This is a genomic window from Sphingobacterium faecale (genome assembly GCF_016746095.1).
Lineage (GTDB): Bacteria > Bacteroidota > Bacteroidia > Sphingobacteriales > Sphingobacteriaceae > Sphingobacterium > Sphingobacterium faecale.
Map to the genome: position 1 here is coordinate 1 of NZ_JAERTY010000007.1, position 115,343 is coordinate 115,343.

The 115,343-nt window shown below is 39.1% G+C and carries 100 protein-coding genes and 2 tRNA genes; 61 read left to right on the forward strand and 41 right to left on the reverse strand.

Annotation, left to right across the window (positions count from 1 at the left end):
* From JKG61_RS12275 to JKG61_RS12345, 15 genes are all read left to right on the forward strand, one after another.
* On the forward strand, positions 1-1,259 hold a 1,259-nt coding region (locus tag JKG61_RS12275), incomplete at its 5' end, for a hypothetical protein (protein ID WP_202103285.1).
* A gap of 1 nt (position 1,260) precedes the next feature.
* The gene (locus JKG61_RS12280; protein ID WP_202103286.1) at positions 1,261-3,756 is read left to right on the forward strand and encodes a hypothetical protein; all 2,496 of its coding nucleotides are present in this window, start codon (positions 1,261-1,263) and stop codon (positions 3,754-3,756) included.
* 8 nt (positions 3,757-3,764) lie between these two features.
* Positions 3,765-5,342 carry a T9SS type B sorting domain-containing protein gene (locus JKG61_RS12285; protein ID WP_202103287.1) on the forward strand — a complete coding sequence of 526 codons (1,578 nt, stop codon included), beginning with the start codon at positions 3,765-3,767 and terminating at the stop codon, positions 5,340-5,342.
* Positions 5,342-6,349, forward strand: a complete 1,008-nt coding sequence (locus JKG61_RS12290) for a PorP/SprF family type IX secretion system membrane protein (protein ID WP_202103288.1) — start codon at positions 5,342-5,344, stop codon at positions 6,347-6,349. The genes JKG61_RS12285 and JKG61_RS12290 overlap by 1 nt, the downstream gene beginning before the upstream one ends.
* Positions 6,350-6,369: 20 nt before the next feature.
* Entirely contained in the window at positions 6,370-8,328 is a 1,959-nt protein-coding gene (locus JKG61_RS12295; protein WP_202103289.1) for an OmpA family protein, read from the forward strand.
* 45 nt (positions 8,329-8,373) lie between these two features.
* Positions 8,374-8,532: a transposase gene (locus JKG61_RS12300; protein ID WP_202103290.1), complete on the forward strand. Its 159-nt coding sequence runs from the start codon at positions 8,374-8,376 to the stop codon at positions 8,530-8,532.
* Positions 8,533-8,692: 160 nt separating this feature from the next.
* Positions 8,693-9,403 carry an SAM-dependent methyltransferase gene (locus JKG61_RS12305; RefSeq protein WP_202103291.1) on the forward strand — a complete coding sequence of 237 codons (711 nt, stop codon included), beginning with the start codon at positions 8,693-8,695 and terminating at the stop codon, positions 9,401-9,403.
* A 99-nt stretch (positions 9,404-9,502) separates the two neighbouring features.
* Positions 9,503-9,997 (forward strand): hypothetical protein, encoded by a 495-nt coding sequence (locus tag JKG61_RS12310; protein ID WP_202103292.1) that lies wholly within the window; start codon positions 9,503-9,505, stop codon positions 9,995-9,997.
* Between the two features lie 11 nt (positions 9,998-10,008).
* Positions 10,009-11,106, forward strand: a complete 1,098-nt coding sequence (locus tag JKG61_RS12315) for a Nif3-like dinuclear metal center hexameric protein (RefSeq protein WP_202103293.1) — start codon at positions 10,009-10,011, stop codon at positions 11,104-11,106.
* Positions 11,106-11,840 carry a zinc ribbon domain-containing protein gene (locus tag JKG61_RS12320; protein ID WP_021071003.1) on the forward strand — a complete coding sequence of 245 codons (735 nt, stop codon included), beginning with the start codon at positions 11,106-11,108 and terminating at the stop codon, positions 11,838-11,840. Before JKG61_RS12315 ends, JKG61_RS12320 begins: the two co-directional genes overlap by 1 nt.
* A 149-nt stretch (positions 11,841-11,989) precedes the next feature.
* A complete protein-coding gene (locus tag JKG61_RS12325; RefSeq protein WP_202103294.1) occupies positions 11,990-15,289 on the forward strand; it encodes a S41 family peptidase in 3,300 nt (1,099 codons plus the stop codon).
* A 60-nt stretch (positions 15,290-15,349) separates the two neighbouring features.
* Positions 15,350-16,297, forward strand: coding sequence for a CPBP family intramembrane glutamic endopeptidase (locus tag JKG61_RS12330; RefSeq protein WP_202103295.1), 948 nt, complete (start codon positions 15,350-15,352; stop codon positions 16,295-16,297).
* Positions 16,263-16,493: a putative signal transducing protein gene (locus JKG61_RS12335; protein ID WP_202103296.1), complete on the forward strand. Its 231-nt coding sequence runs from the start codon at positions 16,263-16,265 to the stop codon at positions 16,491-16,493. The genes JKG61_RS12330 and JKG61_RS12335 overlap by 35 nt, the downstream gene beginning before the upstream one ends.
* On the forward strand, positions 16,483-17,283 hold the full coding sequence (locus JKG61_RS12340; RefSeq protein ID WP_202103297.1) for a phosphatidate cytidylyltransferase: 801 nt from the start codon (positions 16,483-16,485) through the stop codon (positions 17,281-17,283). Before JKG61_RS12335 ends, JKG61_RS12340 begins: the two co-directional genes overlap by 11 nt.
* Before the next feature lie 2 nt (positions 17,284-17,285).
* Entirely contained in the window at positions 17,286-17,954 is a 669-nt protein-coding gene (locus tag JKG61_RS12345) for a DUF2461 domain-containing protein (RefSeq protein WP_202103298.1), read from the forward strand.
* Here JKG61_RS12345 and JKG61_RS12350 read toward each other — a convergent pair.
* A complete protein-coding gene (locus JKG61_RS12350) occupies positions 17,951-19,147 on the reverse strand; it encodes an anhydro-N-acetylmuramic acid kinase (RefSeq protein WP_202103299.1) in 1,197 nt (398 codons plus the stop codon). The genes JKG61_RS12345 and JKG61_RS12350 overlap by 4 nt on opposite strands.
* 73 nt (positions 19,148-19,220) lie before the next feature.
* On the opposite strand from JKG61_RS12350, the gene gcvH reads away from it, so the two are divergent.
* Positions 19,221-19,601 carry a glycine cleavage system protein GcvH gene (gcvH, locus tag JKG61_RS12355; protein ID WP_202103532.1) on the forward strand — a complete coding sequence of 127 codons (381 nt, stop codon included), beginning with the start codon at positions 19,221-19,223 and terminating at the stop codon, positions 19,599-19,601.
* A gap of 70 nt (positions 19,602-19,671) precedes the next feature.
* Here gcvH and JKG61_RS12360 read toward each other — a convergent pair whose 3' ends face one another.
* The 3 genes from JKG61_RS12360 to mqnB form a co-directional block, all read right to left on the reverse strand.
* On the reverse strand, positions 19,672-20,430 hold the full coding sequence (locus JKG61_RS12360) for a DUF6263 family protein (protein WP_202103300.1): 759 nt from the start codon (positions 20,428-20,430) through the stop codon (positions 19,672-19,674).
* Between the two features lie 179 nt (positions 20,431-20,609).
* Positions 20,610-21,593: a pyruvate dehydrogenase complex E1 component subunit beta gene (locus tag JKG61_RS12365; protein ID WP_202103301.1), complete on the reverse strand. Its 984-nt coding sequence runs from the start codon at positions 21,591-21,593 to the stop codon at positions 20,610-20,612.
* 147 nt (positions 21,594-21,740) lie between these two features.
* Entirely contained in the window at positions 21,741-22,343 is a 603-nt protein-coding gene (gene mqnB, locus JKG61_RS12370) for a futalosine hydrolase (RefSeq protein ID WP_202103302.1), read from the reverse strand.
* Positions 22,344-22,517: 174 nt separating this feature from the next.
* Here mqnB and JKG61_RS12375 point away from each other — a divergent pair, with 174 nt between their 5' ends.
* The 8 genes from JKG61_RS12375 to JKG61_RS12410 all read left to right on the forward strand — a co-directional run bounded on the left by JKG61_RS12375 (position 22,518) and on the right by JKG61_RS12410 (position 28,566).
* On the forward strand, positions 22,518-22,931 hold the full coding sequence (locus tag JKG61_RS12375; protein WP_202103303.1) for a 6-pyruvoyl trahydropterin synthase family protein: 414 nt from the start codon (positions 22,518-22,520) through the stop codon (positions 22,929-22,931).
* A gap of 23 nt (positions 22,932-22,954) precedes the next feature.
* Positions 22,955-23,584, forward strand: coding sequence for a GTP cyclohydrolase I FolE (folE, locus tag JKG61_RS12380; protein ID WP_202103304.1), 630 nt, complete (start codon positions 22,955-22,957; stop codon positions 23,582-23,584).
* Between the two features lie 154 nt (positions 23,585-23,738).
* On the forward strand, positions 23,739-24,374 hold the full coding sequence (locus JKG61_RS12385) for an O-methyltransferase (protein WP_202103305.1): 636 nt from the start codon (positions 23,739-23,741) through the stop codon (positions 24,372-24,374).
* 22 nt (positions 24,375-24,396) lie between these two features.
* Entirely contained in the window at positions 24,397-24,897 is a 501-nt protein-coding gene (locus JKG61_RS12390; protein WP_202103306.1) for a glucosaminidase domain-containing protein, read from the forward strand.
* Positions 24,898-24,923: 26 nt separating this feature from the next.
* A complete protein-coding gene (locus tag JKG61_RS12395) occupies positions 24,924-25,751 on the forward strand; it encodes a glucosaminidase domain-containing protein (RefSeq protein WP_202103307.1) in 828 nt (275 codons plus the stop codon).
* A gap of 58 nt (positions 25,752-25,809) precedes the next feature.
* The gene (locus JKG61_RS12400) at positions 25,810-26,568 is read left to right on the forward strand and encodes a hypothetical protein (RefSeq protein WP_202103308.1); all 759 of its coding nucleotides are present in this window, start codon (positions 25,810-25,812) and stop codon (positions 26,566-26,568) included.
* A 9-nt stretch (positions 26,569-26,577) separates the two neighbouring features.
* A complete protein-coding gene (locus tag JKG61_RS12405) occupies positions 26,578-27,648 on the forward strand; it encodes a DUF3078 domain-containing protein (protein ID WP_202103309.1) in 1,071 nt (356 codons plus the stop codon).
* A 12-nt stretch (positions 27,649-27,660) separates the two neighbouring features.
* Positions 27,661-28,566, forward strand: a complete 906-nt coding sequence (locus JKG61_RS12410; RefSeq protein WP_237249467.1) for an N-acetylmuramoyl-L-alanine amidase — start codon at positions 27,661-27,663, stop codon at positions 28,564-28,566.
* On the opposite strand, the gene JKG61_RS12415 is transcribed toward JKG61_RS12410, so the two are convergent.
* The 6 genes from JKG61_RS12415 to JKG61_RS12440 all read right to left on the reverse strand — a co-directional run bounded on the left by JKG61_RS12415 (position 28,563) and on the right by JKG61_RS12440 (position 34,661).
* The gene (locus tag JKG61_RS12415; protein ID WP_202103534.1) at positions 28,563-30,263 is read right to left on the reverse strand and encodes a sodium:solute symporter; all 1,701 of its coding nucleotides are present in this window, start codon (positions 30,261-30,263) and stop codon (positions 28,563-28,565) included. The genes JKG61_RS12410 and JKG61_RS12415 overlap by 4 nt on opposite strands.
* Before the next feature lie 105 nt (positions 30,264-30,368).
* Positions 30,369-30,566 (reverse strand): hypothetical protein, encoded by a 198-nt coding sequence (locus JKG61_RS12420; RefSeq protein ID WP_202103310.1) that lies wholly within the window; start codon positions 30,564-30,566, stop codon positions 30,369-30,371.
* Between the two features lie 14 nt (positions 30,567-30,580).
* A complete protein-coding gene (locus JKG61_RS12425; RefSeq protein ID WP_237249468.1) occupies positions 30,581-33,013 on the reverse strand; it encodes a PIG-L family deacetylase in 2,433 nt (810 codons plus the stop codon).
* Between the two features lie 401 nt (positions 33,014-33,414).
* Positions 33,415-33,672 (reverse strand): DUF6952 family protein, encoded by a 258-nt coding sequence (locus tag JKG61_RS12430; protein WP_202103311.1) that lies wholly within the window; start codon positions 33,670-33,672, stop codon positions 33,415-33,417.
* The gene (locus tag JKG61_RS12435; protein WP_202103312.1) at positions 33,653-33,967 is read right to left on the reverse strand and encodes a thioredoxin family protein; all 315 of its coding nucleotides are present in this window, start codon (positions 33,965-33,967) and stop codon (positions 33,653-33,655) included. The genes JKG61_RS12430 and JKG61_RS12435 overlap by 20 nt, the downstream gene beginning before the upstream one ends.
* A gap of 61 nt (positions 33,968-34,028) precedes the next feature.
* Positions 34,029-34,661 carry a peroxiredoxin gene (locus JKG61_RS12440; protein WP_202103313.1) on the reverse strand — a complete coding sequence of 211 codons (633 nt, stop codon included), beginning with the start codon at positions 34,659-34,661 and terminating at the stop codon, positions 34,029-34,031.
* A gap of 197 nt (positions 34,662-34,858) precedes the next feature.
* Between JKG61_RS12440 and JKG61_RS12445 the strand changes: the two genes are divergently transcribed.
* From JKG61_RS12445 to JKG61_RS12465, 5 genes are all read left to right on the forward strand, one after another.
* Positions 34,859-34,930 (forward strand) — tRNA-Arg (locus JKG61_RS12445).
* 215 nt (positions 34,931-35,145) lie between these two features.
* The gene (uxaC, locus tag JKG61_RS12450) at positions 35,146-36,552 is read left to right on the forward strand and encodes a glucuronate isomerase (protein WP_202103314.1); all 1,407 of its coding nucleotides are present in this window, start codon (positions 35,146-35,148) and stop codon (positions 36,550-36,552) included.
* Positions 36,549-37,577 carry a sugar kinase gene (locus JKG61_RS12455; protein WP_202103315.1) on the forward strand — a complete coding sequence of 343 codons (1,029 nt, stop codon included), beginning with the start codon at positions 36,549-36,551 and terminating at the stop codon, positions 37,575-37,577. Before uxaC ends, JKG61_RS12455 begins: the two co-directional genes overlap by 4 nt.
* Positions 37,574-38,224 (forward strand): beta/alpha barrel domain-containing protein, encoded by a 651-nt coding sequence (locus JKG61_RS12460; protein WP_202103316.1) that lies wholly within the window; start codon positions 37,574-37,576, stop codon positions 38,222-38,224. The genes JKG61_RS12455 and JKG61_RS12460 overlap by 4 nt, the downstream gene beginning before the upstream one ends.
* Before the next feature lie 50 nt (positions 38,225-38,274).
* Positions 38,275-38,970, forward strand: coding sequence for a DUF5041 domain-containing protein (locus tag JKG61_RS12465; protein ID WP_202103317.1), 696 nt, complete (start codon positions 38,275-38,277; stop codon positions 38,968-38,970).
* 1,201 nt (positions 38,971-40,171) lie between these two features.
* Here JKG61_RS12465 and JKG61_RS12470 read toward each other — a convergent pair.
* The 7 genes from JKG61_RS12470 to JKG61_RS12500 all read right to left on the reverse strand — a co-directional run bounded on the left by JKG61_RS12470 (position 40,172) and on the right by JKG61_RS12500 (position 47,982).
* Positions 40,172-40,639 (reverse strand): JAB domain-containing protein, encoded by a 468-nt coding sequence (locus tag JKG61_RS12470; protein ID WP_202103318.1) that lies wholly within the window; start codon positions 40,637-40,639, stop codon positions 40,172-40,174.
* An 87-nt stretch (positions 40,640-40,726) separates the two neighbouring features.
* Positions 40,727-41,551: a DUF4595 domain-containing protein gene (locus tag JKG61_RS12475; RefSeq protein ID WP_202103319.1), complete on the reverse strand. Its 825-nt coding sequence runs from the start codon at positions 41,549-41,551 to the stop codon at positions 40,727-40,729.
* Positions 41,552-41,915: 364 nt separating this feature from the next.
* Positions 41,916-42,338, reverse strand: coding sequence for a hypothetical protein (locus JKG61_RS12480; RefSeq protein ID WP_202103320.1), 423 nt, complete (start codon positions 42,336-42,338; stop codon positions 41,916-41,918).
* Positions 42,339-43,175: 837 nt separating this feature from the next.
* Positions 43,176-44,999: a hypothetical protein gene (locus JKG61_RS12485; protein ID WP_202103321.1), complete on the reverse strand. Its 1,824-nt coding sequence runs from the start codon at positions 44,997-44,999 to the stop codon at positions 43,176-43,178.
* 117 nt (positions 45,000-45,116) lie between these two features.
* Complete coding sequence (locus tag JKG61_RS12490; protein WP_202103322.1) at positions 45,117-45,545, reverse strand: hypothetical protein; 429 nt, start codon at positions 45,543-45,545, stop codon at positions 45,117-45,119.
* 178 nt (positions 45,546-45,723) lie between these two features.
* Positions 45,724-46,722: a cytochrome P450 family protein gene (locus JKG61_RS12495; protein ID WP_202103323.1), complete on the reverse strand. Its 999-nt coding sequence runs from the start codon at positions 46,720-46,722 to the stop codon at positions 45,724-45,726.
* A gap of 126 nt (positions 46,723-46,848) precedes the next feature.
* Positions 46,849-47,982 (reverse strand): tyrosine-type recombinase/integrase, encoded by a 1,134-nt coding sequence (locus tag JKG61_RS12500; protein ID WP_202103324.1) that lies wholly within the window; start codon positions 47,980-47,982, stop codon positions 46,849-46,851.
* Positions 47,983-48,238: 256 nt separating this feature from the next.
* On the opposite strand from JKG61_RS12500, the gene JKG61_RS12505 reads away from it, so the two are divergent.
* Positions 48,239-48,311: transfer RNA gene (locus JKG61_RS12505), tRNA-Lys, on the forward strand.
* 52 nt (positions 48,312-48,363) lie between these two features.
* Here the strand turns inward: JKG61_RS12505 and JKG61_RS12510 are convergent.
* Positions 48,364-49,695, reverse strand: coding sequence for a metal-dependent hydrolase family protein (locus JKG61_RS12510; RefSeq protein WP_202103325.1), 1,332 nt, complete (start codon positions 49,693-49,695; stop codon positions 48,364-48,366).
* 218 nt (positions 49,696-49,913) lie between these two features.
* Between JKG61_RS12510 and JKG61_RS12515 the strand changes: the two genes are divergently transcribed.
* From JKG61_RS12515 to JKG61_RS12545, 7 genes are all read left to right on the forward strand, one after another.
* A complete protein-coding gene (locus JKG61_RS12515) occupies positions 49,914-50,660 on the forward strand; it encodes an SMUG2 DNA glycosylase family protein (protein WP_202103326.1) in 747 nt (248 codons plus the stop codon).
* Entirely contained in the window at positions 50,657-51,016 is a 360-nt protein-coding gene (locus JKG61_RS12520) for a DUF488 domain-containing protein (RefSeq protein WP_202103327.1), read from the forward strand. The genes JKG61_RS12515 and JKG61_RS12520 overlap by 4 nt, the downstream gene beginning before the upstream one ends.
* A complete protein-coding gene (locus JKG61_RS12525) occupies positions 51,013-51,480 on the forward strand; it encodes a hypothetical protein (RefSeq protein ID WP_202103328.1) in 468 nt (155 codons plus the stop codon). The genes JKG61_RS12520 and JKG61_RS12525 overlap by 4 nt, the downstream gene beginning before the upstream one ends.
* A gap of 17 nt (positions 51,481-51,497) precedes the next feature.
* Positions 51,498-52,571, forward strand: coding sequence for an aminotransferase class I/II-fold pyridoxal phosphate-dependent enzyme (locus tag JKG61_RS12530; RefSeq protein WP_202103329.1), 1,074 nt, complete (start codon positions 51,498-51,500; stop codon positions 52,569-52,571).
* Positions 52,572-52,766: 195 nt separating this feature from the next.
* Complete coding sequence (locus JKG61_RS12535) at positions 52,767-53,060, forward strand: HU family DNA-binding protein (RefSeq protein ID WP_202103330.1); 294 nt, start codon at positions 52,767-52,769, stop codon at positions 53,058-53,060.
* Positions 53,061-53,074: 14 nt separating this feature from the next.
* Complete coding sequence (locus tag JKG61_RS12540) at positions 53,075-53,914, forward strand: tetratricopeptide repeat protein (RefSeq protein WP_202103331.1); 840 nt, start codon at positions 53,075-53,077, stop codon at positions 53,912-53,914.
* Between the two features lie 355 nt (positions 53,915-54,269).
* On the forward strand, positions 54,270-55,823 hold the full coding sequence (locus JKG61_RS12545) for an Rne/Rng family ribonuclease (protein WP_021071042.1): 1,554 nt from the start codon (positions 54,270-54,272) through the stop codon (positions 55,821-55,823).
* An 80-nt stretch (positions 55,824-55,903) separates the two neighbouring features.
* Here JKG61_RS12545 and JKG61_RS12550 read toward each other — a convergent pair whose 3' ends face one another.
* From JKG61_RS12550 to uvrA, 3 genes are all read right to left on the reverse strand, one after another.
* A complete protein-coding gene (locus tag JKG61_RS12550) occupies positions 55,904-56,338 on the reverse strand; it encodes an RrF2 family transcriptional regulator (protein ID WP_021071043.1) in 435 nt (144 codons plus the stop codon).
* Positions 56,339-56,385: 47 nt separating this feature from the next.
* Complete coding sequence (pafA, locus tag JKG61_RS12555; protein ID WP_202103332.1) at positions 56,386-58,026, reverse strand: alkaline phosphatase PafA; 1,641 nt, start codon at positions 58,024-58,026, stop codon at positions 56,386-56,388.
* 83 nt (positions 58,027-58,109) lie between these two features.
* Complete coding sequence (uvrA, locus tag JKG61_RS12560; protein WP_202103333.1) at positions 58,110-60,920, reverse strand: excinuclease ABC subunit UvrA; 2,811 nt, start codon at positions 60,918-60,920, stop codon at positions 58,110-58,112.
* 210 nt (positions 60,921-61,130) lie between these two features.
* On the opposite strand from uvrA, the gene JKG61_RS12565 reads away from it, so the two are divergent.
* Genes JKG61_RS12565 through JKG61_RS12580 form a run of 4 tightly spaced genes read left to right on the forward strand, consistent with a single transcriptional unit; the run spans position 61,131 to position 68,910 of the window.
* On the forward strand, positions 61,131-63,872 hold the full coding sequence (locus JKG61_RS12565; protein ID WP_202103334.1) for a TonB-dependent receptor: 2,742 nt from the start codon (positions 61,131-61,133) through the stop codon (positions 63,870-63,872).
* Positions 63,873-63,884: 12 nt separating this feature from the next.
* Entirely contained in the window at positions 63,885-65,096 is a 1,212-nt protein-coding gene (locus JKG61_RS12570) for a DUF4876 domain-containing protein (protein ID WP_202103335.1), read from the forward strand.
* A 2-nt stretch (positions 65,097-65,098) separates the two neighbouring features.
* Entirely contained in the window at positions 65,099-66,655 is a 1,557-nt protein-coding gene (locus JKG61_RS12575) for a DUF6850 family outer membrane beta-barrel protein (protein WP_202103336.1), read from the forward strand.
* Positions 66,656-66,690: 35 nt separating this feature from the next.
* Positions 66,691-68,910 (forward strand): HEAT repeat domain-containing protein, encoded by a 2,220-nt coding sequence (locus JKG61_RS12580; protein WP_202103337.1) that lies wholly within the window; start codon positions 66,691-66,693, stop codon positions 68,908-68,910.
* A 571-nt stretch (positions 68,911-69,481) separates the two neighbouring features.
* On the opposite strand, the gene JKG61_RS12585 is transcribed toward JKG61_RS12580, so the two are convergent.
* Positions 69,482-69,766 carry a hypothetical protein gene (locus tag JKG61_RS12585; RefSeq protein WP_202103338.1) on the reverse strand — a complete coding sequence of 95 codons (285 nt, stop codon included), beginning with the start codon at positions 69,764-69,766 and terminating at the stop codon, positions 69,482-69,484.
* Between the two features lie 8 nt (positions 69,767-69,774).
* Between JKG61_RS12585 and JKG61_RS12590 the strand changes: the two genes are divergently transcribed.
* Positions 69,775-69,951, forward strand: a complete 177-nt coding sequence (locus tag JKG61_RS12590) for a hypothetical protein (RefSeq protein ID WP_202103339.1) — start codon at positions 69,775-69,777, stop codon at positions 69,949-69,951.
* A 290-nt stretch (positions 69,952-70,241) separates the two neighbouring features.
* On the opposite strand, the gene JKG61_RS12595 is transcribed toward JKG61_RS12590, so the two are convergent.
* Together JKG61_RS12595 and JKG61_RS12600 are read right to left on the reverse strand one after the other, a co-directional pair.
* Complete coding sequence (locus tag JKG61_RS12595) at positions 70,242-71,774, reverse strand: TlpA family protein disulfide reductase (RefSeq protein ID WP_202103340.1); 1,533 nt, start codon at positions 71,772-71,774, stop codon at positions 70,242-70,244.
* 36 nt (positions 71,775-71,810) lie between these two features.
* Positions 71,811-72,161: a hypothetical protein gene (locus JKG61_RS12600; protein ID WP_202103341.1), complete on the reverse strand. Its 351-nt coding sequence runs from the start codon at positions 72,159-72,161 to the stop codon at positions 71,811-71,813.
* Positions 72,162-72,919: 758 nt separating this feature from the next.
* Between JKG61_RS12600 and JKG61_RS12605 the strand changes: the two genes are divergently transcribed.
* On the forward strand, positions 72,920-73,339 hold the full coding sequence (locus JKG61_RS12605; protein WP_202103342.1) for an SRPBCC domain-containing protein: 420 nt from the start codon (positions 72,920-72,922) through the stop codon (positions 73,337-73,339).
* Positions 73,340-73,409: 70 nt separating this feature from the next.
* Here JKG61_RS12605 and JKG61_RS12610 read toward each other — a convergent pair whose 3' ends face one another.
* The 5 genes from JKG61_RS12610 to xseA all read right to left on the reverse strand — a co-directional run bounded on the left by JKG61_RS12610 (position 73,410) and on the right by xseA (position 79,470).
* Entirely contained in the window at positions 73,410-74,015 is a 606-nt protein-coding gene (locus tag JKG61_RS12610) for a hypothetical protein (RefSeq protein ID WP_202103343.1), read from the reverse strand.
* A gap of 23 nt (positions 74,016-74,038) precedes the next feature.
* Positions 74,039-75,937: a hypothetical protein gene (locus tag JKG61_RS12615; RefSeq protein WP_202103344.1), complete on the reverse strand. Its 1,899-nt coding sequence runs from the start codon at positions 75,935-75,937 to the stop codon at positions 74,039-74,041.
* Positions 75,937-77,793, reverse strand: a complete 1,857-nt coding sequence (locus JKG61_RS12620; RefSeq protein ID WP_202103345.1) for a HEAT repeat domain-containing protein — start codon at positions 77,791-77,793, stop codon at positions 75,937-75,939. Before JKG61_RS12620 ends, JKG61_RS12615 begins: the two co-directional genes overlap by 1 nt.
* A gap of 189 nt (positions 77,794-77,982) precedes the next feature.
* On the reverse strand, positions 77,983-78,207 hold the full coding sequence (gene xseB / locus JKG61_RS12625) for an exodeoxyribonuclease VII small subunit (protein ID WP_202103346.1): 225 nt from the start codon (positions 78,205-78,207) through the stop codon (positions 77,983-77,985).
* 6 nt (positions 78,208-78,213) lie between these two features.
* Positions 78,214-79,470 (reverse strand): exodeoxyribonuclease VII large subunit, encoded by a 1,257-nt coding sequence (xseA, locus tag JKG61_RS12630; protein ID WP_202103347.1) that lies wholly within the window; start codon positions 79,468-79,470, stop codon positions 78,214-78,216.
* Between the two features lie 111 nt (positions 79,471-79,581).
* Here xseA and JKG61_RS12635 point away from each other — a divergent pair, with 111 nt between their 5' ends.
* Together JKG61_RS12635 and JKG61_RS12640 are read left to right on the forward strand one after the other, a co-directional pair.
* Complete coding sequence (locus JKG61_RS12635; RefSeq protein WP_202103348.1) at positions 79,582-81,321, forward strand: serine hydrolase domain-containing protein; 1,740 nt, start codon at positions 79,582-79,584, stop codon at positions 81,319-81,321.
* A complete protein-coding gene (locus JKG61_RS12640; protein WP_202103349.1) occupies positions 81,318-82,472 on the forward strand; it encodes a dipeptidase in 1,155 nt (384 codons plus the stop codon). The genes JKG61_RS12635 and JKG61_RS12640 overlap by 4 nt, the downstream gene beginning before the upstream one ends.
* 5 nt (positions 82,473-82,477) lie before the next feature.
* Here JKG61_RS12640 and JKG61_RS12645 read toward each other — a convergent pair whose 3' ends face one another.
* Positions 82,478-83,095 carry a hypothetical protein gene (locus JKG61_RS12645; protein ID WP_202103350.1) on the reverse strand — a complete coding sequence of 206 codons (618 nt, stop codon included), beginning with the start codon at positions 83,093-83,095 and terminating at the stop codon, positions 82,478-82,480.
* Positions 83,095-83,601 carry an RNA polymerase sigma factor gene (locus JKG61_RS12650; protein ID WP_202103351.1) on the reverse strand — a complete coding sequence of 169 codons (507 nt, stop codon included), beginning with the start codon at positions 83,599-83,601 and terminating at the stop codon, positions 83,095-83,097. The genes JKG61_RS12645 and JKG61_RS12650 overlap by 1 nt, the downstream gene beginning before the upstream one ends.
* Positions 83,602-83,673: 72 nt before the next feature.
* Between JKG61_RS12650 and radA the strand changes: the two genes are divergently transcribed.
* A complete protein-coding gene (gene radA, locus JKG61_RS12655) occupies positions 83,674-85,062 on the forward strand; it encodes a DNA repair protein RadA (RefSeq protein WP_202103352.1) in 1,389 nt (462 codons plus the stop codon).
* Positions 85,063-85,087: 25 nt separating this feature from the next.
* Here the strand turns inward: radA and JKG61_RS12660 are convergent, their stop codons facing one another.
* Positions 85,088-85,753, reverse strand: a complete 666-nt coding sequence (locus JKG61_RS12660) for a TlpA family protein disulfide reductase (protein ID WP_202103353.1) — start codon at positions 85,751-85,753, stop codon at positions 85,088-85,090.
* Positions 85,754-85,916: 163 nt separating this feature from the next.
* Here JKG61_RS12660 and nagB point away from each other — a divergent pair, with 163 nt between their 5' ends.
* Complete coding sequence (gene nagB, locus JKG61_RS12665) at positions 85,917-87,839, forward strand: glucosamine-6-phosphate deaminase (protein WP_202103354.1); 1,923 nt, start codon at positions 85,917-85,919, stop codon at positions 87,837-87,839.
* A 194-nt stretch (positions 87,840-88,033) separates the two neighbouring features.
* Positions 88,034-90,514 (forward strand): TonB-dependent siderophore receptor, encoded by a 2,481-nt coding sequence (locus JKG61_RS12670; protein WP_202103355.1) that lies wholly within the window; start codon positions 88,034-88,036, stop codon positions 90,512-90,514.
* A gap of 58 nt (positions 90,515-90,572) precedes the next feature.
* Here JKG61_RS12670 and JKG61_RS12675 read toward each other — a convergent pair whose 3' ends face one another.
* Positions 90,573-91,526, reverse strand: a complete 954-nt coding sequence (locus JKG61_RS12675; RefSeq protein WP_202103356.1) for a helix-turn-helix transcriptional regulator — start codon at positions 91,524-91,526, stop codon at positions 90,573-90,575.
* A gap of 88 nt (positions 91,527-91,614) precedes the next feature.
* Between JKG61_RS12675 and JKG61_RS12680 the strand changes: the two genes are divergently transcribed.
* From JKG61_RS12680 to JKG61_RS12690, 3 genes are all read left to right on the forward strand, one after another.
* Positions 91,615-94,071, forward strand: coding sequence for a TonB-dependent receptor (locus JKG61_RS12680; RefSeq protein ID WP_202103357.1), 2,457 nt, complete (start codon positions 91,615-91,617; stop codon positions 94,069-94,071).
* Positions 94,072-94,074: 3 nt separating this feature from the next.
* Complete coding sequence (locus JKG61_RS12685; RefSeq protein ID WP_202103358.1) at positions 94,075-95,487, forward strand: hypothetical protein; 1,413 nt, start codon at positions 94,075-94,077, stop codon at positions 95,485-95,487.
* A 113-nt stretch (positions 95,488-95,600) separates the two neighbouring features.
* Positions 95,601-96,971 (forward strand): PepSY-associated TM helix domain-containing protein, encoded by a 1,371-nt coding sequence (locus JKG61_RS12690; RefSeq protein WP_202103359.1) that lies wholly within the window; start codon positions 95,601-95,603, stop codon positions 96,969-96,971.
* 52 nt (positions 96,972-97,023) lie between these two features.
* Here JKG61_RS12690 and JKG61_RS12695 read toward each other — a convergent pair whose 3' ends face one another.
* Entirely contained in the window at positions 97,024-97,371 is a 348-nt protein-coding gene (locus tag JKG61_RS12695; protein WP_202103360.1) for a phage holin family protein, read from the reverse strand.
* Between the two features lie 172 nt (positions 97,372-97,543).
* Here JKG61_RS12695 and JKG61_RS12700 point away from each other — a divergent pair, with 172 nt between their 5' ends.
* The 3 genes from JKG61_RS12700 to typA all read left to right on the forward strand — a co-directional run bounded on the left by JKG61_RS12700 (position 97,544) and on the right by typA (position 101,290).
* Complete coding sequence (locus JKG61_RS12700) at positions 97,544-97,957, forward strand: DUF2147 domain-containing protein (RefSeq protein ID WP_202103361.1); 414 nt, start codon at positions 97,544-97,546, stop codon at positions 97,955-97,957.
* 136 nt (positions 97,958-98,093) lie between these two features.
* Positions 98,094-99,284, forward strand: coding sequence for a glycine C-acetyltransferase (kbl, locus tag JKG61_RS12705; RefSeq protein WP_202103362.1), 1,191 nt, complete (start codon positions 98,094-98,096; stop codon positions 99,282-99,284).
* Positions 99,285-99,490: 206 nt separating this feature from the next.
* On the forward strand, positions 99,491-101,290 hold the full coding sequence (gene typA, locus JKG61_RS12710; RefSeq protein WP_202103363.1) for a translational GTPase TypA: 1,800 nt from the start codon (positions 99,491-99,493) through the stop codon (positions 101,288-101,290).
* Between the two features lie 59 nt (positions 101,291-101,349).
* Here typA and JKG61_RS12715 read toward each other — a convergent pair whose 3' ends face one another.
* Positions 101,350-101,853, reverse strand: coding sequence for an ecotin (locus JKG61_RS12715; protein WP_202103364.1), 504 nt, complete (start codon positions 101,851-101,853; stop codon positions 101,350-101,352).
* A gap of 92 nt (positions 101,854-101,945) precedes the next feature.
* Complete coding sequence (locus JKG61_RS12720) at positions 101,946-103,055, reverse strand: DUF4407 domain-containing protein (protein ID WP_202103365.1); 1,110 nt, start codon at positions 103,053-103,055, stop codon at positions 101,946-101,948.
* Between the two features lie 244 nt (positions 103,056-103,299).
* Here JKG61_RS12720 and JKG61_RS12725 point away from each other — a divergent pair, with 244 nt between their 5' ends.
* Both JKG61_RS12725 and JKG61_RS12730 read left to right on the forward strand, forming a co-directional pair.
* Complete coding sequence (locus tag JKG61_RS12725) at positions 103,300-105,414, forward strand: M3 family metallopeptidase (protein ID WP_202103366.1); 2,115 nt, start codon at positions 103,300-103,302, stop codon at positions 105,412-105,414.
* Positions 105,415-105,791: 377 nt separating this feature from the next.
* The gene (locus JKG61_RS12730) at positions 105,792-106,109 is read left to right on the forward strand and encodes a hypothetical protein (RefSeq protein ID WP_021071074.1); all 318 of its coding nucleotides are present in this window, start codon (positions 105,792-105,794) and stop codon (positions 106,107-106,109) included.
* A gap of 134 nt (positions 106,110-106,243) precedes the next feature.
* Here JKG61_RS12730 and JKG61_RS12735 read toward each other — a convergent pair whose 3' ends face one another.
* Together JKG61_RS12735 and truA are read right to left on the reverse strand one after the other, a co-directional pair.
* Positions 106,244-108,007, reverse strand: coding sequence for an ABC transporter ATP-binding protein (locus JKG61_RS12735; protein ID WP_202103367.1), 1,764 nt, complete (start codon positions 108,005-108,007; stop codon positions 106,244-106,246).
* A 38-nt stretch (positions 108,008-108,045) separates the two neighbouring features.
* The gene (gene truA / locus JKG61_RS12740; RefSeq protein ID WP_202103368.1) at positions 108,046-108,798 is read right to left on the reverse strand and encodes a tRNA pseudouridine(38-40) synthase TruA; all 753 of its coding nucleotides are present in this window, start codon (positions 108,796-108,798) and stop codon (positions 108,046-108,048) included.
* A gap of 111 nt (positions 108,799-108,909) precedes the next feature.
* On the opposite strand from truA, the gene JKG61_RS12745 reads away from it, so the two are divergent.
* Together JKG61_RS12745 and JKG61_RS12750 are read left to right on the forward strand one after the other, a co-directional pair.
* Positions 108,910-109,383, forward strand: a complete 474-nt coding sequence (locus tag JKG61_RS12745) for a DUF4293 domain-containing protein (RefSeq protein WP_202103369.1) — start codon at positions 108,910-108,912, stop codon at positions 109,381-109,383.
* A complete protein-coding gene (locus JKG61_RS12750; protein ID WP_202103370.1) occupies positions 109,383-109,844 on the forward strand; it encodes a hypothetical protein in 462 nt (153 codons plus the stop codon). Before JKG61_RS12745 ends, JKG61_RS12750 begins: the two co-directional genes overlap by 1 nt.
* A 34-nt stretch (positions 109,845-109,878) precedes the next feature.
* Here the strand turns inward: JKG61_RS12750 and JKG61_RS12755 are convergent, their stop codons facing one another.
* Positions 109,879-110,418 carry a tetratricopeptide repeat protein gene (locus tag JKG61_RS12755; RefSeq protein WP_202103371.1) on the reverse strand — a complete coding sequence of 180 codons (540 nt, stop codon included), beginning with the start codon at positions 110,416-110,418 and terminating at the stop codon, positions 109,879-109,881.
* A 193-nt stretch (positions 110,419-110,611) separates the two neighbouring features.
* On the opposite strand from JKG61_RS12755, the gene JKG61_RS12760 reads away from it, so the two are divergent.
* Together JKG61_RS12760 and ung are read left to right on the forward strand one after the other, a co-directional pair.
* Positions 110,612-111,127, forward strand: a complete 516-nt coding sequence (locus JKG61_RS12760; RefSeq protein ID WP_202103372.1) for a DUF421 domain-containing protein — start codon at positions 110,612-110,614, stop codon at positions 111,125-111,127.
* Positions 111,128-111,177: 50 nt separating this feature from the next.
* Positions 111,178-111,852: a uracil-DNA glycosylase gene (gene ung / locus JKG61_RS12765; protein WP_202103373.1), complete on the forward strand. Its 675-nt coding sequence runs from the start codon at positions 111,178-111,180 to the stop codon at positions 111,850-111,852.
* On the opposite strand, the gene JKG61_RS12770 is transcribed toward ung, so the two are convergent.
* Both JKG61_RS12770 and JKG61_RS12775 read right to left on the reverse strand, forming a co-directional pair.
* Complete coding sequence (locus JKG61_RS12770; RefSeq protein WP_202103374.1) at positions 111,849-112,928, reverse strand: DUF6695 family protein; 1,080 nt, start codon at positions 112,926-112,928, stop codon at positions 111,849-111,851. The genes ung and JKG61_RS12770 overlap by 4 nt on opposite strands.
* A gap of 5 nt (positions 112,929-112,933) precedes the next feature.
* Positions 112,934-113,404: an Lrp/AsnC family transcriptional regulator gene (locus JKG61_RS12775; protein ID WP_021071083.1), complete on the reverse strand. Its 471-nt coding sequence runs from the start codon at positions 113,402-113,404 to the stop codon at positions 112,934-112,936.
* A 444-nt stretch (positions 113,405-113,848) separates the two neighbouring features.
* Between JKG61_RS12775 and sufB the strand changes: the two genes are divergently transcribed.
* On the forward strand, positions 113,849-115,300 hold the full coding sequence (gene sufB, locus JKG61_RS12780) for a Fe-S cluster assembly protein SufB (RefSeq protein ID WP_021071084.1): 1,452 nt from the start codon (positions 113,849-113,851) through the stop codon (positions 115,298-115,300).
* Positions 115,301-115,343: the final 43 nt, after the last annotated feature.

Below are 115,343 nucleotides of genomic sequence, written 5' to 3' on the forward strand. Positions count from 1 at the left end.
AGGACGGTGCAGACTTCATTGCTTCCATTACAGGTAAAAACGGTATAGATGGTGTTAGCCCTGAGATCGGTTCCAACGGTAACTGGTTCATCGGTAGTAAAGATACGGGCATTGCAGCGCAGGGTCCACAGGGTGAAGCTGGTATAGGTGGAAAGACCTCCGCAGGAGACGGTATTTCTTTAGTAGGGACAGGAACAGCAGAAGATTCTTATGTTGTATCAGTTAAATCGGGTAATCTTGAGGCAGAAGACGGAACTATCTCCGTTAAAAATGGGACGAAAGCGACTCTGTTGAATACAACTTTGAAAGTAAGCAATAACTCTATAACTACTGATCATATCCAAAATGGGACGATTCAACCTGTTGACTTGGCCTCTTCTACTGAGATCAATCAGGTATTGGTTACCGATGAAAATAAAAATCCAATGTGGAAAGACCAGTCTAGCTTATCTAGAAATATCTATACACACAATGGCATATTAACAGAAAATCGTACAGTAGATTTTGGTGCAAATTCGTTTTTACAGTTCAAAAAAGGAAGTCAAGCACATGATTTTACCTATGATGCAACACATACAGGAATTAATATGTATGGAGAGAATACCTCATCGATTAATTTGATTACAAACGAAAATAAAATTGATAATCAAGAGTCAAAATTGCAGATGTTGCATAATAGTACGAAGTCTGAGATCAATGCAAATGCGAAATATGGTCTTTGGGTATCGGCAGGAAACCAACAGGTTATCACTTTAGGTAATCGTTATTTCGCTAACGGACAATCTAACGCAACCTATGACGAACATGTCGTAATAAAAGCAGACGGAGGGGTTCAGCTGAAGAAGATTAATACTACTCCATTCAAGGGGAGTCAAACTGACAAAATAGTCGTTGCGGACGCGTCAGGTGTTTTAAAAGCATTAAAAGCAACGATGCCAAAATTCTTCTATATGCCATCGATTATTATACCGACGGATAAATCTCAAGTTCAAGCTCCAGCAGAATTCGGGGAAATAGATTTGTATGCTCTTTATGAAAAGCAGTTTCGTAATCCGATGCGATCAAATGAAAATAAGAACACAATATTGCCTGTTTTGCCTAAAGGGGAATTAGATTATTATATTACTTGGTTTGATGAAACTGTTTTTAAGACCGTGGAGGTAGATGATAAAGGTGTGATGACCTACACGATTCAACCAAACGCAGATGTGAGTGTGGGATCATTTATGAATATTGTGTTTGCGGTTAGAGAAGATTAATATGAAGTTATTTCAATATATAATAGGCTCGTTAGTAAAGAAAGCTCTTTTTTTCTTAGTTATATTGTTTTCGATATTGCTTAATACAGCCCAAGCACAGTTTACTATTACAGAGAATTTCAAAGGTCAGGTGGGGGCAGATATTATCGTGGGGGAGCATGCTTCTCTCACTTCTGGAGTCGATGATCCAATAGGTGCAGGCTGGTTAAGATTAACACCTGGTGGAATAGAAAATAGGCGGGGTTATGCATACGTCAATCGTACTTTTCCTTCTACCCTTGGAGTTATTATTGATTTCGAGTATAAACTGTGGAGAAAACTGAATAATAATGAATTTACCGCCGGTGATGGTTTTTCAATTTTTCTTTTTGACGGTCAGTATGGACCTTCTAATTTTAAACCAGGCGGTTATGGAGGTGCCTTAATCTATGCGCCGCTAGTCGGAGGAACCCCTTGGGATATTCCAGGGCTATCCGGGGGATATATTGGTTTAGGTTTTGACTCTTTTGGTAACTATGGGAATGAAGTGGAAGGACGATTCGGTAGCATAGAGCCTGATGCAACTAATGGTTCCGCCTCTTCCTATAGGCCTAACTCAATAATTTTAAGAGGTCCTACTACAACTAATAGAGAATCCAAGATTGAGAATGGAATTCAACCTACGAATAGGTTCCTCGGTGGAAAGAAGTTAGGAACTAGATATGCTGATGCGAATAATACAAGAAACCAAACAGAGGTTCATTATTTTCCTTTGACTCAGAAACGGCCTACTGATACCGAATTTTATAGAAGGGTGCAGATTGAGATTAGACCGGTAGTAAGTGGTAAAAGCTATCGTATTATTGCACGTTGGGCAAAAAGTCGGACGGGACCTTTTGTTGAGCTGTTTAATAGTGTTACTAATGATGTCCCACCTGAATTACTTAAGATGGGATTTGGGGCAGCAACGGGGGGAGCACGCCAATATCATGAAATAAGAAATTTATTAGTTACTACGCCAGGTAATTTAAGGTTGACAAAGCGTGCCGATAAAGATATTTTAAGACGTGTAGACTTAGGAAGGGAGGATAATTTAGTTTCGTATACTATTGAAGTGGTCAATGACACGGAGTCTCCATTGCGAAACATCTCTTTTGTGGATAGCCTAACTGATATTAATGGAAAGATTGTCGATAAAGAAACCTTTGAAATATTAAGTATAAAAGACCAAGGCTTTATAAGTGCCGAGTTAAAGGAGGACGTTGACAAGGTCAGCAATAAGAAGGTTAATAAGATTATAGGGAGCTTAAATTTAGCTGCGAGTTCTACTGGGATAATAACTGTTACCGGTGAACTGAAAAAGATTCCTGCAGGGAACCTTTTGGTTAATACCGCCAACGTTATGCCGACAGATATTACTGATGAGGATTTAGGAAATAATACATCCGTTGTTCAGATCCCTGTGATTGCAGAGAAAGTAGATGTGACTTTAGAAAATATTTCCCCATTAGTGTGTCTTGACGGTGTTAATGGGAATAACTTCGAACTGCAAGTTGGTAACGTTGGAAGTGAGCCTGTTGAGAAAAAAAATCGTGTAGTGGTGGTGAAAGAGATTCCGCAGGGAACGAAGTTTTTACAAAACCCTTCGGATTATGACGGCTGGGAAAGGGAAAAAATAAGCGAAAATAAATATCAATATACAGCCAAGGTCGATATAGAATCTGGGAGGATTTATGCGAAGACTATTAAGTATAAGTTGACACCAATTAATAATACGACGACTTATACAGATGCTAGCGAAGTTTTTTATTATCGAGGTAGTACGGGGAGTAACGGCGTGAATACGATTATCGAACCTCCAGAGAATAGAGGGAATAATAAGAGTTCGATTACGATGAGACCTTTGCCTAAGAAGCCTGACGTAGTTGGAAAAGTTTATTATTGTGTTGGGGAAGTCGCAGAACAATTGAGTGCTAAAGGCGATGAAGGAAACCGGTTACTGTGGTATTTGAATAAAGGGGGGGCGGCTGCTACAGTCGCATATACACCGAATACAAGTGTTGTTGGAACAACCACATATTATGTTACACAGAGTAACGGCATATGTGAGAGTATATCCGCGCAAATCGATGTAATTGTGTTATCTCCTCCTACTGCTGGAACAATATCCGGTAATCAAGAAGCCTGCGCGGGTACAGCATTAGGTACTATAAGCTCAAAGCAAAATGCAACAATACCTAATTGGCCAGGAACAACTGTGCTAACTTACCGTTGGGAAAAGCTGGCGCCTATAGCTGGGTCGAGCTGGGCTACAATCCAAGGAGCTAATGCGGAAAATTATACTCCAGGAGCTGAAAATATTGTAGGTGTATGGAAATACCGTCGTGTGGCTATACCGGTATTGGCAGGGAAAGAAAGTGCTTGTCGGCCAGAAGCGATATCCAATGAGGTATCAGTCACCGTAAAGAACTGTCTTATAATAAGTAATCCAATGCTTCGTAGTAGAGCGAGGAAATAGAAACTACCATGAAGAAATTATTTTTTCTATATATATGTCTATTGCTTTCGTGGGGAGAGCTATACGCACAACAACAGCAAGGCGAAGGAAGCTTCCTGTCTGATAATGGCAGAAATATCCTGACCGAAAATCAATTTGACGCGATCTACGTAGAGTCGTTATTTATAGGGCCGAATGCCGAGTGGGTGATAGATGGGCAGATCGATCTGTATGTCAAGAATATTTGGATCGCTCCTACCGCCAAAATTTCCGGATCCGGGGTGATTAATATTCATAATCCAAGTAAGAATCCATTTTACGGTAATTGGAAAAGTCAGCCAACTTATATCGACGGGAATAATGGAAATTATATTGATGTGAATATCGTATTGATGAATGAAAATGGTTTACATCTGAAGAATATTTCAGGACGTGATTATGAAGACGGTTCATACCCCACTGACGAAAAAGCTGCTGCTCTACGTTTATCTAAATCCATAGATCTACGGGTAGATGGCGCCAATGTTTTCCTAAATGGGAATGATTTTGAATTGGACGTAAATGGGCAGATTTTGGAATACAGCAGTAAACGTATTGTCGTGACCAACAATCCGGTCTCGGGACACTTGATCAAAAACTTTGGCGATCGCGTCACCGCATTTACATTTCCAGTGGGTAAGGAAGCCAATGACTATACTCCGGCTCGTCTGACACCAAGTAGTAATAAAAGCAAGGTGTACGTGTCGGTTACCGATTACTTGGCCTCAGGTATACAGTTTACAGATGAGCTGATCGGTATGGATCGGGTCTGGAATATCTATGCCGACAAAGGGATGAAAATGGATTATACATTGATACACAACGAATCGACCAACGGCATAGCTTATGTGGATCCAGATGCACAGATCGTTCAACATGCAGATGGTAATAATTGGATCGGTAATGTCACAGTGTTCAATAGCGAATCTGGACCAGGTAACCCGATAGCCCAATCTATACATACACGTAAGGATATTCTGACCTATACTAAGAAAACGCTTTCGGGAGCTATGTTTACCAAGTTGACAAATGCCCCGCCTAAAGCTATGGATGACTACGTTACGCTGATCTATGGTACAGAGAAAGAAATAAATGTTTTGGAAAATGATATTGCCGGATCATCACCAATCATCACCAATAGTGTTCAAGTTACCATACCCCCAGCCAACGGAACAGTACGTGTTATAGATGGAAAGATTATCTATACTCCAAATCCACAATTCCTAGGAGTAGATGAGTTTGAGTATAAAATTACTGATGAAAATGGATTGACATCTATCGCAAAAGTGTATGTGACTGTTGAACCTAGAGATCTGTTTATACCAAATGTATTTACACCAAATGGAGATGGATCTAACGATAGTTTTATTATTAGAGGATCTGAAGGGTATGACCGTATTGATTTACTTATTGTCAATAGATGGGGTAATGAGGTCTACAAAAACATAAACTATAAAAACGAGTGGACCGGACAAGGGCTCAACGAGGGGACATACTTCTATATCATCACGGCGGTGAAGGGTAATGATGTAAGGGTATTTAAAGGAAATGTTTTGATTAAGAAATAATGAAGAAAATACTTTCAATTTTAGGATTTAATCTCGTGTGTGCCTTGCACACATTTGCCCAGCAAAACATACAATTTACACAGTATATATTTAACTCGCTCTCTGTTAATCCGGCCTATGCAGGATATAAAGAAGAGTGGTTCGGGCAGCTAGGTTTGCGTAGCCAATGGTCTGGCTGGACGGGAGCGCCAAAGACAGGTACTATCTCAATAGATGGTGTGATCGATCCTGAGAGCCGCCGACATGGGGTAGGGCTGCAGATAACGGGGGACCAGCTCGGTGCTCAAGGTGCGACAAGTATATACGCCAACTATGCTTTACGTCTTCAATTGGACCGAGCAGATGAGCATCGACTTAGCCTCGGTATTGCTGGTGGCGTGACGCAGTATAGTCTAGACGGAAACAAATTAGAGTATATAGATGATGGAGATGAGTTTATCCCGCCAGGAAAAATTTCGACATGGAAACCCGACATCCGACTCGGTGTGTATTACAATAACAGTAAATGGTATGCCGGAGTAGCTGTTCAGGATTTATTCTCAGGCAGTAATAGTGGGGAAGATTTTCAGTTTAACCAGAACTCCCTAGAAAGTTTGTACCGCAAAGTGCACGGATACTTTATCGCAGGAGCACTTATTGAATTGGATCCTGGATTATTACTGAGACCAAGTCTGTTAATAAAAGAAGATTTTAAAGGACCAACTTCGTTAGATTTAAATGCCATGTTTATTTTTAATGATAAGTTTTGGGTCGGAGGTGGATACCGTACACGTGCACGGATCTTTGACCGCAAGTATAATCAAGGTTCTGTCAATAAATTAAGTTCATTAAACTCACTGAGCGGGGTTGTACAGTTTTATGTAAACCCTAAATTCCGCATAGGCTACTCTTATGATCATATGCTCAATAAATTGAGCGGGCTTCAGAATGGGACACATGAGCTGACTTTGGGAATCACATTCGGTGGACAATTAAGGAGACAGATACTAAGTCCGAGGTACTTTTAAGATAAAACCAATTTTAAGGTATGAAACTTTTTTTTAATAAAAATGGAATGCGTTATGGTCTGTTAGGACTTGTATACCTTCTTTCCATAACCTATTCAAGTGCTCAGGAGCGTCCTGGCAGAAGATCTCTAGCAGAACAGTTGTATAACAGCATGGAATATACGCGTGCAGCTACTGCGCTGGAAAAATTAGTGGATGTCAAAAAACCTAGAGCTGTTGATCTTGAGCGCCTGGCAGACAGCTATTACTATATTAAGCAATATGAACTTGCGGAGAATTGGTATGCCCGGATTGTGAATCAGAAAGATGCTTCGCAGCAGGCAAGGCTCCGTTATGCTGAAGTGCTTAAACAACAGGGAAAATATACCGAAGCGAAAGCACAATATAGCGAGTACATAAAAGCGTATGGGGAAGACGAAAACTTGCTTAAGGCTATTGTAGGAGCGGATTCGGCTGTCCTATGGATGAAAAACCCAACGAGACATCAGCTTAAAAATGAAAGTCATATAAATACCTCGCGTGCTGAGTTTAGCGTCGTTCCTACCAGTGGAGGATTTCTTTATGCAGGGGAACCTAGCAGTCTTTTGGAAAACAAAAGTGGTATGACTGGACAGGCCTATCTGAAAATATATACAGCCGAACAGCAGCAAGACGGAACCCTTAACTATCCTAATATTCTATCGGAGTCTTTTAACAATTCGATGTACCATATTGGACCTATATCGACCAACGCAACAGAGGATGTCTTATTCGTGACCAGAACATATACTGGAAAGGATGCAGAGCAATTTAAAGCATTAGGTTCAAAATGGAAAAAACAAAATCTGGAATTAAGGATTTATAGAAAGAATGGAGATCATTGGATAGAAGAGAATTTTCCCTACAATAATGTGAAGGAGTATTCGCTTGGTCATGCGGTGTTAAGCAAGGATGAGAAGACATTGTACTATGCATCGGATATGCCAGGGGGATTTGGAGGAGTGGATATATGGTTTAGCGAACTACAAGAGAGTGGCGAGTGGGGAGCGCCACAGAATGTGGGAAGTGTAGTGAACACTAATGGTGATGAGATGTTTCCTTCTATATTTGGAAATGCTATGTATTTCGCCAGTGATGGTCTGATAGGGATGGGGGGGCTAGATATTTTTAGGGCAGTAGGTAGTAAACGTGTTTTTTCAGAGCCTATCAACCTAGGGTATCCTATTAATTCACCATCTGACGATTTCGCCTTTGTACAGGTGTCTGAAAGCGAGCAGGGCGCATACGGATATCTTTCGTCCAATAGGACTGGAGGAGCTGGTTCTGACGATATATATGCATATACCTACCGTAAACCAAAGATTACTATTATTCTTGAAGGTGTAACCAGAGATAAGTCAACAGGAGAGGTTTTAATCGGAACATCTGTTAGTCTGCGAGAGCTAGAAGGCCGTATCGTCGCCAAAGATATAACAGACGGAAATGGGATGGTTCGTTTTCAGGTCGAACCGAATACAGATTTTAGAATGTTGGGAGAGAAGCAAGGATATTTATCAGACTCTCTACATATCGCAGGGATAAATGTAATACGGGATACTGTCGTGCGCTATACACTGTTATTACAACCTGTGTTTAAAAAAGGCGATAAGTTCGTTCTTGAAAACATCTATTATGATTTTGATAAACACAATATCAGACCTGATGCCGCAAAAATATTGGACAAACTGGTTGCTACTATGCGTGACAATCCTACATTGAGAATTGAGCTATCAAGTCATACGGATAGCAGGGGGGCTGATTCTTACAATATGAAGTTATCTCAGCGCCGCGCTCAATCCGCGGTGGATTATATAGTAAACAGTGGAATCGCTCGAGATAGGTTGGTTGCCAAAGGATATGGGGAATCGCGTTTGGTTAACAAGTGTAAGAATGGTGTTCAATGTACTCCTGCAGAACATCAAGCAAATAGACGGACGGAAGTGGAGGTGTTGGATTACTAAAATCTATTGTGGACGATGGGAGTTTAGTATATATTTTAGAGTAAATTGAGATACAGTAAACAGATCAAAGAAAGGGTCGTTCGTGATATTCTCGATGGAGAATTGCTAATTGACGAAGCTATGACAAAATATGGGATATTGTCTCCTATAACGATAAAAAAGTGGCTTAGAGAAGCGCTGGATGAGGTAGGGAAGGCTGTCTAATTAGAGGTTCTGCTTAATAATAACATATGGGGAGCCGAAACACAGCTCCTCATATGTTATCCATTCTAATAAAAAAATGCAACTGACAATTGTCTTGTTAGGCTGCTCCGTTAAATTTTGGGCATAAAATGTTTTCAATAAAATTAGCTAGGTTTGCACTATGAAAAAGGGCAAGCTTTATTTAATCCCCGTTCCTTTGGCCGAAGGGGTCGAAAAGTCATCGTATACACCATTACATCGAGATGTAATAGGAAAAGTCACAGCGTATATTGTTGAAAATGAAAAAACAGCCCGAAAGTTTTTAAAGACAGCAGGTCTTACTGTGCCACAAAGCGAACTCATTATTCATGACTTCGGGAAGCATGCACGCGAAAAGATGGACTATAATAAGGTGTTTGCAAGCGTACTTAAGGGAAAGGATATGGGACTGATGTCAGAAGCTGGTTGTCCTGGTGTGGCAGATCCTGGGGCAGATGTTGTAGCCGAAGCCCATCGGCGAAATATCCAGGTCGTTCCTTTAGTGGGACCCAGTTCGATACTGCTTGCGCTAATGGCGTCAGGATTTAATGGACAGAAATTCACATTCCACGGGTATTTACCCATAGATAAAGGAGAGAGAAGCCGAAAAATAAAGGAGCTTGAAGCACAAAGTAGACGAGAGAAAATCACCCAGATATTTATCGAGACCCCCTTTCGAAACAATCAACTGTTGGCGGAGTTGTTGAAAGTGTGTAAGCCAGAGACAAAGCTCTGTGTGGCAGCTAATCTAACGGGAGCAGACGAACTAATCGAAAGTAGAACAATAGCAGACTGGCAAGCTCATAGTTTTGATTTGCACAAGATTCCTACAATCTTTTTATTATTTGCCTAACTCTTTGTATTTTTAAGAATAAATTAAAAACACCTTGTCAGATTGCCTAAGGATATATTGTCGCTGGTAATGAAAGGATAGTATCTATAAAAATAATAAATGGAAGAACTCTTAAAGAATCCGGATTTTCAGAAGCTCGTTCCTTATCTCATAATCGTTTTCATAGTTCAGATATTGATGTGGTTGCTATTTGCCAATACAATACGAACTACGTTGAACTTAATTAAGGAAGATAATAGATGTATTCTCCCTAATCAAGCATGGTTGGTCGCGCTACCGCTTTTCAATATATATTGGAATTTTGTAGTGGTCCGTAGGCTTACAGATTCTTTAAACAATGAATTTTATGACCGGCAAATTGCGATAGAAGAGGAACCGACCCAAAAACAAGGTTATATGTATGCCGGAGGATACATGGTTAGTAATATACCCTTACCTACATTTGTAGGTTTTATGGCCTCTATAATCGCATTTGTTGGGTTTGTGCTGTACTGGTTCAAAATATACGAATATAAAAAATTACTCCGGGAGCCTTTTGAATATCGGGGTGCAAAGGATGTAGATGGACGAGAATCTGAAGAAGGTTATTTATAAAATCGAGGAATATGAAGGTAAAAGAAATAACACAGTATCTTGAAGAGATAGCGCCCCTAGCTTATCAGGAATCTTACGACAACTCGGGGTTGATTGTAGGACGTCCAGAGGATGAGGTTACGAAGGTGTTGATATCCTTAGATTGTACTGAAGCAGTGGTAGATGAGGCAATAACGAAAGGTTGTAATCTGATTATTTCGCATCATCCCATCGTTTTTAAAGGCTTGAAAAAATTTAATGGCAGAAACTATGTGGAGCGGACAGTGATGAAGGCCATCAAAAATAATATTGCATTATACGCTATCCACACAAATCTGGATAATGTAATAGGAGGGGTGAGTTCAAAGATTGCTGAAAAGCTAGGTTTGGTGAATCAAGCAATACTAAGCCCTAAGTCTGGATTGTTAAAAAAACTGGTAGTCTATGTGCCTAGAGCAAACGTAGAAGACGTAAGGCAGGCTCTTTTCGATGCAGGTGCGGGTAGTATAGGGGACTATGATCAATGCAGTTATAATACTGCTGGATACGGTACATTTAGACCATTGGACGGAGCAAATCCTGCGTTAGGCACAGTAGGTACACAAGAACGTGTGGAAGAAACAAAAATCGAAGTTATTTTTCCTGCTCCCATCGAGCGGCAGATTGTTGTGGCTATGCTGTCAGCACACCCATATGAAGAAGTCGCTTATCATATCGTGAACCTTGAAAACACGCTGCAACAAGTGGGGTCAGGCGTCATCGGAAATCTTGTTGAGCCAATGGAAGCAAATAGCGTGCTGCATTACTTAAAAGAACGATTGAAACTGAATGTAATCCGCCATACCGAATTATTGAATAAACCGATAGAGCGAATCGCAGTTTGCGGAGGAGCGGGTGGTTTTTTATTGAGTGAAGCGAAGCGTTCCGGAGCAGATCTTTTTATTACTGCTGATTATAAATATCATGAGTTTTTTGATGCAGAAGGAGATCTTGTAATAGCCGATATTGGTCATTTCGAATCCGAACAATTTACCCAAGAATTATTGTTGGAGATTATTCAGAAAAAATTTGTTAACTTTGCTGTTCTATTGACAGAAATAGACACAAATCCAATAAAATACTACAGTTAATGGAACAAACCGTAGAACAAAAATTAAAAGCATTGTGGGCATTGCAATCGATCCACACAAAGATAGATAAGATTCGTCAAGTACGTGGCGAGCTACCTATAGAGGTTGCCGACTTAGAGGACGAAATGGCTGGGCTAGAAACTCGCCTTGAAAAGATTCGAGTAGAATTGGATGATTTAGAAGATTCAATTGTGAAGCGTAAGAATATGATTAAGGATGCGCAGTCTGCAATCAAAAAATACGAAGGTCAGTTGAATGAGGTGAAGAACAATCGTGAATACGATGCGATATCCAAAGAAATCGAAATTCAAGGCTTAGAGATTCAAGTATGCGAGAAGCGTATCAAAGAAGCGGAGTTTGAAATTAAAAATAAAACAGAAGCTTATGAGAAAACTAAGGAGAACCTAGATTTCTCTAAAGGTGAGCTGGATGTCAAGAAACAAGAGTTGGAAACAATAACTTCAGAAACTCAAATCGAGGAAGAGGAATTCTTGAAGAAAGCAGATATTGCTGCAGAGAAAAACGAAGAACGTCTATTAAAAGTTTATAACAAGCTTAGAGGTTCATACCGTAATGGTCTAGCTGTTGTATCTATAGAGCGAGATAGTTGTTCAGGATGTCACAATAAAATCCCCGCTCAATTGCAATCAGAGATTCGCCAACGTAAGAAAATCATTATCTGTGAGCACTGTGGACGTGTTCTTGTAGATGAAGAAATTGCATCCGAAGATTAATTCAGATAAGAAAATATAAGTAGAGGCTGTTCAGAACGAACAGCCTTTTTTTATCCCAATCGCCATCTAATTGCAACAACTTAGATATAATCCTGTTCTTCATCTAAAATCAAATATATTTGCCATTCAATAACCTTGAAAATATCTTTATGTTTAAAAAAGTCTCTAATTTTCTGAGTATAGCATTGGCTGTTGGAAGTCTCTCTGCTGCTCATGCCCAACAAGAAACATTATTGCTGCGTAATCCTAGTATTAGTAAGACACATGTCACATTTGTCTATGGAGGTGATATTTGGATCGCGGATAAGAACGGGCAGAACCCACGTCGATTGACCACTAATCCTGGTGTCGAGATGAATCCCATGTTTTCTCCTGATGGTAAGCAAATTGCTTTTACTGGGAATTATGATGGTAATACAGATGTATACACCATTCCTGTAGTAGGGGGCGAGCCAAAGCGTATTACTTTTCACCCTGCTGCGGATCTCGTTCGAGGTTGGTTGAATAATGAAGAAGTATACTTCCAGACTACACGTGAGTTCCAATACTCACTAGGGTCTAGACTCTATAAAACAAAGTTAACAGTAGAGAATGCAACTCCTCTGATGATGCCTGAAGCCTATCAGGGTACGCCATCTGAAGATGGACGCTACTGGGCTTATATCAAGAACTCTGATCCTACGGAGCGTGATCGTGTAGCTTTCAAGCGTTACCGTGGTGGCGGTATGCCGTCTATCTGGGTATTTGATACCAAAACCAAAAATGTAGAGGTTATTCCTGGTGAAAACTGTAATGACGTAAAGCCTGTATGGTTAGGTTCAAAAATCTATTTTCTATCGGATAGAGATAAGATTGTGAATATCTACAGTTATGATACCAAATCGAAGAAGGTAGAGAAGCTGACGAACTATAAGGACTATGATGTACGTACATTGCAGGGACTAGGAAATGAACTTGCATTTGAGTATGAGGGACGTATTCATATCCTTGACTTAGGAACGAATAATGTAAATACCCTGAAAATTGCGCTTGCTGCTGATCCTATGTTCAAACGTTCGAAATATGTGGATCTTAGAGATGGCATACGTAATTTTGATATTTCACCAACTGGACAGCGTGCGTTATTTGAAAGTCGTGGAGAAATAGTGTCTGTACCAAAGGAAAAGGGAGATGCGAGAAATATCTCTAATTCAGTAGGCAGCCACGAACGTTTTCCCGCTTGGTCGCCAAATGGGAAATGGGTATCTTATCTATCGGATAAGAATGGAAAGTATCAGTTAGTACTTCGAGATCAAAAAGCTGTTGATGAACCAACATATATTGACTTGGGAACGGGCTTGTTTTTCTTCGAACCCACTTGGTCTCCGGATAGCAAGAAGCTGTTCTATAATGACGCACATTTAAACCTATATTATGTTGATGTCGCTTCCAAAAAGGTAGTATTCGTAGATTCCGATAAATTGGCTTCCATTACAGGACGTACACGCAATCATTTTGAACCATCATGGTCTTTTGATTCAAACTGGATTACTTATGTAAAAAGCCTAAATAATGGAGTGAATGCTGCGTTTATGTATAATCTGACAACAAAACAGTCCCATCAGATTACCGATGGCATGAGCACTGTTGCACAACCTACTTTTAGTAAAGATGGTAAATACTTGTTTTTTATAGCCAGTACGAACACTGGGTTGACAAATTCAGGCCTGCATATGTCCGCTTATGAGCGCAATCCACAATATAATGTGTATGCTTTTATTTTGTCAAAAAAGACTCCTTCGCTTTTCAAAAATGAAAGTGATGAAGAAACAGTGAAGGAAGACAAAGCCGAAGAGCCGAAGAAAGAAGAAAAAGTAGCGGAGAAGAAAGATAGTAAAAAGAAAACCTCTGTTAAGGAAGAGGCAAAACAACCTGCGAAACCTGTAGAAAAGAAACTGGAAGTAGATTTTGATGATATCAATAGCCGCATAGTAGCGCTTCCTTTGCCTGCGGGTTACTACAGGTTGAATGGAGATGTGGAAAATACACTTACTTATCAACGTGTAGGTACAATTGGCGCATTTGATTTGACGAAAATGGAAGACAAGTCCCTTGTTGATAATGCTCGTGGATTCCGTATTAGCGCAGACGGTAAAAAAATGATGTATACCACCGGTAGAGACTACTTCATTGTCAATGCCGGACAGAAGCCCGCTCCTGGAGGAGGAAAGATCAATATCGATAATTTTAAATTTGAAGTAGATCCTGCTGCAGAGTGGAAACAGGTATTTAATGAGGTGTGGGCGATGCAGAAGGAGTTTTTCTATGTAGAGAACATGCATGGTGCGAACTGGGAAGCTGTAAAAGCGAAGTATGAGAAATTCCTTCCTTATGTCAATCATCGGTCAGATTTAGGGTATTTATTGAATGAGATGATGGGAGAATTGGTCGTAGGACATGCTTACATTTATCCTGGGGATCAACCTTCGACTCCATCGGTCAGTACTGGCGCTCTTGGTGCAGACTTGGAACAGGTTGATGGATTTTATAAAATCAATAAAATATTTACGCGCTTAGATTGGAACCCTTCTTTCAAAGCTCCTTTGGCAGAGCCAGGGTTGAATATAAAAGAAGGTAGTTATATTGTCAGTGTAGATGGTGTCAAATTGACTTCAGACATAAGTATCTATAAACTTTTGGAAAATAGAGTGGGTAAGCAGGTTGTATTGAAGATCAATACGAAGCCTTCTCTTCAAGGAGCAAGAGAAGTGGTTGTAAATCCAATCTCTTTTTCTAGTGAAATGGGACTACGCAGTATGGATTGGGTAGAGTCAAACCGTAAGAAAGTGGATCAGTTGAGTAACGGACAGATTGCTTATGTATATATGCCAAATACCGGACAGGAAGGCTATAGCAACTTTAATAGATACTATTTCTCACAGATGGACAAGAAAGCACTTCTGATAGATGAACGTAACAATGGTGGAGGCTCTGTAGCAGATTATGTTATAGATCTGTTGTCAAGAGAGCTTATCGCGGGATGGGGAATTCGTGATGGTAAATCATTTACAACGCCTGGAAATGGTATATATGGACCAAAGGCGATGATTATCAATGAAAATGCAGGTTCTGGAGGTGATATGATGCCATACATGTTCCGATTTAAAGGATTGGGTAAGTTAGTGGGCCGTACTACAATGGGGATATTGGTCGGTATTTCGGGCTATCCACCGTTGTTGGATGGCGGTAGCATTACTTCACCAAACTTTGGGGTATACGACTTGAATGGTAACTATATTATCGAAAATGAAGGTGTAGCACCGGATATTTTTGTAGAGCAAATGCCTAAAGATTTATTGGAAGGAAGAGATCCTCAGTTAGAGCGAACAGTCAAACTTCTTTTGGAGGAGATGAAGACTTATCCTTATCAACAAGTAAGGAAACCGGCAGATCCAATTCGTGTCAATTAAAATTAGTAAAAGGGGGCTTAGCCCCCTTTTGTTATTCTAAATATTAAGTAACTTTAGCGCATGAATCAATATATTGGCAGACCAAATAGCCCATGGAGCTCACTCCTTATTTTATTGGGATTGACGCTGGCTTGTAGTGTGGGAGTCCAGTTCATAATCCTCTTGTTGGGTATTCTTTCCGATGGAGGATTGGCGGAGGTACTACAGAATGAAGGCAGTCTGTCCTCCTTCTCCAATCGGCCCTTCTTTTTGTATGCGCTATTGATTGCCAGTTCTTTTGGTACATTTTTACTGCCTGCCTTTATTCTTCAAAGATTAGAACCCTATTTTAATTATTTTCCAACAGAAAATAGAAAGGATGGAATAGCCTATGTCATTGCTATTGCACTGCTGTTTGCATTCGGTCCAATCATGCAACTGATAGGGGATGCAAATGCACAGATGACATTTCCAAATAGTTTAAAAGGGGTCGAGACTTGGATGCGATTGCAAGAAGATAATATGGCTAGTTTGACTGAACGTATCGTGATGGTAGATCGATGGGAGTTGCTTCTGGTAAATGTTGTCGTAATGGCCGTCATGCCCGCAATTGCTGAGGAATATTATTTCAGGGGTTCGTTAATGCATATTATACAGCGCCTCGTTAAGAATTATCATATTACAGTGTGGCTCTCCGCTATTATTTTTAGTGCAATACATGTGCAGTTTTTTGGCTTCTTTCCAAGGATGGTCCTAGGTGTATTTTTTGGATATATGTTTGTGTGGACGCAGAATATTTGGATACCTATATTGGCTCATTTCGTGAATAATGCGACAGTGGCGGTATTGGCATTTGTATATGCAAGGGAAGGGAAAACATATGCCGACTTACAGTCATACGATAGCTATTCAATATTTGTGTATATTGGAAGCTTTATTTTAACAATACTCTTAGGAATCTGGTTTTATAAAATTTCAAAACAAAAGCAAGCTAATGGAGAAAGATTGGAAGAAAATACAAGTATATAACAGCGCTGTTGAAGCTGAGATCGTAAAACAGATGCTGGAAGAAAATGGCGTACATGCTGTGCTGTTGAACAAACAAGATTCATCTTATCTGTTCGGAAAGATAGAGCTCTATGTTCATGAAGATATGGAACAACGGGCGTTGCGATTAATTAAGGATAATGAAGAAAATAATATAGGGGCGGAGGATGTTAACTAGAGCTATTACAGGATTTTTTTTTATAGCCGTATTGATCGGTGCACATCTGTTAGGGCAACTTGTTTTTGTTTCCTTCTTCTCATTACTGGGACTTTGGTGTTTATATGAGTTTTATGGGATAGTCCGTAAGGAAGAAGTAAAACCCATGATTTTTTTAGGGATAATTGCATTTGCTATTTTGAGCGCTCTTATCGCTTTACATTGTTTGGGTGTGATCCCGTTTGTTAAGGTATGGTTATTTATTCCATTGTTCTCTTTCATATTTATCTTGGCGTTGTTCCAAAAAAGGGCACTTCCCTTTAATGATATTGGTTATACCCTATTAGGGATTACCTATGCCGGAATTCCATTTCTGTTTTTTCTAGCTTTGGGATTTATAAAGGGTGACTTTAATTTCTATATACCACTCGGTTTTCTAATAATTCTTTGGTCGAATGACACGGGGGCCTATCTTGCGGGAAGAAGCTTTGGAAAACGCAAATTGTTCGAACGAATATCACCTAATAAAACATGGGAAGGCTTTATCGGTGGAGTCCTATTTGCAGTAGCTATTGCTTTTAATCTAGAGCAGTATTTTGGTGCTTTGACAAAGTGGGAATGGGCGTGTATGGCGCTTATTATCGGTATATTTGGCACTTTGGGCGACCTGGTGGAATCGATGTTAAAACGCAGTTTGGGGGTTAAAGATTCGGGAAATATCCTGCCAGGACATGGGGGATTGTTAGATCGATTCGACGGTTTATTAATGGCTGCGCCCTTAGTATTTTTGTTTCTGTTAATGATTGCATAGGTATGAATATTTCTACGTCAACATTTAAATTCCTCAAAGATCTTTCTGATAACAACAGCAGAGAGTGGTTTCAAGAGAATAAAGGTCATTACGAAGAAGCTCTTCAAAATGTGAAAGAATTTGTAGAAGAATTGATTGTACAGCTTTCTCTATTCGATCCGCAGATCAATACCGATATAAAGGCATCTAAGTGTATGTTTAGAATTTATCGGGATGTCCGGTTTTCCAAAGACAAGTCTCCCTATAAGTCTTGGCTGGCAGCAGGAATTTCTGTGGATGGACGAAAGTTAGACGGGCCTGAATATTATATTCACATTGAACCTAATAATTCATTTATAGCTGCTGGGTATTGGCGTCCTAAAAAGGAACATTTGGATGCAATTCGTCAAGAGGTAGATTATAATGCGGAGGCGTTGCATGGTGCGTTGGAAGCAGGGCAATGGACGGTGGCAGATCTTTCGCAAGAAGATAAGCTTACTAGACCTCCTTCAGGATATAGTGCGGATGATCCACAGATTGAAATCTTTAAATTAAAAAGCTTTATCATACATCAGCATTTGTCAAATATGGTATTGACAGATGCTGATGCAATGGACAAAGTAGTAGGTATTTGTAAAAGGATTTATCCGTTCAAAAAATTCATTCAAGAGGCCATTGATCTGGAGCCTTAATGCGGAAAACTCAACTTACCCATACAGACAGCGGGCGAATCTTTCAGACCTGAAACATTATTGGGGCTTCCAGCTACGGCTTCATTTGCCAATATGGCAAAAAGACAGGCTTCTTTTGCATCGGGATTCATGTCTATTTCGTCAATGGAAGCAACCTTTATCGTAGGTAGAGCTTTTGCAATATTGTCCATCAATAACGGATTGTGAAGGCCTCCTCCGCTGATATATACTACGACATTATCTAACCCTTGTGCAAGGTATTTAATACCATTCGAAATAGATGATGCTGAAAACATATTCAATGTAGCCATCACATCTGCAGGAGATAGGTTTTGTGTATTTGAGCTACTTTGCTTTTTTTTCAGATATTGAAGATTAAATAATTCCGGTCCTGTCGTTTTTGGAAAATCAAGTTCAAGGAACTCCTCTTGGAGAAGATGTTCTAGCAAAACGTCGTTAACCGAACCAGACATCGCGATTTGGGCATCTAAATCCATCTCTCTTCCAAAATGTTGAAACATATATTGATTCATCATTGTATTTCCCGGACCAAGATCTGTAGCAAAGGCCTTAAGTTCTGTGTGCTTATTAGGAAGAAATGTGAAATTTGAGATACCTCCGATATTCAAGAGTATTCTATTTTCTACGACATCAGTGAATAAAAGAAAGTCTCCGTAAGCTGCCAGCGGGGCACCTTCTCCGCCTGCTGCAATGTGCTTTTGCCGAAAATCTGATAGTGTTATGATTCCTGTGTGTACAGCGATGTGATCACCATCACCAATCTGTAGTGTGCTGTTGGGCAAATTGATGTTCTTTGTTAAAGATTGAGGAGCGTGATAGACTGTCTGTCCATGACTGGCAATTAGGTCTATAGTGTCAGAGCTGACTTGCCACTTTGTTAAAGCTTTTTTAATCAAATCCGCATGTACAAGAGCAATATAGGGATTGATTCCCGAAAAATCCTGTTGATTGATTTCTGTTTTTGCGAATATTTGACGTATATAGTTTCTGAATTCATCTTGATAAGGTAGTGTGTCAAAATGAACAATTTCCAGTTTTGTGTCAAAACCACTCCCTTGTATTTTGCATAGAGCAATATCCAATCCGTCTAGTGACGTTCCCGACATGAGCCCGATGATTAAACGGTTTTCTTTTTTGCTTATTTCATAAAGCTTTTCAATTTGGCTATTCATATTCTAAAAATACGCATATTCGCTTTTGGTAATGTCAATTGTTAATGATATTTTTGGAAAAAAAGAAGAAATAATGAATTTTCCAGCAGAATTGAAATACACAAAGGATCATGAATGGATTCGTGTAGAAGGCGATGAAGCCGTAATCGGTATTACTGACTTTGCTCAGCGTGAGTTAGGTGATATTGTTTTTGTTGATATTAACACTGTAGGAGAAGAGGTAGCAGCAAACGAAGTGTTTGGTACTATCGAAGCGGTTAAAACCGTATCCGACTTGTTTATGCCTACAAACTCCACAGTATTAGCAGTGAATGATGCAATTGACGCTTCTCCAGAATTAGTAAACTCTGATCCTTATGGGGAAGGTTGGATTATTCGTGTGAAACTCGAAAATCCTGCGGATTTAGACACGTTACTAACGGCAGAAGGATACAAGTCGGAAGTTAACGCATAAGTGATTGATTTTATATCAGATAAAGATAAAGCCTACGCAATTTGCGTAGGCTTTATCTTTATCTGATTGTTTAATTCTTGATTTCTTTAAGCTCGGTACTAGAGCTGATTTTGTTGCCCTGTATCTCCATCGCACTAGTCACAGAAGATGATTTTACAAAGAATGTTTTAGCGTCTAAAACATAGTGCCCAGTTGTAGTTCCGATTGCATTGCCTGAGTTGTCAATAAAAATTCCCTCGATGGTTATTTTATAGCCATCCACATTTTTCTCAGTAAATGTGGATGTAGTTTTCCCTTTTACCGAGAGCTGCGGTAGAGAAACTTCGTTGTTCCAGCTGTCCCCTATAGCCAAAGGGTAATCGGGGTATGAAACAAACATCCCTTGGATGCTGGATTGGTCAAATGCTTGATCAGGTACATTAGGGAAATCCATTTCTGTTATTTTTGCGTTTTTGTCCATTTTTATGGTCAGAGTGCTCTCCAATAAAGGTTTCAGTTGAGTTGCCATCATTTCTTCCATCTGGTTTGATGGCTCTTTCGATGAGTCATACGATATGGTCATTATACCCGCATTTATATCTGTTTTCAACTGCGTATATTTTGCTTGATAGGTAATCTGAGATGTCGTAACCTCGGTTGCTTGCATGTCCATCTTAATAGTCATATCCATAATCATACTTTGAGCACCCTCAACATCAGATTTTGATACCATTTCGAAAGGAACAACTTTTCCTTTTTCTGGATTTAATTTAAATGTTACTTTTTCCTGCGCTTGGAGTCCTAAAAACATACTGGATACAATAAGTGCAGCGATAATTTTTTTTTTCATACGTGTATAATTATTTCATGACCCAGCAGCTGTTGGATCGATTTGATTTTCAACTGATGTTTTTTATTTACTATTTAACTAATGATGCTGTGAAAGTAGTGTTTTAATTTTAGTTATGTGTAGAGATGTAAAAAAAAAGGAGCCTAAGTGGCTCCTCTTAATTGTATGATGTTTTTATACTATTTCTTGTATGTAACTTCTTTTACAGCATTGATGACTTTAGCTACATTTGGTAACGTAGCTTCCACTAGCGTAGGTGCATATGCTAAAGGTACATCTGCAGATGTCACGCGTAATACAGGCGCATCTAGGTAATCGAATGCATTTTTCTGAACATGGAATGAAATCTCAGAAGATATAGATGCCAATGGCCAAGCCTCTTCCACGATAACTAGTCTGTTGGTTTTTTTAACCGATTCAACAATTGCTTTATAATCAATAGGACGTACTGAACGTAAGTCGATTAATTCAACACTAAGTCCTTCTTTCTCTAACTCTGCGACAGCTGGAATTACAACTCTAGGAAGCATCTTGCCAAAAGAAACAATAGTAACATCTGTTCCTTCTTGAATGGTATGTGCTTTGCCGATAGGAAGATAGTATTCTTCCTCAGGAACAGCCCCTTTGTCTCCGTACATGACCTCTGACTCCATGAAGATTACAGGGTCTGGGTCGATGATGGCCGATTTTAAAAGCCCTTTTGCATCGTAAGGATTAGAAGGAACAACTACTTTCAAACCTGGTGTATTCGCATACCAGTTTTCAAAATTCTGAGAGTGCTGTGCTCCTAATTGTCCGGCATTACCGGTAGGACCGCGAAATACGATTGGACAAGAAAGCTGTCCGCCTGACATTTGACGAATTTTAGCCGCGGAGTTGATAACCTGGTCTATTGCGACTAATGAGAAGTTGAATGTCATGAATTCTACAATAGGTTTTAACCCATGTGTAGCAGCTCCAACAGCAATACCGGCAAAACCTAATTCAGCAATAGGAGTATCAATAATACGTTTTGGGCCGAATTCGTCAAGCATGCCCTGGCTTACCTTATAAGCTCCGTTATACTCAGCAACTTCCTCCCCCATTAAAAATATAGTTTCATCTTTACGCATTTCTTCGTTCATTGCTTCACGAAGCGCTTCTCTGAATTGAATTTCTCTCATTAGTTTTGAAATCGTTTTAATTAACCTTTGATATGCAAAAATACTATTTAATAATGATATTTCATACGTATGAAATGTAATATTGCTGTCGGTTCCTCTACCAGCGTGCCTCTAATATAGCAATAAATAAAGTCCTTATAACTTGGTTTATTTGAGGAATTCTTGTAACCATAGGTTTAGATTTTCAATAGCTAAGGTAATATCCCAGGCACTTCTATCCCGTTTTTCAACATAGTTAGAGATAGCTCTTACTTGCAGGCAAGGTACCCTTTCCTCTTGGCAGACAAAAAATACAGCAGCACCTTCCATACTTTCAGTCGCAACAAGAGGTAAGCGCTCTTTTAACTGATCTATAGAGATGGGGTTACCATGAACAGTGTTGACAGTGATGCCATGGTAACTTGGCAATTGAACAGAAAGCTGAGGCGGAGAAGTGGAATGAAACACGCTTTTACCAAACCCCAGCTCTTCTATAGGGAGGAAAATATCGTCATTTTCTGCACCTAATTCAGATAGCTGGTCAGTCTTTGTTTGAATGACTGTTCCCAATGGGATTGTGTTGGAAAATGCTCCAGCGATACCAATATTAAGGACGTAATCCGGACGAGTATCCTGAAGTGCTTTTCCCAATTGATAAGCCGTTGCTACCATACCGACTCCTGTAATCAGATAAGGGATGTCCATTTGGGTGAGAAAATTAATGCTAGGAGCAATCTCCCCATTGGTGGCGGCTACGATCAATGGTTTCATATGTGTATAATTATCTTCGATGAGCTCGCAAGCTCGGTTTTTTTTATCTGTCATATGGAATACTCATTGGTGTTTGTGCTTCGCTAAACATGAGTATTTCATATGTTGTTTTTCGTAAAGGATTCTTCTATTTTTAACTGCTAAAATAGAGTTTTTTAAGGTATATTTGCCTATATGATATACATTACAAGACGGGAGAGATTCTGTGCTGCCCATAAGTTGCATCGCGAAGATTGGTCAGAGGAGAAAAATGAAGCTGTATTCGGCTATTGTTCCAATCCTAATTGGCATGGACATAACTATGAATTGTATGTTACAGTAAAAGGAACAGTGAATCCAGAAACAGGTTTTTTGATTGATTTGAAACTGATGAAGAATATTATCAATACAGAGGTCATCGATAAAATGGATCATAAGAACATAAATTTGGATGTAGACTTTATGCAAGGCAGGATGGCGTCAACAGAAATAATTGCCATGGAGATATTTCATGTGCTAAAGCCTCACTTTGAACATGAAAATGTACAGCTCCACAGTGTGAAATTGTATGAAACAGAAAATAACTCAGTCGAATATTTCGGCGATTAATCACATAAATAATTAGTTAAGAAATGAGTAATCTTACGGACTTCAATGAAGAATTGGAAGGCTACAAAAAGATAGACCAATATAATGGACAACAGGTGGAACGTATTGCTTCGCACTATAATGATATCTTATCGGCCATAGGCGAAGATCCAAACCGTGAAGGCTTAATCAAAACACCGGAGCGTGTAGCCAAAGCGTTGCAATATTTAACCCATGGATATGATATTGATGCTGCTGAGGTACTTCGTGGTGCTATGTTTGAAGAAGATTATAGTCAGATGGTTGTGGTAAAAGATATAGAGGTGTACTCCATGTGCGAGCACCATATGTTGCCATTCTTTGGTAAAGCGCATATCGCCTATATTCCCAATGGCCATATTGTGGGATTAAGCAAGATTCCAAGGATAGTAGATGCTTTTGCTAGACGCCTGCAGGTACAGGAACGGTTGACGAATGAAATCAGAGATTGTATTCAGGATACATTGAATCCAGCAGGAGTTGCCGTAGTAATAGAGTGCAAGCATATGTGTATGGCAATGCGTGGTGTGCAAAAGCAAAATTCTGTAACAACAACTTCTGCTTTTACTGGAGAATTTCAAAATGATGTTACACGATCAGAATTTTTAAGATTAATAACCGCGTCCTTAGCTTAGGACATAAGTTAATCATAAGTAATCAAAAAAACCTTGTTTTCAGTCTGAAAACAAGGTTTTTTTGATTACAGATTATCTTAGGATCAGTTGATCTAACCTAACAGCGGGAGTAAAAATAATTTGTTTTCTAAAATTGTTCCGTAAATTCGCAACCATGTTTCAAGATCAAGAAGAGGTAAGTGGCTATTTAGAAGGGACTTGTGATGCAGAGGATGTGTTACTTGGAGTTATAAATAGAGAAACATATTTGAAAGAGACGATGCCCCATATGTTATCGGGGCATTATCAAGGGCGCGTCTTGTCTATGATTAGCAAGATGCTTGCTCCAAAAAAAATTCTAGAGGTAGGTACTTTTACAGGTTACGCGACGTTATGTTTAGCGGAAGGGTTGACCAAAGATGGCACTCTGCATACTATCGATATTAATGAAGAGCAGGAAGAGCGAGTTTCAGGATATTTTGAACGCTCTGAATATGCTTCGCAGATTCAATATCACATAGGGGATGCCATCAATGTAATCCCAACGATAGAAGGAGAGTTTGATTTAGTATTTATCGATGCAGATAAAAAGCGGAATTTGGTTTATTATGAAATGTTAATAGATCGGATTCCAAAAGGGGGCGTTATTTTATTGGACAATGTACTGTGGAAAGGAAAGGTCTTTGAGAGCAATCCGGACAGTCAAACAAGACAAGTCTTAGAATTGAACGCCACCTTGGCAAAAGACAATCGTGTAGAAAAGTTGATTTTGCCAATCAGAGACGGGCTTTTTGTGTTACGCAAAAAGTAATGGTTGAACTAAAAAGTAAAAAATGCAAAAATCTTTATGCAGCAGAGCATTGCTGTTACTAGTATTGTGTTTCGCTTCAGTAACGACACTATTGGGACAAAAGAAATTCAGTCCCTCAAGTTACATCGAGCAGCACAAGAGCGTTGCACAACAGCTTATGCGCGAGACAGGTGTGCCAGCATCTGTGATTTTAGCAGTCGCTATTCATGAAAGTGCTTATGGCAATAGTCGAATTGCCAATCATTTAAACAATCATTTTGGGATTAAGGGAAAGAACAACAGTTCAGTGATAAGATCTGCCTACAAAGGCTATGAATCTGTGTGGGCTTCTTATAATGATTTTGTAGGTCTCCTAAAGAGAAGAAAGGCTACACAGCCTTTATTTGAAAAATATTCTCCTCAAGACTATACTGCTTGGGTCAAAGGAATCGCCCGCTCCGGCTATTCGGTGACCAAAGACTGGAGTAGTAAGGTTCTGAACACGATTGATAGGTACGATTTGGATGAATTGGATATAAATTAGTAGATTTATATACTTTTTTTAAATTGATGAGATTTCTATTGCTATCTTTCGTCCTAGTGGGCTTGTTGGGTTCTTGTGCTTCGAAAAAAAGAACGGTATTGTCACATCCCTCATCATCGGGTAGCTCTTCATCTAGATCTAGTGTTAGTAAAGGAGCGACCTCTACATCAGGACTTTCTTATATTGAGCAATATAAAGATGTCGCTATTCGTGAAATGAATCTCTATGGTATACCTGCTAGTATCAAATTAGCTCAGGCTCTGTTGGAATCTGGAAATGGAAACTCCTATTTAGCAAGGGAAGCGAATAATCACTTTGGAATAAAATGCGGAGGTGTCTGGAACGGGAAAAGTGTAAGAAGGGCCGATGACAATCCAAACGATTGTTTTCGTGTATATGATAATCCCGAGCAATCCTTTAAAGATCACTCGCAGTTTCTTTTACGCAAACGTTATGAGAAGCTATTTACACTGAATAGAAATGATTACAAAGGTTGGGCAAGAGGGTTAAAAGATGCAGGCTATGCGACCAACCCGAGGTATCCCGAGCTATTGGTCGATTTAATAGAACGGTATGAGCTTTACAAATACGACAAAGGCGAAACTTATGTAGAGAAGGGCCGTCGTGAAGAGAAGGTAGAAAGAGTAATCGAAACGAAAATCGAAACGGAACCTACCACAAAGCCTGAGCAGATTAAATCGCCAGTTGCTATGGTCATTCATGAAGTTAAACCTGCTCAGACGCTGTATAGCATTAGCCGTCAGTATAATGTTACAGTCGACCAGATTAAGCAGTTGAACAACCTTTCAGATGACACATTGTCAATAGGACAGCTACTTGTGATTACCAAATAGAAGTAAAACATTGTTAAAATTATAGCGTTTTATTCGGTAATAATGTAGATTTACAGTTGTGAACACCAATCTAAACATAGTACTGTTAATATTACTACTTTTCTATTGTGGACGGATATATTCCCAGCAAAAGGTAGAAGGGTTGATTTTTGATAAAGATACTAAACAGCGGATAGGTCGGGTATTAATGATTAATAAGTCCTCTGGCGCCAATGTCTTTAATAACTCAAGAGGAGAGTTTGCCTTGGAGATGCAGCGTGGTGATAAGATCATAGCGCAAAAGGAGAACTATTTTAGTGATACACTAACTTATAAAGGGGAAAAGGTGCTCATTTTTAACTTAAAGAAAACCTCTATATATATAGATCCTGTAACCGTAGTCGCAAGAAAGACTCCCGAACAAATTCTAGCGGATAGACGAAGGGATTATGATAAAGCCTATAAATTAGCTGATCCGGGGAGTTATTTAAGTGTCGGACCTACTGGGGCAGGGCTGAGTATAAATGCGATATATAACCTGTTCAGTAAAGAAGCAAAAAACGCTCGAAGACTGACGAAGTATTTTCAAAAGGAATATGAAGAAAATATTGTTGATATCCGTTTTTCCAAAGAGTTGGTTAAAGGGGTAACTGGGCTGGAAGGAGAACCGTTGGACAATTTCATGGTAAGATACAGACCTTCGTATGATTTTGTATCTTTGGCAACACATTATCAAATGGTGAGCTATATAAAGTCCAAATATGAATATTTCAAGTTTGTACCTTATATTAAGCCTCTTCCGGACTTGGACAATATAAATATTAATAATGAAGATTAGTAAGCATATATGATGAGACATTTACCCCTATTTTTGAGCTTTCTAGCTGCTCTTTGTAGTATACAGGCCTTCCCCCAGACAGATTTAAAAGGGCTTAGGGAGGATCCAAACACTAAAAAATTAGATGCCGATACAACTAAAGGTGTTCAAATCAAACAGATCAATGTTCCTATCCCCAAGTTAGGGTTAGAAGTTGACTATTGGAAACATTGGACAAAGTTTGGACTAAATTTAAATCAGGCGACATTTAGTGATAACTGGAATGCAGGTGGGGTAAGTTCAATAGCGGTGGGTGGTACTTTTTGGCACAAATCTGATTATAATAGGGACCGATTTAACTTTGTGTCAGAGGTGGATCTGAAGTATGGTAAGATTCAAAATTTTGCAAAAAAAGATGGCTCTAATAAACGCCCTCCCAAACCACTGGCAAAGAAAAATAATGACCGCATTTTTTGGGACAATAAGTTGGCGTATAAATTCACGAATATTTGGGCACTTTATTTTTCGTTTACATTTGAATCTCAATTTGACTTAGGTTATAATTACGCAAAAGATAAGGAGGGGAACGAAATTATTAAAGAGACTGTTTCCAGCTTTATGGGGCCTGGTTACTTTACGGAGTCGTTCGGGGTAGAGTACAAACCGGATAAAACCTTCTCTCTACGTCTGGGAACAGGTACGGCACGTCAGACATTGGTTTTAGATGATCGAGTGAAGCCATTGACTATTACAGAGTATGCGGAACGTTATCCCGATAACCCGCCAATAGTAAAGGATCAGGAAAAATGGGGGCTCAAACCTGGACAAAATTTTAAAAACGATCTCGCTTTTCAGGTGACGGCAAATCTAGACAGAAATCTATCTCAAAACCTCAATCTCAAAGCACGGTACAACCTTTTTGCAGACTATAAGGATATAACAGATCCTGATCATAGGTTGGATGCAACATTAAGCGCCAAAGTAACTAGCTTGGTTAATGTGTCGTTATCTGGAATTTTAGTGTATAACTACGATGAAGCATCAAAAATACAATATAGCCAAGCGTTAACCTTAGGAGTAATATACGCGTTACCAAGATAATATTATAGGGCCATGTTGTTGAAGGGATTTGTCGTAGGAGTCAGTTCGTTTGTATTGATTGGATGTGGTGCATCTAAAAAGGTTACAATTGCACCAAAGAAAGAGTCGTTGGTGAGGATGACTCCTCAAGATACCTTGACAAAAGTTGAAGAAATAGTAAAAGTTGAAGTTCCAAAAACGGTAGATACAACAGTTTTTCACGCATTGCGTGAGCTGACTCCAGAAGAAAAGGTTAAGGAACAAAAAGGTGGCGGCGTATATAAAGGGGCTGATTGGGCTGCTGCTATACATTACGACCTTCGAAAACCTAATTTTGTTATCATCCACCATACTGCCCAGAATAATATCGCACAGACGGTACGTACATTTCAGGTGCCGCATTCTAAAGTGAGTGCCCATTATGTAATAGGCAGGGATGGACAGATTATTCAAATGCTAAACGATTATGAACGCGCATGGCATGCCGGGAAATCAAAATGGGGCAATATTGATGATCTCAATTCTGTATCCTTAGGCATCGAGCTGGATAATAATGGGAAGGAGCCATTCCCAAATGCACAGATAAACTCCTTGTTGATTTTATTGGATACATTGAAAGCGAAGTACCTGATCCCTCAGCTCAATTTTATAGGTCATGCAGATATTGCCCCAATGCGTAAGGATGATCCTAGTGTTTTATTCCCGTGGAAACTATTGGCAGAAAGAGGGTTTGGAATTTGGTATAACGAAGACTACCTAATGATGCCTCCCGCTAATTTCAATCCGATAGACGCCTTAAAGATAATGGGTTATGATATGCGAAACCAAGAAGGAGCGATCCGTGCCTTTAAGAGAAAGTATATTGTTAAGGAAGTGAACGGTGTATTGACCGCTCATGATCAAGCAGTACTGTATGATTTGTATCGTAAATATTTCTAGATTTGTGCTGCTGCTTTGTTGGAGATCATTCGTTGAAGAAAAAGGCCAAAACATATAACTAAAATACAGCCAATCAGATTAAGCCATAGGAAGGCAACGACGTCAGCTTTCCAGATTCCAATAATGATAAGTTCTGTAAGGATTGCAGCCCAAAAAACAGCCTTGCCACCAACTTTCTTAACGTAGAAAGCAACGAGGAATATACCGAGTATTGTGCCATAAAATAAAGAACCTAAAATATTAACTGCTTCTAGGAGATTACCTAGCTTGTTTGCGTATAGGGCAACTATGACCGTAAAAATTCCCCAACCCAGTGTGCACAACCTAGAGGCTTTCAGATAAGCACGTTCTGAAGCTTCCTTGTTGATGAACCGTTTGTAGATATCGATGACGGTGGTAGAGGCAAGCGAATTTATTGCGCTTGCTGTGGCTCCCATAGAAGCGAGCATAATTATGGCGATAAGCAACCCAATAAATCCCTTCGGGAAGGTCGAAGTAACAAAAGACAAGAAAATATAGTTGTTGTCATTCGTGTCGGCAGTTGTGTCGTTTTTCTTGATTAAACCAATCACTTCTTGGCGTAGCGCATCCGATTTTGCGTTTAGGGCATTTAGTTCTTCACCTTTAATGGCTGCATTGAGATTATCCTTCTCTGCCAATGCCTTAGTTAATGCTGTAATCGTTTGCGATTTGCTTAATCCAATTGCTTCTTGCTGACGTAGTAATTGTGCGTAATCTTCGGCATAAATACTGTTTTCAAGTTTGTTTGTCTCCAGCGAATTGAAAAATAGCGGCGGTGTATGATACTGATAGTAGGCAAAGACCAATACGCCTATTAATAGGATACAGAATTGCATAGGAACTTTTAAAAGACCATTCATCAATAATCCCATTCTGCTGTCCCGGATAGATGATCCTGTCAGATAACGTCCCACTTGGCTTTGATCAGTGCCAAAGTAGGATAGCTGCAGAAAGAAGCCTCCGATCAGACCTGTCCATACCGTATATTGATTGTTTAGATCAATAGTAAAATCAATAGCATTGGTCTTTCCTGATTTGCCAGCGATATGTAAGGCTTCGCTAAATCCAATGTCATTCGGGAGTAGCCGTATTACCATAAAACCAGCGGCAAGTAATCCACCGAATATAATTCCCATCTGCAAGAGTTGTGTATAGGAGACGGCCTTGGTCCCACCATATACCGTATAAAGGACCACGACACCGCCCATGGCTAACGTAGTGTAGGTGATGTCTATGTGTAATATCGTTGATAAGATAATAGCAGGTGCGAAAATCGTAATTCCTGTAGAAATTCCGCGTTGGATTAGGAATAGGAATGCCGTTAATGCTCTGGTTTTGATATCAAATCTCTTTTCTAGAAACTCATAAGCCGTAAATACACGAAGCCTATGAAAAATAGGTACAAAGGTGATGCATAGCACAATCATGGCTAGGGGGAGTCCAAAATAAAATTGAACAAAGCTCATCCCTGAAGAGTAGGCTAGGCCCGGAGCAGATAAGAAAGTGATGGCACTCGCTTGAGTAGCCATTACCGAAAGACCTACATTGTACCAAGGGAGTTCACGGTCGCCCAGTAGATAACCGTTAATATTACGAATATTCCTGCTTTTGAATACGCCATAGGCGATAATCAAAAGCAGGGTAGTAAAAAGCACTATCCAGTCGATAGAACTCATGAATAATGTACCGTGAATAAGTACATAAATACGATACATAAGAGTAGCCAGATTACCAGAATCCAGTAAAATTGGCGCCAGCTGCGGACAAAAGGGGGGAGTCCCTTATCTGTCATGAGGCTTCTGGGGTAAGAGCACACTATTGAAGAAGATGGCAAATATAAGACCTCCTATTAATCCTCCAATAATGCTTGAAAATGATCCGCAAGACGCAAAAGCGGTTAGCGCACCAAATACAGAGCCAATTAATAAAATTAAACCTTTTGCGTTAATAGGTTGCGCATCGTTTACTTGATTTTCCATATCTAATCTTAAAATTACTTTTCTTTTGTAAGCAAATTTACGAATAATCTATAAGCTCCGGGGACTCCTGCAGGTAATTGTCTGAAAAAGGCCAATGAAGTGTATACAAACTTACCCTTTCCATAATTAGTAATCAAGAGGGATCCTTTATTGGGCTGTTCATCCCTGTCATGTATAGAAAGCGGCGTGCGATAATTCCGATCGATATCGTCTGCAAAATACAGCCCACGTTCTTGTACCCATCCATCAAAATCGATTGCTGTGATCTTATTCGGGTAAGAGAACGCGATATCTTTAGCCTCAAATTGAACAATAGCGTCTTCTTCTGTCACGCGGTCTCTCGATATAGCGAATGGGTAGGGACCTAACTGTTCGGCCATGAGCTTAGTGTTGACATTATATTGCATTAGTACAACACCTCCCTGTGCTACATATTCCATCAAGAGTTTTTGAATCGCGGCAGCCTGCGGATTGATATTAAAGTAACGTACACCCACTACGATAGCATCATACTGCTGTAGTAACGGCGCAGATAAAGTCTGTCCATTCAGGTTGGTGGTCGCTATACCAATTTCATTTAATGATTTAGAAACGAGGTCACCAGCACCAGCAATATAACCTATACTTTTGACGGGGTTTACCAGAGCGAGGCGCTCACAGTTAATGACTGTCGTAGGAAACCAGGTGATACGGGGAATATGGTCGTAATCAATGGTCTTGATTGATTTTAAAGCCACATTGTTCCATAGCAGTTTGATTGTAGTGTGAGCACTATTTGCCGAGGAGGGTTTTACCCTGATTTGTTTGGTAATCGTGTTTGATTCTGCAAAATCTAGATTGAGATGTTGAGGAACGATGTTCCACTCATCAGATTGCGGTATGTCGACCTTAAAGTTGTTGCTATCTTTATCATGCCGGGTAAAAGTGATGTTCACGACTTTCTCTTCACCGTTAGTACTTAATACAATCGATGAGGACGCCTCGGCAGTAAGGACGGGTGTGATCGCTACAGGGCTATGGATTTCGCCACGGACAGGGTCAACGACTTTATATTGTATAGCTTGGGATCTCTGAAGTAATTTTCCATCGATGTCAAAAGTGAAGGTAACTATTGGGGGGGTAGGGTTTGTTGGAAATCCTATATCCTTCGGCTCTACATCAAATTTTCCTAACGAATGTGCTTTTTCAAGCCAGTAAGGTTGTGTGTTGCGGTGCCATGTATAAGGGGCTGACGAGTTCCAAGTGTTGTTTGTTGCGAGTGCCTGATTGACTTCTGCCAAGCTTGTCTTGATAAGCTTGACCTTAATTCCTGGACGTCTAGCAATGGCTTCAAGAGATACATCAAAGCTTTTGTTTATAGAGTATTGGCTAGATGCGGTTGTTGCATCAACCCATATGCCCGCACAAGCGGTAATAATATCTTCGATTTCTTGGGTTTTAAGGGTTTTCCAGTAAGGCTCATCAATTGTGAGAACCTGCTCCCGGAGCACGAACAAGGCAGGAATACTTTTCTCGGGGTTTAGGTAGTCAAACCCTTTGATAATATTGTTGATTTGGACTTGTATGTCGGCAGTATTGGGGATTCGACTCCAACTTGTTTCAATTCCTTCCATTAGGTCCTTTTGTGGCTTGTCACCTGCCACGAAGTCAAAGTATTCAATGCTTGTGCCTCGCGTAGTAGCAGCGCCAAATCCCTGACTTTTATGCTGTGATCTGCTACGTGCCGCAATCTCACCATAAGAGTCACCCAATAGTGGGCTATAGGCTCCGATATCTACTTTCAGCTGGTCTTCAGACGTATTGTTCATCCCACCGAAATTAGCTGTGTTCCATAGAAGGCGTTTTGCTTTCCATACGGATACAGTAGCAAGTTGTTTAGGAAATTGAGTCGGGTCAGCAGCAGCAAGGTATGCCTCGTGCGCCAATATTGCGGAAGCCTGATGATGGCCATGTCCACCGCGCTTGTCTGGGGGAAACCTAGTAATGATAATATCGGGTCTAAATTTGCGGATAATCCATACGGCTTCACGTAAGGCTGTTTCTTTATCCCAAAAGTCAAAGGTCTCTTGATGGGTTTTAGAAAAACCAAAGTCATAAGCAGAACTGAAAAACTGCTCGCCCTTATCGATCGACCTCGCTGCAAGTAACTCCTGTGTACGTATGAGTCCAAGGTCTATTCCTTGCTCTGTGCCGATAAGATTTTGTCCTCCATCACCGCGGGTCAGGGAAAGATAACCAGTCCTATATTTTCGCTCTTGAGCCAGCCATGCTATCAGTCGGGTGTTTTCGTCATCCGGATGTGCAGCGAAGTACAGTACTGATCCTAATGTGTTCAGTTTTTCAAGCTTAATCATGATCTCACCGGTAGACATGTTTCCGTGCTGGGACCGTGCTACATAATGAAGGGAAATAAGAAATAGAAATAAAAGAGATATTTTTCTAAACATAGTTAAATATACATTTTTAACCTAAAAAACAGTCATCTATAGGTTTGATAAACTGTAATATTGTTATGGCAAATGTCGGTAGGACTTTGGAGGAATGGATTTATATTAAGGCTGTAACCGACTTGAAAAAACTTTAGAGGATTTTTTTGAATAGATGGAATACAAAAAAGAGCTAAATATGCTTTAGCTCTTTTTTCAACAATTAAAAATCTTTAGTCTTAAAATAGTGTGCGCTTAATTTGTTATTAAAGGCATAATAGTGTTACGACTCACCAGATTAAGGTGTAACCCTTCAACACTAGTAAAAGTACTATAAAAACCACAATATAATAAGTGTCATTGAAAAATAATTTTCCACATCGCCCGAGTTATAAACAAAAGCGATGTAGGGGCGTAATTTCCTATTTGTCTATCGAACCCAATACACGTTGCATGAATGTGTTCAAAGCTTCTTTTTTAGGAGTTCCCTCCTTGATTAACTTATCTACCTCGATAGCGCCATACATATTTGAGATTAATTCTCCAATAACATCTAATTCTTCGTCTTTTAAAGAGGAGACTTCGGTTAAGGACTCTAATGTCTCAATCGTCTCTAATATATAGTCGGCATCGTTTTGTTCGATGAAATCTGTTAAATGCTTAATTACTGGTAACTTCATTTAATAAATCGATTAATCCCTCAATTTTGTTTGTCTGTACTTGATTTACTAATTTACCGTCTTTGAAAGCAGCAAATGTTGGCAAGTTATTAACGTTGGCTAGCTTTCTAGATTCTGGGTTTTTTTCAGCATCTACGATAATGAAAGTTATATTTTCATTATCGGTCGCCAATTTTTTGAACTTTGGCTTCATAATGCGACAGTTTCCACACCATGAAGCAGCATATTGTACCATTACAGTTTTGTTGCTGTTAACAACTTCCTGTAAGGTGTCGTTTTCTAATTCCTGTAACATAATAGTTTGTGTTTAAATAATAGAGGCGGAAGAATTCCGCCTCTAGAGTAGTTGAAATTCCTTAGTTTGCAGACAGATACGAAGCTACACCCTCGCGAGTTGCGTTCATAGCATCTTTACCTTCTTCCCAATTTGCAGGACAAACCTCACCATGTTTCTGTACGTGAGTATATGCATCGATTAGACGGATGTATTCTTTAACGTTACGTCCAAGTGGCATGTCGTTTACTGATTCGTGAAAAACTTTACCGGTCTCGTCAATTAAATAAGTAGCACGGTAACTCACTGCAGAACCTTCTACTAATGTACCGTATTCAGGATGCTCTACTTCCTTCATCTCCAAAATGCCTAATACACTAGAAAGATTGCGGTTGGTGTCTGCAATGATAGGGTACTCTACACCTTCTATACCACCATTGTCTTTTGCTGTATTCAACCATGCGAAGTGAACTTCGTTAGAATCACATGAAGCGCCGATTACGATAGTATTACGCTTTTCGAATTCTGAAACTGCCTCTTGAAAAGCATGTAATTCGGTAGGGCATACGAATGTAAAGTCTTTTGGATACCAGAATAACAATACCTTTTTGTTCTCTTTTTGCGCTTTTTCAAAAATATTGATTGAAATGTAGTCACCTAAATAATCAATTGCATCAACTGTAATGTTCGGAAAATTCTTACCTGTAAAACTCATAATATATCTTTCTTTTTTTGTACAACAAAGGTACGTATAATTACAACAACTATAAATTGAAATTGCCTATATGATATCATCAAAATCTATAACTTTATCAATCTATTTATAGATGTTTCTTATAAATTGGGTGAAAATAAAATGAGTCCTTGTTTTGCAACTTGGATAATAATACTTTTGTGTACTTTAAAAGTATTGGCCCCGTAGTTCAACGGATAGAATAGATGTTTCCTAAACATTTGATAGCAGTTCGATTCTGCTCGGGGCTACTAAATACTATGGAATAAAAAGCCGGATTTGATTTATATCAGCCTCGGCTTTTTCTTTTTTTTTAAATTAACGCTAACGTTTTCATAACTAATGTTAGATTATAACCACTAATCTTAATTATCTTGTGGCTGTTTTTTTGGATCACCGGGCTCTGTGTTATCGGTTGGTAATAGTTGATTTAGGTGAGAAGAAGTGTGGTTATTAAATTTTATCAATGAAAGCTTTTCTAGACGAGAATTTTCTGTTAAACACCGATAGTGCAGGTGAGCTATACCATAGTTACGCAAAAGGTTTACCTATTATAGATTATCATAATCATTTGCCAGCAAGTCAGGTAGCTCAGGATAAAACGTTTAGTAACCTCGGAGAACTATGGTTAGCCAATGATCACTATAAGTGGCGTGCAATGAGAGCTCATGGTATAGATGAGTTCTATATAACGGGAGGTGCCTCCGATAAAGAGAAGTTTCTTAAATGGGCAGAGACGGTGCCTTATACATTGCGTAACCCATTGTACCATTGGACGCACCTCGAGCTACAGCGATATTTTGGTATTACCGACTTATTATGCCCTGCTACCGCGGAGCGAATTTATGAAGAAACTGCTCAACAAATTGTAGATGCGGGTTTCTCGGCAAAAAATCTATTAAAACGGATGAATGTAGAGATGCTATGCACTACTGATGATCCATTAGATACTCTGGAATACCATCAGCAAGTATCAGCTGAAGGAGAAGTTTTTAAAATGCAGCCTACTTTTAGGACAGATAGGGCAATTGATGCAGATAATGTTAAAGAGCTAAATAGGTATATCGATAGATTAGAGGAGATTGTAGGGTTTTCTATCCATAGTTTCAACGACTATTTAGAAGGATTGAGAAACAGACATGATCACTTTGCTGCCTGTGGCTGTACAATATCCGATCATAGTATAGAGCGATTATACGCAATAGAGTATACTGATTTCGAATTGAAGACAATTTTTGCGAAAATAAGAGCGGGAAAACAACCGGATCTAGAAGAAGCGTCTAAGTTCAGGTCTGCACTTCTGTTGTCCTTCGCTGAATGGGCACATGAAAAAAAATGGGTTCAACAGTATCATATTGGTTCTTTGCGTAATAATAGTAGGCGTATGTCTGTCCTCAGCGGTACAGATACAGGGCATGATTCAATAGGTGACTTTAAACAGGCTAAAGAGCTTTCTCTTTTTTTAGATAGATTGGATTATCGGGGTAAATTGGCCAAGACCATTTTATATAATTTAAACCCATCGGACAACGAGCTGTTCGTCAGTATGGCCGGAAATTTTAATGATGGTTCTGTGCGTGGAAAAGTTCAATTTGGTCCAGCTTGGTGGTTTTTAGATCAAAAAGATGGGATAACCAAACAGCTTAATGCACTTTCTAACATAGGGTTGGTCAGTAATTTTGTAGGAATGTTGACCGATTCGAGGAGTTTTTTGTCATTCCCTCGACATGAGTATTTCAGACGGCTGTTGTGTGATATTTTTGGTATGGATATGGAAAGGGGGGAGATCCCGAATGATAGGGAATGGGTTGGTAAAATTATACAGGATATAAGCTATTTTAATGCACGGGAATATTTTAGTTTTTCAAAATGATGGAAGGTAAAGTTTTAAGTTTTGGAGAGATTCTTCTCCGTATTTGTCCTGACCTGTCTCAGGATTGGGTTGGGACGGGCGCATTGCCCTTTTTTGTGGGAGGTGCTGAGCTTAATGTTGCATCAGCTCTAGCAACATGGGGACTGCCTTCGGCTTATATCTCCGCTATGCCTCAAAATGATGTGACTTTAGGAATTTTACAGTATTTAAAAGGTCGAGAAATAAACGTTGACGGGATGCTCATGCAGGGAGATCGACTTGGGTTGTACTATCTGCCAAAAGGTAAGGATGTGAAGCATGCTGGAGTAATATATGACAGATCTGGTTCAGCTTTTGCTAAGCTACAGCGTTCCGACATAGATTGGGGGATGGTTTTTAAAGGGGTCTCTTGGTTTCATTTTTCTGCCATATGCCCCGCGATATCCCAGGAGATAGCCAAAATATGTCTTGATGCGGTGAGAGAAGCAGAACGTCAGCATATATTTGTTTCATTGGACCTTAATTATCGATCGAAGTTATGGAAGTATGGAAAGGATCCAATAGAGATAATGCCGGAATTAGCAGCTTGTTCTGACCTTATTATGGGGAATGTATGGGCGGCAAATCAAATGTTGGGTACATCATTAGATCCCGGGTTGAAGGAAACAAAAATGAGTTATGCACATACATTGCTAGAAGAACAGGCTAAGAAAACAAGTTTAGAGATAGTTGGGCAGTTTGATAAATGTCAGCTTGTAGCCAATACATTTAGATTTGACTACCGCGATAAAGGAATCCGATATTTTACCACTCTTTTTGGACAGGAACAGCTGTTCGTTTCTGATGAGTATCTAGCGGAAGAGATCGTCGATAGAGTAGGAAGTGGTGATTGTTTCATGGCAGGGTTAATATATGGTTTGTATCAAGAAATGGGGCTGCTTAATACCCTGAAATTTGCTACTGCAGCTGCTTTCGATAAATTATTTATAGCGAGTGACGCAACAGATAGTTCAGTCACAGATATTCAAAAACGGATAACAAAATGAACAAAAGAGAAATAGTACTAAAGGCTATATTGCAGCAAGGTATATTGCCTTTATTTTATCATGATGATGTTGCGGAATCAGTTGGGCTTGTAAAGAAGCTTTACAAAGCCGGGATAAGAGTTTTCGAGTTTACTAATAGAGGGGATAAAGCTGCTATTGTGTTTAAAGAACTTCTATCTGTCAGAGACAGGGAAATGCCTGGGCTATATCTTGGAATAGGTACCATAAAGAATAGGGAGGAGGCGGCTCTTTTTGCAGATATGGGAGCTGATTTTATTGTCTCACCTATAATTAATCCTAGCGTGGCGGAATTGGTCAATGAAGCTGGTCTGCTTTGGATTCCGGGATGTATGACTCCTACCGAGATTTATCACGCACAGGAGTATGAGGCAGCGCTGATTAAGTTATTTCCTGCGAATATACTCGGGCCTGGATTCATGTCTGCAATAAGAGATTTGTTTAAGGGGCAGCTTTTTATTCCAACAGGAGGTGTGGATATTGAGCTGAGTAATCTAAGATCATGGTTTAATTCGGGGGTCTGTGCAGTAGGAATGGGAAGTAAGTTGATTGACCCGAAAAATGCTGATGGGTTAGAAGAAAAAACAGTGTTGGCGTTGGATCTTGTCAAACAGGCAAGACAAAAATAAAAGACATTCTGTTTACATTTATGGCTTTAAATAGTAATAACAATACAACCATGAAAAATTACTTTTTACAGTTGCTACTGTATTTGCTCCCTCTTTCTCTTTTTGGACAGGTGTATGAAAAAGACCAGCGTACCGTTATTGAAAAGGAGGATGAGTATAATCGATATCATGCAGGTCGCATTAGTCAGGTTCAAATTCTCAAAGCTTTAGAGTTAGCAGGAGTAAATGTTTTTAATATTCCACTAAAGCCCTTCGATAAGGTATATCAGTTTGATATAATCCTAACCGAATATAAAAGTGGAGAAGTTGTGAAAAGGCGTAGTGTTGGAGTGATGAATGATAATACCTATCGCTATTATAAAGATAATGATCGTTTTGTAAATAAAGTTTCTTGGGATTATATAGATCAGATTACTCTTTTTGCAAAAGATATGGATAGCCTTGTTTATTTAAAAGTTGAAACGTACACAGGGGCATTGCAGGGTATCAAGTTGACAAAAGATCTTGTCCGATATGGACAAGGATATAGCTGGAGGAGTTATAGTAAGACAGATTGGAGCCTGAATCAAGAGATTCCGATATTAGTTTACGCTTCATCTTGGCTTGATAAAGTCCATAATATTGAACGTTATTGTGCGACAGCTGACTTATCTTCTAATATTTTAGAGGCAAAGGCTCTTTTTGATAACTCTCCTCATTATTACGTGATAAGTTACGTGGTCTTTGAGGAGAAGAAAAAGAAATAACTTGAGTAAATCAAAAAAAACATTGACATTTTAAAACTCAGCTCTTACATTTGTCCTATTGACTTCGTAGCTCAGTTGGTAGAGCAACAGACTCTTAAGCTTTGCATTAAATCTTCTTCTTGTTATTCTAATGCTCTGAGATTCAACTATTTTTAATGTATTATTGGTGAGATGGTTGTTTTGTAATTTTGTTAATTAAATCTTTGTTTTTGGTCTTTAATGGAGCTTCTGTTCTCGCATTTGTTCTCACTATTTATGACATATTTACCTCCTTCTCTTTCTGTTAAGTTACGTAAAATTTTGGGTTATAGAAATTCTGGTTGGTTGATTCTTTTGGACATTATTTTTTAGGGTTTATACCCCATATTTATTTTGTCTTGATTTCTATAGTTTTTCACTCTAATACCATTACATATTTTAAATGGTAAAACGTTGGAATAATACATTAGTTTATGCTAATAAATGTAGAGGGATAATAATGTTTTAGTATTGCTCGCCGACTGCGAGTTGAGCAAAGGTCGTTGAAGAGAAGTCCGCGAGGACAATTCAACGATATCTATGAAATAGACGTAGCTTCTTGGCGGTATTTTTGAAAAATTGGCTTGTGTCTTGGACTTACCAAAAATAGTGACAAGAGCGGAGCCTTTGCGATCTGCAGGCGAGCCAAACTCTAAAAACTGTTGGATTTTGAATGTGCATGCAGTGCTTATTCAAAAGACAAGGATGTTTTTATGGAGAGTAGGAGTTGCCAAAGCATTAAGTATGACAAACGGCATCGCCCTATAAATGAATTGGTATGAAATACTATTTCATTTATAGCTTGGTTTGGCGTATTTAATGACGGTAATTCCGGAACGGAATGCCTTATTTCCTGCTTAGCATATACAAATAATGAGGACATAATAAAGTTTGGTATATACCCCTAAAATATTCTGTCCTTAAATTTCCAACATCAAGCAGAAACCCTCAAAAGTTTCAAGCGATGATGTTGGAAAAATATTTTTGGATTAGTGTTTCCTTATTGCTTTAATATTCAATAGGACAAATGCTATTGGTACACCGATTATCAGAGTAAAGAATACGACGCTTAGTAAATAGCTCAGTATGCCTATAACCAAGAACATGATAGACAAAAAAATAATGAGCCAAAATATTGAACTTATTATTTCCTTCACAGTAGAAAGGCCTTTAGTTGGAGTTTTCATAAGAAACTTTTTTCTAATTCACCATTATCAGCAAAGCTGTAATATCCGTCAGGTGTTATGATAAGATGATCACAGACCTCTATATCTAAAACCTTACCTGCTTCTTTAGCTTTGGTGGTGATTGCTTTATCTGCATTACTGGGTTCTAATTTGCCTGATGGATGATTATGAGCTAATATGATCTTGCATGCAGAAGCTTTTAGCGCGATAGAAAAAATCACACGCATGTCGACCATTACAGCGTCTTTACTCCCAACAGATATATCAACAATCCCTAATATTCGATTTGCGTTGTTTAGTAATAGTACCTTGAACTCTTCCAAGAATTGCATTAATCCTGCGTCCCAATGCGCTGAAAATATTTTGTAGGCATCTGACGATTTTGAGATAAGAGGTCTTTCTGAGGCCTTGAAATCGGGTAAAAACTGTACCTGAATCTCCGATACGTTGAAGTAATTTTCCATTATTTTTTATGTGTTAAAATTTTAGTAAATAAAAAAGCCCCTCCGATGTGGAGAGGCTCTTAAAAGAAGAGGCTTTTAAATATTCTTTTAATTAGAACATTTATATGTAAGAACTTTTTTTTCATCATCAGGATCGCCTTTAATTGCTAATTCTGTGATGTTCCCCTTTTTATCCTTTGGTCCGTATACTATTTCGTCTAGCCTGTCTTCATTGATTACCGAAATCATTTTATTTTTTGATTTAACTCCCAAAAGACCTTGTTCGTAGAAAGCTGCAGAGTAAGCATATTGTAAAAAGATATCTCCACCGTTTCCTGATACGTATTCTATGTATGGTGATCTCGCTTCGTTCTGGTTATATTGAATAGTAGAAGTAGAAGACCATCCTCCATTCTGATTCTCAGAACTTGTTTGTTCTTCTTTTATTGAGACTAGATTACCATTTTTATATTCTAAGCTCACTTGGAATACATTTCTAGGGGCTTGAGTTTTTGTTCTTATAAGTTGGTTTGCTGAATTATACGTGTACTCTGTAGTTGACCGAACTTTTTGATCACTATCTAAGTTTGTGTCTCGAATAATTTTACCACCTTCAATATAATAAATTGTTTTACCAGAAAACTCACCATCATCTTCAACAGTTATTGATACGTCGGAATATTGTATTTTGTAGTTTGTTTCAGCAATGTCAATATCTCCATTGTATACCTCACTGCTTTTGTACCTTACTGATGTTAGGCGCCCTTGATTGTCATACTCTAAATTTTCTTGAAAATAATTTGAAGCTCGGTCACCTTGATAGATAGACGCCAATTGACAATAATTCTCGTTGTTTTCAAACGGATTGTCATTGTTTTTTGAGCAACCTAGTAATGTTGCCACACTAATAAAAAGTAAAAATACTTTTTTCATAAAATCTAATAGTTTGTTTTGCCGAAAGTCTCCAATTCGACTGGTTAATAAATACAAAAGCGTGGGACTATAACATGGAATGTTAACGCTTTTTAAGATAGTTACTTGAATTTGTAATGTTTTACGGTTAACCGTATTGAATCTGAAATTACGAAAGCATAGTGCGTAAATTTATGTAGCCTTGTATTCTGTACGGCTAGTTAATAAATACAAAAGTGGAAGATTGCTCAGAGAACTCCATTGATCTTTAATGTCAACTCTTACGCAAAGGACTTTTGCAAGGACAAGGTGCAAGCACTTAGCGATATTATAATCACCGTTATCAGTCTTAAAGCGATTCACAAAGCTTATTTTATAATAGTTGTTACTGTGTTTTTTTGGCTGTTATAATAATGTGAAAAGCCTTATAGTCGGTTATTTTTGACATTATATTGATTTCTTTAAAGTGAAATTGTATTGTTCCTTTTCCATCACGAAGACCTCTTATACCAAATAAAATACCTTCGTCTTTCCGTTTTTCGTCAGCTTCAAAGTATGTATATGTATCTTTTTCTGTTGAGCTTTTTCTTGCATAAAAAATCTTTTCAGGAATGCTGACTTTTATATGATCACTATATTGAGTGACGTATATTTTTTTTCCGGAAAACTGCTTTAAAGTTGCAGCATCGAATTCATGTGATACGTTATAGGTGTCAATTTTGGTTACTTGATAAGAAGCGTATTGTTGCCCTTTGGTTATATTCACTTGTATTAATAAAATAGTGAAAAATAGAAGTATTTTTCTCATGTGATTTAGTAAGTTCTTTCCGATTTAATCCCTTATACGGTTAGTTAATAAATACAAAAGCGTGGGACTATAACCTAGAGCTGTCGGAGAGAGGTACCTAGGAGAACCCTGCACAAACAGATAGATTACGTCCCACGCTATTGCGTAGAACGTTATCCTAACTGTCCTTGTTGTGCATGTCGAAAATTTCCTAGGTTTTCTCTTTCACAAGAACTTTTAGCTAACGCTTATCTTAATATGTCTTTAAATCTTATTTTTTTCTATATGATTTTCGTTTACAGCGAAGATAATTAAATAAAGTCAAGTTGTGAGAGAGATTTTTCAATATATAGTTGAAATATCTCAATAAAAAGGCGGGGGATGTTTTTACATATAGGGTAGGTGCGCTCTAGACTATGTATATTTTTTTTATTCATTGTCATGAAAATGTCTTGTAACGGTCTAGGGAGTTTTTTCGTTCCGTAATTATCTAAGCTGTTATTGTTCCTTTTTATGACCGAATCACTTTAACGGTATTGATATTTAACGGTTTGTATGTTTATTTTTTGAAATATAAGTGATTTAATATAAGTGTTTTGTGGAGATTTTAGGGTAAGATACTCTGTATCTTTTGACATGTTACCGCGCGCGGAGTTGGATCAATTTTTCCCATTTAAAAAATAAGCTGAAAAAACAGCTAAAATAGGGTGCCCTCCTGCGCTCATGACTTAAAGAAAAATAAAATAAGAGTATTTTTTTTTCAAAAATCAGGACACAAAAATTTAGGGGTATATACCATAAATAATCATGTCCTGAATTCTCACTGTAAAAATTATCTTATCTCAGATAAACTAAGATTTATTTGAATTTTTTTCGCAATAATACATACCCCTTACCTTTATAGCCTTTTCGACTGGTTCTGTTACTAATCTCAAAAAACCGTTTGAAATCATTCATATATTTTGACTTGTTTTTGTACGGCAGGTCGTATTTTTCAACAAGTTTTTGGAAAGTTTCTTTTATATACTTCTCAGGATAAAAACTATCAACTGTGAGAGTTAAGTATAGTTCGTCAAGAAAAATATGATTATTCGTTATTCCTATGCTTTGATCGTACTCTAGTATAGCATGTTTTAGCTTTCGATCGGAAAAACCACCATTAAGTATCTTTTCTCTTCCAAGTTTTTTATATGCTTCTAGAAGAATAGGGAAGTTCTTTTCAAATTCTTTCAAAACACTTTCACTAATATTTATCCCAAATTGGAACTCGTTATCAGTAAATATATTATCCAATGTGTCTAACCGCTCTTCAATTTCCTCTCGGCTTGTTGCTCCACCTGAAATGTTAGGATAGAAACTTGAGTGATTGAAAAACATAGGTTTGTAATTTACGTTCAAGCGCTTTTTTAGTTTGTCAGAGGTTAAGTTTTGATATAATATATTCTCACCGTTGTAATTCAATTTTAGACCTTCTTTCATTATAAAGTTATCTATACGAAAATAGTTTGTTTTTCCATCTTCAGTCAAGAAGTCTGAATAAGGCGTCCTTGTTAAAGCGTCATTGTATGCCCTCGCCGATTCTGTGTCTTGTGATATATCTTTTAATGATTCGATATACCTATGAATTTCTTTATGGCATTTTAAGTATTTTATTGCCTCAGTTTTAGAAAATCCTGTAAGGCTATCATCATACGTTGATATAAATGTAAATGAAGCTAATTCAATATCCCTGAATCTTCCTGAAATCTGTATCAGATCAGAATAAGGGTCAACCATTGTATGCTTTGCCAATTTATGGTCCGTAATGACAACAATGTGAGGTTTCTCTGAAATATTAATATCAACAGCGGAGTAAAATCTACTTGTTAAGAAGTTGAATTTTTTGAACTTGGATTCATCAATACTTGCGTGGATATCGATATCTTTTCTCTTTCCTATTTTTTTTGCACTTGTCTCAGAACAAAAAACAGCACACTGACTATGTAGATTTCCTAGTTCTATCAAAGATATTATGCCTTTGGTAGAGTTTAGGAAAATAAAGATCTTCTCATCGTCTTTAACGCTAACGGATTCATTGAAGTGATTTTGTAATGAATAGGGAGGGTTATTTGTTACGATTAAATCTAGAGTTTTCGAGTACTCAAAATCCGGTTGTATTTGATAAATTTCAAAACCCTGTTTTCTAAAGCGTGGGTCAGATGGCTTTACAGCTGTCGCGGAGACAAATGCTTTGTTTTTAAATAGAAAGAAATCATCCATTGGAAGTGTAATGTTTTCCCGAAAATCAATGTCATGTGCAGTTCTATCACATTCATCGAACATGAGGAAATAGTCTTCGTGCATATTGATGCCAAGATTTTCCATAGCTAGCTTTACTTTACCGAAGCTCTCAGGAGTAGTCATAATTTTTTTAAATAATATGTTGTCGTTCATTAGATATGCTTCAATATCGGATGTATATATTCCTTCAATTACACCTAGTATTTTCTTATGCTCTTTTCGTTTTCCTTCTATTACGGGGCGATTAGGCTCAATTATAATAGAGTTTCGCTCCGTGATTAATTCTAGGTGAGTAGCACCAATTCCTGTAAGTACTTTATTAAGTATTGCATTCGATGGAATTTCTTTTATCACGTCAGATAATCTCTGATTTTCAGATATATGTATGTTATTTATATTCATTTTTTTAAAATTTTGTAATAGAGTTCTCATTACCACATTTATGTAGTTTAAAAAATTTAATATCTTTTAAAAGAAGTCAAGAAGGGGCCCTCTTCTTGACTTTTAGGTTTAATTATCTTAACTATTGGCGTTATTATACAATTCCTCGAACTTTAAGTCGAATTTGAAATAGTCTTTAGTGTAATAGTCTATTAGTTGGGACATACCTGTAATTGCAGGTAGCTTGTATCCTGTGACTACGGTTTTAGATATCGGTTTTACGCTGTAATAAGTAAAACTTTTACCTTCCATTGCTTGTGGAAATTGAGATATATACAAGCGCTCTTTATGAGATATTTTATTGAAGAAATCTTCTATTTTTTGAAGATCATACTTATTTAGTGAATGAATTTCATCCAAGAATATCTCTTTTGACACAAAGCCTTTTGCGTCATCATCTGTAAAGAAGTTGTTTGCGTTTACTTCTTTCTTTAGAGTATTCATGTACTCTTTTTTTTCTCTTTGTTTTTGCTCATTCTCTTGGGCAATTTTTGTAATTAAATCCATATAAAATATTTAATGAACTCTAGTTTTCATCCCCGTCCGCTGAATTGGCAACCTTTGTTCTATTTCTGAGAGCAAGACCATCTTGCCTCCAATAGCACAAAGGTTGTAACATAAAATTCTAACAGTGGTTTTAGAAAATTAAATTAATCGCTGGGAGCTGTATTTCAACTGGAAAAAATTATTGCTTAAAATCGCTTACTATTACAGATCGGTAATCATCTGTGTATGGAGGCATAGATTCCATATATTTTATACGCGCATCTCTATTTTTATGGCTTTTAATAAGTTCTATATCTATCAGACCATTTTCCATTAACAGGTCATAGGCAATCAATCTTTGTTCACGTTCATCGATCTCTCCGTCTGTATAACGCATCCCTTCCTTTTTAACGAAATCCTGAATTACTTTTACAACAAGTCCTTTGAAGACACGTTTTGCGCTTGATTGTTTACCAGATCGTTCTATAATAGGGCGGACATACTCGAAGATATCTGAAACGAATGCAGAAGTTAGTTCACTATTCTTAATACCTGCAAAGCGGTAGCTTGGTAGGTACTCGCTTCCAAAATAATGGACTATACTCATGATTTCATCTATCTGCTTATTGATGAGATTAAGTTTGTCTGTATTATCTCGGATACTCACCTGATAGTCTTTCTGCTTTTTTCCATCGGTATCGCGTAAGTCCAATACGATACCGACATTATTCAGATCTGATTCTCGCATAAGTAGAAGGTTGCGCAGTTCCTTGAGGTTATCATAGGCAAAGCCAGCTAGCGCGAGGTCATTTCTGCTTGCTTCTGCATCAGATGTATCAAGATAGTTCTCAACACGTATATAGAACATCTTGTACTCGTTCTCTATGAATTTTTGGATGATGCAGTGCAGTGTGTTATACAATACAAGCCCTTTCGAATCAAACCTTGAACAATCAATTACCTTGATAAGCTCTTGACTATTACAATCCTGAAAGGCGAAAAAACTATATTTAGCAATACGGATCCTTTCGTTAGGAACGTTGAGCTTTTTAAGTTGATTATAATTCGGATGTGAATCAGGAATAAGTTTTTTTTCTAGTTGTTCCGTTAAAACATGATACTTGCATAACAATTCATAGTCATACTCCTTATTTGCTGTACCTCTATATATTATATAATCTTGTTCTGTATTTTCCATAACTTCTTATTTGTGTATTTGAATAAACAAAATTAAACAAATAGCCATCTAAAAATAGGTTGACTATTTGTTTAAAAACTAGGACATGATTTTATAGGGGTATATAACCTGAAATATTCTGTCTTTTTATAATTCTGGCATTACATGCTTTAGTTCATCCATATTGTGAACACCTAATCCGCGAAGATATTTTAGGGTTACTATCATATCTGAATGACCTAAGAGTTGTTGGAGAATGTGGAGGTCTTTTGTTTTCTTGTAGACATTTACGGCAGCGGTATGCCTAAAAGAATAGATTGTTTGATTTTTCTCGATGAGGCCTTGCTTCTCCATTACCTTAAACATTCTAGTCCATGCTGTACTGAAGTAATAAGGGTTGTTGGGTTTGGTTTGCCCTGTAAAAATATTTTCGTCATGTGAAAGAGAGTTTATTTTCTCTTTTACAAGAGTTTGAACATATTCAGGTATGGGAACTATTCTTATTTTCTTACCTTTATTTTCATGACCTGAAAGATGAATTTCGGTTGTGTCCTGTTTGATATGCTCTTTCTTTAGTAACCTAATCTCATTATGAGGACGAAGTAAACAGCCATAGCTCATTAAGCAACACAGATGTAAATCAGGATGACGTTGTTTTAGAAAATCAAGCACTTTTGTAAGCTGTTCGTCAGAATAGATTTTATGGAGCTTTGGGGTCGCTTTGCGTTTATCCGTTCTAGTAACGATGGATGTGTTAAATTCAAAATCCTTATCAATTTCTCCAAATATGGCTTTAATATGTCGTCTTGCCGTCATATAGTTCGTAGCGCTGGAATTGAATTCATTCATGAATTCTTGAACTCTATAGCGCTTTAGATTGTTGATATTATCGGATAGTTCAATGTCTGTTAAGAAGTCTTTTAATCTTATAGCTATACTTTCCAAATTCTTCACGTATCTAATGGACAAGTTTGCCTTTTTCTTGTTATTGATGGCGATGTCTATAAGTTCCTTTAGTGAAGTGTTGTTGACGGTAGGAGTTTTGTGTGTATCGTAGACAACTGGGTATTTGCCGAATTCGACGGCTTTACGGAATTCATACTCTAACGTTTTTAGAGCTTCGTCACGTTCGATTAAAGAATGACAAGAGTTGGGCTTTATTTCAAGTCCCAATTTAGCTCCGGTATATTCCTTGTATTTCTTTTTATCGATTTTAATGTAAATGTATGCTCTCTTTTTTAGGTCGTTTGAATTTGAAATTGATATTTGTGGTGTTGACATGATTTTTGTTCTCGCACCGTTCTCCCAATAAGATTTGTCAATAGTAATTCAGATTGCTAATAAATTGTTTCGATGTTGCTATTGCGCAGCAGCTGACTTATCTTCTAATATTTTAGAGGCAAAGGCTCTTTTTGATAACTCTCCTCATTATTACGTGATAAGTTACGTGGTCTTTGAGGAGAAGAAAAAGAAATAACTTGAGTAAATCAAAAAAAACATTGACATTTTAAAACTCAGCTCTTACATTTGTCCTATTGACTTCGTAGCTCAGTTGGTAGAGCAACAGACTCTTAATCTGTGGGTCCTGAGTTCGAGCCTCAGCGGGGTCACGAAAAAGCCTCTCCGATATGGAAAGGCTTTTTATATTTGGCTCCCAATGGGTTATTTCTTAAGGATATTCTTATAGATTTTTCCGTCCTTTATAATCACTACAAAGTTTTTAGAAGGGTTGGTAATCAGCTTTAGGTCCTTTAAAGGATCTCCATTGACTAATAATAAGTCGGCCATAGCGCCTTCCTCAATTACGCCTAATTTGCCAGGATAAGGACTTCTTAGTCCAGAGAGCTGTAGTAGTTCTGCATTATCTTGCGTAACCATTTTTAAGATTTCAGCATTGGAAAACCACTTTTGTAGACGTAAGATAAAATCGTTTTGTTTTTCGTTTAATTCAGGTTCGAAAAGGAAATCAGTCCCCCATGCTAGTTTAACATGGTGTTTCTTTGCTAGAGGCCATACTTTTTCCTGACCTTCGATTACAGGTTTACGTTTTGCTATTCGTTGAGGGTCCATATCAGGAGTGTCATCCACTAGGTTTTGAAGACTCAGCCAAATATCTTTTTCGGCTATTAGCTTTAAGGTTTCCTCATCTAACAATTGACCATGTTCAACACATTTTACACCAGCTTCTATAGCTCGGCGTATGGCTCTGGGAGTATATGCGTGTACTGTTACATAAGTTCCCCAATCCTCAGCGGCTTCTACGGCGGCTTTCATTTCATCTAGTGTGTACTGTGTGACATCGACAGGGTCATAAGCAGAAGACGTTCCCCCTCCAGCCATAAGTTTTATTTGGCTAGCGCCAAAACGGAGATTTTCCCGTACTGCGGTAAGTACTTCATCTCGTCCATCAGCAATAAATGTAGCTCCGTATCTTTCTGCCCGTGACACTACACCAAAGAACCGACGTGATTTTTCCTCAGGTGTTCTGAAGTCACCATGACCAGCGGTTTGGCTGATTGTTGCTCCAGAAGGCCATATTCTAGGGCCGGGAAGTTTTCCAGCATCAATAGCGGCTTTTAACGGGAATATAGGTCCTCCGACGTCACGGATACTTGTAAAGCCGCGCATTAGCATGTTGTGGGCAGACTGTCCTATGGTTTTGAGTAAGAAGTCTTCTGAAAGATCGTTCGTTGCCATTTGGGGCATTGTCAATGAGCCAAATACCATATGCACATGAGCGTCAATCAATCCCGGTATTAACGTTTTTCCTGAACCATTAATCGTTACGACCTCTTTTCCGTTAATTACAATTGGAGATGAGCTAATCTTTTGAATGATGTTGCCATTAATCAATACATGGCTGGGGGTGGTGAGTGATTGTGTTTTTTGATCTAATATTCGGACATTTTCCAACAAAATCTGATTTTGTTGTGCCCAGACAGGATAAATAGATACGGCACTCAAAAGTAAAGTGCATAAATAAAATAATCGCATATGCAGATGTTGTTTAGTCTTTACTAAGATACAAATATAAAGCCTGCTTTGTTTGCTTTAATGCTAAAAAAGCAAGCCCGATCAGTAAGTAAATACAGTAGGAGAAAAAAGTGTAATCTATCTTTTAGTGCGATTCTAATAATTTCCGTAACTTGCTTCTATCGTTTTTAATGATCTTTTGTAAGATGCCAATATCCTTCTCCTCTTTGTGAAGAAGAATGGATAAAGAGAGGACGAAAGGTAAGAACAAAGAGAAAGTTATGGAGAAATGTTTTGCAGATAGGGTAATTAAGTTTAATCGTGGGTTGTTTTATGATGGTAGTCTGCCGCATGGATTTCAGGTTGTGAATCCTTATTTGGATAATCCAGAAACCATGTTGGTGATGAAGAAATTTTATAAGAAATATTATAGTGATACCTTGCCGCGGGATTTTATTATTGGTATTAATCCTAGTAGGCACGGAGCAGGCGTTACGGGTGTTCCGTTTACAGATACTAAGAGATTGTCCAGTGTATGTGATATTTCTATGAAATCTGCGCGTACTCATGAGATTTCTTCGGTTTTTATGTATGATATGATAGACGCTTATGGCGGAGCGGCCGACTTTTATAGTCGATTTTATATAAACTCACCCTTTCCTTTGGCTATAGTGCGTCAGGCAAAAGCAGGGACTTGGAATAATGCGAATTATTATGACGCGCCACAATTGTTTGAAGAAGTGAAAGGTTTTATGCTGGAGTCGTTGAAAAAACATGTCAGTATGGGGTTAAATACGGATAAGGTTTTTGTGCTAGGCAAGAAGAATGCAAAGTATATCCAAGCACTCAATAAAGAGGTTAGGCTCTTTGGGGATATCGTGGTTTTGGAACATCCAAGATACATACAGCAATATAAGTCAAAAGAGAAAGACAATTATATAATGAAATATTTAAATGCTTTTGATGATAACAGTCCATTAAAATGATTAAGATAAAGCGAATTTACGAAGAGCCAACAGAGAATGATGGTTACCGTATGCTAGTAGATCGATTATGGCCACGGGGTATCAGCAAAGATAGCGCTAAACTGGATGAATGGAATAAGGATATAGCCCCCTCTACGGAGCTTCGCAAATGGTTTGGACATCTGCCGGAGCGGTTTGATGAGTTTGTAGCACGTTATAAGCAAGAATTAGTCTTAAAAACGAATGATCTGAAGCGTATAAAAAAGCTGGGAGACGATGGGCAATTGACATTGTTGTATGCCGCGAAAGCTGAAAAAATGAATCAGGCTGCGGTTCTATTAAAGGTCGTAGATAAATTAAAGGAGACGAACAAATGAAGGGTATAATCGGTATGTTAATAGCGCTAAGCTTGGTAGTCAGTTTATTACAGGGGCAGGAAAAGAAGGTGCATAGCAGGTGGATTGTAGGACCGTCGTTGGGTTATCAATATCAAAACGCGAACTTTTTAAAGGCTTCGCTTTGGGGGCTTACCGATTTGGGGTATGCCAATTACCTGCGGATCGATGGTGGTGCAAATATGAATTGGAAAGAGCGGAAAACCTATGTTGTGCCTGAGTTTGGACTGACCTATTATCTTGGAGCTAAGTTGGCTTGGCCATTTGTTAAAGCCGAAGTGACTCCTTATACTGTTACACCTAAAATCGGTGTTGGTTTATTTAATTTGGTGGAGTTTGCGACAGGCTACGGTTTCGATATGAAAACTAAAGACGGATTGGGGTCGGTAAACGGGTTTAGTTTTTCGCTTGGATTGAATCTACCTTTGAATTATCATCTGTATTAACAACAAATAGTCTGTATATGATCGCATTTCGTCACTTGCATCAACCCACGGGGCGGTATATTTCCAAAGCAGGTGAACCCTATCTGTTTTTCGGAGGTACGGCTTATTTAGGGCTGTTAGATAACCCAGGTTATATTGATCTTTATAAAAAAGGAATAGATACCTATGGGCTTAATAATGGCACGTCTCGCTCTAATAATGTACAGTTGGGGGTGTACGATGAAGCGGAGCAGAGGATGGCTTCGCGCTTCGGTTTTGAAACAGCTGCGTTGTTGTCAAGCGGATATTTGGCTGCTCAGGTAGCGGTCCGTACCTTGTCAGCTGGCAAAAAGGTGCTGTATGCGCCTGATGCACACCCTGCGCTGTGGCTGGAGCCTGTCTTAATGGATGAGCGCTCATTTGAAGATTGGCGCGATTCGACAATAGCTTACATTAATGCTTCGAAGGAGACAAGTTTCCTGATCATATCCAATACCTTAGACAACTTAACGCCGCGGCGCTATGATTTCAGTCCGTTTGTAAATTTGTGCGATTCTAGTAAACATCTTTTTTTTATTTTGGATGACTCACATGGGATTGGCATTATACATCGAGATGCTATATCTGTAGATCTTGGTGTTATGCAAAAAAGTCCTAATATTCACTTGTTGATAGTCGCGTCATTGGCAAAAGGTATGGGGACAGATGCCGGAGTTGTGATGGGAAAAAATGAGATAGTACAGCAGGTTAAGGCAAATCCTATTTTTAGAGGAGCATCGCCGCCTTCTCCGGCTTCGGTGTATGCGCTTATTAATGGCGATTCTTTTTATCAAAGCGCGTTTGATCGGTTACATCATAATATTTTTCATCTACGCGGTCTGCTAGGGAGAGATAGTGAGCTGTGTTCTATTTCTGCTTTCCCTGTTTTTACATCACGCGACGTGCACTTGTATCGTCATCTTTTGCATCAACGTGTTGTCATTTCTAGTTTTCCATACCCATTGTCCGATAGTCCACTGTTAAATCGGATTGTAGTTTCTGCTTTGCATGAAGATGACGATTTGGAATATTTAGCTGAAGTGTGTTTGTTAAAAAAAACAATAAATATTTGAAAATCAGCAAAATAATAGTAGATTTGCGTCCGATTTGAGGTGTTTGGTATGTGTTATTCGGGGGTAATCGTTTGAAAATGAAAAAAATATGTTGGAGAAATGATCCAAAATATTTTCAAACCTCATTTAAAAAAGATAATTTTGCAACCCCAAATGTGGGTTTAGATGGAATAATATAATTACAGAATAATAGATATGACTAAAGCAGAAATTATTGCAGAAATCTCTAACAAGACAGGCTTAGAGAAGGTTGATGTACAAGAAACGGTTGAAGCGTTTTTCAAGGTTGTTAAAAATGCGATGATTGAAGGAGAAAATGTATACGTTAGAGGGTTTGGAAGTTTTGTTGTAAAAAAGAGAGCAGAGAAAACAGCGCGTAATATTTCCAAAAATACGGCGATTATTATCCCAGAGCACTACGTGCCAAGCTTCAAACCAGCAAAGATTTTTGTTGAGAAAGTGAAAAATGGTAATAAAGTAAAAAAATAATTTAAATTAGTCCTATGCTTAATACCAAACAAATTGTCGTTGTTGCATTAGTGGTTGTATTGATGGGAGGACTATTGGCGCAGCCTATTAAAGGTTTGGTAGACAAGGAAAAGGGAACAAATCAAGCAAATACGGAAGAATCTGCATCTTCAATGTATACATTGAAGAGTGTTTCTGAGATTGCTAAACAGAGTATCAACTCTTCTCTGTCCCAAGATATTTCAGCCATCGAAGCCCAGGTAGAGAAAGCTGAAGGTGAACAAAAAATCAAATTACTAGAGCAACTGGTAGTTAAGTGGGACGATGTTGCGAAACCTATTCCTCAAGGATTCATTTATCAGGAGTTAGCGCAGTTATCTCCTAAATTTGAATACTGGTTGAAAGCAGGAGAAGCTTTTCGTGCCGGTTACACCAATCAACAGGATACTGTAATGGCAGCCGAATTGAATCGTTTTGCTATTGAGGCCTATGAGAAGGCAGTAGAGTTGGATGCAAACAGTCTGGCAGCGAAAACAGGACTAGGCGCGGCACTTGTGACAGGGTCTAACAACCCAATGGCAGGTATTGCATTGCTTAGAGAGGTCGTAACTGCAGATCCAAAAAATGTAGAAGCTAATAAAACATTGGGTTTATTCTCCATACGTTCACAACAGTTTGATAAAGCTATCGAGCGATTCAAAACGGTTGTGGAAGTAAAACCGGACGCAGAATCTTATTTTTATTTAGCTACAAGCTACGAAAAAATCGGTCTTAAGAACGATGCTATCGCCGCTTATCAGAAAAGCAAAGAGATAGCAGCCGATCCGACCTTATCTCAATATATTGATCGTCAGATAGAAGCATTGAGTAAATAATAATTAACAAAATTCATTAACATTATTTAAAAACATTAAGCTATGCCAAGCGGAAAAAAAAGAAAAAGACACAAAATGGCTACTCACAAACGTAAAAAACGTTTAAGAAAAAATAGACACAAGAAAAAATAGTTCTTGTTGATAGTCTAAGGAGATTTGTCTTCAGAGACGCTATACAATCTATGATAAACTTAGTTGTTTGACCATAGATTGTATTTTTCATTGAAGAACATTCGTTTTTTTGTGAATATTAAATAACCATCCTATGATGGCTGTTTTCTTAAACAAATTTATGTTTCATTGGGATGATATAAGATGGTGCGCGAGGTACTGTCGTCCCCAAATTTAGTAGCTGTTGGTAAAGGAATTAATTATCGATTCAACCCCTGAAAATGGGGTGACTATTGCTTTACTACAGGACAAGCAACTTGTAGAACTAAATAAGGAACAGGTAGACAATCATTTTTCGGTAGGCGATATTTATCTAGGCCGAATTAAGAAAATCATGCCTGGATTGAATGCGGCGTTTGTAGATGTAGGCTACGATAAAGACGCATTTTTGCATTACTTAGACTTAGGTCCACAGGTACAATCCTTACTTAAGCTTACGCGAGTAGTAAAGAATGGCAGTTATCAAGAGAATCTGCTTAATAGTCTAAAGCTTGAAAAGGATATCGATAAAGCTGGCAAGATTTCGGAAGTATTAAGCCGAAATGTATTATTGCCTGTACAGATAGCAAAAGAGCCAATATCAACAAAAGGTCCACGGCTGAGCTCGGATTTATCCATCGCAGGACGTTTTGTTGTACTTGTGCCTTTTTCAAGTTCTGTTTCCATTTCCAAGAAAATCAAAGGAAGTGCTGAACGTACGCGGCTTAAAAAGATTGTAGAGAGTATCAAACCTGCAAATTTTGGAGTTATCATACGGACTGTTTCTGAAGGAAAAGGAGTTGAAGAACTTCAAAAAGACCTTCTGGATTTGATTTCGAAATGGGAGCTTTTTACCAAGCGCCTTAAAAAAGCTGAACCGCCACAAAAAGTCCTAGGTGAGATGGATAGAGCATCTACCATCTTGAGGGATCTGTTGACTGACGAGTTCACTCATATATATGTGAATGACCCTGTCATATACGAGGAGACAAAGTCCTACGTACAGGAGATTTCGCCAGAGTTGGAAAAAATTGTTAAGCTCTATAAACACAAAGAGCCAATTTTTGATCATTTTGGTGTTGAAAAGCAGATTAAGGCAGCTTTTGGCAAAACGGTCAATTTGCAAGGTGGTGCGTATTTGGTCATTGAACATACCGAAGCATTGCACGTTGTAGACGTTAATAGCGGTAACCGTATTGCTAGTAAAGAAAACCAAGAAGATAATGCGCTTTTGGTAAACAAAGAAGCAGCAAGGGAAATTGCTCGGCAATTGCGATTGCGGGACATGGGAGGTATCGTTGTCATAGACTTTATCGACATGCACAAGCCTCAAAATAGAAAAGAGCTGTATACCTATCTTAAGGAATGTATGGGCGAAGACAGAGCTCGTCATACCATACTTCCACCGAGTAAATTCGGCTTGGTACAAATCACGCGACAACGTGTGCGTCCAGAAATGAGTGTAGTGACTAATGAAAAATGTCCTGCTTGTGATGGTACGGGAGAAATAAGATCGAGTATTGTATTACTCGATGACATTGAGAACAACTTGAGCTTCATACTTGAAGAACAAAATGAAAAGGGGGTTTCCTTGTGTGTACACCCTTATATTGACGCCTACATTAAGTCAGGTTTGATCTCCAAGCGGATCAAGTGGTTTTTCAAATATGGGAAATGGATAAGGGTAAAGCCGGTTCAATCCTATTATTTAACAGAGTTTCACTTCTTCAACTCGAAGGATGAGGAAATCAAGTTATAAAGAGATTAAAAAAAGCTCCTCAATTTTGAGGAGCTTTTTATCTATAGTGGATATAAAGAAATCTGTTGTATTAATATCACTTAGTCTAAGCTCAATTCTTTTTCCTTATTGATCAAGGATGCTATACTCGTATCATTCAAGATTTGCAACATTGCGTTACGTACATCTATAAATGTATCTCGGATACCACAAGCGTGCTCTTCCGTGCACTCTTCACAAGAGCGATAGAAATTGAGACTAACACAGGGCAGCAGTGCAATAGGTCCATCGATAAGGCGCATCACTTGCGATAAGTATATGTCCTCAGGAGCCTTATTCAAGCTGTATCCGCCTCCGGCTCCTTTTTTTGAATAAAGAATACCTGCATTTCGCATTTCCAATAGAATCTGTTCCAAAAACTTTTTTGGGATGCGCTCCTCTTCCGCTATCTTGACAATTTGCATTGGTTCATTACCATAGTTCCTTCCAAGTACCATTAAGGCTTTTATCGCATATTTAGTTTTTTTCGAAATCATAGTCTGTATTCTGTTGGCTCAAAAATACGAAATATTACGATTAATAACTATTGTCCCAATACCTCGACTATAGGGTGACCGATGTTGCCGTTAGGTTCCATTACATGTAACAGAGATGCTAGCGTAGGAGCAATATCTACTATTTGAACAGAGCGATTGCTTACTCCAGGCTTTATTCCCCATCCCATAAATAATAAAGGAATATGAGAGTCGTAGGCTGACCATACACCGTGCGTAGTGCCTGTGCCTCGTGGAGTCCCTGAATACCATTGCGGTTCTGCTATGATTTGAATCGCTCCGCTATTTTTACGATTATATCCATTAATGATTTTTTCGCGGATAGGGGCAGGTAAAAACATGTTTTCGCCCGCTTCCATGTCTACGACATACGCTACCCCGTCTTGATTTTTTAAGTTTTTGATAATTACCTTTTTGACGTCATCAATATCTAGGTCTAAAGATTCTATTAGTGTGTAGTCTAGATGCACCTGATAGTTCATTAGGCTTCGTACCAATTTGTCCGAGCCAAATTTTTCCTTTAGTTCGATATTGAGCTCGCGTTGTATTTGTCTTGTAAATAGATAACCACCGTTTCCTCGTTGATCTGTGTAATACAAAGGATTATATGAAGCCGCGTGATCGGCGGTCAAGAAAAAAGTATAGTTACCCTCGCCTACTGTTTTATCAAGGTAAACTAGAAAATCTGCAATATCCCTATCTAGGCGTAGGTAGGTGTCTTCGATTTCTACGGCCGATAGGGAATACCTGTGCCCTACATAATCCGTCGCTGAAAGACTTACACAAAGAAAATCCGTATTATTCGTTGGATTTTTTCCCATGTTTTCATGTTCGATTGCAGCTTTGGCAAAGTCTAGTGTCAGGGTATTACCCTGAGGTGTTGTCTTTATTAATTCATAGCCTGTATCTTTCATCAGTTCCGACGTCTTTCTAGGAAAGGTCGGTGATTTTTCTCCAGGCCATTTGCCTTCATAGATGTTGTCGTCAGCAATACTGTTTGTATATGTCTCTATGGGGTAGAGTGTGTTCCAATCCTGTTTCAAATATTTTTCAGGTAATTTTTGTTTGTTGAAGCTATTGACCCATTTAGGAAGATCTTTCATGTAGAATGTGCTGGAAATCCAATCGCCTGATTTCGCCTCAAACCAGTATGCAGCGTCTGCAAAATGGCCTGCAGGAAGGATTCCCCCCCGATCTTTAATAGCGACACCTATTACTTTAGATTGAAAGTTAGTGGCTAATTTAAGTTGGTCGGTGATAGTAGAAGCCAAAAGATTACGAGGAGACTGTTTACCCTCTTTCTCCTTAGTACCTACTCCCTGTACGTTTTCGTCCTGCGTACAGTACATAGATTGACCAGTAGACTGTATAATCCAATCGTTTCCAGCAATACCGTGAATAGAAGGAACAGATCCTGTATAGACTGAACTATGACCAATAGCTGTGTAAGTGGGAATATAATTGATTAGGGTATTTTCACATGAAAATCCTTCTTTAAGAATCCTCTTGAAACCATCATTGCCATAGCGGTCTGCAAAACGATATAAATAGTCCCACCGCATTTGATCTACCATGAGGCCAACGACCAGCTTAGGTCTTTCCACTTGTGCGTTTACGTCTTTTACAAAGGCTAAAGCCAGCGCGAGAAAGAAAATAAAATGTTTTTTCATTGGAATAATTGTTTTAAGGACAATAAATCTATTAAGAGTACGTGTATTCCTAATAGATTCATCTGTTTAAAGGTTTTGTTGAACTACAAATTAAGCTTTTTAAGATGATTTATGAGAAACTGTCCCGTAAAACTTTCTTTACACACGGCCAAATCTTCGGGGGTGCCGTTAAAAACAACCTTCCCTCCCTTTTCTCCCCCTTCGGGACCAATATCTATCACCCAATCTGCAGATTTGATCATATCCATGTTGTGTTCAATGACTAATATGCTATTGCCTAAAGCTATGAGTGCGTCGAACGACTTTAGGAGTTTCTGTATATCATTAAAATGAAGACCAGTCGTAGGTTCGTCAAAAATGAACAATGTTTTTTTGCTATTATTTCCTTTAATTAAGAAAGAAGCAAGTTTTATGCGTTGTGCCTCGCCACCGGACAGTGTGCTAGAAGATTGTCCTAACTTAATGTAACCTAATCCCACATCTTGCAAAGGTTGCAGTTTTGCCATAATCTTAGGCTGGTCTTTAAAAAACAATAGAGCTTCCTCAACACTTAAATCTAGGATATCGGCTACTGATTTCTCTTGGTATTGCACATCCAGTACATGCTGTTTAAAACGTTTGCCTCCACAGGCCTCGCAAGGAAGTACGATGTCAGCCATAAACTGCATCTCGATTTTTACTTCCCCATCCCCTTGACAAATATCACAACGCCCTCCTTCTACATTAAAGGAGAAGGCAGCAGGTTTTAGTCCGCCAGCTTTTGCAGCAGGTAGGTTTGCGTATAGCGCTCGTATTTCGTCCCATGCCTTCACATAGGTTACGGGATTGGAACGAGATGAACGACCGATTGGATTTTGGTCTACCATTTCGACCTGCTCTATTTGGTGGATATCTCCATCAATGCCGTCAAATTGTCCCGTCTGTTCTCCAGAATAATTTCCCAATGACTTTTGGAGTGCAGGATACAGGATGTGTTTTACCAAGGAGGTTTTACCAGAGCCTGATACCCCTGTGACTACCGTAAATATATGCAGAGGAAAATCAACATTAATTCCTTGTAGATTATTCTCCCTAGCACCTTTTATCCTGATTATGTCTGACCACTTTCGTCGTTGTGCAGGTATGGTGATTTCTTTTTTGCCGCTGAGGTATTGGCCCGTTAAAGACTTACTATCTTTTAATATCTGCTCATATGTGCCGGCAAATACCAATTCACCACCATTAGTACCTGCTTCCGGTCCAATGTCGATCAAATAATCTGCGGCTTCCATCATCTCTTGTTCATGCTCTACTACGATTACTGTATTTCCAATATCCCGTAGTGATTTTAAAACACCGATTAGTCTTTGTGTATCTCTAGGATGTAAACCTATACTTGGTTCATCCAGGACATAGATTGATCCTACTAGTGAGCTACCCAAGGAAGTTGCTAAGTTGATACGTTGAGACTCTCCTCCCGAAAGTGTATTACTAAGTCGGTTGAGCGTGAGATAGCTAAGGCCTACGTCACACAAAAACTGTATTCGGTTTACAATTTCCCAAAGCAAGCGTTTTGCAATAGTAGCCTCATTGGCAGAAAGTGTCAAGCTGTTGAAAAATTCGAGAGCTTGGTCTATAGGTAGAAGGACCAAATCCACAATAGATTTTCCCGCGATTTTTACATAGGTCGCATCTTTACGTAATCGGCTGCCTTTACATTCAGGACAGTCTGTTTTGCCCCTATAGCGCGACAACATAACGCGATATTGAATCTTGTAAGTCTGTTCTTCCAGTTCCTGGAAGAAATCATTCAAGCCCCTAAAGTATTTATTGCCTGTCCATAAGAGTTCTTGTTGCTCCTTGGTCAGATCAGCGTATGATCGATGGATTGGAAAATCAAATTTTATAGCCGTACGTACTAAGGCCTCAAGCCAAGTTCCCATTTTTTCCCCTCTCCAAGGAGCCAGAGCACCGTCATAAACAGATTTGCTTTTGTCCGGTACGACAAGATCCGGGTCGATACCAATCACTTTACCGTATCCTTCGCAACGGCGACAGGCGCCAAAGGGATTGTTAAAGCTGAAAAAATTAGGGGTGGGTTCTTCAAAGGTGATACCGTCCAGTTCGAACTTGTCAGAGAAATTAAGGCGTTGACCTTCGATATCTACTGAACATTCTCCCTTGCCCTCAAAGTAAGCCGTCTGTATAGAATCCGCTAAACGGGTCGTTGTTTCTTCCTCTCCATCTAAGCGTACGCGATCTATAACAATTTCTATGTCACCTGCTTTAAATACGTTGTTGGCTATAGACTTGTTTTCAAGTACAGACTCTATCTTTTCGATGGCTTGCTTGAATAATATGCGTACAAAACCTTTCTGAAGCAACAGGGAAAGCTCTTCTTTCAACTTTCGCCCATTGGTAGGATGCAAGGGACTGAAAATCGTGACTGTTGAATCTATTGGTGAGGTTAAGATCCGATCCACAATAGAGGAAACAGAGTCTCTAGAGACAAGATCTCCAGAAATCGGAGAATAGGTTTTTCCTATTCGTGCAAAAAGAAGTTTGAGGTAGTCGTAAATCTCCGTTGATGTTCCTACAGTAGATCTGGGATTACTGGTGATCACTTTTTGTTCAATGGCAATGGCGGGGGCTATTCCCTTGATATAGTCCACCTCTGGCTTGTGCATCCTTCCCATAAACTGACGTGCATAGGACGACAGGCTCTCTACATAGCGACGCTGCCCCTCAGCGTACAGCGTGTCAAAAGCCAAAGATGATTTGCCCGAACCTGACATGCCAGTAATGACTACCAATTTGTTTTTGGGAATATCAACATCTATGTTTTTCAGGTTGTTGACGCGTGCGCCCTTGATTTGAATATGAGATTTTGGATTGTGCTCCTTCGTGTTTTGCATAACTAACAAAGTTAAGCATTTCTGATAAGTTGAGCATAGACACTTCTCTTATTTTTCTTTTGGGTTTAAAGAAGATCATGGTTATGCGTGGTATAAGACGAGCATATTTGTGCGTTTTCTGTCATGAAAACGAATAGAGATGCACTATTTTAGTAAATACTATTTAGTTTTATTCTAAATAGAGTATATTTGCGTGATTTTCCACGTATTATGAAGAAGTTATTTCTCTCGGCTGCGCTATGGAGCAGCACATTATTAACAGGCTATTTGCTGGCCTCCACAAATACAGCGTATTTCTTTCAGCAGCAATCGATAGACATAAAAGGGCTAGTCCTATCTAATGGTAAACCACTCGTTGGGTCAACGGTTTCTTTGGTAGAACTAGGTCTAACAGCTTCTAGTGAGAACGACGGACAGTTTGTTTTTTCCAAAGTACCTCTCGGAAACTATACTTTGATTGTACAATATGCAGGAATGAAAGCGTATCAATTAAAAGTGATTCCAGGGCAAGATGTTAAGATCGAGTTGGAAGAAAATACGATTGCTATCGATGATGTTCAAGTGATCGGCCAACGTTCAAAGGTTAAAGGAGCTACTTCTACGTTTATTTCTAGACAAGCGATCGAACACTTGCAGGCGACGAGTATCGCCGAGGTACTTCAGTTATTGCCTGGGCAGGCTATCTATAATCCCTCTTTTTCTCAAATCAACACACCTTTAATTCGACAAGGAGGGAGTAACCCTACGGGTACAACACATGATAGCAAATCACGTAGCGTAGCATCATTAGGAACCTCTATCATCGTCAACGGAGCTCAATTGTCCAACAATGCCGATATGCAGGCCGTCAATACCGCTTCTGGAGGTGTCTTGTCTAGTTTCGGTAATGCCTCCGGAAGGGGGACAGATTTGCGGCAATTAACGGCAGACAATGTAGAGTCTATTGAAGTTATCCGCGGTATTCCTTCGGTGGAGTATGGCGATTTGACATCGGGAGTTATCGATGTTAAAACCAAAGCATCTGTACAACCTCTACAGGCCAAGTTCCGATTAAACCCAACGTTGAAACAAGGCTGGATTGGGCAAGGTTTTGCCTTGGGTAAAGATCAAGGAGCCTTGTTTGTGGATGTAGACTATACTTATGCAGCCAATAACCAGATACAGACCAGTGAATCGTACAAGCGTTTTAATACTTCTTTGCAATATACCAATACATTGGGGGCGAATCGGAATCTATACAGTAATACGACCTTAGCTTTTGGAGGATATTACGACGATAGTAAGATAGATCCCGATCTGGCAGTCAATCAGGTTATTAATCAGTCTGAGAATTATGATTTGCGATTCTCCACTAATGGACGATGGAATCTGGATAAGCGCTTTGCGCGGAACATTAACTATGTGTTATCAGCTCAATTGGGGTTTCAGAATGGGTTCCAACAGATGGTGAATAGCGGTTCGCTTTTCGCTGTTTCGAATGCTTTGGTTGATGGAACGTATGAAGTTGACTTCTTGCCATCCAGCTACTTACAGCAGATTCATATTAAAGGAAAGCCTCTTAATGTACAAGCTAGATTATCGGACAATTTTTACTTTTCTACAGGTGCAGCACGGCATGCCATCACCGTGGGAGGAACGTATACTTTGGACAAAAACTTTGGTCAAGGCAAATATTTCGCAGGAGATATGCCTCCTAAGAATAGTTCTGGGTTAGGATTCAGACCTCGTCGATTTTCAGATGTTCCCGCATTGAATCAACTTGCCTTTTACGCAGAAGATAGATTGGCAGTAGATGTGTTTGGAAGATCATTGGATATTATAGCCGGTTTACGGTATGATTGGATGCAACCTTTCAGAGATGATGCAAAAAGCGCCTTCTCGCCTCGTATTAATGCGTCCTATGAACTGTTCAAGGATTTTTCTATCCGAGGCGGCTATGGTTGGAGTGCTAAAGCGCCTTCCTTGATATACTTGTACCCCGATCCTGTCTATTTGGATGTGTTTAGCCTGAGTTATTATAAACAAGACCCAGCAGAACGACTTGCTTTGGTGACCACACGCGTATTTGATGCACAAAACCAAAATCTCGAGATGGCTAAGTCTAAAAAAAGAGAAGTTGGTGTAGATTATAAAAAGTTTTCAATATCGGTTTATGATGAACGTATCGCTAACGGATTGGATATGTATCAATACTATAATTTTACGAATGTGCCCGTTTATACTGTGGCTTCGCAACAGCCTGGACAACGCCCTGAACTGAGTGAGGTGGTTAAAGATTCCTTATATGTGACGGATTACAGAGTACCGCGTAATAATGTCAATATTGTGAATAGAGGGATTGAATTTGATTTTGACTTTGGTAAAGTAAAACCTTTGCGTACCTCCTTTACTTTGAATGGCGCATACGCTTATACCAAATCTTTTGACAATAATCCGTTTGTCTATGCACGGCGTGTGCCTAATCAGCCATACAATAAGCTGGGAGTTTATGAAGGGAGAGGAAAGGAGTATACACGTTTCCTGACCACATTACGTGCCATTCATCAGATTCCCGAAATCCGCCTCCTCATCACCTTGACAGCTCAGACAATCTGGACAGATAAGGATAAGAATTTAAACTATAGCTCTAAACCTTATGCGGTGATGGATATCGTCGAGGGAGGAGCTGGTGAAATGCGGACACTCACTGAACAGGAGATCGCTGCTATACCAGAGACTTCAGGGTTATTCTTGCCGATTGCTGAATCTTCTTATAGAACAGAATCTTGGAAGCCATTATGGCTATTCAACACTAAAGTGACCAAGGAGTTTGGAAAGAATTACGGCTTCTCCTTTTATGTAAATAACATTACCAATAACAGACCTTATCAACGGAGTAAACGTAACCCAGATCAATTAGAAAAGCGAAATATTCCGATATTCTTTGGTAGTGAATTGAGTATCAAATTTTAAGTGTTGGCAATAATGAAAAAGATATATTTATTGATGCTGTCTGCTCTCGTTGTGGTGTTGGGCGGTTGTAGAAAGGATTTTGAACAAGTTAGGGCAGTGCGGCTCACATTGCAGTTAGAGTTTCCTGATGCATTTATTAAAGGAAGTGTACCCAAGGATGTAGAGGTCACGTTACGTAATAATATAACAGGTGAACTGATTAAAGCGAAAACCGATGAAGAAGGCAAGGTGGTTGATACTGTCATCCCTGGTACCTATACGGTAACAGCATCAAAAGCCTATAGCCCCGAAGAGACATCGGAATTATTAGGAAATGAGGAAGAAATATTTGTAAACGGTAATCTTTCGCCCGTTATCGTAAATGAAGAAAAAGTAGCCGTTCTTAAGTTGAAAAGTAGTAGAGCAGGAGGATTGGTCATCAGAGAGTTTTATTACAGCGCTATCACCGCAAGTCCTTCCTATCTTTATGATGGCTTTACAGAAATCTACAATAACTCCAACGAACCTATTCGGATTGATAGTCTGTATATGGGTTCTACACGTGCCGGAGCGACTAATAATACGTCTGCATCTGCACCGTATAATTTCTTAACAGCCTATCCTGAAGAGGTCTATTTGAATCAGGTCTTTATGGTTCCTTCAACAGGTCAGCCGAGATTTCTTGAGCCCGGAAAATCTTTGGTAATTGCTATTAGTGGATTAAATCATAAGTCCGATCCAAATGGCAATAAAAACTCTCCTGTTGATTTGGGGGATGCAGATTTTGAAGTTTTTTGGGATTACCCTACAGGTCGGGATATAGATTATCCGGATGTTCCTAACATGGTACATGCGTTTGCAGGTAATACCGCTGGATTTGATTGGAATATCGGTATTAATGGCGCTGGTATGGTGATTTTTAATACCAAGGACTTCGATAAACTGCCTGTGCGATTTGAACCCGATGCTAAAACTGCTGGAACAACACAGTATATAGGTATCCCTGTTAGTGATATTATCGACGGTGTGGACGCAACCGCCAATGCTACAATATTCCTGAGTAATAAGCGCCTGCCGATTTCTGTAGATGCGAGCATGACTACAGCAGAGGTTCCCTTGAAAGGTCGGTCCGTAAGACGTAAAGTCAAAACAGTAATCAATGGACGTACTATTTTTGTCGATACGAACAACTCATCTGCAGATTTTGAAGTTAATCTAATACCCTCACCTCGTAAATGGAATTAACAATGAGCAAGAAATTAATAATAAGTATTCTGATAGCGAGTAGTGTTGGAACGTTGCGTGCGCAGACTACGGCTTTTGAACTGGAGCGATTTAAAATACAGGAGGTTGGACTGAAAAGTGCCAATGCCTCTTTATTGAATACCAATGATTTTCGAAATTTAGGAAATACCAGTGTATTTTATAATCAGAAGAGTGGTGACTTTAAACATCCTTTGCTGGCTTCGAAAAGTCGTTTTGGTGGTTTCGAAACAGAGCGTTTTCAGGAATTAAAAAATTGGAAGCTATATGGTCGGTTTGGATTGGACTTTGGAAAGGATAAAAAAGTGAGTAATACCACGCAGTTGGACCCCCTACGGTTAAATCCTTTTATTGTTGTTGACTCATTGAGCGGCGACTGGAATAAACAGAATTATGCACTCGAAACCAAGATTGCTTCTCCGATTTTGAACGAACGGATTGCCTTTGGACTGGGGTTTAATTATAAGGTGTCTACTGGGGCTCGACAGCGGGATCCTAGGCCGCTGAGTACCAGTAATAATCTGGTGTTGACTCCTGCGGTAACCTATTTTTTGAATGAACAAAATGCGATAGCTCTTAATGGACGTTATGAATACTTTGTTGAAGATTTAAGTGTATCTAATGTTAATAAGACAACCGTACATAATACGTATAAACTTATCGGAGTTGGTGAATATGTAGGAAGTAGCCCAACTTTTATCGGTACCAGCGAGATTTCGAGAAGATATAATGGGAATAAGTTTGGTGGAGCTTTACAATATGTTTTTAAAGGCGATGCTTTTCGCTTCTTTGGCGAGGGTTTCGTGAATCATAATGCCGAGCGTGCTAAAGATGGGAGTACAAATCCTCAGGAAGCAGGTAAACATGAATATTGGGAGTATGGGGCAAATGTGGAAGCAGTCTATAACCTTGATCTTTCTATGCACAGGTTTGGATTTTCCTGGAACCAGAAAAATGTCGATAATACCGAGTACCACCAATATCAAGACGCCGATACCAGACAGTTTGTTACTTTGTTTTCAGCGGTGTTTAACACCAACCTAGTGACCAATAGTAACGTTTCCTATGCCTTTACGAAGTGGAAAGGCGAGGCAATAAATTGGGATTTGGGACTGAATGTTATGTACGCAGGCTGGGATAATAAGTACGCCATCAACCAGAGTCAGCAAACCGTTGATCGTCTGGGCTATGACCTGAGATTCAAGAAGTATTTCCAATTTCGGGATGCCTCGGTTTTTGCTGTAGAGTTGAGTCCGGGATATAGCCATCATATCGATTCCGAATTTAGGTATGATGAAAAGAGCTATTCCACAAATTTTGTGGCTAAGGATATTCTGTATCCTACGAATGCCTATTTGATTGCGGACTATTTCAATGTTGGGGCAAGTGCACAGTATACGTTTAAACCATCTAAAAATAATACGCAGTTGTATATCAAGCTGTCGGAAAACTATATCAGGCCGACAGGAAGTAATGAATACTTTACCAAGTCACAATACCGTTTGAATTGGCAGGTTGCAGTAGGATTGTTGTCATTTTAGGTGTCGTTGTTTATTTTTTTAAATTTGAATTCGATATGTATAATATAAAAAGTGTTGTAGGAGCGCTATTGTTGTCAGGAAGCTTGATGGCTAATGCGCAAGAGATAGAGAAGCCAAGTATTAAATCAAAGACTTCTTTCGCAATTGTCGTTGATAAAGCGACTTACGAAGCAGTAGGTCCCGAAATTCGTGCCTACAAGCAGGTTGTGGAAAAAGGTGGACTGGGGACTTATATCATCTATGATAATTGGCAATCGCCAGAAAAAATCCGTCAAATATTGCAAAAACTACATCAGGATAAAGGTACCCCATTGGAAGGAGTTGTGTTGGTTGGTAATATTCCGATACCTATGATCCGTGACGCCCAGTTCTTGACTTCGGCATTTAAAATGAATCAAAAAATACGATGGGACAGATCCTCAGTGCCTTCCGATAGGTATTATGATGATTTTGACCTTAAGTTTGATTTCTTGAAACAGGATACTGCAAAAGGTAAGGAACACTATTTCTATTATAGTTTACGGCCAGATTCAAAACAATACATTGATATGGATATCTATTCGGCCCGTATCAAACCTCCGGTAGCAACTGGTGAGCAGATGGTTCCTAAGATTAAAGACTACTTGAATAAACTGATCACGCTACGTTCAAAAAGTTACCCATTGAATGATATGCTGGTTTCTTATGGACATGGGTATAATTCAAATTCGGTCAATGCCGTCTCGGGCGAAGCTCTAGCGTTGAAATCACAATTGCCACATCTTTTTAGACCAGGAGGGTCTATCAAGTTTCTCAATTTTAGAAATGCTGATTTCATGAAATTTAATCTATTGTCTGAACTAAAAAGAGATGGGTTAGATTTTGCCTATATGACAGGGCATGGTACACCGACATTGCAGTTGATTAACGGCTATCCGCTGGTGTCCAATCCACAACCTTCCATGGAAAACGTTGCCCGTTACCTACGGTCAAAAATGCGTGATGCCAAAGACGATGGAAGAGATGTAGAGAAAACAAAAGAAGGATTTAAGAACTCTTTGGGGGTATCAGATAAATGGTTTGAGAATATATTTGATGCCAAAGTAGCAGAAGAGGATTCTGTTTTCAATGCAAATCTAGACGTGCAGATTGAGGATGTGCGCAATGGAGGTATTCAAGCAAAGCTTGTCTATTTGAATTCTTGTTTGACAGGTTCTTTTCATTTAGATAATTATATCGCTGGATATTACCCTTTCTCCAATAACGAAAACGTAGCAGCTGTTGCGAATTCTGTTGGTGTCTTACAAGATTTATGGCCTGCTGAAATGATGGGCTTGTTGAACAAGGGCTATCGTGTTGGCAACTGGCTTAAGCATATCGCTTATCTAGAGACGCATGTGTTTGGAGATCCGACTTTCCACTTCGATTCTAAAGATAGCTATGCCCTCAACGAGGCGGTGATGCTCAATAAAGATGTCACGTATTGGAAGAATGCATTGAAGGAAAATGATGCTGATGTACAGAGCTTAGCTTTAGTCAAATTGGTAGGCTTAATGCCGGAGAAGGAAAGTGCACCACTATTAAGAGATATTTATTTCAGTTCCCCGTTTGAGACGACACGCATGCAGGCATTTCAGCTGTTACGCCAATTTGAGAATAAGGAATACATTGAAGTACTGCACGCCGCAAAAAATGATCCTTATGAGTATATCCGCCGTCGTGCAATATATGATCTAACGGATTTTGGATCAAATGAATTTGTTAAAGACCTGATTCAATTCTATGTCTCTGATCCGCATTCTGAGCGGGTTGCTTACAGAGTGAGATGGGCATTGCAGTTTATGGACCCTGTATTAGCAAAACGGGAAGTGAATACCCTAATCCGGGAGAACAAAGCAGTTCATAATGGAGCTGCTCTGGCAGACAAATTGGATACAGACCTGGATTATTACGGAAAAAAGCGCGATGATTTGATAAAATCTCTGCAGAATGAATCGCTTTCTGAGAAAGAAAAACTTGGAGAGGTTACTACTTTACGTCTATACCGGCACCATGTCGCAGTACCCCAGGTAATCACATTGATAAAGGACGGAAAAACACCCCAAAGCATTCGTGTAGCAGCGTTGGAGGCATTGGGCTGGTTTACCTTGTCTTATCAAAGAGGTAATATCGTCAAAGCTTGTGATGAAGTACTGCTTTCCGATGCCCCGCAGGCTGTGAGGGATGAAGCATTGAAGACGAAGAACAGAATTCGAGAAGCAAAGTACAAGATCTAATCTTTTCGTAAAAAGGTAGCCACTTCTTGCTATAAATTGACTGGTTTTTTAAGTTAGGTAATCACTTTTTTAGAAAGTGTAACCACCTTTTGGTACAAAGTGATCACATTTTCGTGAGTAGTGTTCACTTGTTGTAAAACGGTGACCACTTGTTCTCTTTTTGTGAACAGGTATCCGCGCTAAGTGACCACTTGATGGTATAGACTGGTCACCGGACAGCGACCGGTAATCACTTTGTCTGAAAAGGTAATCACTGAACCTGAGCAAGTGATCATTTTTTTTGGTGGTTTGGGCAAGGAGACTGTCCGACTTTGTCCGCGTTCTGTTTTTCCGATGATCGCTACTATATGTTTGTGGTGTAATGCAATCCGAAGTGCTTTACAATTGAACATAAATGTATAATGGGAGAAATTCCCTAATTTTTAACAAAATGAGAAAGAAGAAAGTAGTATTGGACTATTCAGGAATGAACGAAGACGAACTGAGTACCCTGGTCGGTAAAGTATTACCGGTGTTTTGTTGCAGAAAATGAACAGAAGGAGATCAGAAGTTATCAGCGGATACGGGAAGATCAACTTCGAACGGCCTTTATGCATATCAACCACATGCAGTTGTGTGCATCCACATCATGCCACAGTAGCAGGGAGGATACTAGCAGACCGATAAAAGACGTCAGAATATACCCTATTCCTAGCCAGGTGTGTACTCCCAAAGGAGCGGATAGGTTAAAGCTGATCGCGGCAAGCAAGGCAAATGCGGCCAAATAAACAGGAACTTGCCGCGCTGTTTTGCTTGCTTTTTCTGCGTTTCGGTTGGCTTCCACATTGGGTTCCTCTTTGGCTGTAGAAATGTCCATCAATAAAAATGATGTTTTTATCTATTTTACCAAACTCTTCTAGAGAAATAGGCTGTATTGCATTTGTCAGCGGATCTAGGTATTCAATACCTGCTGCTGCGGCTTTGGCGACTACGGTGAAGCTGGGGCTTGATCAGCCTTCCTGTTGTATCAAACAGATAAAAGGAGTCTCAAAGTTGCTATAGTTATATTCTCCTTTCCGAATAGCAGCAGATTGAATGCCGTATCCGGCCAAGATATCTTTCAGTGCAAGGATAGAGGGGGATTCGACGTGGTTTTCAAACAAGTTAGTGAGTCCAGTCTGTGTAAAGCTTACTTTTGTGCCTTGCAGTATAAAGCTACAACTATTGAACAGATCGTGCTGTTTTTTGCCTCTGAAAATGTTTCATATTTCCATAGCTTAGTTTTATATCAAGTGGTCATCTGTTATAATGATAAGAGGTTTTGCAGATATACAAGTTTTTTAAGAAATTTCTTACTTTGTTATCAATGCATTAATCATCCCTTTCATTGCATCATTTCCGGGGAAGCCTGTGAATTTGTTGAAGAGCAAACCTTTTTGATCGTATAGCAGATAGGAGGGAATGCCATCAAAACCGAATTGTTCCATCGTATATTCCCATTGTGCATCTGTCAGGTAATAATGTTCGTTACCTATTCCCTTTATTTTTTCTTCCCATAGTTTTTTGGGAGACGATCCATTCGTAATATATACGAATACGACATCTTTATCGTGAAATTCACCCTTTACGGTAGAAAATTGTTTGATGCCACCTAGACATGGTGCACACCAAGTGGCCCAAAGGTCAATACATACTACCTTGTCCTTATAGTTAGATCGGATAGTCTCCATGATCTTGTCGGGAGCTATTGATGCGACGTCATTGATAACAGCAGGTGACTTCGTTTTGTTCAATTCCACTACTTGTTGGTTTTTCCGAAATAGTATTTTCGCGATTTCTCCATTGTTCCAATAATGGGTTATATTTTCTTTTTGTTTTTCGGTTAGTGGACGAGCTTCTTCTCTTAACTGTAGCCCGTAAGCGTTGGCCGCTAAGATGTCATAGTAAGGCCCCTGGTCGAACCCAACCAAATCTGCTAAAATAGCTTTCACTTCAGTCAACCAATAGGGAATATCGCTTTCTCCAATCTTTGGTAGCCCTAAAACTTCATTTTGAAGGATTGAGTCCTGAAATTCAGGGAATGAAAACGTGTGGAGGTATTGCGGATCGTTGAGATTGAAGTCTTTCAAAAACCGGAAGTAGGACCTGTCGATCTTTTGGATTTCGGGTTTACCGTCTCTATCTTGCGTTGCGTTGTGATAATTACGCTTCATCTCTGCTTCGTAGCCGAAGATATGTCCTGTATATAGAAGCAGGCTATATTCTTTAGCTATAAGACCTTTGGTCTCTTTGGATAATAAATTGTCATTATCTACGAATAGTGCCATTTTTTTAGCTACGTTGTTTTTAGCATAATCCAAGAACTCATCTATACTTTTATCATAGAGCCTAGGATATTCAGCGTTCGGATTCTTAGATCGATAATCAATCATTTTGTTTACCACCTCCATGCTCTGTCTCATATCATATTTGCTCATATTTACGGCAGGGGTAACCTCCACGTTTTTGAAATCGAGGTTTACGTCATAAACTATATCAATGTGCGTAGAGTCGTTGTTTTTCGGTTTGAGTAAAAGCACCTTATTCGGTTCTATACTTGTGTATAAGCCGATAAGAGAAGTTTCGGTGTCAACATCAAAGTTTAGGGAGAATTTTCCCGATTGGTCAGCTAGCACCTCATGTCTGTTGTTTTCTCCTAAAATAGGATGCAGAGCATTAAGCGTTATCATAATGCTATCCTTGTTTTTGCCTTCAGGAAGAATGATCTTTCCGGTTATTTTGGATGTACCCGCTACGATGGTCATTGCATCTGTATTTTTCTCTATTAGTCGATTACAGGACAGACAGAGTAAAAGGCTGCACACAAAAAAAAGCTTTGTTTTCATGATTGTTTTCTTGATTTGAATCCTTGATAAGTGGGGTTAGGTAAACATTGTATCTACACAGTATAACGGGCTAGCAAAACGATAGTCACATCTTCCTGAAAAAGTTCTGCCTTGAAATTCCCACGAGCAATCATCATACCGCTGCTTGCCAATACAAGTGGCGATCTTGGGGGGGAGTTCCCCAGTTGTAGGCGTGCCCTGTTCAACACATTTACCAAATACATAATTGAACGAATATCCGGGATCGCAGACACACCCTTGCAATAAAGCATTCCAATGCTCATTATCTCCACATTGGATTTCTCCTCCCTTAGTCATTTTTAAATCCTCTCTCGACATTCTTTTAATGCCAAAGATGTCTAAGTTGTTTACTGAAATCTTTTTCATAACTTTGAAAAATTAAATTAATTAACTGCTATTCGCTTACTTCGGACAGCATTGATTACTTAACAGAGAGAATTTGTGAGCTCTCTTTGCCCGAGGTCGTTTGCAACCGGATCGGGCTTTTGTTTTTATCAACCACGGTACTGCACCTGTTGAACAGATCGTGCTGTTTTTTGCCTCTAAAAATGTTTCGTATTCCCATAGCTTAGTTTTATATCAAGTGGTTATCTGTCATAAAGATAAGAGGCTTTTGCAGATATACAAGTTTTTCAAAAAAAGCCCTATATTCAATTGCGTTTTAAAAGAAACCAGATGTTACGAAACCTATTGTTTACATTTTCTTTTTCTTGTCCAGTATATCTGTGCCCAGACCAAGCTGACACTGGAGCACTGTTTCGAGTTGCTGCAATCCCAGAATGAAGATATCCGACAGGCCAATATCAATATCCTATTAGCCAACCGGATGTCAAAGAGGCCAAGAACGCCTATCTGCCCACGCTGTCCTTTGGGGCGGGGCATAATTACAATCTGGGCCTAGCCTTTGACTGAGTCACCGGCGAACTCATAACGGGTAATAAATGTTCCAACTTGGCCAATGTGATCAAAGAACGGTACACCCTGCTGTACAAAGGGGAGGTTATTAAGGTGCTGCGAGAGGAGAGATAGCCTCTCGCATAATTCTTTTATAAGTGAAGACCGTATTAATGTTGATGTCCTTCTAGCTATTTTGTATATTAGTGTTTGTTTTAAAAATAAAGGATATGGAACAAATCGCAATAACAAGCCGGATTGCTATACGTGTCGAGACCATATGGAACGCTTATAATTCGGTAGAGGACATTATGCAATGGAATCATGCTTCGGATGATTGGCATTGTACAAGCTCAATCAACGATTTGCGTATAGGGGGAAAATTTATAAACAGGATGGAGGTCAAAGATGGGAGCTTTGGATTTGACTTTGAGGGTATTTATACCGAATTAATCCCCTTTAAGAAAATCGCCTATACCATGACCGATGGTCGTAAAGCAGAGGTGAATTTTGAAGCGCATGAAAGCTATACAAATATTTTGGTGCGTTTCGAACCTGAGCTTGAAAACCCGATAGAGATGCAACGGGAAGGTTGGCAGGCCATATTGAGTAATTTTAAAAAGTACGTCGAATCGGTTTATACAGTTTAGTTTCAAGATACATAAATAACGATTGCTGCCACTTATACGAAGTAGCAGCAATTGCTATTTTTAGGGGGTATTAATGCTGATGTGCCTCAAGCGGAGGTGTAATCATGATATGGGCTTTATAGGTTCCTTCATCCATCAGCCAAGGCATTCCTAAATTGTTGTGCTGACTAGAAAGACCGAGGTCTGCTGCTTTAGCGAATGGCACATAGATTACATATCTTCGTTTAGCATCCTTAATCTCACCTGTTTCCAGATTCACATCTTTAGCGGCTCCCCAATAACCGTACAATGTGGATGGCGTCTGAGGTATAGACAGTTTGCCCTCGCTAAATTCCTGCTCACGGATTTTATCTCTTTCCTTACGCTTGCCCTGCGCGATCAGTTCGCGTCCCCGAGCCATCAAAGGCTCCAAGCTCACGGGATAACAATAAGCGTAATACACCGACATCTTGTAGTCTGGTGCCAAACAAATATAGCCATTGCTCCCTTCTCGAAGCGTGACGAAGTTTCCTGCTTGGTCATACCCGTATACCTTTGCTCCCTCCCGAAATTCGGCGGGAGCGGCCTGTACTGCAATTTTGATTTGAATTTCCGAAGCCAAAATTTTCTTATCTTGCGCATGGATGTTGCCTATACCCGTCCAGAGTAATAATACAACGATTATCAATTTGTTCATTCTATAGTTAATCATTTAAAAACTCAATTTAATCTATTTATCGTTCGTTCTGCTTCAATTTTCAATTCTTTTTTGGCCTTGGATTTTAATAGGATTTGCAAGTTTGCCAAGATTGTCTCTCTTTTCCAAGAATGACTAAAGGTGCCTAAGGCAGTGACGAATGCAATCCGTAGCTCAATATGCTCCTGTTTATCATTTATTATAGCAAGTATGCCATCTATACCAGGGTGATAATTGTAGGTTGTCATGAGTTGAACCAGGCGAATACGTTCTTCTTTAGGCCTAGTTCTATCTTTTATCTGTTTCAGTGAGCCTTCAAGAGTAGCAGGTCGTGAATATTGACTTTTTACGGATTCTATTTCTGTATCTTGATGTAATCTATTACTGTTGTGTAAAGCCGTTGTCAGTGATTTTTCAACAAGGTTCCTGTCAAATACTTCAAATGTTGATTTTATATGCTGTTGGACTCGTCGTCTGGATTTGTCATTTAACCATGCTTGTGTCAAGGAAGGAATTAAAACAGTATCTCCTATCATTCTAGCATAGCTCGTAGCCTGTTGCGCTATGAGCTCATATTCATCACCGAGCCCTGTTGATACCGCATTTGTAAAATGTTTATCCTTATGAATCGATAAAGCATGTAATGCCTGTAAGCGTACAGTACGGTAAGGGGAATTTTCAAAATACGGCATTATGGCTTCGGATGAGCTTGTATTGCCGGAGCTAAGTTTGAACAGCGCTAACGTTTGATAGATAGGATCGTCTTTCTTCAGCAATAATTTCCAATATTCATGATCTTCCTGCTGGGTGATTTTTTCATTTAGTTTTTCGGTGTCTTTAACCGCAAAATGAAAGGTCGGATCTCCAAATAAGTGACGTCCGAGGGTTAAGCCTAAATTGTGAACATGCCCCCAGCGTAGTCCGTAAGATAATAGACCACTAAAGTTGATGTCTGTAGGGGCTGGGCTGGTGTTGGCCTGTACCGCTATGGTATTGCCTGAATTGAAGAGATATTGTCCAGCGGTATATTCGATACTATCCAAAGCGCCAGCCGGCTGGGTATCGAGGATAAGGTACAAAGGATAGGTATCCAGTTTTTTAGCCGCTGTGGTTTGTATAGTAGAGCTGCTGTCCGAACGAATTAAAAATAAATCAACCTCTTTACGTTGCAGCTCATTTAAGATGGCGGTGCTATTGTCGGTTTTAAAAGCTAATTGTTGTAAGCCGTTTACCTGCTTTACTAAAAAAGGGAAGTATTCCCTGTAGACTTTGAGCTCATCTTTCCAGGCTGTTGTACACCCATTATAGTAATCGCGATTTGTGGAACTAACAACATGGTCTAAGACATTGTCTCGCCGTGTGTGTGCTACTTTTAAAAGGTAATTATTAATTGCTTCATATGATTCATCATATTTTAAAGTAGGGTAGTAGATCCGGGCAGAGTAAAAGCTTGGATTGATATCTCGGGGACTGCTCTCCTGTAATTTATAATAGTGGAGGTTTCTTTGGTTTGCATCTTGTTTGATGTATTCAAAATTGAGATGAAGGTCGTCGTAAAAGCGATCCGACGGAGTGGCAGTCACATGGCCTGAAAAATCGTAAACCATAGGAATCGGAATGTTGCCAATAAAGACTGCGCCCTCAAGAGATTGCTTGCTTTTATGCAGCTTTATAAGTTCTTTTTTGATGTCGTCAGGGCGATTGAATAGGCCGTAGATGACATAGGTAGGAATACCGTCACTTTCCACCGTTTTTTGATAAGCTTTTATCGCATCTTGGGTATGAGTATAGGTTTCTTGATCTACGACAATCACAAAAGCCTTATTATTCGTATTCAAGGTTGGTTTCTCTATCTTTACCTGTGAATGAACACAGACCGTGATAGAGAGATAAATTAGGATAGAGAACAAGAACTTTTGCATTAGTTTATATTATTTAAAGTTCGGCGAGCTTCGTCACGTAGCCTTTTTGAATGGCGGGTATCTACCATTAGCTCTTTACAGGCCGCAGCGATTTCAGCTTTGCGGTACGAATCTCGGAAACAGGATAAGGATTCGAGCATAGCAATTCGTAAATCAACGTTTATTTTACTGTTGCGTACAAATTCAAGATACCGTGTTACTGAAGGGTGGTAGCGTATAGTTCGTAAGTCTGTGATTCCTTTTTTTTGATTAACAACGTTGGTGTCAAATATGTTTTTGTCTATTTCTATGTATAATCCTGTAAACTGATTCTCATAAAACCTCTCTTTTTCTTTAGTATTATCACTAAAATTGTCCGCGACCATGAAACGATGTTCGGCAATGTTTTTAATAAGGTCCTTGTTAAATGCATAGAGGGCCATTTTTATTGCATATAGTACCTCTTCAGCATGTTGGTTCTCCATGTAAGCATCTATTAATGCGGGAATAAATGCGGGATCGCCAATACGCGCTATCGCATTGATTACTTCTAGACGGATTGACTCGTCAGCATCTTTGATGCCCTTGGCAAAAAGAGCTGCTCTTACTTCTCCTTCCAAGCGATCAGCTATATGTATACAAGTATAGCGGACGGTAGCATATTGGGAATTGTCATAATGCTGCGTGATGAGCTTGGCTAATCCTCCATAGTTGTTCATAAACAGCTGATTTAATAAGAAGCTTTGTGCTTCCGGAGATTTAGCTTTAGATAAAACATCTATAAGCTTTTTATTGTCTTTTTCATGTATAAATTTGCTTAGTGTATCTGGCGTATGGATTGAAAATGTGAATGTAGGATCACCAAACAGGTGTGATTCAAGTGTATTGTTTAGTTTTAACCATTGGCCTATATTTAGACCCGCACCTAAGGTACCCATTAAATAAGTGGCATGTTGATGGGAGGAGGGCTGGACAGTATGCGCAAGAGCTACAAGTGCATTGCCTGTTCCCAGTATAAACTGTCCAGCATTATATGCTGATTCACTGAAATTGCCGGTAGGATTGTCTGCAAAAATGGTCAGTGCTACGTTTGGTTGGATAGCTGCAACGTCTGAAAGGGGATATTGATGAATGATGGCTATGTCTAGATCTTCTCGTCTAAATTGGTTCACTACCTCATCCTGTAGCGCACGATGTTTGTCGTCTTTGAAATTCTGAAATTGTGTGCTCGTTTTTGAAACCAGAGGAAACTGCTCTTCTAAAAATAAGGATTGTGATGACCAACTGGATAATGACTCAAAAGCGACATAGGACATAATTTGGTCAATTAAGTTTTTTTCCTGTCGGACCTTTACCACTTTATCTAAATAAGCCCTGATCTGTTCATACTTGTCACCATTTTTTTCAGAAGATATAATGGGTTTTATCCGGGCGGAGTAAATAGTTGATTTAATACGATTGGGAGAATTTGCTCCTAAGTTATAAAAATACAACTGTGGATCTGTTTTGCTCTGTTCAAGGAAATCAAAGGTCAGCTCAAAATCGTCATAAAAACGATCTGATGGGATCGCAGTCGACACGTTGGTCAGGTGTTGAGCTTTGAGAACCATAGGTATAGGTATTTCTCCGATAAAAACTACCCCCTCTATTTTGAAGATTTTATAAAGTTTTTGTAATTCTTTCTTCAGTTGTTCCGGATTTTTCCAATCATGATGAAGTATTAATGTAGGGAGGCCTTCCGATTCGACCCGATCTCGGTAGGAAATTAACTCTTTTTGACATTTTTCAAAAGTGGATCCGTCTGTAACGATTGCGAAAGACCGGTTTGTTATTTCTATTACAGGATGTATGATTTCCTGAGCCCTAACTGTATTCAAAATAGATAGTTGAGAGACTAAAAGGATGAAAAACAGTTTGTTTGAAGCCTTCATAAACATGATTAAGACCAAGATAAAACTAGAAAAAAAGAAAGTCGGTAAAATATAAGAACAAATATAAGATGAAATTCTTAATTGTGAGTCGGAGTCAGCCCGCTAAAAGTTAATTCTATTGTCAAAATTAGATCTTTAGTCAGACTCAAGGGGGGCTTGATCCGTTTCATCAAGTTTGGTCAGTAAAGCACTTACTTCTTCTTCAGATGCAGTCAGCTTTGCTTTACAGATGCTGATCAATTGGGAAGCTCTTTTTATTTTATCAGCAAGTTCATCTACATTGACATCTCCAGTTTCTATTTCAGAAACGATTTGTTGTAACTCGTCGAACGCATCGCTGTATGTATAATTTGATTTCATCTATTGCTAAGGTTTTGAAATGATTGTACTCGCTACTATGCCATCGGCATAACTTGTTTCTATAGTATCGCCCTCTTTTATTTGTTTTTTTGAAGTAATAGCTTTTCCGTTTATCCGTGTAATACTGAATCCTTTTTTTAAGAGAAGCCGAGGGTCTGCCATATTGATAATACGTGCTATACCCTCTAAGGTATTTTGCCGCTCTTTTAAAAGGTGTTGGCCCTTTAGTTGTAGCTGTTGGGAGAGCAAATGTATTTGATGTCGTTCGGATGTGAGTTTTTGCTTACCATTCCACGATAATACCTGCGCGGATTCGGTAAGCGTCTTTCGGTGTTTACGGAAAATTTCCTGTGCTAAGAAAATTATATTCTCCCATGCTTTGTCTACTGGCACTGAAAAGTTATGAAACTTTTGGATTAAAAAATCTGCCAGTTCACTAGGAGTTATTGCATTTTTGTATGCAACCATTTCACTCACAGTTTCATTGGTTGAATGGCCTATGCCCGTCAATACGGGAATAGGGAAAATCGCAATCGCTTTAGAGAGGGCATAGTTATTATAACTTGAAAGACCGACCTCTCCTCCTCCTCCTCGAATGATTGCAACAGCATCATATTTTTCGAGATGATCGGCAATAACAGCAAGCTGACGGATAATGGAGGGGATGGATTTGTCGCCTTGTAAAAGAGCCGGGTATAGGGTGGTTTCTATTTTATATCCCCAGGGGTTGTGTGTTATGATTTTAAAGAAATCGGATAGACCTTTGCTGGTTTCAACCGAGATTATAGCTAGCCGTTTGGGGAGCAGAGGGAATGCTAATCGTTTGTTGGCATCGAATAGACCCTCTTGCTGTAGCTTGGCTATACTTTCCTTTTTCTCTTTTTCAAGTTCACCGAGCACGAATGTAGGGTCGATGTCTACTATGCGTAGACTGAGCCCATATAAAGGATCGTAGGATACCCCTGCTTGAAATAATACAGTTATACCGTCTCGTAAAGGCTCATTTAATAATTGAATGAATTGAGTATTAATTCGTTCAAAGTCTGTTTTCCAAAGAATGGATCGTATTTCTGCTACTATTTTGCCATCTTTCTTTTCGACAAGTTCAGGATAACAGTGCCCGGAATGCTTGTAGTGGTTGAGTTTGTTCATTTCTGCTTTTATCCAATATAGGCTCCTGTAACGATCAGCAAGGGTACGCTGAATGCTTTTCGTTACCTCTAAAAGCGAAAAAATAGTTCTGTTTTCAAGCACTTCAGGCATGAATCAAAGGTAAATAAAAACTTTGACGAATTGCGTGCTAAGAGATTCTGTACTAAGTTTTGCAGTTTTGTGCGTTTTTTGTATATATTTACTTTAGAAACCTTAATTGTCATGATACGATTACCGATAAAATTTTTGGGACTTCTCTTGTTTTTTTTACTAAATGTGGGAAGTGTCAGTGCCCAGTATAAACAAACTGTCCTTAATAAAACGCAGTTATTGTTGAATAAAGAAAACACCATACCTCTAGGGCGTCTTGATGCGCTAAAGATTGCTGTAGTCACGCCAGACGCACAGAAATATGGTGTTTTTGTGCAGCAGCTCGGAAGATACGCGGACATCTCATCCTTTGGTTTTTCTAAATATGACGAGCAGACAAAATATTTTAATACGATTATCGTAGCAGGAACTGAAGGAGATCTAAGTCAGGAAATGCTATATATGTTGAGGCAGTCTTTAATAAATCGAAAAAATATCATCCTATGTCGGTTTCAAGAAGTAGGGAAAAATATACCACAATGGGCTCCATTGTTAGGAGGGCGTATTACAGAGCTTGCATACCCAGATTTTTCTGATCTGGCGCAACAGAATATGGCTATGAGTATCTTTGGAGGACTTGCCATTACAGAAGGAAAAGCCATTAATAGAACAGAGCAGATCCGATTACAATATACCCGAGGGGAAGGTTCTGGACTTAACATTGCTAAAATGACCCAGAAAATAGACTTCATTGCCAATGAAGCTGTTCGAGAAAAGGCTGCACCAGGAATGGTAATAATGGCAGTGAAAAACGGGCAGGTTATTTTTGAAAAAGCGTATGGTTCACATACCTATGAACAGACTGTATCGACCAAAATAACAGATATCTTTGATTTAGCATCTGTAAGTAAGATTATGGGAACTACACCCGTTATCATGCAGCTTCAAGAAAAGGGTATTATCGACTTAGATAGCACTATGGGACATTATCTTTGGCAGGCAAAAGAAAGCAATAAAGCAAATATTACCTTGAGGTCTGTCTTATTGCATGAAGCAGGATTCACACCTTACATCCCATTTTATCGTTATTTAAAGCCTGGCGATGTTCAGTCTAAAGCATCGACATCTCATCAAACAAAAATGGCAGATAATGCATATCTAGTGAATCATTACTATCGTGATGTCATGTGGCCAGAAATGTTAAAATCTGCGGTAAAGCCAATAGGAAATTATGTGTATTCGGATATAAGTATGTATGTCATGAAAGAAGTCGCCGAGCATGAGACAGCGACGCCTATGGATGAGTATGTGCAGCAGATTCTTTATCGTCCTATAGGGATGAAAACAGCAGGATACAACCCTAGGACACACTTTGATAAAGATAGGATAATACCGACGGAGCATGATACGTCTTTCAGGAAAGTGCTTTTAGAAGGATATGTACATGATCAAGGAGCCGCTATGGCAGGTGGGGTAGCGGGTCATGCCGGGCTGTTTTCGACAGCTAATGATTTAGCTATATATGGACAACTACTACTTAATAGAGGGGAATACGGAGGTATGCGCTACTTTAAATCGGAGACAGTGGATATGTTTACTTCCAAACAATCTAAAACCAGTCGTAGAGGATTGGGATTTGACCGGGCAGACCCAGACCCTAAAAAAGAATATCCGTCTAGACTGTCTAATTCTACCGTATTCGGCCATACTGGATATACAGGAACTTGTATATGGATAGACCCGAAACATCAGTTGACTTTTATATTTTTATCTAATCGGGTACATCCTCAGGTATCGGTCAAGCTCTATGACCTTAATGTGAGAAGCCGTGTGTTGGATGCTATTTATGAAACTATAAACGAAGTAAAATGAGAAATTTGTTCAGTTTTTTATGCCTATTCGGAATAATTGTGCCAGGGTGGGCGCAAGATTATCAAGAGGTGCACCGTAGGCTTTTGGTGGTCGATGGACATAATGATGTTATCATTACCAGTATTTTGCGGGGGCGGGACATCGGACAACGTTTAGAAGAAGGCCATACCGATATTCCAAGGTTAATAGAAGGCGGAGTAGGTGTACAGGTTTTTGCTGTTTGGTCGGATGATCAAAAATGGAAGAAGGACGCATTTAAACATGCGAATGGTCAAATTGATGCATTAGAAAAGGTAATTCGTCAAAATCCAGAAAGAATAGTATTGGCCAAGAATACATCAGATATTGAAAATATAAGAAAATCCGGTAAAATTGCTGCTTTGATCGGTGTTGAGGGAGGTAATATGATTGAGTCCAGTATTCCGAATCTGGAACAACTGTATCAACGAGGGGCACGCTATCTGACATTGACCTGGAACTACAACCTGCCGTGGGCAACTGCCGCGGCTGTAGAAGACAGTAAGCCCCTGTCTAAACAACGTGGATTGTCAAAACAAGGAAAAGATATTATTAGACGAATGAATGAATTAGGAATGATGGTCGATGTTTCGCATGGGAGTAAAAAGCTTTTTTATGACGTATTAAAGGTTACTAAGAAACCAATTTTAGTATCTCATAGTAATGCAGCTGCGTTGACTCCACACTATAGAAATTTAGATGACAAACAGCTAGAGGCCTTGAAGGAAAATGGAGGCGTGATAGGGGTCAACTTTTATGCTGGATTTTTAGATGAAGGTTATGAATCGCGGCTAAGGGACGCTTATGTTAAATATGTAGGCCCTCTTGATAAGAAAATGTCTACTTGGCGACAGTATGATAAGCTTACAAAAGAGCAGCAATATCAAGTAACCACTCCATTATCCAGCTTGGTAGATCATATAGATTACTTGGTGCAAAAGGTAGGTATAGATCATGTGGCTATTGGATCCGATTACGATGGGATAGAAGCTGCCCCCCAGGATTTGGAGGATGTTTCTAAACTGCCAAATTTAACAAAGGCTCTGCTGAAAAGAGGGTACAAAGAAGAGGAGATTGCTAAGATTATGGGCTTAAACTTTTTGCGTATCATGAAAGAGAATGAACAGAACTGATTGGATTATGTTTCATTTTCTTCAAGCCGTATTAATTCATCATAGTTGCTGTTTAGTTTCTTTAACAGGATTCCATAAAGAATCTTAAAATAGAGTTTGAATAACCAGATAAATAAGAAGCCAAAGAGCGTGAAGAGAATGCTTCCTAAGACTAAAACAAAAATCATTTCCCCCCAAGAACTTCTGTGCGTATATTCTTTGACGATGAGTTGGATAAATTGAATACCAAAGGCAGCATAAGCAGCGATAAGATTAAAGCGTATATAATTATGAGCATTAGTCCGTACAGCAAGTATGCTCTCGATAAGTTTTCGGGTGTTACTGGTATTTTTTATTCGTATTAAAAGTGTGTAAAACTGATATATGAAGAAAAAAATAAAAGCATAAAACACAACATTGTAGATTACGTCTGCAACCTGGAAGAATAAGAAGTCTTCTCTTTCTGCGGGGATAAAAATAGAAATAGTTATCCATACTATAAATTCGACACAACAGATTGTGAATATCCACTTCACAATCGATGATGAGCTTTTATGCAGCATGGCCTGAAGCTCATTTTTTTGTATTTTGGGAAAACTATTGTTATCCTTCCAGTGCTGCTTTAATAAATCCAGTCCATCCATTAATAACCTCCATTCTGATTTATCATACTTTTTAACTTCGTTTTTATACGATTCATTTTCACTCGCGCATTGACTTCGCTGATACCTAATGTTTCGGATATTTCGGTGTAGTCTTTGTCTTCTAAATACATATACACCAATGCTTTTTCAATGTCATTAAGTTGTCGCACAGCACCATATAATGTTTTTAATTTTTCTTCCTGCGCAGGGTCATACTCCTCATAACAGATATTTTGTAATGAGTTGTCCCAGTCGACCGTAGTAATCTTTCGTTTTTTACCTCGATAAAGGGAGATTGCAGTGTTCAATGCTACACGATAGGCCCAAGTGGTGAACTTGGAATCGCCTTTAAATGTAGGGTAAGATCTCCAAAGCTGAATGACCATTTCTTGGAAAAGATCTTTGTGGGTGTCAAGATCGGAAGCATATAGCTTACAAATCTTGTGGAGGACATTCTGGTGCTGTTCCAGAAGGCCTACAAATTCTATTTCCTTGTTTTTGTTCATTCGCTTGGGTAATAGGTCGAAATTAAGAAGATATTGTTACATGTAATCTAAGGTTTTTGTTAAATTAGCCCAATGGCTAAGTCAAAATCAGCATATTTCTGTCAGTCCTGTGGGTATGAGTCCCCAAAATGGTTAGGACAATGTCCGTCTTGTAAACAATGGAACTCTTTCGTGGAAGAGGTCATCTCTCCGGCATCTTCAAGGGTGCCAGAATGGCGCAGTACTGCGCCAAGTACAGCGGCTGACAAACGAACGAACAAAGCGGCGATTATCCATGAGATCGTGTATTCTGAAGAACAGCGGATACGGACTCCGGACAAGGAGTTTAATCGGGTACTTGGAGGGGGAATTGTACCTGGATCGATGGTACTGATCGGTGGGGAACCAGGAATTGGTAAATCGACCTTGATGTTACAACTGGCGCTGTCCCTCCCCGCTGTGAAAACACTCTATATCTCCGGAGAAGAGAGTGAGCAACAGATCAAGATGCGTGCTGAGCGATTGTCACAATCGTCGAAAGCCAACTGTTATATACTTACTGAAAGCAGTACACAGCATATATTTAAGCAAATAGAGGTCGTAAAACCCGATGTAGTGGTTATTGATTCGATTCAGACTTTACACTCCTCTCAGATAGAGTCTGCACCTGGATCGGTTTCACAGGTGCGGGAATGCACGGCAGAATTATTACGCTTTGCTAAGGAGACAAACACCCCTGTCTTGATCGTAGGGCATATAACAAAAGACGGTGCAATTGCAGGACCTAAGGTATTGGAACATATGGTAGATACTGTGCTGCAGTTTGAAGGAGATAGAAACCATGTATATCGGATATTGCGATCGGTCAAAAATAGATTCGGTTCTTCATCCGAATTAGGAATATATGAAATGCAAGGGTCGGGACTTCGAGAAGTGTCTAATCCTTCCGAGATTATGTTGTCCCAACGAGAAAGCCCGGTTAGTGGGGTTGCGGTTGCAGCGATGTTGGAGGGTGTACGCCCGTTAATGATCGAGGTGCAGGCTTTGGTGAGTAACTCCGCCTTTGGCACGCCTCAGCGTACAGCTACAGGCTTTGACAGTAAGCGCTTAAGTATGCTTCTAGCAGTGTTGGAGAAGCGGTTTGGCTTTCGTCTGAGTGCCCAAGACGTGTTTCTAAATATAGCAGGAGGACTGCGCGTCGAAGACCCCGCGATTGATTTGGCAGTGATTGCAGCACTCATATCCTCGCAACAGGATATCCCGCTGCCCCCTCAGGTAACGTTTGCAGGTGAGGTAGGCTTATCGGGAGAGATCCGTGCTGTTAATCGTATTGAACAACGTATTGCAGAAGCGGAGAAGCTCGGTTTTGACGGAATATTTATTTCTAAATATAATGTGAAAGGGTTGGATGCTAAAAAATATAATATCGCCATTAGGCCCATGGCTACTTTAGAGAATCTCTTTAATGCTCTTTTCGGGTAGAGAAAAAAAAACTAAGGGAGATATTCTAAAGTATCTCCCTTAGTTTTTTCTTTAGATGTTCCCCATGCAGATTGCGACCAATGATAATTCCATTAGGATCTACTAAGACATTTTGTGGAATTGCCTTTATACCGTAAGGAATAGAAGCACCGTTGTTCCAATTTTGTAAATCGGAGATGTGTTTCCAGGTCAGGTTGTCATCAGCGATTGCCTTTTTCCATGCGTCAAATTCTCTGTCAAAAGAAACACCCAGTATTTCGAAGTTACGGTCCTTAAATTCTGCGTAAGTAGCTACTAAGTTTGGGTTTTCTGCACGGCAAGGAGGGCACCAAGAAGCCCAAAAGTCTACTAGGACGTACTTTCCTTTCAGATTCTGTAGACCGTAGGGATTGCCTTCCAGATCAAATTGTGTAATTCCTGGAGCCTTTTTCCCAATCGCCACATTGGAAAGGTTTTTTAAATAACGTTGGAATAATTTGCCTTCATTGGTCTTTTTTACACTTTTGTCCAGTGTTTTAAACAATGCCGCCATTTCTTTGTAATCAGGGTCATAGCCCCCAACGCGTTGGATGAGCCGGATTGTTTCTGTTTGCGAAGGGTTGGCTTTGATCTCTTTTATTAGATCTTCTTTAGATTGTGCGCTTAATAGAAAGGGTATCACACTAACGAATAAAGCAAGTAGTCTGTTCATATTATAGCTATTTTATTCAAACTTAGATAAAAAGAGCAAATAAATGATAGTGGATATGTTAAAATGATTTTAAAATTATTTTTTAATTGCACTTTTATTTACGAAAAGCTCATATTATTGTTAAATTTGCTATTCACGATTTATCATATTTATTACCTCATAAATGGCAAGATTAAATTTATTAGAGGAAACACGCTTTGAAAAAGTACCTGTAACGGTATATCCAAGTCAAAGTGATGCTTCTATTCATGTTGCAAATCGTATCGCTTCATTGATTAAAGAAAAGCAAGCAAAAGGCGAAAAAGCTGTGCTAGGTCTAGCAACAGGAGCAACACCTGTTCAAGTTTATAAAGAACTTGTTCGTCAGCACAAAGAAGAAAGCTTGAGCTTTAAGAATGTAGTAACCTTCAATTTGGATGAGTATTTCCCCATGCAGCCTACTGCAGATCAGAGCTACGTCACCTTCATGAAGAAGAATCTTTTCGACCTGATTGATATTCCGGCAGAAAACATCAACATTCCTGATGGAACTATAGATATTAGTCAAGTGCAGGCCTATTGCGAAGCCTATGAACAGAAAATTTCTGAACTCGGAGGTTTGGATATCCAATTGCTGGGTATCGGACGTACAGGTCATATTGGATTTAATGAACCTGGGTCAGCGCCGAATTCCGGTACACGTTTGGTTACTCTGGATGATTTGACCCGTCGTGATGCATCTCGTGGGTTTGGTGGTAAAGAATATGTGCCTACAAAGGCGATTACTATGGGCGTTGGAACAATCTTCAAAGCAAAAGAGATTGTCCTAATGGCGTGGAATGAGAATAAAGCTGAAATTGTTAAGAAAGCTGTTGAGGGAGAAATGTCACCGGAAATTCCGGCTACTTACTTACAGTTGTCTAATAATGTAGAATTTATACTGGACGAAGGGGCAGCATCACTATTAACACGGTTTGATACACCTTGGTTGGCACACGATGTAACTTGGTCAGAGTTTTTGACTAAAAAGGCCGTGGTTTGGTTGTCTTTAAAATTAAATAAGGCGATTTTAAAGCTGACTGATGAAGACTATAACAATAATGGTATGGCAGAGCTTGTCACGGAGCAAGGTCCAGCGTATAATATTAATATCAGAATCTTCAACGAGTTACAAAGAACAATAACGGGATGGCCAGGGGGAAAGCCTAATGTGGACGATACAAATCGTCCAGAGCGAGCTGAGCCTGCTCAAAAAAATGCAATCCTTTTCTCGCCACACCCAGACGATGACGTGATCTCCATGGGAGGTACTTTCATCCGTCTAGCCGATCAAGGACACAATGTACACGTAGCTTATCAAACATCTGGAAATACAGCCGTTTGGGATGATGATGTGTTGCGTTATTTGGAATTTGTTCAGGACTTTGCTGTTGCAATTGATGACGACCAAGGAATTACAAGTAAGATTTACAGCGAAGCAAGAGAGTTTTTCAAAACGAAGAAGCCTAATCAGGTCGATCCCGAAATAATCCGTACCGTAAAGGGTTTGATTCGTAAAGGTGAAGCGATTGCGGGAGCTCGCTTTGTAGGGGTGCCGGATGAGAATATTCATTTCCAGAACCTACCGTTTTACGATAGAACCAAATTCGCTAAAGAGGTATCTTTTGAAGATGATATTATACAGACAATGGAATTGCTTCGCAAGGTAAAACCTCAGCAGGTTTTTGCAGCTGGTGATTTTGCGGATCCCCATGGAACCCACAAAGTTTGTTTTGACATTATTTTAGAAGCATTGTTGCGCCTACGAAAAACCGATGAGTGGACAAAAGACTGTTGGTTGTGGTTGTATCGTGGAGCATGGCACGAATACCCAATCCATGAAATCGAGATGGCTGTTCCGTTATCTCCTCAAGAAGTGAAACGTAAACGTTTAGCGATATTTAAACATCAATCACAGAAAGACGTGCCTGTGTTCCCAGGAGATGATCCGCGCGAATTCTGGGTGCGTGCTGAAGATCGTACGAGTGAGACTGCAGGCTTATACCATAAATTAGGCCTTGCTGATTACGAAGCGATAGAAGCGTTTGTACGTTGGAAGTTTGACTAATCAGTAACAGATTAAATAAGAAGAGCCGGTGTGTGTAAACATGCCGGCTTTTTTTTGTTAATATGGTTGAGATTAAACCATGAAAAAGACTGAAATTTCGGATTGTTAATCTTTTTGTCGGATTTTTTATTTTATGACCGGGAGGGGAGCTCTATTTTTGCTTCAATTTAGAATTAGTATAAATTAAATCAAATATGAGAGCTAAACTGTTTTTTGCATTAATGGGGACACTGGGAGCCTGTTCTTTAGCAAATGCACAAACAACCGTCAAAGGGCGGGTTATCGACGAAAAGAGCAAACCTGTTGCCGAAGTATCGGTAAGAGCTGGTCAACAATCAGTAAAGACGGATGCGAATGGTTTTTTTAGTATTTATATCGGCCGCTCCGGTAAATTTACGTTACATCTATCAGGGATAGGTTTCGGAAAGAAAGAAGTCGTATTGACACAAGAAGGAGCGGAGACGAAATTGGAGGATATTATCCTGAGACACAACGAGTATAATATTGAAGATGTAGAGGTATTTGGTGAGCGTGGTAGACAGCCAAAAGGGCTAGAAACGATAACACGTATGCCATTGAAACCATCAGATCAGATACAGAGTATATCGGTAATATCGCATAAGGTTATTGAAGATCAAGGTGCATTGACATTGACGGATGCAGTACGTAATATTCCTGGTGTGACGTTGTTTGGAAGTTATGGAGGGGTAAAGGAATCCATGTCTACTCGTGGTTTTCGTGGTGTACCGGTTTTAAAAAACGGTGTACGTATGGATTCGCAGTTTCAGACCGCTTCTGGTGTGGTCGATATGCAAGGTGTTGAATCTATACAGATGATAAAAGGTTCGGCGGCGATTACCCAAGGTGTGATTACAGATATTGGAAATGCAGGTGGTGTTATCAATGTGGTGACAAAGACACCTAACTTTATCAATGCTGGAGCAGTAGGCGCACGTGTGGGTAGCTGGGGACAGTTTAGACCTACCTTCGATATGCAGACGGTTTTGGATAAAAAGGAGACTCTAGCTGTACGATTTAATGGGGCATACGAGCGTTCGGATAGTTATCGAGCAGCTGTTTCCGGAAATAGTGTTTACTTCAATCCTTCTTTGACGTGGCGTGCATCTGGTAATACGACAGTAACTTTAGAAGGAGATTATCTGAATTCGAATAAGACGCCGGTTACTTCCGCTGTGAATTTGAACCCATCTCAAGGTGTTAATGCCTTGTACGTATTGCCAAACAATCGTATGGCGGGACTGGCTTCAGATAATAATAATACAGTGATGAGTAGCTTTATGGCCTCTGTGAATCATCGTCTTAGTGACAACTGGCGCTTGAGAGCCGCTTATGCAGTCTCTTCGTATCAGGTAGATAACCAATCTACAGGTCTTACCTTGCTTGATGAGAAGGTCAATCCTGATTTCAATCTATTTAGTCGCTCAATGTCTAGAAGTTTGCGTGACGATAAGAACAAGACTTTCCAATTTGATTTGATCGGAGAAGAGTTGTACACAGGCCGTATCAAACACACTATGCAAGGAGGCTTTGATTACCGTATAGTGGATGCCAATACAACAGCAATGGCTGGAACCTTGAAGCCGCTGGGTAAGAACATTACTTTAGGTAATGCAGGAGTGATAGATACGATTGATATCTTGGGTAGTTGGACAAACCTTTTAGATGAGGTTGAGTATTTAGACAAAAATGGACAGGCGCAAGTGGGCAAGAGTATTAGCTTTGTAAAAGGCACCCCTGTAGATGCTGATTATAATACCTTTGGCATTTTAGCCCAAGATGTTATTGAGTTCAATAAATACATTAAGGTGGCTCTAGGTTTGCGTTATTCTGAAGTTAATACTATCTCTGCTACCAGCAATACCTCGCAACGCCGTTCCGCGTGGAATCCGAGTGTCGGTTTTATCGCCACGCCTGTACAACATCTAAATATTTTCGGTTCTTATACGAGCTCTACAAGTTTGAGAAGTGCAGCTAATAAGATGGTTGGTGGGGGCGAAGTAGGCCCTTCAACAACGGAACAGTTTGAAGCAGGTATCAAATCGGATTGGCTGGACGAAAAATTACGTTTTAACTTGACCTATTTTCATATCTATACTTCTAATTTGTCTAATCAAGAGTATGCACCAGGAACAACGACTAGTACTGGATATTACTTCAAAGCCGGAGATTTGTTGCGTGACGGTATAGAGGCCGAGTTGAATGGTCGTATTTTAGATAACCTAACAGTAATGTTGGGATATGCTTATCTCGATGCACGGTATAAGAATTCTCCATCTTATGTGGATGGCTCGGCACCGATGAATGCACCAGATCATACCGCTAATGGTTGGGTACAGTATGTTGTTAATCAAGGGGCTTTGAAGAATCTTAGCTTAAGTGCAGGAGTATATTATGTAGGTAAAAGACCCGTAAATGAACATAGTACTAAGTATGATGGCCATACGGCAGTGTATGGTCCTGATATTAAGCCTTTTGATATGCCTGCTTACACTACAGTGAATGCGCAGGTAGGTTATAAATTCCAGAAGTGGGAAGCGAGGGTGTTCTTAAATAACTTAACGGATGAAATAGGTTTGAACTCCTATTTCCGCGGAGGGTTCATTAATCAGATCGACCCTAGAAATGCAGCGTTCTCATTGAACTATAGATTCTAAGAGTAAAAACTAAATATTTACAGAAAGGCCCTCATTTAAGAATGAAGGCCTTTTTATATTATAAAATATGGATAAGGCTTTCAAACTCGGAGAGCATTTGCACCCCCTCATTGGCTACTAAAAAAGTGTATCTAAGAGAATTGGGTATAAACCCAAAATATTTTTTGAAGGCCGAAGTAAAATGAGTGGAATGCTTGTAGCCCGTCATTTGAGCAACGTCCGATATTCTATAATCTCCCGTGAGGATCAGTTCTTTAGCATGTTCCATTTTCTTTTCAGTGATGTAATTCATCACTGTTTTGCCAAAATACTGTTTAAAGTGTTTTTTGAGATATTGCTCGTTGGTACCTACATACTTTGCCAATTCGGGGATAGTGTAGTTTTTTGATAAATCTCGATGGATCAGGTTTTTTGCTAGCACTATCTTGTCATAATGGTTTTTGTTCGGAATTATCTCGTGCTTTTCGTTCTCCGCATAGAGTCCCTCAATCTGATGTACCAGAATTTCGATGAGTAGGGCCTGTATCCGTAAGCGGTTTAAATAGTTGTCATGGCGTATATAAACCATAAGTTGGTTGATGAGCAATCGAGTCCTGTTATCACTATTGGTTAATAGTCCATTACTAAAACGTAAGGTATTTTGTTCAAATTTTCTTCTAAAGTCATCCAATAGCTCATTAGAGATAAATAAGGCTATAGCAAGATGATCTTCGTAGATGTTTTTCCATTCCAGTGTCTCTCCTTTTTGAATGGGGTGGATAATATTTTCTCCCCCTCGAATTATGTAGGACTGTTTCCGCAGAAAATAAGGACAAATGCAGCTATGCTCGTGTAACGGGAATAGGATGTTTAGAAACCCATCTAATGGACTGCTCAGCTCTTGATTATTGGTGCCGTGCAATAATGCATAATGAATATCTAGGGAAGTAGAGGTCAACGGACACGCTACAGTGGATTCAGACTGAAATTCTGAGATTTCTGAATTTGAAGCTTTTTTTCCTGATTCCGTCATTTTGTTATTTAGAATACATCTAGATTTGCAACGCAAGGTTTTATTTAGACTTGTTCTAAAAACAAAAGTAAACTATTAATCTGAGATAATGAAACAAATTTACCTGTCGTTGTTCTTCGTAGTTCTTGTGACTTCGGTATTTGCGCAAAAGACATTCACTGTAAATGGTAAAGTACATAAAGAAAGTGGAGAACCGATATCTCATGTTACGGTTAGGATTAATGGCACATCTCTAGTATCTATCACTAATGAACAAGGACGCTATTCCTTCTCTAATGTTTCTCAGGGAAAGTATATCATGTCGGTTTCTTCCGTAGAGATAAAAACCAAGACTTTGAATATTGATGTGAACAAAGATTATCTAGACCTACACATACACGTGGGAGATAAAGGCGATGTGTCTTTGGACGAAGTAAAAGTGACACGTAATACCGTAAAACGCGAAATTGAGACCTCCGGCTTTGCAGTTTCTATTATTGAGACAAAGGAAGCTTCTTTAAGAAATTTGACAACGAATGAGTTGTTAGATAGGGCAGTTGGTGTACGTGTGCGCCAAAACGGCGGAGAGGGATCTCCCATTGAATATAATCTGAATGGAATGTCAGGAAGCACCATAGGATTATTTTTGGATGGGATTGAGATTTCTACTTATGGTTCATCCTTTAACCTTAACAATATTCCTCCTGCTATGATTGAGCGTATAGAGGTATATAAAGGTGTTTTACCTTCTCATCTAAGTGGTAATTATGTTGGAGGAGCTATAAATGTCATTATGAAAAAAGATGCTTCTGCGAATAATTTATCCGCAGCTGTATCTTATGGCTCTTTTAATACGTACCGGGCTGATGTTGGTGGATTGTATCGTAATCAAAAGAATGGTTTGACCGTTAGAGCTTCAGGGTTTTATAGTCATTCAGATAATAACTATGAAATGTGGGGTAAGTTCTCTAAATATACCTTGCCTAATACACGCGTGGAAAGGTATTATCGTACCAAGCGGCCAAATGATAAATTTGAGACTATTGGTGGACGCTTTGAATTAGGATTCACAGATGTGTCCTGGGCAGATCAATTTTTCGTAGGCTATAACGTGTCTGATTCTTATAAGGATATTCCACATGGAATTACCATGACTAGGCCCTATTTTGGTCGATTCAATGAATATCAGGCGCATGTTTTTAGCATGAATTATAATAAGCGTGATCTTTTTGTAGAGGGGTTATCGCTCAATTTGAATGCGGTACACAGTAAACGAAATACGTATCTCCAAGATACAGTTAGTCAGTTATATAATTGGGACGGTACATTGTTGATGGCTCCACCAAATGAAAACGATGAAGTAAAGCCCTTTCCTCATATACCAGGAAAAGGACAGCAAGGAGATGCGGTGATGAATGATATTGACCGTACGATATCGAATGTTCGGACTAATTTGGCTTATCTCTTTTTGCCTGGACATCGTTTATCACTCAATCATAAGTTCGAAAAGACAACCCGAAACGATAGAGATTTGCTTAATCCTGAGAAAGACAAATGGATTACGCAAAATGATATATGGACAAATATCTGGGCTTTGAATTATGAGATGGAGACTTTTGATAATAAGCTCCGGACAAATGTTTTTGGTAAGTATGGCTTAACGAAGACTAAGAGTCTACAACCCACAGCATTGGAAAATGGGGTGATGAACTATGAACAAAGTACTTCAATTAGAGATAATAAAGGCTTTGGAGCTACTGTGTCTTATCAAGCGATTAAAGACGGGTTTATTATTTTGTCCGCAGAAAAGTCCTTTATTATGCCTACAGAACGGCACTTGTATGGGGAGCCGGAAAACAATCTACTTCCTAATGCAGGAATTTTGCCTGAAGTAGCGGTAAACTATAATTTGGGCGGACGTTATGGTTTCCTAGAATTTTCGGATCATAAGTTGAACTTCTATGCCAATGCATTCTGGCGTAACGGTTATGAAAAAATAATTTTACAGACACGTGTAGACCCTGTTATTGAAGGGCGTGAAAATCAAGTTGAAGACATACAGGTGAGTCAATTTGTGAACTTGCCTAGGACCCAGACATTAGGTTTTGAGGGGGAGATTAACTATATCTATAGCAATAAATTGAATGCAATGGTTAACTTTTCGAAATTCAATTCGCTATTCAAAGTGAAAGAAGACGAAAGGGGGAATCCACATAGTCTATATAATCTTCAGGTACCTAATGAACCTTTCTTTACAATGAACGCAAACGTTCAATATCGATTAAATAACATATTTCAAAAAAAATCAGTTGTGAATCTTCATTATAACATGGGATATGTTGCGCCGTTTAGTACAATATGGATCGAGTCAGAGTGGTTTACAACACCAACTCAATTTGCACATGACTTTGGAGCAAGCTATCGTTTTCCAAAGGGAAACGTAGTAGTAAGTTTGGATGGTAAGAATGTGTTTAACGCGGAAGTATATGACAATTTTGGCATCCAAAAACCAGGTAGAGCATTTTATATTAAATTGAATTATACATTAAATAACTTTATTAAATAGCATATGAAAACGAGATTATTTACTTCGCTAGCTGTAGGAGCAGTGATTGCTATGGGCGCATTAGCAGGATGTAAAAAAAGTGATGGACCAAATGGCGGCTTAGAACCGTCAGGACCAGACAATCAACCTAGGAAATATATTACGTTGACAGGAGCATTCCCCGATGATAAAGGTACTGCTGGAAATGGAGGAACTATGGCGTTTGCAATTACGCCTGAAGAAGCTATTAACCCAAACTTCGAACTGAATGTTTATAGTACCGGTTATCCGCTTCGTTCACAACGTACAGCACGGGTACAAGGGTCTACAAATGGTAATTTTTTATATAATATACAGTACACAGGTACAGATGGCGGTATTTTTAATAAATACCGTGTAGATGGAGGAAAAGTGTTTACGGATACGCGTGAAGAAATGAATACTGAACCTATTCTTGGTACAGCACCTCGATGGGTAGTTGCTGCCGAGGGTGTAGGGATAGGAGTCTACGCTTCTGCTAAAATCAAAGGGTCGGCCGAGGGAGCTGGAGCTGATTTTGTTGACGTAACCAGTACCGCGAAAATAGCAATAATGGATCTGAATGATCCTCAGGTAACGCGTCAAACTGAATTTACAATTCCTTTGACTGCAGAACAGACGAAAGCAGGTTATCAGATTGGTCGTATAGACGTGCCAATTGTTAATGCAGCAAAGACAAAAGTCTTTATTGGCTGTAATTTGACAAGAACAGATGTGACAAAAAAATCGGGTTTTAAAGATAATGTACAGACATGGAGTAGTGGAACTAGAGAGCTAGGAACAGCTACTTTAGTGGTGGACTACCCATCATTAGCTAATCCTAAGTTAATATATGCAGATCCTGCCGTTAGTAAGGTTAACAATCATTCTTATCGTACAATGACGCAATACGTGGGTACTGATGGTCATGTTTATCAAGCAACAGCAACTTCAGGATCACAGATCTTACGTATTGACAAGTCTACAAATCAGTATGATAATAGTTACAATTTTGATTTGAAAGCTGCACTAGGAACAAGCAATAGTGTTGCTATAAGGGCTTGGAAGTATATTAAAGATGGTGTTGCTATTGTGTTATATACTGAGTCAAAAGTGGACGGAGGGTATCTAGCGCTCGTTGACTTGAATGAAAGAAAGGCGACTCGCTTGACAACAGAAAATCAAAGTGATATTGGTTTTTCTGGACGCTCTGCAAATGAATCAGAAGGTATAACAGCAATCACAGGTACATTTGGGCAGTTTCAAAACATTGGGTTAGTTGGAGATAATATTTATGTACCAATGACTCCAAACGGTCTGGATGGTAACTTGTATGTGATTAATTACAAGACAAAAGCGGTTACAAAAGGAGCCAGATTGAAAAATCAATCGGGTAGTTTTTATATCGGTGCTTACTAAAACCTACTAACAGTATTAAAAAGGACTTTAAGATTTGCTTAGAGTCCTTCTTTTTTTATTAAACATTATTTAGACTAAGAATAAATAATATATATTTGCAAAAAATAAAAAACATGTCTTCATCCAATTGGCCTAAGATTCGCAAATTTTTCAACGATATCCACCTATGGGGCGGATTGATTTCTGGTATTGTCGTATTGATTGTCTGTTTGACAGGAACCATCTATACGTATAATACAGAACTTCGAGAGGCAGCTATACCTCAATATTATAAAGTAGCTCCAGAGGGAGATAAGCAAAATGTGGATACCTTAATTAAGCAGGCTAAGACGTCTATAAAGGGGGAGATTGTTGGGGTAAAAGTCCCTTTTAATACTGATAAGACGATATTTGCATTGTATAGTAAGGCTAGAAAGGAAGAGGGAGAGTCAGAAAAGAAGGCAGGGCCGAAAAAGATTGAGGTTAATACAGGAGCTTCGGAAGCCAAACTTGCTAAGGGAGATGAGCCAGCATCTAAGGGAAAAGATACCAATAAGGTTGGTGAAGCGGCTAGTGCGGGTGCTGGAAAAGAGAAAAAAGCTGCCCCAGCTGCTGGTGGACGTGGTCCTCGTGCCAATCAGATGGCCATAAATCCGTATACAGGACAGGTTATCGGTGATCCTTCGGATGAGAAGACCAAGACAGCAGCTTTGATGCAAACCATGTTCGGCTTGCATCGTTGGTTGCTTCTGAATGAGGTGGAAAAACCTATCATAGAAGGGGTAGAGAATCGTAAGCTGGGATCTTGGATTACAGGGACAGCTACGTTGCTGTTTTTGCTGGGCGTCATCTCTGGTATGATTATCTGGTTTCCAGCTAAGATGAGAGGATGGAAGAATGGCCTTAAGATAAAATGGTCAGCGAGATGGAAGCGTATCAATCACGATTTGCATAATACGCTCGGTCTCTACAGTTGCATAATTCTATTCTTAATGTCCGTGACAGGGCCTTTTTGGTCATTTGAATGGTATAGGGCAGGATGGCAAAAGACTTGGGGAACTTATAAATCTCCCGATGCACCGAAGGAAGATAAGCCGGCGTTCGTATCCGTTATGCCTACGGATGGAAAAGAACCTCTAACTATCGAGGAGACTATTTTAATTGTGAATAAACTGTTGCCTTATGATGGAGATATTACAGTCAATTTTGCAAAAGATAGTGTTGGTACTGTTTCTGTCTCAAAGAATCGTGTAGGTTTTTTCGCTCCTTCTGCAGGAGATAAATTGACGCTGGATCAATACAGTGGAACAGTGCTAGAGAAGGATATTTTTAGAGATAAGCCATTTAACGAGCGGGCATCTGCATCGATTAAAGCATTGCATATTGGGGATATATATGGACCTTTTAGTAAGCTACTGTATTTCATAGCTTGTCTTATTGCGACCTCTTTACCGGTTACAGGTACGATGATTTGGATCAATAAGATGAAGAAAAATAAGAAATAGGTTAGTAAAGCCCCTGTTCATTATAGACCGGGGCTTTTCTTTGTATCTTGATTTATTTCTTTCGACTTAACATGCTATCTAGCAGCATTTCGATTATGGCGACCACAATTGCAAATAGAGCAGCATTCCAGAAACCGTCAACGTCAAATTTGGACCCCATAATAGAGTCACTTAACATGATCATAAGGATGGTGATGATGAATGAAACCAGTCCAAAAGTAAGCCAGTTTAGAGGAAATGTAAACAGTCTTAATATCCCACCAACTATGGCATTTACAAAACCGATTACCAAGCCAGTGACTATAGCCCATCCAAAGCCTGCAACATGTGCTCCAGGGATAACATAAGCCGCAATTGCAACGACTAATCCTGTCAATAAAAGGGAAATAATGAATCTCATAATAGTACCTGTTTTTTAATTAATACATGTTCAAAATTGGTGCCAAATGCTTGATATACCGTGCGGCTCGGTTTATCCTTGAGCAGCATTATGTCAATATGTTAATTGTTTTATTATGCTTGCATATAAAAAATATATTATCTTTAATATACATTTTAAACTTAATTATACTATGAAACAGTTATTATTTTCTTTTGTAGCGCTCGTGTTTTCTATGGCCTCTTATGCGCAAAGTAAAGATCCTATTGTGGGGATGTGGTTAAATCCCAGTGGAGAGGGCAAGGTGGAAATCTATGAATCGAATGGAAAATTTTTTGGCAAGTTATATCTTGTTAAAGACAAGTCAAAAAAAGACACAAAAAATCCCGATGAAAAGCTAAGGTCCCGTGCTTTAAATGGAATTGTCATTCTTAACAACTTTACAAAAAAGAGAACTTCCTATGAGGATGGAGAAATCTACGATCCCAAAAGCGGTAAGACATATAGTTGTAAGATGAAACTTAAGGGAGATAATGCTTTGGATATTCGTGGATTCATAGGTATTAGTATGTTTGGACGGTCAGAAACGTGGACACGTGCCAAATAAAGTGGGTTTTATAATGCGCAGACAAACGATTTCGTACTGCGTAGTGGTAAAATTCTGCTATCTTTGGAACAAGAATCAAATGTCCTAAGGCCCTAACGCTTTGGATATTTTAAAATTATAAATTTTATTTTTTCATATGTACAAAACGTTAAAGCCAGCATTGGAAAAAGAGTTGGCTGCAATCAAAGAAGCAGGACTTTATAAAGAAGAACGGATTATTGTAACTCCTCAGGGGGCGGATATTAGAGTAAGCACTGGACAGGAAGTTGTTAACTTCTGTGCAAACAATTATCTCGGACTTTCATCTCATCCAAAAGTTGTTGATGCCGCAAAGAAAGCTATAGATGATCACGGCTATGGTATGTCCTCGGTTCGTTTCATCTGTGGAACACAAGATGTGCACAAAGAGCTGGAAGCAAAGTTGTCTAGTTTTTTAGGGACAGAAGATACGATTCTTTATGCTGCAGCATTTGATGCCAATGGCGGTGTCTTTGAGCCTTTGTTTGGAGCTGAAGACGCTATTATCTCCGATGAGCTGAATCATGCTTCTATTATTGACGGAGTGCGTCTATGTAAAGCACAGCGTTTCCGTTATAAAAACTGCGATATGGAGGATTTGGAAGCTCAGTTACAAGCTGCTTCCGGAGCCCGTCATAAAATCATCGTGACCGATGGAGCGTTCTCTATGGATGGTTCTGTCGCTCCATTAGATAAAATCTGTGACTTAGCGGATAAATATGAAGCTTTAGTGATGATCGATGAATCGCATTGCTCAGGTTTCATCGGTAAAACAGGTAGAGGTACGCATGAGCTATTTGATGTTATAGATCGTATCGATATTATAACAGGTACGTTAGGTAAGGCTTTAGGTGGCGCTTCGGGAGGGTTTACTTCAGGTAAAAAAGAGATTATCGATATGTTACGGCAGCGCTCTAGACCATACCTTTTTTCAAACACCTTAGCTCCTGCGATTACAGGTGCGTCTGTGGCGGTATTAGATATGCTGAGTGAAACGACAGAATTAAGGGATAAATTGGAAGCGAATACATTGTATTTCCGAGAGCAGATGACAGCTGCAGGTTTTGATATTAAACCTGGATTTCATCCAATCGTGCCTGTGATGCTTTATGAAGCCAAGTTGGCGCAGGAATTTGCTGCGAAAATGTTAGACGAAGGAATCTATGTGATCGGTTTTTACTATCCTGTAGTGCCTCAGGGTAAAGCTCGGATTCGTGTACAGATCTCTGCTGCCCATGATAAAGCCCATCTGGATAAGGCTATTGCGGCATTTACGAAAGTAGGGAAAGCCCTTGGCGTAATCTCGTAAATGCGCAAATCACTTGTTAACTGAGAAAGGAAAAAGACATTGCTGATATCGTAACACATCCTTCGGGGCAGTTTTTGATGTAAAAAAGTCTTAAGTATTTGAGTGTGAAATCGGAAGGTTAACAAAATAATAATATAAAATACTAAAATTTGAGGTGTAAAATAATTATCTTTGCACCCTGAATTTAAAACAAATTTACTTGCTACATGCAAAATATTAGAAATATAGCGATTATCGCTCACGTCGATCACGGAAAAACTACGTTAGTTGACAAAATCTTACATTTCACGAACCAATTTAGAGATAATGATGGTACAGGTGATTTAATTTTAGATAACAACGATTTAGAACGTGAACGCGGTATTACGATCGTTTCGAAAAATGTTGCCGTCAAATATAAAGACGTTAAGATTAATGTAATCGACACCCCTGGTCACGCCGATTTTGGTGGAGAGGTGGAACGCGTACTAAAAATGGCGGATGGTGTAGTTTTGTTGTGTGATGCCTTTGAAGGACCGATGCCTCAGACTCGCTTTGTTACGCAAAAAGCTTTGGCTTTAGGATTAAAACCTATTGTCGTAGTTAATAAAGTAGATAAGGAAAACTGCCGTCCGGACGAAGTATATGAAAATGTTTTTGATTTATTCTTTAGCTTAGATGCTACCGAAGAGCAACTCGAATTCCCAGTATTGTACGGATCATCTAAACAAGGATGGATGTCCACAGATTGGAAACAACCGACAGAAGACTTCAGTCCTTTGTTGGATGCAATTATAGAACATATTCCTGCAGCACCTCAAGCCGAGGGTACATTACAGATGCAAATTACGTCTTTAGATTACTCTACATTTGTCGGTCGTATAGCGATTGGTCGTGTTGCACGAGGCACAATCAAAGAAAATCAGCCTATATCATTAGTAAAACGTGACGGCAAGATTGTAAAAAGCCGTGTCAAAGAACTTCAAATCTTTGAGGGATTGGGACGTCTTAAGGTTTCTGAGGTAAAGGCTGGTGATATTTGTGCGGTGGTAGGTATTGAAGGCTTTGATATTGGGGATACCATCGCCGATTTCGAGAATCCAGAACAACTAGAAGTTATCCAGATCGACGAACCAACAATGAACATGTTGTTTACGATCAATAACTCTCCATTTTTTGGTAAAGAAGGTAAGTTAGTTACCTCTCGTCATATTCACGATCGTTTACAGAAAGAATTGGAGAAAAACTTAGCATTACGTGTTGTTCCTACAGAATCTCCGGATGCATGGTTAGTCTATGGCCGTGGTATCTTACACTTGTCCGTACTTATCGAGACCATGCGTCGTGAGGGGTATGAGTTACAAGTGGGACAACCGCAGGTTATCGTTAAAGAAATTGATGGTAAAAAGTGTGAACCGGTAGAGGTATTGGTTGTAGATGTTCCTGGTGATGTGTCTGGTAAGGTAATCGAATTGGTAACACAACGTAAAGGTGAGTTGTTGATTATGGAAGCCAAAGGTGAAATGCAGCACTTGGAATTCGAAATTCCGTCACGCGGTATCATCGGATTGCGTAACAATATCCTGACTGCTACAGCTGGTGAGGCCGTAATGGCGCACCGTCTTAAAGGTTACGAGCCTTGGAAAGGAACAATTCCTGGCCGTCAGCATGGTGTTTTGATCTCTTTAGATAAAGGTACTACAACAGCTTACTCTATTGATAAGTTACAGGATCGTGGTAAGTTCTTTGTAGAGCCAGGAGTAGAGATTTACGAAGGTCAGATTTTAGGAGAGCACATCCGAGACAACGATTTGACAATTAATATAGTCAAAGCTAAGCAATTGACAAATATGCGTGCGTCTGGTACAGATGATAACACACGTATCGCTCCTGCTATTAAGTTCTCATTAGAGGAATCAATGGAATACATCCAAGGAGACGAATATATTGAGGTCACACCTCAATCTATACGCTTACGTAAAATTTACCTAACGGAAAATGAGCGTAAGGTAAACAAGAAAGTTTAACACACAAAAAGGCCAGTCAAATTGGACTGGCCTTTTTTATTTCCAAAGTTTTATATAGTCTATTTTTTCCTGATGCGTTCTTCCGCTGCAACATAGACATCTTCCTCGGCTTTATAGATCTTGAATTGCACCTCATATCCATCAGGTACATAGATTACGATCGGTAATTTTCCATTGTAGCGTACCATCTCTGGTTGTGCTGCAACAAATAAATGCCTATTGGGAGCGTCTGGACAGCCCATTTGTGTCGAAGCGACATTTCCATTGGTTTTGAATACATAATAATCATATCCCCAGCCCTGTAAATCTTTCTTTTCTAACGTTCCCTGCAGAGAAAAATGATTACAACCATCTACTTCCATCCATTTACCAACATTGAATTCGATCTTCTTGTTGTCGTCATTTTTAGAATGAGGTACTTCGATGATCATTTTTTTATACCCTGTTTCGGGAACCGGAAATATATCCGTGTTTTGTTTTAGGACAGATTGTGCCATAGTCATTGTTGTCAAGCTTAAGAGACCCAATAAAACCGTAAAGGTCTTGAGAAGTTGTTTCTTCATATTTGTTTGTGTTTAAAAGAATACTGTTCTGTTTATACCAAATATGATTCCAAAAACCCAAAAAGGTTTAATAAGCGACTGTTTTGAATGCCTTATCCCGATTTTTTTGACATTTCATAGCTTTCCGTGAGCTTATCCAGGCGTTTTTGAATAGCGATATCAGTACGCTGAGGTATCAATTGGTTCAACGCATTTTTCTCGATATCTATATTGGATGTTGACTCAAATAAATGCACCGTCCGCTGGTTATGAAGGGCGACATCGTATGGATCCTTGGCACTCATCAATTTGACAAATACGGGGAGACACTCGAAGAATATGAAAAGCAAGGCTATAAAGATCACCGCATATTTGGTCGAATCATTTTCTGTGCCATCAGCATTTTTATGGAGGTTGGCCAAGGCTGTATTTCTGTTGGCAAAGCCAGCTATATTCACGGCGCTGTCCAGACTGGTTTCTGATAGAATTCGTTGATCCAATAATCCTTCTTTTTCTTTTCTGACCAGGAGTTGATTTTCTTTGTTTTGAATTCTATTTCTTAATGTATCTAAAAATATTTCTTCTTTTTTGAGATTCTCTTCCTTGCGTTTAGCGTGGGGGCCGTACCCTAATACGCCCGAGGTTTCCGTGGTTTTTGTACCAAATATCTCGTGATTGAGCTGCTGTCTAGATGTCTTGATTGTAGATTCCAAAGAGTCCGCTTGACGTTTTAACGTCTGCAGTTGCGTATACTCGACTTGATATTTGCTCTCAAAGGTATGATTTAGCGTGTCTATACGCGCGTGTTGTTGTTTTAGGTATTCAACTCGAAGATGTTCCTTTATTTCTTTGTCGAAAATTTTAAGTTCTAGAGGGCGAGAGATGACGATACCAATCAAAATAGCTAACAATATGCGGGGTAAAGCTTGGAGCAGTTGTTTGCCATAGCTTTCCGACTTGTTCATACTAAGGACAATGTAGCGGTCAAGATTGAATATGGCCAGCCCCCAAATCATTCCAAAGAAGGTGGCGTATAAGGGAGCCAGTGCACTGCCGCTAAAGACAAAGAATAGTGCGTAACCACCTGCTAGACTCGCAAAAAGTCCAGTAAAGAAAATGGTAGCCCCTATACTGACATATTTGCTGTGTTCTTCCGGAAATTGAGAAAGCATTTCTTTGTGCACTCCGGCACACCACCAGAAAAAAGATTTTAATATACTCATTATATTGAATTTGAGCTAGAATAGTTTTTTTCAAAAGTATAAATGATACGGGAATCTTTAACATGCTTTTCGGTGAACGTCAGCAAATAAGCGGCGAAACAAGAATTTGTCGCTAAATTTATATAAGTTTGTAGGGTCAAATTAAAACCGAAATTTGAATCATAAGTGCAGGGAGTAAATTCCGGTCAAGGAATGGTACTTGAGCTAGATAGAACGAAAAATAGAAGAATATAAATAGATTGAAATGAGTAAAAAAAACTTCATTCCATTTTTGGTTGTTGCCTCCATGTTCGTAGGGTGTAATAACGAAGAAAAAAGTACGGGTTCTGATAATCCGTTTTTGGCGAGCTATGACACGCCATTTAATGTTCCACCTTTTGACAAAATCAAAGATGAACATTTTAGACCTGCATTTGAAGCGGCACTTAAACAACATAATTTGGAAATTGACAGTATTGTCAATAATACAGAAGAGCCTAATTTCCTGAATACGATAGTTGCCTTAGAGAATGCAGGCACATTATTGGGAAATGTATCTACAGTCTTCTATAATTTGAATTCGGCAAATACCAACGATACTATTCAAGCTATAGCTAAAGATTTGGCACCTCAGATATCTGCTCATAGTGACGAGATTAAATTAAATGCAAAGCTTTTTGATAGGGTTAAAGCTGTATATGCGAAGAAAGATGCTCTTGGATTAGATGCGGAGGATCAGAAATTACTGGAAGAAACATATAAAGGTTTTGTAAGGTCTGGAGCCAATCTGTCTGAAGCAGATAAGGCTAAGTTGAAACAAATTAATGCCGATCTTTCTGTATTGACAACTCAGTTTGGACAAAATTTATTAGCAGAAACCAATGCTTACGAATTGGTTGTTGATAAGAAAGAGGATTTAGCGGGCTTGCCAGAAGGTCTGATCGCGGCGGCGGCAGAAACTGCAAAAGCAAAAGGTAAAGAGGGAAAATGGGTCTTTACACTTTCTAATCCTTCGGTAATGCCATTCTTACAATATGCGGATAGTAGGGAGTTACGCAAGGAAATATGGAACGCATACCAGTCGCGTGCTAATAACGATAATGATAGCGATAATAAAGCAGACTTGGTCAAGATCGCCAACCTACGTTTAGAAAAGGCTAAGCTATTAGGCTATACGTCGCACGCTGCCTATGTTTTAGAGGAATCAATGGCGGGCAACCCTAGCAATGTGTATAGCTTGTTGAATAAACTATGGGGACCTGCACTTGCAAAAGCGAAGGTCGAAGCTGCCGATATTCAGAAAGAGATTGAGGCAGCGAAAGATACCTTTAAGGTAGCACCATATGACTGGAGATATTACGCTGAGAAGATACGAGTTAAACGTTTTGCCTTGAATGAGGAAGAAATTAAACCATATTTTAGTTTATCCGCCGTCCGTGAAGGTGCTTTTGCTACTGCTACAAAATTATGGGGAATTACCTTTGTCGCATTAAACAACGTACCTACATATCATGAAGAAGTGGAAGCGTATGAAGTGAAAGATAAAGACGGTTCTCATCTGGGAATATTATATGCAGATTTCTTCCCTCGTGATTCAAAACGCGGTGGCGCATGGATGACTTCGTACCGTAGCCAACAAACGAAAGATGGCAAGCGTGTAGCACCAGTAATCTCCATTGTATGCAATTTTACGAAGCCTGTTGGTGATCAGCCCGCATTATTGACATTTGATGAAGCTACGACATTATTCCATGAGTTTGGACATGCTTTACATGGATTGTTTTCCAACGTGAAATATAAGTCCTTGGCTGGTACTTCAGTTTCGCGCGACTTTGTAGAGCTGCCGTCTCAGGTAATGGAAAATTGGGCTGCAGATCCTGAAGTGTTGAAAACGTATGCTAAACATTACAAAACAGGAGAAGCTATTCCTGATTCATTGATCGCTAAAATGGAAAAAGCTGGCACTTTTGACCAAGGTTTTGCGACAACAGAATATGTTGCTGCATCATTATTGGATATGAATTACCATGCTGCGACTTCTGCGATCAGTACAGATGTTAATGCTTTTGAAAAAGCAGCGATGACCAAGGTAGGCTTGATTGATGCGATTATTCCACGTTACAGAAGCACTTATTTTCAGCACATCTTCTCCGGTGGATACTCCGCGGGATACTATGCTTACATATGGGCAGAAGTCTTAGATGCTGATGCATTTGCCGCTTTTAAAGAAAAAGGGTTATTTGACCAGGTCACAGCAGATTCTTTCCGTAAGAACATTTTAGAAAAAGGAGGAACGGGAGATCCTGCAGAATTGTATAAAGCGTTTAGAGGTAAAGATCCAGATCCTATTCATTTGATGAAGAAGAGAGGACTGAATTAATTAAATCCTTAAGTAGACAAAGGGACTGATTTCTGAAAATGGAGTCAGTCCCTTTTTTTATTCAATTTTTCACTCATTTGTTTTTTGACCATGGTACGATCTTGTTTCTAATAAGTTAGATCTTAAGATACTTTTTGGCTAGGGATTATGTAGTCTTAACATAGCTATTGGCTAGGATAAGGCTAGGTAAAGGCTATGTTAAAGCTGTCTAAAAGATAGCTTACGACTTAATCTAGCAATAATGAGATCCGACCTGCTATGAACAAAGGCCTGCGAGCATTTATGCGGTTGTGTAGCAGAGATAAAATAAAATTTAATAAAAGTTTTTCTATTGCCTCTCTTTTATCTATATTTGGTCTAAATAAAAATTATAGTTTATGTGTCAATCTATCACATTGGGTTCGAAAGGCAATACAACCATTAGTTACTGTAGCAAATGCAAAAATCATTATATATGGCAGGGAGCTTTTATATTGACCTTTAATCCCTTTCAATATGATTGTTTTCTAGAAGAAATAAATAAAAGAATAGGTGCGGAAGAATTCTTGGGATTCCCTGATGGAATATCCCGAATATTGCTGCCGACACCGGTACAGGAAATTCTATTTACATTTTCAGAGGATGAATGGCGTGATTTTACGAGCACGTTACAGGAGGCCTATTATATGCGTGAAATTTATCAGATAATAAATTAAAAATATTAAGTCCTGGATGCTTGTCTTTTAATGACTGGCGTCTAGGCACAAACAACAGTTTTATAAATAATTTTCTCTCTCTTCTTTTTATAGACTGTAAATCCCCTTAGTTAGACTTTGGGGATTTTCTCTTATTATATACCTGTTGAATTAAACTGTAGCTCGTAAAGCTTTTTATAATAACCTTCTAAATTCAATAGCTCGTTGTGAGAACCGATTTCTTTTATTTCCCCTTTATCGAGTACAATAATTTTATCCGCCTTTTGGATAGTCGACAGACGGTGAGCAATAACAATAGCCGTACGTCCATCCATCAGGTTATCAATAGCAGACTGTATCATTTCTTCTGTTTCGGTATCAATGGAAGAAGTAGCTTCGTCTAGTACCAGAATTTTGGGGTTATGTACCAAGGCTCGAATGAACGATACTAATTGAGCTTGTCCTGCAGATAGTGTAGCTCCCCTCTCTTGCACTTGATAGTCAAATTGGTTGGGAAGCTTGGTTATAAAACCATATGCTCCCACCTTTTTGGAAGCATCGATAATCTTATCCATTGAAATCTCGGGGTTGTTTAGCGAGATATTGTTCTGTATCGAATCGGAGAATAGAAAGACATCCTGTAATACAATAGAAATATTTTTTCGTAAAAAGCCAAGCTCATACTCACGAATGTCTATTCCGTCAAGTAATATTTGACCTTTTTGTATTTCGTAAAATCTACTTAATATGCTGATGATGGAAGATTTCCCTGCGCCAGTCGCTCCAACCAATGCTAGAGTATCTCCAGGGGCAACGCTAAAACTAACATCTTTTAACACCCACTTTTCATCGTTATAAGCAAACCAAACATTCTTGAACTCAATAGCTCCTTTGATTTCTTTATTTTCGAGGCTCCCTGTATTCGGCGTGAACTCGTCTGTGTCCAAGACATCAAAAATACGCTCTGCCGAAACCATTCCCATTTGCAGTGTATTGAATTTGTCAATAAGTTCTCGGATCGGTCGGAATATCATATTGATGTACATGATAAAAGCAACGACAACACCTGGGGATATAACATCAGCAATGATTTGCTTCGAGCCGTACCAGACCAGTAATCCGGTAGCTATGGCGACGATAATTTCCAGTACTGGAAAAAATATAGAGAAGTACCAGTTGGCACGGATGTGCGCATTCCGGTGCTCTTTATTGATTGCCTCAAATTTCCGCATTTCTTGGTCCTCACGTGCAAAGTATTGGATAATCGCCATACCCGATATATGTTCCTGTAAAAAGGTATTGAGGTTGGCGATCCATAATCTTACGCTTTGAAAGGCTGATTTCATAGCCTCCTTGAAGACGTAGGTTGCCGCAATCATTAATGGCATAGGGACTAATACAATCAGTGTCAGTTTCCAATCCGTGTAAAACATTACAGCGAGGATTACGACTAATTGTAGAAGATCACCAATGATCTGGATCAATCCTTCCGAAAAAATATTAGCAATGGTTTCCAAATCGGAAATAGTTCGTGTGATTAATCTCCCGATTGGCGTATTATCAAAGTATTTGAGTCGTAGGTTGGTTATATGATTGAATACTTCGATACGGATATCTCTAATGACAGATTGCCCCAAAGTATTAGTCATTAAGGTGTGAAAATAACGGATAATAGTTTGTAAGGCCAAAAGCAACATCATTAAGGCCAGCATAGCATTTAAGCCGTCATAATTACCTTTGAGTATATAGTTGTCCAAGGTATGCTCAATCAACAAAGGGAGTGCGGGTGCTACTGCTGCAAGAAGAATGGTAAGTATGACCGAAACCCAAAATGTTCGGTTATATGGACGCATGTATTTTGCTAGTCTTTTGAGTAGCTTACTGTCGTAGGTATTGCCTGTTATCTTCTCCTTTTTCATCCGAATCAATTAGTGGTGTGAGGCTTGTATAATATCAATTATACATAGGGGTAACGAACTTTGGTCAGATATAGGCCATGCGCAGGAACAGAAATTCCAGCTCTAGATCTGTTTTTGCTAGAAAGTATGTCTTTTACATGTGAAACAGGGAGATCTTGTGAGCCTATTTTCATCAGAGTGCCGACAATGGCCCGTACCATATTTCTTAAAAATCTATCTGCCGTTATATTAAAAATAGCGATCTCCCCAAATTGTCTCCATTTAGCCTCAGTTATTGTGCATATATTAGTGTGTACTTGTGTATTGGACTTGCTAAAGCAAGAAAAATCCATTGTCCCCAAAAGCTGTTGAGCAGCTTCATTCATTTTTTCTATATCCGGAAGCTCTCTGACTTGCCAGGATCTATTGATGAGGAATGGATCTTTGTGAATATGTATGTGATATTCATAACTACGTGATGTGGCATCAAAGCGTGCGTGGGCATCGGTCGAGACTTCAAAAATATTTTTGATAGCGATGTCATAAGGAAGCAATGCATTTAGAGAATGTTTGAATTTTTCAATGCTGTTTATTAAAAGTGCATTTGCGCTATCGAAATGTACATAGAGTTGCCTCGCATGTACACCTGTATCCGTTCTTCCTGCACCAATGGTCTCTATGTTTTCTCTCGTCAGTGTATATAAAGCATGATTAAGTTTTTCCTGCACTGATATCGCATTAGGTTGAATCTGCCAACCGTGATAGGCGCTACCATCGTAGGCAATTTCTATAAAAAACCTTTTTTTCTCCACAAAGCAAAGATAATATAAAAGTTTTAGGGTTTGCATAGTGCTTTTTCATTCCGTGTTCGTGAATGCAAAGCATTTTATATAAGTTTGTGCTATTAATAATAATGTAAAGTTATGATACAACGTATTCAGTCCATTTGGCTTCTATTAGCGGCTATTATTATTCTCGGACTATTTCTTTTTCCCTATTTGAATTATACGGATCTGGTTGGCTTAGGTAAGAAACTTTTGGTAACCGGTTCTTATGCTGCTGTAAATAATGAAAGTGTCAAACAGGAAAGCTATGTATTACAAAGTATTGCAACGGCTGTATTGGGATTTATTCCTATTCTTACGATATTTTTATATAAAAATAGGAAAAGACAGTTGATGTTGATTTTTATAGAAATAGTATTGATCTGTTTGTTTGGAATATGGTTATTTATGTCTTCAAAGGATACGTTAAGTTTAATTTCTCAGCCCTTTGGAGCACAAAATATTGGTGTTGGCTTTTTTCTGTTGCCAGTTGCTATTGTCTTTTTAGCTATGGCAATAGGAGGTATCCGCAAAGATGAGAAACTGATTAAATCTGCAGACCGTCTACGATAATGAAGGCCTTTTTTTTACTGATTGGCCTAGCTCTTTGTTCTTTCGGGACACCATCTTTTGCCCAGGTAGCAACAGAGGAGCCTACTGTAGTTGACGACATACAAATAGATGTGAAAGGTGTTACCTTGACGACAAAAGGAGATACAGCTACTGTTGAGCTTTATCTGATCTCTTATACAAGAGGAGGTAGAGAATTAAACCTGAATAGCTTTGCTTCGGGGATTGTGGACTCTAAAGGGCAACCCTATTTATACGAATCAATGCGTATTGGTAAAGTATTGGTAAAGGCATCAGATAGGCAGAACTATACTCATTACTTATTGGAAGAAGATGTTCCTGTCAAGCTCGTAATGAGGACGGCAGGGTGGAAAAAACAATGGGGAATGCCTCAGCAATTTAAATTGGTATTTGAAGATAGCGGAGAGCAGGGGAAATTCTTGGAAGTAATTATTGATTTATAATAAAGAAGGCAATCTATTTAGATTGCCTTCTTTATTATCTTGAATAGCGGAACTGTTGTTTGTCCATCATTGCCATCTGATCTTTCATCATCTTGATCTGATCCGCTAATAATTTGTTCTTATCTGCTTTCTTTGCTTCTTGCAAAAGTTTCTCTGCTTCTCGCTTGTTTCTCTTAGCCATCATGACGCCTGCTAGGCTCAATTTTGCCAGAGCTACGTTGTGATCCATATGTAAACCCAGTGAAAGTGCCTTTTTGAAGAATTTTTCTGATTGCATAGGCGCACGTTGCGACTCGATCAGACCTAGCAACAGATGATAGTACCCATGTTGTGCATTGATTAACTGAGTTTCATAGTTTTTAATCTTATTAAGCCATTTCTCCGCATTGGGGATATCCTGTTTTCGGAAATACCACTGTGCAATAAGCATGTTTTCGTTAAAAAATACCGTGACCCAAGCTAGGATGGTAACTAAGATTCCTAAAATTCCCCAACCCCAGTGACCAAACCAAAAAAGTGCCACAGTTCCTATTAGCAGGAGACTACTTAAAATTATACGTACTAAATTTGACATTGCAATCTATAACTATATATGAATATGCAAATATCGTTAATTTAGCATGTTATCCAACAGGTTTGTCGGATAAAAATATTTGGGTTGTTGTTTTTATAGGAGACTGTGGCGTTTGACGGGATAATATCAAAGGAAATGTACACCTACAAATCGTAATTGTGTTTTTTATCCTATCTTGTATAAAAGAAACCCGATGGAAGCATATATAAATGTTATTGTCCGTTGTATCGTAGTCTATATTTTCATGTTGACTGCTATCCGTGTCTTTGGAAAGAAAGAACTGTCTCAGCTAAATACAGTTGATGTCATTTTAATATTATTGATCAGTAACGCTGTACAGAATGCGATGGTTGGCGAGGATACCAGCCTTCAAGGGGGGCTGGTCGCTGCTTCCGTTCTATTTTTGGTTAATTTTATCATCAAGCGGACAGTCTTAAAAAACAAATTTCTTCAGAAGCTCGTACAACAAAAACCTCAAATATTGGTGCATAAGGGGAAGCCTGACTTTGTTATGTTGAGCAAAATTGGAATATCGGCGGATGAACTGTATGAAGCCATGCGCGAGCATGGAATAGAACATATTAAAGATGTCAAATTAGCAATGTTTGAAGAAGATGGAAATATTTCTATTATTTCTGGTGAATCCGTATTAAAACATTCTGTTTATAAGCGGAAGCATAATCACAAGAACCTCCAAGGGGCAAACTAATATTGATTTAGCCATTCTTTATATACGTCATTTTATTTAAGTTTGAACTTATGGAAAAGCTATTTGATGAAAGTTGGGATAATGTGTTAAAACCACTATTTAAACAGGATTACATGCGTTCTCTGTCCGCCTTTGTACAGCATGAACGTCGAGAGTATGTTGTCTACCCTCCTCAAGATTTGGTTTTTAATGCTTTTCGATTGACCCCTCTTTCTGAAGTCAAGGTTGTGATTTTAGGTCAAGATCCCTATCATAATGTTGGGCAAGCACACGGTTTGTCGTTTTCCGTTCCGGATGGAGTAATGCATCCACCATCTCTAAAGAATATTTTTGCTGAGCTAACGACTGATATTCCGGGGTTCGTATATCCTAAATCAGGTAACCTTACAAAATGGGCAGAACAGGGGGTGCTTTTGCTCAATGCGACATTGACTGTTCGAGCACACCAAGCGGCTTCTCATCAGAAGCATGGCTGGGAAGAGTTCACGGACCAAGTTATAGCGCAGCTTTCAAAAACAATGGACAATGTGGTTTTTTTGCTGTGGGGTTCCTATGCACAAAAGAAGTCTGTATTGATAGATCATAATAAGCATTTGATACTAAAGGCTGTTCACCCTTCTCCGCTTTCCGTTTATCGCGGTTTTTTTGGTTCCAAGCATTTTTCCAAAAGCAACGATTATCTCGCGGAAAAAGGGCGAGGCATTATTGATTGGAGCTTAGATTAAGCATATCGTTCTTGGATATGTTTATACGTGTATTCTTTTAGTTCCAATTGCTGCAGATGTTTTATTCGTAACTTATTTCCTCGTTGGAGAATATGCGTAAACAGAAGATTGCTGTCATATGTGATTTCAAATGCTTCAGTAGGATCAAAGGAATCTTCGGCTTCACCCAAAACGACATACTCTAATTTTCCGGAAGTCGTAAAACGTTTAATTGTAAACTGTTTATTTTCTCCTGGGCAAACAGTGTACCATGCGCCATCGCCGACACCACCAAGATACATGGCGTCTTTGGGTACGGTGATCGGTTTAGATCGGTAGTTTACCGCACCAATAATTTGGTCGGTCGGAAGCAGGTCTGCTTTCGATTTAAACACGTTATCTCCAAGCTGTTTAACCAAGAACCAGAAGGACTGAAATCTGTTCATACGAAAATGGGCAAGCCCGTCTTCAGGTGTATAGGAGTAAATCATCCTATCACTTACTGTATTGACTAGATTACTCACCGGACTGCATTTAATGGTTTCCGGGAGGTTGATCATATGCCAGAAATGAAAGCGTTGTGAAGATTTGATCAGCATTCTCGTGATGAATCGGGAACAGTTATTGTTATTTCGAGCGACTGCCCCGTAGGGGTATGTGCCCTGCATAACGCATTGGTCGCCGTATGCCCGAGCCATGGAAAAGTTTATGCGATCCACTATCGAAAGGAGGAGCTTTCCCTCCCCGTACATAGCTGTCTTTAAACCCTCAAAGTGTTCTAAGATTTCAGGTAGATTGCCGATTTTGCGAGAAGAAAACTTAGCTTTGATCTTAATCTCAAGCAAGGGGTCAGAAAACTGAGATCTTGCGCGGCCATAGCCTCGAGGAGCGATGTATCTTCCAAAATCATAGAACAACATGTTTCCATTCCGATGGTCTACGATAACTACACCTGTATGCCCAACTTTGAAATTCAGATTTTTCACTATACCTATTTTCTTGAAAAACATCATCCATTTTTCATCGCCTCTAATGGTTGCGTCGGGCCATGTTAATATTATTGCAAAGTCGTTATAAGGTATCGTTTGCTCCTGCATTCTATTTAGTATTCTAGTGGTACGATAGGCTCTTTTTTTGAGGTTGACATAATCATCATTGTCTGGAAAGTTTTGACAAATGGAATTTTAGCGATCTTTTCCATAATCACACCTTCGTAGGCTTTAATGTCTTTAACGTAGACTTTTAGTATAAAATCACAATTTCCTGTGACGTGGTGGCATTCTGTCACCTCTGGTATGGCTTTAACTGCCTCTACAAATTCAGGAATTGCATTATGCGTGTGAAAATCTAGGGAGATTTGAATGAATGATTTTATACCTAGGCCCAGTTTTTCCTCGTCAACAAAAGCATGATAGCTTTTAATAAATCCGGAATTCTCCAGTTTTCGAACCCGTTCTAAAGTAGGAGCGGGAGACAAGCCAATATTAGTTGCAAGCTGAAGATTTGTAATTCTTCCGTTTTCTTGCAGCAGCCGTAGTATTTTTAAATCTAATTTATCCGGTTGATAAGACATAAGGCTATTTTACTTCAATTTGTAAACTTAAATAAAATGGTTTGCATTCACGAATGCACTAGGCAAAAATAACACGTACAATTCTGCTATAACAGTGTTCTATATGTTCAAAGATCTGATAGTCTTTGTCAACACTGGTTATTTACATGAATTATGTTGTATAAAAATAGAAATTATTTTTAATTGAAGCAGTCTATTTTTGCTAGAAACAATTGTGTGTGTCTGATTTTTCTACGCTGTCGGAGGTGTGCTAAGGAATCATTTTTCTGTCAAAAAAGATAAGAAAAAGGGTGTTACGCACAAAAAAAGGTGATGTTTGTCACAAAATTGGAATTTATGGGGTTTGTAGCGCTAAAACATACTTCTAAATTGCTATTTAAGTCGTAGCTTTGTAGTCCTATAATAGAATAGGGGTCACCTAATCCATAAAAGGGAAAGATTACTATGAGTACCAAAGAAGACGAATTACTGAAAGAGCTGGAGCAGGAGGAGTATAAATACGGTTTTACCACCGATATTGAAATGGACATTGCTCCAAAGGGGTTGAATGAAGACACTATTCGCCTGATATCTTCAAAAAAAAATGAGCCCGAGTGGTTGTTGGAATGGAGGTTAAAAGCATTTCAACATTTCTTAAATATGAAAATGCCAACGTGGCAGAATTTTGAAAATCCTGAGGTTGATTTTCAAGATCTTTCTTATTGGGCCGCACCAAAGCCTAAGAAGTTGTTGGAGAGCATGGACGAAGTGGATCCTGAATTGTTAGAAACATTTGCAAAATTGGGTATCCCTCTTGATGAACAGAAAGTTCTGGCTGGAGTTGTAGCTGTAGATGCTGTTTTTGACTCCGTATCCGTAAAGACAACTTTTCGTGAAAAGTTGAAGGAGAAAGGTGTCATATTCTGTTCGTTCGGAGAGGCAGTTCAAGAGTATCCTGAGCTTGTGAAGCAGTACTTGGGTACAGTGGTTCCGCAAACTGATAATATCTATGCGGCATTGAACTCCGCTGTATTTTCCGACGGTTCCTTTGTGTATATTCCTAAGGGGGTACATTGTCCTATGGAGCTTTCTACTTATTTCCGTATAAATGCACAGAATACAGGGCAATTTGAACGTACGTTGATCGTTGCAGATGAAGGGTCTTATGTGTCTTATTTAGAAGGATGCACGGCTCCTATGCGGGATGAGAACCAACTCCATGCTGCAGTAGTTGAATTAATTGCAATGAAAGATGCCGAGATTAAATATTCAACAGTACAGAACTGGTACCCTGGAGATAAAGAAGGAAAAGGTGGGATTTTTAACTTTGTAACCAAACGAGGAATCTGTAAAGGGGATAATTCAAAAATTTCTTGGACACAAGTAGAGACTGGTTCTGCGATCACTTGGAAATATCCAGGAGTTATACTTAAAGGAGATAACTCGGTAGGTGAGTTTTACTCTGTCGCTATGACCAAGAATTTCCAAGTCGCTGATACGGGGACCAAAATGGTTCATTTGGGAAAGAATACGAGATCAAAAATTATTTCTAAGGGAATTTCGGCAGGCAGAAGTCATAACAGCTACCGGGGCTTGGTTAAGATAGGTCCGAATGCTGACAACTCACGTAACTTTACGCAGTGTGACTCGCTGTTGATTGGCGACCGTTGTGGGGCACATACTTTCCCTTATATCGAAAACAAAAGTAAAACCGCGAAATTAGAACATGAGGCAACTACCTCTAAGATTGGTGAAGATCAAGTGTTTTATCTAAATCAACGCGGTATTGATTCCGAAAAAGCAGTAGGATTGATTGTTAATGGTTACGCAAAGGAAGTGTTGAATCAACTACCTATGGAATTTGCAGTTGAAGCACAAAAATTGATTGCTATTTCTTTAGAAGGTTCAGTAGGCTAATCAAGCTGTTATATTAGATTAAGTTTAAAAATAAAAATTGAGG

What these genes read in the sequence shown, in the direction of transcription:
- JKG61_RS12280 (WP_202103286.1), top strand. Translation starts at nt 1,261, where the DNA reads ATGAAGTTATTTCAATATATAATAGGCTCGTTAGTAAAGAAAGCTCTT.
- JKG61_RS12285 (WP_202103287.1), top strand. Translation starts at nt 3,765, where the DNA reads ATGAAGAAATTATTTTTTCTATATATATGTCTATTGCTTTCGTGGGGA.
- JKG61_RS12290 (WP_202103288.1), top strand. Translation starts at nt 5,342, where the DNA reads ATGAAGAAAATACTTTCAATTTTAGGATTTAATCTCGTGTGTGCCTTG.
- JKG61_RS12295 (WP_202103289.1), top strand. Translation starts at nt 6,370, where the DNA reads ATGAAACTTTTTTTTAATAAAAATGGAATGCGTTATGGTCTGTTAGGA.
- JKG61_RS12305 (WP_202103291.1), top strand. Translation starts at nt 8,693, where the DNA reads ATGAAAAAGGGCAAGCTTTATTTAATCCCCGTTCCTTTGGCCGAAGGG.
- JKG61_RS12310 (WP_202103292.1), top strand. Translation starts at nt 9,503, where the DNA reads ATGGAAGAACTCTTAAAGAATCCGGATTTTCAGAAGCTCGTTCCTTAT.
- JKG61_RS12315 (WP_202103293.1), top strand. Translation starts at nt 10,009, where the DNA reads ATGAAGGTAAAAGAAATAACACAGTATCTTGAAGAGATAGCGCCCCTA.
- JKG61_RS12320 (WP_021071003.1), top strand. Translation starts at nt 11,106, where the DNA reads ATGGAACAAACCGTAGAACAAAAATTAAAAGCATTGTGGGCATTGCAA.
- JKG61_RS12325 (WP_202103294.1), top strand. Translation starts at nt 11,990, where the DNA reads ATGTTTAAAAAAGTCTCTAATTTTCTGAGTATAGCATTGGCTGTTGGA.
- JKG61_RS12330 (WP_202103295.1), top strand. Translation starts at nt 15,350, where the DNA reads ATGAATCAATATATTGGCAGACCAAATAGCCCATGGAGCTCACTCCTT.
- JKG61_RS12335 (WP_202103296.1), top strand. Translation starts at nt 16,263, where the DNA reads ATGGAGAAAGATTGGAAGAAAATACAAGTATATAACAGCGCTGTTGAA.
- JKG61_RS12340 (WP_202103297.1), top strand. Translation starts at nt 16,483, where the DNA reads ATGTTAACTAGAGCTATTACAGGATTTTTTTTTATAGCCGTATTGATC.
- JKG61_RS12345 (WP_202103298.1), top strand. Translation starts at nt 17,286, where the DNA reads ATGAATATTTCTACGTCAACATTTAAATTCCTCAAAGATCTTTCTGAT.
- JKG61_RS12350 (WP_202103299.1), bottom strand. Translation starts at nt 19,147, where the DNA reads ATGAATAGCCAAATTGAAAAGCTTTATGAAATAAGCAAAAAAGAAAAC.
- gcvH (WP_202103532.1), top strand. Translation starts at nt 19,221, where the DNA reads ATGAATTTTCCAGCAGAATTGAAATACACAAAGGATCATGAATGGATT.
- JKG61_RS12360 (WP_202103300.1), bottom strand. Translation starts at nt 20,430, where the DNA reads ATGAAAAAAAAAATTATCGCTGCACTTATTGTATCCAGTATGTTTTTA.
- JKG61_RS12365 (WP_202103301.1), bottom strand. Translation starts at nt 21,593, where the DNA reads ATGAGAGAAATTCAATTCAGAGAAGCGCTTCGTGAAGCAATGAACGAA.
- mqnB (WP_202103302.1), bottom strand. Translation starts at nt 22,343, where the DNA reads ATGAAACCATTGATCGTAGCCGCCACCAATGGGGAGATTGCTCCTAGC.
- JKG61_RS12375 (WP_202103303.1), top strand. Translation starts at nt 22,518, where the DNA reads ATGATATACATTACAAGACGGGAGAGATTCTGTGCTGCCCATAAGTTG.
- folE (WP_202103304.1), top strand. Translation starts at nt 22,955, where the DNA reads ATGAGTAATCTTACGGACTTCAATGAAGAATTGGAAGGCTACAAAAAG.
- JKG61_RS12385 (WP_202103305.1), top strand. Translation starts at nt 23,739, where the DNA reads ATGTTTCAAGATCAAGAAGAGGTAAGTGGCTATTTAGAAGGGACTTGT.
- JKG61_RS12390 (WP_202103306.1), top strand. Translation starts at nt 24,397, where the DNA reads ATGCAAAAATCTTTATGCAGCAGAGCATTGCTGTTACTAGTATTGTGT.
- JKG61_RS12395 (WP_202103307.1), top strand. Translation starts at nt 24,924, where the DNA reads ATGAGATTTCTATTGCTATCTTTCGTCCTAGTGGGCTTGTTGGGTTCT.
- JKG61_RS12405 (WP_202103309.1), top strand. Translation starts at nt 26,578, where the DNA reads ATGATGAGACATTTACCCCTATTTTTGAGCTTTCTAGCTGCTCTTTGT.
- JKG61_RS12410 (WP_237249467.1), top strand. Translation starts at nt 27,661, where the DNA reads ATGTTGTTGAAGGGATTTGTCGTAGGAGTCAGTTCGTTTGTATTGATT.
- JKG61_RS12415 (WP_202103534.1), bottom strand. Translation starts at nt 30,263, where the DNA reads ATGAGTTCTATCGACTGGATAGTGCTTTTTACTACCCTGCTTTTGATT.
- JKG61_RS12420 (WP_202103310.1), bottom strand. Translation starts at nt 30,566, where the DNA reads ATGGAAAATCAAGTAAACGATGCGCAACCTATTAACGCAAAAGGTTTA.
- JKG61_RS12425 (WP_237249468.1), bottom strand. Translation starts at nt 33,013, where the DNA reads ATGTTTAGAAAAATATCTCTTTTATTTCTATTTCTTATTTCCCTTCAT.
- JKG61_RS12430 (WP_202103311.1), bottom strand. Translation starts at nt 33,672, where the DNA reads ATGAAGTTACCAGTAATTAAGCATTTAACAGATTTCATCGAACAAAAC.
- JKG61_RS12435 (WP_202103312.1), bottom strand. Translation starts at nt 33,967, where the DNA reads ATGTTACAGGAATTAGAAAACGACACCTTACAGGAAGTTGTTAACAGC.
- JKG61_RS12440 (WP_202103313.1), bottom strand. Translation starts at nt 34,661, where the DNA reads ATGAGTTTTACAGGTAAGAATTTTCCGAACATTACAGTTGATGCAATT.
- uxaC (WP_202103314.1), top strand. Translation starts at nt 35,146, where the DNA reads ATGAAAGCTTTTCTAGACGAGAATTTTCTGTTAAACACCGATAGTGCA.
- JKG61_RS12455 (WP_202103315.1), top strand. Translation starts at nt 36,549, where the DNA reads ATGATGGAAGGTAAAGTTTTAAGTTTTGGAGAGATTCTTCTCCGTATT.
- JKG61_RS12460 (WP_202103316.1), top strand. Translation starts at nt 37,574, where the DNA reads ATGAACAAAAGAGAAATAGTACTAAAGGCTATATTGCAGCAAGGTATA.
- JKG61_RS12465 (WP_202103317.1), top strand. Translation starts at nt 38,275, where the DNA reads ATGAAAAATTACTTTTTACAGTTGCTACTGTATTTGCTCCCTCTTTCT.
- JKG61_RS12470 (WP_202103318.1), bottom strand. Translation starts at nt 40,639, where the DNA reads ATGGAAAATTACTTCAACGTATCGGAGATTCAGGTACAGTTTTTACCC.
- JKG61_RS12475 (WP_202103319.1), bottom strand. Translation starts at nt 41,551, where the DNA reads ATGAAAAAAGTATTTTTACTTTTTATTAGTGTGGCAACATTACTAGGT.
- JKG61_RS12480 (WP_202103320.1), bottom strand. Translation starts at nt 42,338, where the DNA reads ATGAGAAAAATACTTCTATTTTTCACTATTTTATTAATACAAGTGAAT.
- JKG61_RS12485 (WP_202103321.1), bottom strand. Translation starts at nt 44,999, where the DNA reads ATGAATATAAATAACATACATATATCTGAAAATCAGAGATTATCTGAC.
- JKG61_RS12490 (WP_202103322.1), bottom strand. Translation starts at nt 45,545, where the DNA reads ATGGATTTAATTACAAAAATTGCCCAAGAGAATGAGCAAAAACAAAGA.
- JKG61_RS12495 (WP_202103323.1), bottom strand. Translation starts at nt 46,722, where the DNA reads ATGGAAAATACAGAACAAGATTATATAATATATAGAGGTACAGCAAAT.
- JKG61_RS12500 (WP_202103324.1), bottom strand. Translation starts at nt 47,982, where the DNA reads ATGTCAACACCACAAATATCAATTTCAAATTCAAACGACCTAAAAAAG.
- JKG61_RS12510 (WP_202103325.1), bottom strand. Translation starts at nt 49,695, where the DNA reads ATGCGATTATTTTATTTATGCACTTTACTTTTGAGTGCCGTATCTATT.
- JKG61_RS12515 (WP_202103326.1), top strand. Translation starts at nt 49,914, where the DNA reads ATGGATAAAGAGAGGACGAAAGGTAAGAACAAAGAGAAAGTTATGGAG.
- JKG61_RS12520 (WP_202103327.1), top strand. Translation starts at nt 50,657, where the DNA reads ATGATTAAGATAAAGCGAATTTACGAAGAGCCAACAGAGAATGATGGT.
- JKG61_RS12525 (WP_202103328.1), top strand. Translation starts at nt 51,013, where the DNA reads ATGAAGGGTATAATCGGTATGTTAATAGCGCTAAGCTTGGTAGTCAGT.
- JKG61_RS12530 (WP_202103329.1), top strand. Translation starts at nt 51,498, where the DNA reads ATGATCGCATTTCGTCACTTGCATCAACCCACGGGGCGGTATATTTCC.
- JKG61_RS12535 (WP_202103330.1), top strand. Translation starts at nt 52,767, where the DNA reads ATGACTAAAGCAGAAATTATTGCAGAAATCTCTAACAAGACAGGCTTA.
- JKG61_RS12540 (WP_202103331.1), top strand. Translation starts at nt 53,075, where the DNA reads ATGCTTAATACCAAACAAATTGTCGTTGTTGCATTAGTGGTTGTATTG.
- JKG61_RS12550 (WP_021071043.1), bottom strand. Translation starts at nt 56,338, where the DNA reads ATGATTTCGAAAAAAACTAAATATGCGATAAAAGCCTTAATGGTACTT.
- pafA (WP_202103332.1), bottom strand. Translation starts at nt 58,026, where the DNA reads ATGAAAAAACATTTTATTTTCTTTCTCGCGCTGGCTTTAGCCTTTGTA.
- uvrA (WP_202103333.1), bottom strand. Translation starts at nt 60,920, where the DNA reads ATGCAAAACACGAAGGAGCACAATCCAAAATCTCATATTCAAATCAAG.
- JKG61_RS12565 (WP_202103334.1), top strand. Translation starts at nt 61,131, where the DNA reads ATGAAGAAGTTATTTCTCTCGGCTGCGCTATGGAGCAGCACATTATTA.
- JKG61_RS12570 (WP_202103335.1), top strand. Translation starts at nt 63,885, where the DNA reads ATGAAAAAGATATATTTATTGATGCTGTCTGCTCTCGTTGTGGTGTTG.
- JKG61_RS12575 (WP_202103336.1), top strand. Translation starts at nt 65,099, where the DNA reads ATGAGCAAGAAATTAATAATAAGTATTCTGATAGCGAGTAGTGTTGGA.
- JKG61_RS12580 (WP_202103337.1), top strand. Translation starts at nt 66,691, where the DNA reads ATGTATAATATAAAAAGTGTTGTAGGAGCGCTATTGTTGTCAGGAAGC.
- JKG61_RS12585 (WP_202103338.1), bottom strand. Translation starts at nt 69,766, where the DNA reads ATGGACATTTCTACAGCCAAAGAGGAACCCAATGTGGAAGCCAACCGA.
- JKG61_RS12590 (WP_202103339.1), top strand. Translation starts at nt 69,775, where the DNA reads ATGATGTTTTTATCTATTTTACCAAACTCTTCTAGAGAAATAGGCTGT.
- JKG61_RS12595 (WP_202103340.1), bottom strand. Translation starts at nt 71,774, where the DNA reads ATGAAAACAAAGCTTTTTTTTGTGTGCAGCCTTTTACTCTGTCTGTCC.
- JKG61_RS12600 (WP_202103341.1), bottom strand. Translation starts at nt 72,161, where the DNA reads ATGAAAAAGATTTCAGTAAACAACTTAGACATCTTTGGCATTAAAAGA.
- JKG61_RS12605 (WP_202103342.1), top strand. Translation starts at nt 72,920, where the DNA reads ATGGAACAAATCGCAATAACAAGCCGGATTGCTATACGTGTCGAGACC.
- JKG61_RS12610 (WP_202103343.1), bottom strand. Translation starts at nt 74,015, where the DNA reads ATGAACAAATTGATAATCGTTGTATTATTACTCTGGACGGGTATAGGC.
- JKG61_RS12615 (WP_202103344.1), bottom strand. Translation starts at nt 75,937, where the DNA reads ATGCAAAAGTTCTTGTTCTCTATCCTAATTTATCTCTCTATCACGGTC.
- xseB (WP_202103346.1), bottom strand. Translation starts at nt 78,207, where the DNA reads ATGAAATCAAATTATACATACAGCGATGCGTTCGACGAGTTACAACAA.
- xseA (WP_202103347.1), bottom strand. Translation starts at nt 79,470, where the DNA reads ATGCCTGAAGTGCTTGAAAACAGAACTATTTTTTCGCTTTTAGAGGTA.
- JKG61_RS12635 (WP_202103348.1), top strand. Translation starts at nt 79,582, where the DNA reads ATGATACGATTACCGATAAAATTTTTGGGACTTCTCTTGTTTTTTTTA.
- JKG61_RS12640 (WP_202103349.1), top strand. Translation starts at nt 81,318, where the DNA reads ATGAGAAATTTGTTCAGTTTTTTATGCCTATTCGGAATAATTGTGCCA.
- JKG61_RS12645 (WP_202103350.1), bottom strand. Translation starts at nt 83,095, where the DNA reads ATGGATGGACTGGATTTATTAAAGCAGCACTGGAAGGATAACAATAGT.
- JKG61_RS12650 (WP_202103351.1), bottom strand. Translation starts at nt 83,601, where the DNA reads ATGAACAAAAACAAGGAAATAGAATTTGTAGGCCTTCTGGAACAGCAC.
- radA (WP_202103352.1), top strand. Translation starts at nt 83,674, where the DNA reads ATGGCTAAGTCAAAATCAGCATATTTCTGTCAGTCCTGTGGGTATGAG.
- JKG61_RS12660 (WP_202103353.1), bottom strand. Translation starts at nt 85,753, where the DNA reads ATGAACAGACTACTTGCTTTATTCGTTAGTGTGATACCCTTTCTATTA.
- nagB (WP_202103354.1), top strand. Translation starts at nt 85,917, where the DNA reads ATGGCAAGATTAAATTTATTAGAGGAAACACGCTTTGAAAAAGTACCT.
- JKG61_RS12670 (WP_202103355.1), top strand. Translation starts at nt 88,034, where the DNA reads ATGAGAGCTAAACTGTTTTTTGCATTAATGGGGACACTGGGAGCCTGT.
- JKG61_RS12675 (WP_202103356.1), bottom strand. Translation starts at nt 91,526, where the DNA reads ATGACGGAATCAGGAAAAAAAGCTTCAAATTCAGAAATCTCAGAATTT.
- JKG61_RS12680 (WP_202103357.1), top strand. Translation starts at nt 91,615, where the DNA reads ATGAAACAAATTTACCTGTCGTTGTTCTTCGTAGTTCTTGTGACTTCG.
- JKG61_RS12685 (WP_202103358.1), top strand. Translation starts at nt 94,075, where the DNA reads ATGAAAACGAGATTATTTACTTCGCTAGCTGTAGGAGCAGTGATTGCT.
- JKG61_RS12690 (WP_202103359.1), top strand. Translation starts at nt 95,601, where the DNA reads ATGTCTTCATCCAATTGGCCTAAGATTCGCAAATTTTTCAACGATATC.
- JKG61_RS12695 (WP_202103360.1), bottom strand. Translation starts at nt 97,371, where the DNA reads ATGAGATTCATTATTTCCCTTTTATTGACAGGATTAGTCGTTGCAATT.
- JKG61_RS12700 (WP_202103361.1), top strand. Translation starts at nt 97,544, where the DNA reads ATGAAACAGTTATTATTTTCTTTTGTAGCGCTCGTGTTTTCTATGGCC.
- kbl (WP_202103362.1), top strand. Translation starts at nt 98,094, where the DNA reads ATGTACAAAACGTTAAAGCCAGCATTGGAAAAAGAGTTGGCTGCAATC.
- typA (WP_202103363.1), top strand. Translation starts at nt 99,491, where the DNA reads ATGCAAAATATTAGAAATATAGCGATTATCGCTCACGTCGATCACGGA.
- JKG61_RS12715 (WP_202103364.1), bottom strand. Translation starts at nt 101,853, where the DNA reads ATGAAGAAACAACTTCTCAAGACCTTTACGGTTTTATTGGGTCTCTTA.
- JKG61_RS12720 (WP_202103365.1), bottom strand. Translation starts at nt 103,055, where the DNA reads ATGAGTATATTAAAATCTTTTTTCTGGTGGTGTGCCGGAGTGCACAAA.
- JKG61_RS12725 (WP_202103366.1), top strand. Translation starts at nt 103,300, where the DNA reads ATGAGTAAAAAAAACTTCATTCCATTTTTGGTTGTTGCCTCCATGTTC.
- JKG61_RS12730 (WP_021071074.1), top strand. Translation starts at nt 105,792, where the DNA reads ATGTGTCAATCTATCACATTGGGTTCGAAAGGCAATACAACCATTAGT.
- JKG61_RS12735 (WP_202103367.1), bottom strand. Translation starts at nt 108,007, where the DNA reads ATGAAAAAGGAGAAGATAACAGGCAATACCTACGACAGTAAGCTACTC.
- JKG61_RS12745 (WP_202103369.1), top strand. Translation starts at nt 108,910, where the DNA reads ATGATACAACGTATTCAGTCCATTTGGCTTCTATTAGCGGCTATTATT.
- JKG61_RS12750 (WP_202103370.1), top strand. Translation starts at nt 109,383, where the DNA reads ATGAAGGCCTTTTTTTTACTGATTGGCCTAGCTCTTTGTTCTTTCGGG.
- JKG61_RS12755 (WP_202103371.1), bottom strand. Translation starts at nt 110,418, where the DNA reads ATGTCAAATTTAGTACGTATAATTTTAAGTAGTCTCCTGCTAATAGGA.
- JKG61_RS12760 (WP_202103372.1), top strand. Translation starts at nt 110,612, where the DNA reads ATGGAAGCATATATAAATGTTATTGTCCGTTGTATCGTAGTCTATATT.
- ung (WP_202103373.1), top strand. Translation starts at nt 111,178, where the DNA reads ATGGAAAAGCTATTTGATGAAAGTTGGGATAATGTGTTAAAACCACTA.
- JKG61_RS12770 (WP_202103374.1), bottom strand. Translation starts at nt 112,928, where the DNA reads ATGCAGGAGCAAACGATACCTTATAACGACTTTGCAATAATATTAACA.
- JKG61_RS12775 (WP_021071083.1), bottom strand. Translation starts at nt 113,404, where the DNA reads ATGTCTTATCAACCGGATAAATTAGATTTAAAAATACTACGGCTGCTG.
- sufB (WP_021071084.1), top strand. Translation starts at nt 113,849, where the DNA reads ATGAGTACCAAAGAAGACGAATTACTGAAAGAGCTGGAGCAGGAGGAG.